102 protein-coding genes and 5 tRNA genes (1 of these 107 running past the window's edge) are annotated in these 115,343 nt (G+C 40.2%); 58 read left to right on the plus strand and 49 right to left on the minus strand.

All coding sequences use genetic code 11. The features are described 5' to 3' along the window. Positions 1-288: 288 nt before the first annotated feature. Both pssA and rho read right to left on the minus strand, forming a co-directional pair. Positions 289-984, minus strand: coding sequence for a CDP-diacylglycerol--serine O-phosphatidyltransferase (pssA, locus tag AC04Q1_RS18930; protein WP_478366132.1), 696 nt, complete (start codon positions 982-984; stop codon positions 289-291). Positions 985-1,050: 66 nt separating this feature from the next. Next, entirely contained in the window at positions 1,051-2,784 is a 1,734-nt protein-coding gene (gene rho / locus AC04Q1_RS18935) for a transcription termination factor Rho (RefSeq protein ID WP_478366133.1), read from the minus strand. A gap of 424 nt (positions 2,785-3,208) precedes the next feature. Between rho and pyrF the strand changes: the two genes are divergently transcribed. The 5 genes from pyrF (at position 3,209) to AC04Q1_RS18960 (ending at position 6,660) form a co-directional block, all read left to right on the plus strand. Beyond that, the gene (gene pyrF / locus AC04Q1_RS18940) at positions 3,209-4,039 is read left to right on the plus strand and encodes an orotidine-5'-phosphate decarboxylase (protein ID WP_478366134.1); all 831 of its coding nucleotides are present in this window, start codon (positions 3,209-3,211) and stop codon (positions 4,037-4,039) included. A gap of 125 nt (positions 4,040-4,164) precedes the next feature. Then, positions 4,165-4,410 carry a hypothetical protein gene (locus AC04Q1_RS18945; RefSeq protein ID WP_478366135.1) on the plus strand — a complete coding sequence of 82 codons (246 nt, stop codon included), beginning with the start codon at positions 4,165-4,167 and terminating at the stop codon, positions 4,408-4,410. Between the two features lie 345 nt (positions 4,411-4,755). Further along, complete coding sequence (locus AC04Q1_RS18950; protein WP_478366136.1) at positions 4,756-6,039, plus strand: DUF2851 family protein; 1,284 nt, start codon at positions 4,756-4,758, stop codon at positions 6,037-6,039. A gap of 53 nt (positions 6,040-6,092) precedes the next feature. Then, positions 6,093-6,308: a hypothetical protein gene (locus AC04Q1_RS18955; protein WP_478366137.1), complete on the plus strand. Its 216-nt coding sequence runs from the start codon at positions 6,093-6,095 to the stop codon at positions 6,306-6,308. A 133-nt stretch (positions 6,309-6,441) separates the two neighbouring features. After that, positions 6,442-6,660, plus strand: coding sequence for a PspC domain-containing protein (locus AC04Q1_RS18960; RefSeq protein ID WP_478366138.1), 219 nt, complete (start codon positions 6,442-6,444; stop codon positions 6,658-6,660). 95 nt (positions 6,661-6,755) lie between these two features. Here the strand turns inward: AC04Q1_RS18960 and AC04Q1_RS18965 are convergent, their stop codons facing one another. Further along, complete coding sequence (locus tag AC04Q1_RS18965) at positions 6,756-7,415, minus strand: ankyrin repeat domain-containing protein (protein ID WP_478366139.1); 660 nt, start codon at positions 7,413-7,415, stop codon at positions 6,756-6,758. Positions 7,416-8,160: 745 nt separating this feature from the next. Between AC04Q1_RS18965 and AC04Q1_RS18970 the strand changes: the two genes are divergently transcribed. The 6 genes from AC04Q1_RS18970 (at position 8,161) to AC04Q1_RS18995 (ending at position 15,301) form a co-directional block, all read left to right on the plus strand. Further along, positions 8,161-10,758 carry an FtsK/SpoIIIE family DNA translocase gene (locus AC04Q1_RS18970; RefSeq protein ID WP_478366140.1) on the plus strand — a complete coding sequence of 866 codons (2,598 nt, stop codon included), beginning with the start codon at positions 8,161-8,163 and terminating at the stop codon, positions 10,756-10,758. A 60-nt stretch (positions 10,759-10,818) separates the two neighbouring features. Then, complete coding sequence (gene lolA1, locus AC04Q1_RS18975) at positions 10,819-11,469, plus strand: outer membrane lipoprotein periplasmic chaperone LolA1 (protein ID WP_478366141.1); 651 nt, start codon at positions 10,819-10,821, stop codon at positions 11,467-11,469. A 1,514-nt stretch (positions 11,470-12,983) separates the two neighbouring features. Beyond that, positions 12,984-13,256, plus strand: coding sequence for a hypothetical protein (locus AC04Q1_RS18980; RefSeq protein ID WP_219077659.1), 273 nt, complete (start codon positions 12,984-12,986; stop codon positions 13,254-13,256). A 49-nt stretch (positions 13,257-13,305) separates the two neighbouring features. After that, positions 13,306-14,070 carry an MBL fold metallo-hydrolase gene (locus AC04Q1_RS18985; RefSeq protein ID WP_478366142.1) on the plus strand — a complete coding sequence of 255 codons (765 nt, stop codon included), beginning with the start codon at positions 13,306-13,308 and terminating at the stop codon, positions 14,068-14,070. 110 nt (positions 14,071-14,180) lie between these two features. After that, positions 14,181-14,264 (plus strand) — tRNA-Leu (locus AC04Q1_RS18990). 455 nt (positions 14,265-14,719) lie between these two features. Continuing rightward, positions 14,720-15,301, plus strand: a complete 582-nt coding sequence (locus tag AC04Q1_RS18995) for a hypothetical protein (RefSeq protein WP_113951406.1) — start codon at positions 14,720-14,722, stop codon at positions 15,299-15,301. A 101-nt stretch (positions 15,302-15,402) separates the two neighbouring features. On the opposite strand, the gene AC04Q1_RS19000 is transcribed toward AC04Q1_RS18995, so the two are convergent. From AC04Q1_RS19000 to AC04Q1_RS19010, 3 genes are all read right to left on the minus strand, one after another. Beyond that, on the minus strand, positions 15,403-16,152 hold the full coding sequence (locus tag AC04Q1_RS19000) for a LytR/AlgR family response regulator transcription factor (protein WP_478366143.1): 750 nt from the start codon (positions 16,150-16,152) through the stop codon (positions 15,403-15,405). 181 nt (positions 16,153-16,333) lie between these two features. Further along, positions 16,334-17,953, minus strand: a complete 1,620-nt coding sequence (locus tag AC04Q1_RS19005; RefSeq protein ID WP_478366144.1) for a sensor histidine kinase — start codon at positions 17,951-17,953, stop codon at positions 16,334-16,336. 188 nt (positions 17,954-18,141) lie between these two features. Continuing rightward, positions 18,142-18,498: a winged helix-turn-helix transcriptional regulator gene (locus AC04Q1_RS19010; protein ID WP_478366145.1), complete on the minus strand. Its 357-nt coding sequence runs from the start codon at positions 18,496-18,498 to the stop codon at positions 18,142-18,144. Between the two features lie 88 nt (positions 18,499-18,586). On the opposite strand from AC04Q1_RS19010, the gene AC04Q1_RS19015 reads away from it, so the two are divergent. Both AC04Q1_RS19015 and AC04Q1_RS19020 read left to right on the plus strand, forming a co-directional pair. Next, positions 18,587-19,555: an aldo/keto reductase gene (locus tag AC04Q1_RS19015; RefSeq protein WP_478366146.1), complete on the plus strand. Its 969-nt coding sequence runs from the start codon at positions 18,587-18,589 to the stop codon at positions 19,553-19,555. Positions 19,556-19,753: 198 nt separating this feature from the next. Then, positions 19,754-21,295 (plus strand): hypothetical protein, encoded by a 1,542-nt coding sequence (locus tag AC04Q1_RS19020; protein WP_478366147.1) that lies wholly within the window; start codon positions 19,754-19,756, stop codon positions 21,293-21,295. 25 nt (positions 21,296-21,320) lie between these two features. Here AC04Q1_RS19020 and AC04Q1_RS19025 read toward each other — a convergent pair whose 3' ends face one another. After that, complete coding sequence (locus tag AC04Q1_RS19025; protein ID WP_478366148.1) at positions 21,321-22,151, minus strand: CE1 family esterase; 831 nt, start codon at positions 22,149-22,151, stop codon at positions 21,321-21,323. A 163-nt stretch (positions 22,152-22,314) separates the two neighbouring features. On the opposite strand from AC04Q1_RS19025, the gene AC04Q1_RS19030 reads away from it, so the two are divergent. Beyond that, positions 22,315-25,107, plus strand: coding sequence for a PAS domain-containing protein (locus AC04Q1_RS19030; RefSeq protein ID WP_478366149.1), 2,793 nt, complete (start codon positions 22,315-22,317; stop codon positions 25,105-25,107). 58 nt (positions 25,108-25,165) lie between these two features. Here AC04Q1_RS19030 and AC04Q1_RS19035 read toward each other — a convergent pair whose 3' ends face one another. Further along, on the minus strand, positions 25,166-25,360 hold the full coding sequence (locus AC04Q1_RS19035; RefSeq protein ID WP_478366150.1) for a hypothetical protein: 195 nt from the start codon (positions 25,358-25,360) through the stop codon (positions 25,166-25,168). A 130-nt stretch (positions 25,361-25,490) separates the two neighbouring features. On the opposite strand from AC04Q1_RS19035, the gene AC04Q1_RS19040 reads away from it, so the two are divergent. Next, positions 25,491-26,297: an AraC family transcriptional regulator gene (locus tag AC04Q1_RS19040; RefSeq protein WP_478366151.1), complete on the plus strand. Its 807-nt coding sequence runs from the start codon at positions 25,491-25,493 to the stop codon at positions 26,295-26,297. 57 nt (positions 26,298-26,354) lie between these two features. Next, positions 26,355-28,025, plus strand: coding sequence for a serine hydrolase domain-containing protein (locus AC04Q1_RS19045; protein WP_478366152.1), 1,671 nt, complete (start codon positions 26,355-26,357; stop codon positions 28,023-28,025). A gap of 144 nt (positions 28,026-28,169) precedes the next feature. On the opposite strand, the gene AC04Q1_RS19050 is transcribed toward AC04Q1_RS19045, so the two are convergent. The 4 genes from AC04Q1_RS19050 to AC04Q1_RS19065 are packed head-to-tail and all read right to left on the minus strand — an operon-like array spanning position 28,170 to position 30,557. Next, entirely contained in the window at positions 28,170-28,493 is a 324-nt protein-coding gene (locus tag AC04Q1_RS19050; protein WP_478366153.1) for a MazG-like protein, read from the minus strand. Continuing rightward, positions 28,494-29,417, minus strand: a complete 924-nt coding sequence (locus AC04Q1_RS19055; RefSeq protein ID WP_478366154.1) for a helix-turn-helix domain-containing protein — start codon at positions 29,415-29,417, stop codon at positions 28,494-28,496. It abuts the gene before it with no gap. A 50-nt stretch (positions 29,418-29,467) separates the two neighbouring features. Beyond that, positions 29,468-29,734, minus strand: a complete 267-nt coding sequence (locus AC04Q1_RS19060) for an antibiotic biosynthesis monooxygenase family protein (protein WP_478366155.1) — start codon at positions 29,732-29,734, stop codon at positions 29,468-29,470. A 4-nt stretch (positions 29,735-29,738) separates the two neighbouring features. After that, positions 29,739-30,557: an SDR family oxidoreductase gene (locus AC04Q1_RS19065; RefSeq protein WP_478366156.1), complete on the minus strand. Its 819-nt coding sequence runs from the start codon at positions 30,555-30,557 to the stop codon at positions 29,739-29,741. Positions 30,558-30,810: 253 nt separating this feature from the next. Here AC04Q1_RS19065 and AC04Q1_RS19070 point away from each other — a divergent pair, with 253 nt between their 5' ends. Continuing rightward, entirely contained in the window at positions 30,811-31,440 is a 630-nt protein-coding gene (locus tag AC04Q1_RS19070; RefSeq protein WP_478366157.1) for a DNA-3-methyladenine glycosylase family protein, read from the plus strand. Positions 31,441-31,724: 284 nt separating this feature from the next. Here the strand turns inward: AC04Q1_RS19070 and AC04Q1_RS19075 are convergent, their stop codons facing one another. The 4 genes from AC04Q1_RS19075 to AC04Q1_RS19090 all read right to left on the minus strand — a co-directional run bounded on the left by AC04Q1_RS19075 (position 31,725) and on the right by AC04Q1_RS19090 (position 35,855). Continuing rightward, positions 31,725-32,507: an L-fucose dehydrogenase gene (locus AC04Q1_RS19075; RefSeq protein WP_478366158.1), complete on the minus strand. Its 783-nt coding sequence runs from the start codon at positions 32,505-32,507 to the stop codon at positions 31,725-31,727. Positions 32,508-32,703: 196 nt separating this feature from the next. Then, positions 32,704-34,341: a UxaA family hydrolase gene (locus tag AC04Q1_RS19080; protein WP_478366159.1), complete on the minus strand. Its 1,638-nt coding sequence runs from the start codon at positions 34,339-34,341 to the stop codon at positions 32,704-32,706. Position 34,342: 1 nt separating this feature from the next. Further along, positions 34,343-35,653, minus strand: a complete 1,311-nt coding sequence (fucP, locus tag AC04Q1_RS19085) for an L-fucose:H+ symporter permease (protein WP_478366160.1) — start codon at positions 35,651-35,653, stop codon at positions 34,343-34,345. A 22-nt stretch (positions 35,654-35,675) separates the two neighbouring features. Beyond that, complete coding sequence (locus tag AC04Q1_RS19090; RefSeq protein ID WP_478366161.1) at positions 35,676-35,855, minus strand: hypothetical protein; 180 nt, start codon at positions 35,853-35,855, stop codon at positions 35,676-35,678. 146 nt (positions 35,856-36,001) lie between these two features. On the opposite strand from AC04Q1_RS19090, the gene AC04Q1_RS19095 reads away from it, so the two are divergent. Beyond that, on the plus strand, positions 36,002-36,871 hold the full coding sequence (locus AC04Q1_RS19095; RefSeq protein WP_478366162.1) for an AraC family transcriptional regulator: 870 nt from the start codon (positions 36,002-36,004) through the stop codon (positions 36,869-36,871). Between the two features lie 765 nt (positions 36,872-37,636). Here the strand turns inward: AC04Q1_RS19095 and AC04Q1_RS19100 are convergent. Further along, positions 37,637-38,596, minus strand: a complete 960-nt coding sequence (locus AC04Q1_RS19100) for a GlxA family transcriptional regulator (RefSeq protein ID WP_478366163.1) — start codon at positions 38,594-38,596, stop codon at positions 37,637-37,639. A gap of 136 nt (positions 38,597-38,732) precedes the next feature. Between AC04Q1_RS19100 and AC04Q1_RS19105 the strand changes: the two genes are divergently transcribed. The 14 genes from AC04Q1_RS19105 to AC04Q1_RS19170 all read left to right on the plus strand — a co-directional run bounded on the left by AC04Q1_RS19105 (position 38,733) and on the right by AC04Q1_RS19170 (position 48,794). After that, entirely contained in the window at positions 38,733-39,227 is a 495-nt protein-coding gene (locus AC04Q1_RS19105; protein WP_478366164.1) for a DinB family protein, read from the plus strand. A gap of 3 nt (positions 39,228-39,230) precedes the next feature. After that, complete coding sequence (locus tag AC04Q1_RS19110; protein ID WP_478366165.1) at positions 39,231-39,737, plus strand: DinB family protein; 507 nt, start codon at positions 39,231-39,233, stop codon at positions 39,735-39,737. Positions 39,738-39,750: 13 nt separating this feature from the next. After that, the gene (locus AC04Q1_RS19115) at positions 39,751-40,164 is read left to right on the plus strand and encodes a hypothetical protein (protein ID WP_478366166.1); all 414 of its coding nucleotides are present in this window, start codon (positions 39,751-39,753) and stop codon (positions 40,162-40,164) included. A 112-nt stretch (positions 40,165-40,276) separates the two neighbouring features. Beyond that, the gene (locus AC04Q1_RS19120; protein WP_478366167.1) at positions 40,277-40,699 is read left to right on the plus strand and encodes a VOC family protein; all 423 of its coding nucleotides are present in this window, start codon (positions 40,277-40,279) and stop codon (positions 40,697-40,699) included. A gap of 283 nt (positions 40,700-40,982) precedes the next feature. Further along, a complete protein-coding gene (locus AC04Q1_RS19125; RefSeq protein ID WP_478366168.1) occupies positions 40,983-41,363 on the plus strand; it encodes a DoxX family protein in 381 nt (126 codons plus the stop codon). A gap of 101 nt (positions 41,364-41,464) precedes the next feature. Beyond that, positions 41,465-41,896, plus strand: coding sequence for a DUF2147 domain-containing protein (locus AC04Q1_RS19130; RefSeq protein WP_478366169.1), 432 nt, complete (start codon positions 41,465-41,467; stop codon positions 41,894-41,896). Between the two features lie 7 nt (positions 41,897-41,903). Further along, positions 41,904-42,920 carry a WD40/YVTN/BNR-like repeat-containing protein gene (locus AC04Q1_RS19135; RefSeq protein WP_478366170.1) on the plus strand — a complete coding sequence of 339 codons (1,017 nt, stop codon included), beginning with the start codon at positions 41,904-41,906 and terminating at the stop codon, positions 42,918-42,920. Between the two features lie 153 nt (positions 42,921-43,073). Beyond that, the gene (locus tag AC04Q1_RS19140; RefSeq protein ID WP_478366171.1) at positions 43,074-43,889 is read left to right on the plus strand and encodes a TerC family protein; all 816 of its coding nucleotides are present in this window, start codon (positions 43,074-43,076) and stop codon (positions 43,887-43,889) included. 105 nt (positions 43,890-43,994) lie between these two features. Further along, complete coding sequence (locus tag AC04Q1_RS19145) at positions 43,995-44,699, plus strand: HAD family hydrolase (RefSeq protein WP_478366172.1); 705 nt, start codon at positions 43,995-43,997, stop codon at positions 44,697-44,699. Further along, positions 44,686-45,522, plus strand: coding sequence for a phosphoribosyltransferase family protein (locus tag AC04Q1_RS19150; protein WP_478366173.1), 837 nt, complete (start codon positions 44,686-44,688; stop codon positions 45,520-45,522). Before AC04Q1_RS19145 ends, AC04Q1_RS19150 begins: the two co-directional genes overlap by 14 nt. 2 nt (positions 45,523-45,524) lie before the next feature. Beyond that, complete coding sequence (locus AC04Q1_RS19155) at positions 45,525-46,079, plus strand: TerD family protein (RefSeq protein WP_478366174.1); 555 nt, start codon at positions 45,525-45,527, stop codon at positions 46,077-46,079. Between the two features lie 4 nt (positions 46,080-46,083). Beyond that, positions 46,084-46,698 carry a TerD family protein gene (locus AC04Q1_RS19160; RefSeq protein ID WP_478366175.1) on the plus strand — a complete coding sequence of 205 codons (615 nt, stop codon included), beginning with the start codon at positions 46,084-46,086 and terminating at the stop codon, positions 46,696-46,698. 27 nt (positions 46,699-46,725) lie between these two features. After that, on the plus strand, positions 46,726-47,823 hold the full coding sequence (locus AC04Q1_RS19165) for a toxic anion resistance protein (RefSeq protein WP_478366176.1): 1,098 nt from the start codon (positions 46,726-46,728) through the stop codon (positions 47,821-47,823). A gap of 8 nt (positions 47,824-47,831) precedes the next feature. Continuing rightward, positions 47,832-48,794: a hypothetical protein gene (locus AC04Q1_RS19170; protein ID WP_478366177.1), complete on the plus strand. Its 963-nt coding sequence runs from the start codon at positions 47,832-47,834 to the stop codon at positions 48,792-48,794. Positions 48,795-48,937: 143 nt separating this feature from the next. On the opposite strand, the gene AC04Q1_RS19175 is transcribed toward AC04Q1_RS19170, so the two are convergent. The 3 genes from AC04Q1_RS19175 to AC04Q1_RS19185 form a co-directional block, all read right to left on the minus strand. Next, a complete protein-coding gene (locus tag AC04Q1_RS19175) occupies positions 48,938-49,243 on the minus strand; it encodes a GIY-YIG nuclease family protein (protein WP_478366178.1) in 306 nt (101 codons plus the stop codon). 416 nt (positions 49,244-49,659) lie between these two features. After that, positions 49,660-50,523: a dienelactone hydrolase family protein gene (locus AC04Q1_RS19180; RefSeq protein ID WP_478366179.1), complete on the minus strand. Its 864-nt coding sequence runs from the start codon at positions 50,521-50,523 to the stop codon at positions 49,660-49,662. A gap of 61 nt (positions 50,524-50,584) precedes the next feature. After that, entirely contained in the window at positions 50,585-51,589 is a 1,005-nt protein-coding gene (locus AC04Q1_RS19185; RefSeq protein WP_478366180.1) for a phosphotransferase enzyme family protein, read from the minus strand. Between the two features lie 110 nt (positions 51,590-51,699). On the opposite strand from AC04Q1_RS19185, the gene AC04Q1_RS19190 reads away from it, so the two are divergent. Then, complete coding sequence (locus tag AC04Q1_RS19190) at positions 51,700-52,293, plus strand: 2OG-Fe(II) oxygenase (RefSeq protein ID WP_478366181.1); 594 nt, start codon at positions 51,700-51,702, stop codon at positions 52,291-52,293. A 2-nt stretch (positions 52,294-52,295) separates the two neighbouring features. Here the strand turns inward: AC04Q1_RS19190 and AC04Q1_RS19195 are convergent, their stop codons facing one another. Continuing rightward, positions 52,296-53,024, minus strand: a complete 729-nt coding sequence (locus tag AC04Q1_RS19195; RefSeq protein ID WP_478366182.1) for a LytR/AlgR family response regulator transcription factor — start codon at positions 53,022-53,024, stop codon at positions 52,296-52,298. Further along, the gene (locus AC04Q1_RS19200; protein ID WP_478366183.1) at positions 53,021-54,517 is read right to left on the minus strand and encodes a sensor histidine kinase; all 1,497 of its coding nucleotides are present in this window, start codon (positions 54,515-54,517) and stop codon (positions 53,021-53,023) included. The genes AC04Q1_RS19195 and AC04Q1_RS19200 overlap by 4 nt, the downstream gene beginning before the upstream one ends. Before the next feature lie 246 nt (positions 54,518-54,763). Between AC04Q1_RS19200 and AC04Q1_RS19205 the strand changes: the two genes are divergently transcribed. Both AC04Q1_RS19205 and AC04Q1_RS19210 read left to right on the plus strand, forming a co-directional pair. Continuing rightward, on the plus strand, positions 54,764-55,663 hold the full coding sequence (locus AC04Q1_RS19205) for an ABC transporter ATP-binding protein (protein ID WP_478366184.1): 900 nt from the start codon (positions 54,764-54,766) through the stop codon (positions 55,661-55,663). Then, on the plus strand, positions 55,660-59,178 hold the full coding sequence (locus AC04Q1_RS19210) for a M1 family aminopeptidase (protein ID WP_478366185.1): 3,519 nt from the start codon (positions 55,660-55,662) through the stop codon (positions 59,176-59,178). Before AC04Q1_RS19205 ends, AC04Q1_RS19210 begins: the two co-directional genes overlap by 4 nt. Before the next feature lie 81 nt (positions 59,179-59,259). On the opposite strand, the gene AC04Q1_RS19215 is transcribed toward AC04Q1_RS19210, so the two are convergent. The 8 genes from AC04Q1_RS19215 to AC04Q1_RS19250 form a co-directional block, all read right to left on the minus strand. Beyond that, positions 59,260-60,201: a helix-turn-helix domain-containing protein gene (locus AC04Q1_RS19215; protein WP_478366186.1), complete on the minus strand. Its 942-nt coding sequence runs from the start codon at positions 60,199-60,201 to the stop codon at positions 59,260-59,262. A 25-nt stretch (positions 60,202-60,226) separates the two neighbouring features. After that, on the minus strand, positions 60,227-61,327 hold the full coding sequence (locus AC04Q1_RS19220; RefSeq protein WP_478366187.1) for an efflux RND transporter periplasmic adaptor subunit: 1,101 nt from the start codon (positions 61,325-61,327) through the stop codon (positions 60,227-60,229). A gap of 13 nt (positions 61,328-61,340) precedes the next feature. After that, the gene (locus tag AC04Q1_RS19225; RefSeq protein ID WP_478366188.1) at positions 61,341-64,625 is read right to left on the minus strand and encodes an efflux RND transporter permease subunit; all 3,285 of its coding nucleotides are present in this window, start codon (positions 64,623-64,625) and stop codon (positions 61,341-61,343) included. 13 nt (positions 64,626-64,638) lie between these two features. Continuing rightward, on the minus strand, positions 64,639-66,030 hold the full coding sequence (locus AC04Q1_RS19230; protein WP_478366189.1) for a TolC family protein: 1,392 nt from the start codon (positions 66,028-66,030) through the stop codon (positions 64,639-64,641). 285 nt (positions 66,031-66,315) lie between these two features. Then, complete coding sequence (locus AC04Q1_RS19235) at positions 66,316-66,735, minus strand: SRPBCC family protein (protein WP_478366190.1); 420 nt, start codon at positions 66,733-66,735, stop codon at positions 66,316-66,318. Between the two features lie 137 nt (positions 66,736-66,872). Beyond that, complete coding sequence (locus AC04Q1_RS19240) at positions 66,873-67,391, minus strand: protease (protein WP_478366191.1); 519 nt, start codon at positions 67,389-67,391, stop codon at positions 66,873-66,875. A gap of 168 nt (positions 67,392-67,559) precedes the next feature. After that, a complete protein-coding gene (locus AC04Q1_RS19245; RefSeq protein WP_478366192.1) occupies positions 67,560-68,753 on the minus strand; it encodes an SGNH/GDSL hydrolase family protein in 1,194 nt (397 codons plus the stop codon). A 324-nt stretch (positions 68,754-69,077) separates the two neighbouring features. After that, positions 69,078-70,169, minus strand: coding sequence for an AI-2E family transporter (locus AC04Q1_RS19250; RefSeq protein ID WP_478366193.1), 1,092 nt, complete (start codon positions 70,167-70,169; stop codon positions 69,078-69,080). 178 nt (positions 70,170-70,347) lie between these two features. On the opposite strand from AC04Q1_RS19250, the gene AC04Q1_RS19255 reads away from it, so the two are divergent. Together AC04Q1_RS19255 and AC04Q1_RS19260 are read left to right on the plus strand one after the other, a co-directional pair. Next, positions 70,348-71,166, plus strand: a complete 819-nt coding sequence (locus tag AC04Q1_RS19255) for an alpha/beta hydrolase (protein WP_478366194.1) — start codon at positions 70,348-70,350, stop codon at positions 71,164-71,166. A gap of 196 nt (positions 71,167-71,362) precedes the next feature. Then, the gene (locus AC04Q1_RS19260) at positions 71,363-71,617 is read left to right on the plus strand and encodes a hypothetical protein (RefSeq protein ID WP_478366195.1); all 255 of its coding nucleotides are present in this window, start codon (positions 71,363-71,365) and stop codon (positions 71,615-71,617) included. Positions 71,618-71,684: 67 nt separating this feature from the next. Here the strand turns inward: AC04Q1_RS19260 and msrB are convergent, their stop codons facing one another. Both msrB and AC04Q1_RS19270 read right to left on the minus strand, forming a co-directional pair. Beyond that, the gene (gene msrB, locus AC04Q1_RS19265) at positions 71,685-72,191 is read right to left on the minus strand and encodes a peptide-methionine (R)-S-oxide reductase MsrB (protein ID WP_478366196.1); all 507 of its coding nucleotides are present in this window, start codon (positions 72,189-72,191) and stop codon (positions 71,685-71,687) included. Positions 72,192-72,285: 94 nt separating this feature from the next. After that, a complete protein-coding gene (locus AC04Q1_RS19270; RefSeq protein ID WP_478366197.1) occupies positions 72,286-72,990 on the minus strand; it encodes a FadR/GntR family transcriptional regulator in 705 nt (234 codons plus the stop codon). 176 nt (positions 72,991-73,166) lie between these two features. On the opposite strand from AC04Q1_RS19270, the gene AC04Q1_RS19275 reads away from it, so the two are divergent. The 8 genes from AC04Q1_RS19275 (at position 73,167) to AC04Q1_RS19310 (ending at position 86,484) form a co-directional block, all read left to right on the plus strand. Beyond that, complete coding sequence (locus AC04Q1_RS19275) at positions 73,167-76,445, plus strand: SusC/RagA family TonB-linked outer membrane protein (protein WP_478366198.1); 3,279 nt, start codon at positions 73,167-73,169, stop codon at positions 76,443-76,445. Between the two features lie 18 nt (positions 76,446-76,463). Further along, positions 76,464-78,005 carry a SusD family outer membrane lipoprotein NanU gene (gene nanU, locus AC04Q1_RS19280; RefSeq protein WP_478366199.1) on the plus strand — a complete coding sequence of 514 codons (1,542 nt, stop codon included), beginning with the start codon at positions 76,464-76,466 and terminating at the stop codon, positions 78,003-78,005. 182 nt (positions 78,006-78,187) lie between these two features. Beyond that, on the plus strand, positions 78,188-79,135 hold the full coding sequence (locus AC04Q1_RS19285) for a dihydrodipicolinate synthase family protein (RefSeq protein WP_478366200.1): 948 nt from the start codon (positions 78,188-78,190) through the stop codon (positions 79,133-79,135). A 128-nt stretch (positions 79,136-79,263) separates the two neighbouring features. After that, positions 79,264-80,421: a hypothetical protein gene (locus AC04Q1_RS19290; protein ID WP_478366201.1), complete on the plus strand. Its 1,158-nt coding sequence runs from the start codon at positions 79,264-79,266 to the stop codon at positions 80,419-80,421. Then, a complete protein-coding gene (locus AC04Q1_RS19295) occupies positions 80,418-81,647 on the plus strand; it encodes an MFS transporter (RefSeq protein WP_478366202.1) in 1,230 nt (409 codons plus the stop codon). Before AC04Q1_RS19290 ends, AC04Q1_RS19295 begins: the two co-directional genes overlap by 4 nt. Positions 81,648-81,658: 11 nt before the next feature. Further along, positions 81,659-83,212: an exo-alpha-sialidase gene (locus tag AC04Q1_RS19300; RefSeq protein WP_478366203.1), complete on the plus strand. Its 1,554-nt coding sequence runs from the start codon at positions 81,659-81,661 to the stop codon at positions 83,210-83,212. A gap of 6 nt (positions 83,213-83,218) precedes the next feature. After that, a complete protein-coding gene (locus AC04Q1_RS19305; protein WP_478366204.1) occupies positions 83,219-85,291 on the plus strand; it encodes a GDSL-type esterase/lipase family protein in 2,073 nt (690 codons plus the stop codon). Between the two features lie 5 nt (positions 85,292-85,296). After that, on the plus strand, positions 85,297-86,484 hold the full coding sequence (locus AC04Q1_RS19310; RefSeq protein ID WP_478366205.1) for an AGE family epimerase/isomerase: 1,188 nt from the start codon (positions 85,297-85,299) through the stop codon (positions 86,482-86,484). Between the two features lie 127 nt (positions 86,485-86,611). Here the strand turns inward: AC04Q1_RS19310 and AC04Q1_RS19315 are convergent, their stop codons facing one another. From AC04Q1_RS19315 to AC04Q1_RS19335, 5 genes are all read right to left on the minus strand, one after another. Further along, positions 86,612-89,134, minus strand: a complete 2,523-nt coding sequence (locus AC04Q1_RS19315) for a multicopper oxidase domain-containing protein (protein ID WP_478366206.1) — start codon at positions 89,132-89,134, stop codon at positions 86,612-86,614. 98 nt (positions 89,135-89,232) lie between these two features. Next, on the minus strand, positions 89,233-89,559 hold the full coding sequence (locus AC04Q1_RS19320; RefSeq protein ID WP_478366207.1) for a hypothetical protein: 327 nt from the start codon (positions 89,557-89,559) through the stop codon (positions 89,233-89,235). A 214-nt stretch (positions 89,560-89,773) separates the two neighbouring features. Continuing rightward, positions 89,774-91,339, minus strand: coding sequence for an FAD-dependent monooxygenase (locus AC04Q1_RS19325; protein WP_478366208.1), 1,566 nt, complete (start codon positions 91,337-91,339; stop codon positions 89,774-89,776). Between the two features lie 41 nt (positions 91,340-91,380). After that, a complete protein-coding gene (locus tag AC04Q1_RS19330) occupies positions 91,381-92,199 on the minus strand; it encodes a helix-turn-helix domain-containing protein (RefSeq protein WP_478366209.1) in 819 nt (272 codons plus the stop codon). A 123-nt stretch (positions 92,200-92,322) separates the two neighbouring features. Next, the gene (locus tag AC04Q1_RS19335; protein ID WP_478366210.1) at positions 92,323-92,838 is read right to left on the minus strand and encodes a DUF1569 domain-containing protein; all 516 of its coding nucleotides are present in this window, start codon (positions 92,836-92,838) and stop codon (positions 92,323-92,325) included. Between the two features lie 138 nt (positions 92,839-92,976). On the opposite strand from AC04Q1_RS19335, the gene AC04Q1_RS19340 reads away from it, so the two are divergent. Continuing rightward, on the plus strand, positions 92,977-94,173 hold the full coding sequence (locus tag AC04Q1_RS19340; RefSeq protein ID WP_478366211.1) for a serine hydrolase domain-containing protein: 1,197 nt from the start codon (positions 92,977-92,979) through the stop codon (positions 94,171-94,173). A gap of 259 nt (positions 94,174-94,432) precedes the next feature. Here AC04Q1_RS19340 and AC04Q1_RS19345 read toward each other — a convergent pair whose 3' ends face one another. The 6 genes from AC04Q1_RS19345 to AC04Q1_RS19370 form a co-directional block, all read right to left on the minus strand. Then, positions 94,433-95,332: a hypothetical protein gene (locus tag AC04Q1_RS19345; RefSeq protein WP_478366212.1), complete on the minus strand. Its 900-nt coding sequence runs from the start codon at positions 95,330-95,332 to the stop codon at positions 94,433-94,435. Between the two features lie 935 nt (positions 95,333-96,267). After that, a tRNA-Leu gene (locus tag AC04Q1_RS19350) sits at positions 96,268-96,351 on the minus strand. A 72-nt stretch (positions 96,352-96,423) separates the two neighbouring features. Beyond that, positions 96,424-96,496, minus strand: a tRNA-Gly gene (locus AC04Q1_RS19355). 373 nt (positions 96,497-96,869) lie between these two features. Further along, positions 96,870-96,953, minus strand: a tRNA-Leu gene (locus AC04Q1_RS19360). A 71-nt stretch (positions 96,954-97,024) separates the two neighbouring features. Next, positions 97,025-97,097 (minus strand) — tRNA-Gly (locus tag AC04Q1_RS19365). A gap of 91 nt (positions 97,098-97,188) precedes the next feature. Then, positions 97,189-97,677 carry a regulatory protein RecX gene (locus AC04Q1_RS19370; RefSeq protein WP_478366213.1) on the minus strand — a complete coding sequence of 163 codons (489 nt, stop codon included), beginning with the start codon at positions 97,675-97,677 and terminating at the stop codon, positions 97,189-97,191. A gap of 61 nt (positions 97,678-97,738) precedes the next feature. On the opposite strand from AC04Q1_RS19370, the gene AC04Q1_RS19375 reads away from it, so the two are divergent. The 3 genes from AC04Q1_RS19375 (at position 97,739) to arsC (ending at position 101,242) form a co-directional block, all read left to right on the plus strand. Beyond that, positions 97,739-100,198 (plus strand): bifunctional UDP-N-acetylmuramoyl-tripeptide:D-alanyl-D-alanine ligase/alanine racemase, encoded by a 2,460-nt coding sequence (locus AC04Q1_RS19375; RefSeq protein ID WP_478366214.1) that lies wholly within the window; start codon positions 97,739-97,741, stop codon positions 100,196-100,198. Positions 100,199-100,297: 99 nt separating this feature from the next. Further along, positions 100,298-100,888 carry a DUF502 domain-containing protein gene (locus AC04Q1_RS19380; RefSeq protein ID WP_478366215.1) on the plus strand — a complete coding sequence of 197 codons (591 nt, stop codon included), beginning with the start codon at positions 100,298-100,300 and terminating at the stop codon, positions 100,886-100,888. A 9-nt stretch (positions 100,889-100,897) separates the two neighbouring features. Next, positions 100,898-101,242, plus strand: coding sequence for an arsenate reductase (glutaredoxin) (gene arsC / locus AC04Q1_RS19385; protein WP_478366216.1), 345 nt, complete (start codon positions 100,898-100,900; stop codon positions 101,240-101,242). Positions 101,243-101,543: 301 nt separating this feature from the next. Here arsC and AC04Q1_RS19390 read toward each other — a convergent pair whose 3' ends face one another. From AC04Q1_RS19390 to AC04Q1_RS19405, 4 genes are all read right to left on the minus strand, one after another. Further along, the gene (locus tag AC04Q1_RS19390) at positions 101,544-102,038 is read right to left on the minus strand and encodes a hypothetical protein (protein WP_478366217.1); all 495 of its coding nucleotides are present in this window, start codon (positions 102,036-102,038) and stop codon (positions 101,544-101,546) included. Between the two features lie 24 nt (positions 102,039-102,062). After that, positions 102,063-102,566, minus strand: coding sequence for a hypothetical protein (locus AC04Q1_RS19395; RefSeq protein ID WP_478366218.1), 504 nt, complete (start codon positions 102,564-102,566; stop codon positions 102,063-102,065). 154 nt (positions 102,567-102,720) lie between these two features. Then, entirely contained in the window at positions 102,721-103,428 is a 708-nt protein-coding gene (locus tag AC04Q1_RS19400) for an LOG family protein (RefSeq protein WP_478366219.1), read from the minus strand. Positions 103,429-103,445: 17 nt separating this feature from the next. Then, complete coding sequence (locus AC04Q1_RS19405) at positions 103,446-104,954, minus strand: sodium:solute symporter (RefSeq protein WP_478366220.1); 1,509 nt, start codon at positions 104,952-104,954, stop codon at positions 103,446-103,448. A 236-nt stretch (positions 104,955-105,190) separates the two neighbouring features. Here AC04Q1_RS19405 and recR point away from each other — a divergent pair, with 236 nt between their 5' ends. The 4 genes from recR to AC04Q1_RS19425 all read left to right on the plus strand — a co-directional run bounded on the left by recR (position 105,191) and on the right by AC04Q1_RS19425 (position 108,438). Next, positions 105,191-105,808: a recombination mediator RecR gene (recR, locus tag AC04Q1_RS19410; RefSeq protein ID WP_478366221.1), complete on the plus strand. Its 618-nt coding sequence runs from the start codon at positions 105,191-105,193 to the stop codon at positions 105,806-105,808. Continuing rightward, positions 105,808-106,545 carry a PI-PLC domain-containing protein gene (locus AC04Q1_RS19415; RefSeq protein WP_478366222.1) on the plus strand — a complete coding sequence of 246 codons (738 nt, stop codon included), beginning with the start codon at positions 105,808-105,810 and terminating at the stop codon, positions 106,543-106,545. Before recR ends, AC04Q1_RS19415 begins: the two co-directional genes overlap by 1 nt. A gap of 103 nt (positions 106,546-106,648) precedes the next feature. Then, on the plus strand, positions 106,649-107,467 hold the full coding sequence (locus AC04Q1_RS19420; RefSeq protein WP_478366223.1) for an SDR family oxidoreductase: 819 nt from the start codon (positions 106,649-106,651) through the stop codon (positions 107,465-107,467). A 131-nt stretch (positions 107,468-107,598) separates the two neighbouring features. Beyond that, positions 107,599-108,438, plus strand: coding sequence for an alpha/beta hydrolase (locus tag AC04Q1_RS19425; protein ID WP_478366224.1), 840 nt, complete (start codon positions 107,599-107,601; stop codon positions 108,436-108,438). A 220-nt stretch (positions 108,439-108,658) separates the two neighbouring features. Here AC04Q1_RS19425 and AC04Q1_RS19430 read toward each other — a convergent pair whose 3' ends face one another. Beyond that, on the minus strand, positions 108,659-109,600 hold the full coding sequence (locus AC04Q1_RS19430; protein WP_478366225.1) for an ion channel: 942 nt from the start codon (positions 109,598-109,600) through the stop codon (positions 108,659-108,661). 281 nt (positions 109,601-109,881) lie between these two features. Between AC04Q1_RS19430 and trpD the strand changes: the two genes are divergently transcribed. The 5 genes from trpD (at position 109,882) to AC04Q1_RS19455 (ending at position 115,128) form a co-directional block, all read left to right on the plus strand. Then, complete coding sequence (trpD, locus tag AC04Q1_RS19435; protein ID WP_478366226.1) at positions 109,882-110,871, plus strand: anthranilate phosphoribosyltransferase; 990 nt, start codon at positions 109,882-109,884, stop codon at positions 110,869-110,871. Then, positions 110,865-111,494: a phosphoribosylanthranilate isomerase gene (locus AC04Q1_RS19440; RefSeq protein ID WP_478366227.1), complete on the plus strand. Its 630-nt coding sequence runs from the start codon at positions 110,865-110,867 to the stop codon at positions 111,492-111,494. Before trpD ends, AC04Q1_RS19440 begins: the two co-directional genes overlap by 7 nt. A gap of 49 nt (positions 111,495-111,543) precedes the next feature. Continuing rightward, positions 111,544-112,725: a tryptophan synthase subunit beta gene (trpB, locus tag AC04Q1_RS19445; protein ID WP_478366228.1), complete on the plus strand. Its 1,182-nt coding sequence runs from the start codon at positions 111,544-111,546 to the stop codon at positions 112,723-112,725. Positions 112,726-112,897: 172 nt separating this feature from the next. Then, positions 112,898-113,665, plus strand: coding sequence for a tryptophan synthase subunit alpha (gene trpA, locus AC04Q1_RS19450; RefSeq protein WP_478366229.1), 768 nt, complete (start codon positions 112,898-112,900; stop codon positions 113,663-113,665). An 821-nt stretch (positions 113,666-114,486) separates the two neighbouring features. Beyond that, positions 114,487-115,128: an NAD(P)-dependent oxidoreductase gene (locus AC04Q1_RS19455; protein ID WP_478366230.1), complete on the plus strand. Its 642-nt coding sequence runs from the start codon at positions 114,487-114,489 to the stop codon at positions 115,126-115,128. 142 nt (positions 115,129-115,270) lie between these two features. Here AC04Q1_RS19455 and AC04Q1_RS19460 read toward each other — a convergent pair whose 3' ends face one another. Then, positions 115,271-115,343, minus strand: the final stretch of a protein-coding gene (locus AC04Q1_RS19460; RefSeq protein ID WP_478366231.1) for an N-acetyltransferase family protein. Its footprint extends 365 nt past the window's final position; the window shows 73 of its 438 coding nt (coding positions 366-438); its start codon lies off the right edge, out of view; its stop codon occupies positions 115,271-115,273.

The following is a 115,343-nucleotide window of genomic DNA, read 5'->3' on the forward strand; positions in this document are numbered from 1 at the left end:
TTATTAATAAATACTTGCGGCAAATTTGAGATCGCTAATAGGAGGATATAGCTAAGTTTTATACTTTTATAAAAAAAAGCTTCTGAGAGGCGTTAATTTAACTAAATAGAAACCGCAAATTCTCAGGACAGGGAACTTCTTTTGCCCATAAAAAAAGAAAAAGCTTCCAAAGCCACTTGAAAAAGGGTTTTATTCATAGGAGGTTTATTTTTCAAATTACGCCTGACTATTAAAAAAAAATGATGCTTGAAAAATCAATTGCCTCTGTCCTGTTTATCAGGAAGAGAATTAAATCTTATTATTCGCAGTAGCGCCTCTAAAATGCAATACCGATAAGGCAATATACAATACCAAAACAAAAGGGATTGCTGCGAATTTTAGGAAAGCGATCAATATTGCCGATAGGATCAGGAAGATAAACTTGATCTTATTTTTCGCCCAGCTTAAATCGCTGAATTTTAACGAAAATATTTTGATTTCACTTACCAGTAAGAAACTGGTGATGGCCGTAATGGCGATCAGCAAGATGCTGGAAGAAATAACCTGTGGGTAATCTTTGGCAATAAAAGGTAAGGAACAGATAAACAAGGTATTCATTGGGGTATTTAAGCCAATAAAATCTTCTGTCTGCCTTTCATCATTGTTAAATTTGGCCAACCGTAATGCAGAAAAAATGGTGATTAAAAAACCAAAATAGGGCAGATAATCAGATGCATAATCACTTCCCTTTAAAAGATGGAACATGATTACACCTGGTAAAAAACCAAAACTCACCATGTCTGCCAGAGAGTCGAGATCTTTACCTATCGCAGATTTAACATTCAATAAACGGGCAACCATACCATCAAAAAAGTCGAAGATCCCAGAGAAGATTACGAAATATGCTGCGGTTTCTAAATTGCCTTTGAATGCAAAAACGATTCCGATACAGCCAGATAAAAGGTTTGCACAGGTAATCGCATTAGGGAGGTTTTTTTTTAGCATGGGGTTAGGCGCTAAGCGCATGGGGTTTGATACGCATTACTCCAAACCCCAAACGCCAAACTTATTCTAGCTGTTCATCGAAATTAAGAACTCTTCGTTACTCTTTGTTCCTTTGATCTGAGACTGAACAAATTCCATTGCTTCCTGGCTGTTCATATCGGCAAGGTGGTTACGTAAAATCCAAACACGTTGCAAAATATCCCTGTCTAATAATAAATCATCGCGACGGGTACTTGAAGCTGTAATATCAATAGCAGGGAAAATACGTTTGTTAGACAATTTACGGTCTAGCTGTAACTCCATGTTACCAGTTCCTTTAAATTCTTCGAAGATTACCTCGTCCATTTTAGAGCCTGTATCGGTTAATGCGGTAGCCAAAATGGTTAACGAACCACCATTTTCGATGTTACGTGCCGCGCCAAAGAAACGTTTTGGCTTGTGTAATGCATTTGCATCAACACCACCAGATAATATTTTACCCGATGCCGGTGCGGTGGTATTATAAGCTCTTGCCAAACGTGTAATCGAATCTAAAAGGATCACCACATCGTGGCCACTCTCTACCAAACGTTTAGATTTCTCCAAAACAATATTGGCAATTTTAACGTGACGCTCAGCAGGCTCATCAAAGGTAGAGGCAATTACCTCAGCTCTTACACTACGGGCCATATCGGTAACCTCTTCCGGACGCTCATCAATTAATAAGATAATTAAGTAAACTTCAGGGTGGTTTTTGGCAATCGCATTGGCCACTTCTTTCAGTAAATTGGTTTTACCTGTTTTTGGTTGTGCCACGATTAAACCACGCTGTCCTTTACCAATTGGCGTAAATAAATCCATAATACGGGTAGAGTAGTTGCTGTTATCCGTAAATAAATTTAATTTTTCAGTTGGGAAAAGTGGAGTTAAATAATCAAAAGGAACACGGTCGCGAACCTCAGCAGGGATTCTGCCATTAATGGTTTCTACGCGAACCAAGGGAAAATATTTTTCGCCTTCTTTTGGCGGACGGATGCTGCCTTTTACAGTATCACCGGTTTTTAAGCCAAAAAGTTTTATTTGCGACTGAGATACATAAATATCATCAGGGGAAGTTAAATAGTTGTAATCTGCAGAGCGTAAGAAACCGTAACCATCAGGCATAATCTCTAAAACGCCTTCATTCGTAATTACGTTGTCGAAATCTAAGTTAGAGTAACTGTTTTCGTTTTTGTGGTGATTGCCACCGCCCGGTTGTTTTGGCTGGCGGTTTTCATCACGTTGCTGTTTGTCCTGTTTTTCTTTCGGCTCCTGTTTTTGCTTTGGCGCTACCGGAAGTACTTCTGCACTTTCTTCGATTAAAGCCGAGATGGGTTTTACACTTTCTTCAGATTCAACAATTCTGTCAGGTTGTTGATGGTGTTGCGGCTCGTCGAATAACGTTACCGAATCTCTTCTCCTTTCAATTGGCGCAGCAGGCTCATCTTTGCTTAACCTGGCTCGTTTTTTAACCGGTTTGTCGGCTGCAACAGGCTTGTCAGCTACAACAGCATTTTCTGCTATTGCTGCAGAAGCAGCGGCGGCGGCAACTTTTGAAGTTTTGGTGGCCTTGGTTTTAGGTGCAGGCGCAGCTGCAAGAGGTTCGATTTCGCTATAAGGGTCTGCACCAGCTTTAGCGGCATTTATAATTTCCTGTTGGTGTAAAAGTACTTCAACAAGGTCGATTTTTCTAAGGGAGTCGGCACCTTCAATGCCATAGCTTTTTGCTAGCTCACGTAATTCTGTTGTGAGCTTATCATTTAATTCTGTTTTACTAAACATTCTAGATATATATGTTTCAAGAAATTTTTCATTTGTTTATAACGGATGTTTTCTGTTATAAATCTACATAGGCTTAAAAATATTTGTGTTAGCGTAGCCCGGTAGTTTCATTGTATATAAGTTCTTAAGGCTATAAAACATTAAATGAGTTCATCAGGGAAAATGCTCACATTGTTTCATAATTGTTTACAAGCTGAATAAAAAGCAAATTGTGCTTCTAAAAAATGGTAACAAAAAACAAGTCTTGATAAATTTTTCTGGGATATTCAGATAAACGGTTGAGAAATTATGTTGCAATTGTATGTATTTGAAACGTAATCTGCAAGCAAAAGTTTAAAATGTTTATAAAAATAATTTATTTGAATATAATTTTGTCGCTCAGAAAACTTAAAAATCTTCATATTTGCAGCAAATAAGCCAGTATATGACCAAACAACAACTTTTCGAGCAGATACAAAAAAAACGTTCATTTTTATGTGTCGGATTAGATTCTTCATTAGATAAGATCCCAAAACACCTGCTGAAATATGAAAATCCAATTTTGGAATTCAATAAACAGATTATTGATGCTACAAAAGATTTATGTGTGGCTTATAAACCCAATACTGCTTTTTACGAGTGTTATGGTAAAAAAGGATGGGAAACATTGATCGAAACCTGGAAATATATCCCACAGGATATTTTTTCCATTGCCGATGCCAAACGTGGTGATATTGGCAATACCTCTGCTATGTATGCCGAAACATTTTTCAATGCGGCATCATCAGAGATGAGTTTCGATTCGGTTACCGTAGCACCTTATATGGGTAGCGATTCGGTTACGCCTTTCTTAACCTTTAAAGATAAATGGGTCATTTTATTGGCTTTAACTTCTAATACCGGACATGCCGATTTTCAATTGCAGGAAATTGGTGGTGACAAACTTTTCGAAAAAGTGATCAAAACGTCGCAAAGCTGGGCAACGGATGAGCAAATGATGTATGTGGTGGGTGCAACCCGTGGTACCGCTTTTGGCGATGTGCGCAAATGGGCACCAGATCATTTTCTTTTGGTTCCGGGCGTTGGTGCACAGGGCGGCGATTTAAATGAGGTGTGTAAATATGGTTTAAATGCGCAATGTGGCTTGTTGATCAATTCTTCGAGGGGGATTATTTACGCCGGTCAGGGAGAAGATTTTGCAGAAAAGGCAAGGGAAGAGGCATTGAAACTGCAACAGGAAATGGAGCAGATTTTGATTAAGGCAGAGTTGGTTTAATTTAAGCCTCTGTTTTAGTGATATAATAGGGTTAACAGAAGTTATCGTTATGAATTGCTTTAAGTAACGTGATTAATGTTTGTGCTTTGCACCAAAATTATTATCTTTAAGTATAAGGTAAAGCTATGAAAGATCCATTAGAGAAATTAAGCTTTGAAAGATTAACCACACTGGTTAAAGCATTAACAACAGAGGAAAAACAATACCTGATCAATATCTTAATGGAAGAAAAGCAATTTGTTGTTGAGGAAGCAGAAGTTGTTTATTTAAAGAGAACCGAAACATTTGATGGAAAATGGGCCCAAAGTATTTCTGCAGAAGAATTTGAGAAAGCGGCCCATGAGCACATACAAAAACTGCCTTGGAAATAACAGTAAATTTTCATCCATCAGTTATTCTGTTTTTTAACCAACTTATTGATGATTTGTTCTACGAAGGTTACTTTTCATACAAGTAAAGTGCGCTAAACTATGTTTCTAAAATGATTTTTAATGTAAAAAGATCTATTCATAAAAAGAAACATTAACAATGTCCGACCGTACTTTTGAAATTTGGTGAATATTATATTCATTTCAATATGAATCCAAATACAACATGGTATTTTGTGTTTGAAAAAAGCGATAATAGGAATTTAATTACACATGTGTTTAATAATTCTTCTACAGAAGCGAAAGATTTAACATACAAATCTTAAGAATTATTTATTATCTTCAAGGATGAATTTTCCGGAAGATTTTCTTCATTATGTATGGCAGTTCAGGTCGTTTGATTATAACGGGCTGCAAACCGCCAATGGAGAAAGCTTGAAAATTATTAATCCGGGTTTGCTCAATAAAAATGCTGGTCCGGATTTTTTTAATGCAAAAATCGAAATTGGCGAAACCATATGGGCGGGTAATATAGAAATCCATCTCAGATCGTCTGATTGGTTAAAGCACAACCATCAGCTCAATCCTGCTTACGAAAATGTAATCCTACATGTGGTTTATGAGCACGATGCAGAAATTAAAAGAATAGACCATTCTATTGTACCTGTTGTAGCATTGAAAAACAGGATTTCTGCCGATCTCATTAAAAAATACGAAAATCTGTTCCTTACACTCACAGATTTTCCCTGCATTGCCCAGATCGGTAGCGTAGACGAATTAATTGTAGCTTCTTTTTTAGCACGGACCTTAATCGAACGTTTTGAACAGAAAACAGCTGCTGTTACCGAAACCTTAAACAAACTGAATGGAAATTGGGATGAAACTTTTTACCGTTTTATGGCGCGCAATTTTGGCTTTAAAGTGAATGCGCTACCCTTCGAACTGTTTGCTAAAGCCGTTCCGCAAAATATTTATGCCAAACATAAAAACAACCCCAGGCAGATAGAAGCACTGGTTTTTGGTGCCGCTGGTTTTTTAAATGATCAGTTCGAGGAAGAATATCCTAAAAAGCTAAAAATCGAATTTCAGTTTTTGAAGAAGAAATACCATATTAAACCTATAGAAGTGTCGATGTGGAAATTTATGAGGATGCGTCCACAGAACTTTCCAACCATCCGTCTGGCGCAGTTTGCTGCGTTAATTGTTAAGACCAATCATCTTTTTTCTAAAGTGATGGAGATAAAAGATGTTGCCGGGTTACATACTTTATTCGAAAATTTACCTGTACACACCTATTGGAAAACACATTATCATTTTAAAAAGGAAACTTCCGGGGTAAATACACAAATTGGAAAAACATCCGTAGATAATATCCTGCTCAATACCGTGGCCCTTTTTTTATTTGCTTATGGTAAACACACAGCCACACAGTTTTACATCAATAGGGCTATAAAGTTGCTGGAGAGCCTGCCAGCTGAGCAAAATGCCATTACCAGTAAATTTACCAATGCAGGCGTGAAGATGGATCATGCATTTGCTTCTCAAGGAATTTTGCAGTTGAAAAAGCAATACTGTGATCAGAAAAAATGTCTATCTTGTGGTATTGGAATTAAAATTTTAAAGCAAGCCTAACCAAATACTGATTTCAAACAAAACTTTCTACCTTATAATCTGTTTTTTGAATTATGGAATTCCCACACGAGCTAAAAGAACTTTTTCCCGATCAGATAATTGAAGTTAGAGGTAATGCTGATGCCTTAACTGTTATTTTGAACAGAGAAGTTGATATTCATAAATTTAAAAAAGAATTGATCAAAAGATTCTCAGGTTTAGAAGAACAGCAAACGCTCTTTATCAAACATGAAGATAAACAGGATTTCGAAAAATTGGTATTAGAATAGCAGTTTCAATATTTAGCGATTGGTATTTAACCAATTAATTTTGTTAAATTAGATTTTGAAAATAAAATTATAATTTTGGGTGACAATAATTAATCCAACGTTGTCGTTATTATGATTTTTTAAATAGCTTAAAATGTTCCAGAAAATCATCACTTATTTTGAGCAGCAGAGTTTTGGAGTTTCAACCTATTTGGCCAATAAGCTGAATATGAGCACAGCAAAAGTTCGCCTGTTTTTTATTTACTCCTCCTTTTTGGCGGTTGGTTTTCCGATATTATTTTATTTTTTAGCCGCAGTAGTGCTCGATATCAGAACGTATATGAAAAGGATGCGGTCGAGAATATGGGAGTAATTCAGTTGGCAGTTAACAGTTTTTAATGTGCAGTTAACTTTCCAATTAGTGGTTTGTAGTTGAATCAACTTAAAACTACAAACTGTGAACCGAAACTAATCATCATCTCTTAAAATCTCCGCAATTTCGTTAAACCCTTTTTCTGCAGCTAAATCTGCGGGTAGTTTTCCACCCTCCATGCGTAAAGAAACTTCTGCGCCATGTTCTAAAAGTATAATAATCAGTTCTATGTTTCCCAGTTGTGCGGCGGTATGTAAGGGCGCCAGTCCTGCTTTCTGACAAACATTTGGGTAAGCACCCGCTTCCAAGAGCATTTTGGTAATGTTAAAATTATTAGCGGCAACGGCTGAGTGGATCGGGAATACATTAAATCCGTTTTTCGAGGCCAGGTTAACATCCGCACCTTTTAATACTAAAAAGCGGGCTAAATCTTCGTGTCCGAAATAACAGGTTAAACCTAGCGGCGTAAAACCATCTTCCGAAAATTCGTTAATACTACCCGGACTTTGAAATATCAATTGCGAAGCTGCATCAAATTTGCCCACTGCACAGGCTTCGAACAAGGTGAGGTCATTTACAAATTCAGCAATTAAATCGGCGATTTCCTGTTTTTTATAATAACAGGCCAGTAACAGTGGCGAGATGTGATGTGAAGTATCCACATTTGCCAGTTTCGGATTTTCTACCAAAATTTCTTTTACTGATTGTAAATTTCCTGCTTCAATTTGTTCTTCGAGTTGCGCTATACCCATCATATATTTCAAAAATCGCTTTAAATTAACAAAAATTAAGAAATTGTAAACTTTAATGCTTAAATATATATAGTGTAAAGCAAATTAGCAAAAGTCAAAGACCTCGAGGTTTTTAAGCGGCTTCAGCCCTCAACGAGACCTTTGAAAATAATTAAATGAGGAATTAAACCTGCAAGGGCTTGGTCGCATTTATCTTTAAGCCAAAGCACTACTGGCCCGGGTAAAAAAAACCTGATAGAACGGAAAGCCCCGAACGAGGTACGAGTGAAGACTTGTAGTGATAGCAGGACTGTCGTAACCGAAGTGTACTGAACGCTGCTTTTCAAAATAATTTTAGCACATTTAATTATTTCGCCAGACCTTACAAGTTTAAAAGGTCTTAAATAAAAATCCCGTTTAACCTCTCCAGGCAAAACGGGATAAAACCTAAAACAAAATCCGTTTCATTTGACAAAACGTAACAACTTGTGCGTTGTTAAAATAATAGACGATAATTTCTGTTTAAGGTTTAATGCCCGATGAATATTTTTATTTAATTTAAGGCAGATTATAGAAACATCACAAATTCACCAGCATATTTTAATAATTCGACAGGTTGGTTCGTTGTTTGTATATGCAGGAGGGGAAATGATAAAACAGCTTATAACAGTAACAGTTGCGATTTGTGATTATTTTTTTTGTAAGCCTTTCGCAAATGCTGCGCAGTTTTATCTAAGTTTGTTCAATATTAAATTATTTAGGATAGAAAATGTCGGTAAGGGGTAACCAGTTTAAAACCAATACATTCAGAGATAAAGGTGCAGAAAGTGCACCCGGCAGATCATCATCAGGTCGTCAGCCAAAAGAAAAAAGAGAATTTTTGCCAAGTTTCGACCTGGCCGATGGGCGTGCGGTTAAAATTGTAGGTCTGTTTTTTGTGATATTATCATTATATTTTTTAATCGCTTTTACTTCGTATTTGTTTACCTGGCAGGATGACCAGAGTTATGTAATCGATGCAAATGGCGGCTGGGGTAATCTTTTTAAGACAACTGAAGAATTGAAAGAATCGGGGGTTACCATACCTGTTGTACAAAACTGGCTGGGTAAATTCGGCGCTTTGCTATCGCACCAGTTTATTTACGAATGGTTCGGTATTGCCTCTTTCTTATTTGTGCTGGCCTTTTTTATTATTGGCTACCGTTTGTTGTTTAAGGTGAAAATCCTTTCCATCTCTAAAACATTAGGCTACAGTTTTTTCTTTTTACTGTTTATCTCACTAACCTTAGGTTTTGCTCACAGTTTCTGGTCAGAATCGCCTCATTATCTAGAGGGCGAATTTGGCTATTGGAGCAATAAATTGTTAGGGGCGCAAATTGGCGCAGCTGGTGTTGCCGGATTAATTGCCTTTGCCGGATTAACCATTTTAATTATCGCTTACAATATCGATTTTAAATTCCCGGAGCGTAAGGAAAAAGAGGTTTACCTGGATAACGAAACACCTGATTATGTAAATGATATTAGAGAACAATCGGTAAAAAACAAAACTTTTGAGGAACCATCGTCGCCTATTGAGTTTCCGGTTCGCGATAAACCTCCTGTAAGCAATGAACGTAAGCAGCAGAACGTAGTGTTGCAGCCTAACCGTTACGAAGAAAAAGAAGCTGAAGCAGCAGTTGTGCCACCTGTGGTATTGTCGCCATTGGCTACCAATTTACCTTTGGCTACTGCAGCGGCTACTTCGTTACCACTAACGGTTGAGCCGCCAATAGAAGCAGAAAAGGAACCCGCATTTACCATCGAGAAAACGGAAGAGGAAAAAAAATCGGAAGATCTGGTTGAACAGTTTGGTAATTACGATGAAAAATTAGACTTATCGGGTTATAAATATCCAACAATAGATTTATTGGAAAACTACGGGACCAATAAAATATCGGTTAATGCCGAAGAACTGGAAGCCAACAAAAACAAAATTGTTGAAACCCTTAACCATTACAATATCGAAATTGATAAGATTAAGGCAACAATTGGCCCAACGGTTACCCTTTACGAAATTATTCCAGCCCCAGGGGTGAGGATTTCGAAAATCAAGAACCTGGAAGATGATATTGCACTTTCATTGGCCGCGTTAGGGATCCGTATTATTGCACCAATGCCGGGTAAGGGAACCATTGGTATCGAAGTGCCAAACCAGCACCCTGAAATGGTGCCGATGCGCAGCATTTTAAATACCGAAAAATGGAGCCAAACCACCATGGATTTACCCATCGCTTTAGGTAAAACCATCAGTAATGAGGTGTTTATCGCCGATCTGGCTAAAATGCCCCACTTATTGGTAGCTGGTGCCACAGGTCAGGGTAAATCGGTGGGTATCAATGCTATCCTGGTTTCACTATTGTTTAAAAAGCACCCTGCACAACTGAAATTTGTGTTGGTCGATCCGAAAAAGGTAGAGTTAACATTATTTAACCGCATCGAAAGACACTTTTTGGCCAAACTCCCGGGAGAAGCCGATGCCATTATTACCGATACCAAAAAAGTGGTGAATACCTTAAATTCACTTTGTATCGAAATGGATCAACGGTACGATTTGCTGAAGGATGCACAGGTGAGAAACCTAAAAGAATATAACGATAAATTTATCAAGCGTAAGCTTAACCCCAACAATGGTCACCGCTTTTTGCCTTTCATTGTTTTGGTGGTAGATGAGTTTGCCGATTTAATGATGACGGCTGGTAAAGAAGTTGAAGCCCCAATTGCACGTTTGGCACAGTTGGCCAGGGCCATCGGGATCCACCTTGTTCTCGCCACCCAGCGTCCATCGGTAAATATTATTACGGGTACCATTAAAGCCAATTTCCCGGCCAGGTTAGCCTTTAGGGTTTTATCGAAAATCGATTCGCGGACCATTTTAGATAGTGGCGGTGCCGATCAGCTTATTGGCCGTGGTGATATGCTTTTATCTACAGGAAGCGACTTAATCAGGCTACAGTGTGCTTTCGTTGATACACCTGAGGTAGACCGTATTTCGGAATATATCGGTAACCAGCGTGGTTATGCGGATGCCTATCAGTTGCCCGAATATATAGATGAAGCAGGCGAGGGAAGCAAAGCTGATTTTGATCCCAATGAGCGGGATAAGTTCTTTGAAGATGCCGCCAGACTGATTGTCATGCATCAACAAGGTTCTACGTCGCTCATACAGCGTAAACTGAAGCTGGGCTACAACAGGGCGGGCAGGATTATCGATCAGTTGGAGGCTGCCGGAATTGTTGGTCCTTTTGAAGGAAGCAAGGCCCGTGAGGTTTTATATCCTGACGAATATTCTTTGGAACAGTTCTTGAATAGTATGAATGACAAAGACTAGATTAAACCAATACCAAAAAATCTACTCTAACGTTTCAAAGAAAAAATTAAAAAAGAAAAGATGAAGAAATTAATTTCAGCATTAATGGTGGTAGTTGCCTTTACAACTTCAACTTATGCTCAAACTGATGCGAAAGCTAAAGCAATTTTAGCTGATGTGAGTAAAAAATACAAATCGTATAATATTGTAAAAACCGATTTTACTTTCACGCTGGATAATCCAAAAGCTAAAGTAAAAGAAACCCAGCAAGGTACCTTGTATGTGAAAGCCAACTCTAACAAGTATAAAGTGGCGATGACCAACCAGGAGTTATTCAGTGATGGCAAAAGCCAGTGGACTTACCTTAAAAAAGACAAAGAAGTACAGGTAAGCAATGTAGACAACAGTGGCGATGCCATTAATCCCGCTAAAATCTTTACCGTTTACGAAAAAGGATTTAAATATGTGTATACCGGCGACGAAAAGGTAGGTGGTAAAACATATGAAATGATCGATTTAACCCCTGTTGACGCTAAGAAATCGATTTTTAAAGTACGTTTAAGTATTGATAAAGTGGCTAAACAGATTGCAAACGTTGTTCTGTTCGATAAAAACGGAAACAAATATACTTACAACGTGAAAACTTTTTCGCCTAACGTAAATGTACCCGAAACTACTTTTGCTTTCGATGCCAAAAAATATCCTGGTGTTGAAGTGGTAGACTTAAGATAATCATACTTACCGCCCAAGCGGGATGAAACCGGAAAGGTTCAGTTGGAAACAGCTGAACCTTTTTTGTTTGATAACAATCTTAGCCGTTTATAACTCAGATGACTGAGGTGGTAGAAAATTACCACTCTTTCCTATTGAACCACCTTAGGCACCTAAGTTCATGTAAGTTTTGTAAATCATATTCCTAAGGCGGTCGTCATGCTGAACTTGTTTCAGCATCCTTTCTGCCGTTAATCGGTCCCGATTTCAGCAATCTTACAACGATCGCTATTAACATGCGCTATCGGATGACGACCGCTTTATTGGAGCCTGTCAATGGTAACCATTTCAACTTAGATGTGCTCCGGTGACTGAGGTGGTAGAGAAATTACCATTCTTTCCTATTGAACCACCTTAGTCCCCTGAGTTCACCTAAGTTTTGTAAATCATATTCCTATGGCGGTCGTCATGCTGAACTTGTTTCAGCATCCTTTCTGCCGTTAATCGGTCCCGATTTCAGCAATCTTATAACGATCGCTACTAACATGCGGTATTGGATGACGACCGCTCTACTGGAGCCTGTCAATGGTGACCATTCAACTCAGATGTGCTAAGGTGACTTAGGTGGTAGAGAAATTACCATTCTTTCCAATTCACCTTAGACAACTGAGTTCATGTAAGTTTTGTTAACCGTATTCCTAAGGCGGTCGTCATGCTGAACTAGTTTCAGCATCCTTCCTGTCCTTAATCGGTCCCGATTTCAGCAATCTAACAACGATCGCTACTAACATGCGCTATCGGATGACGACCGCTCTACTGGAGCCTGTCAATGGTGACCATTTCAATTCAGATGTGCTCAGGTGACTGAGGTGGTAGAGAAATTACCACTCTTTCCTATTGAACCACCTTAGGCACCTGAGTTCACGTAAGTTTTGTTAACCATATTCCTAAGGCGGTCGTCATACTGAACTTGTTTCAGCATCCTTCCTGCCGTTAATCGGTCCCGATTTCAGCAATCTCACAACGATCGCTACTAACATGCGCTATCGGATGACGACCGCTTTATTGGAGCCTGTCAATGGTGACCATTTCAACTCAGATGTGCTCAGGTGACTTAGGTGGTAGAGAAATTACCACTCTTTCCTATTGAACCACCTTAATCACCTGAGTTCACGTAAGTTTTGTTAACCGTATTCCTAAGGCGGTCGTCATGCTGAACTTGTTTCAGCATCCTTCCTGCCATTATCGGTCCCGATTTCAGCAATCTTACAACGATCGCTACTAACATGCGTTATCGGATGACGACCGCTCTACTGGAACCTGTCAATGGTGACCATTTCAACTCAGATGTGCTCAGGTGACTTAGGTGGTAGAGAAATTACCATTCTTTCCGATTCACCTTAGACCACTGAGTTCACCTGAGCCATTTATCAAGCAAGATGCACTCAGATAACTGAAGTGTTGACAAAATAAAACGTTATTTTTTTACAAACGTATTTATGAATGCTGCGCAGATTTATCTAAGTTTGTTTCCAATGTCATTGCCACTAACAAACCATACTTTAGAGAAATTGGAAGCCCTGCTTTTTGCAATGGGTTATAAGGTACGTTACGAGAAAGGGAACTTTAAAACGGGTTCCTGCCTGCTCGAACACAATAAGGTTGTTGTAGTGAATAAATTTTCGAACCTGGAAGGAAAAATTGCCGCACTGGTTACGCTGGTAAAGCAGACCAATGCCGACGAAAATCTATTGGACGAAAAACAGCGTCAGTTTTATCAATCCTTACAACAAACCGAATTATTTTAATGAAGATACAGCGCAAGGATTATAGTTATAGAAAGGAAGGTTTACGCCGATGAAAGTTACTTTTTTAGGTACCGGTACATCACAAGGCGTTCCTGTAATTGCCTGTAATTGTGAAGTCTGTAGATCTACGGATAAAAGAGACAACCGTTTAAGGACTTCTATTTTAGTGGAAACGGCTGATAAAACCATCGTGGTAGATAGCGGCCCCGATTTCCGCTACCAGCTGCTGCGCGAAAAGGTAAAGGACCTGGATGCGGTGCTGTTTACCCACGAACATAAAGACCATATTGCGGGTTTAGATGATATCAGGCCCTTTAATTACCTGCTGCACAAGGTAATCGATGTGTATGCTACTGAAAGGGTACAAACGGCTTTAAAAAGAGAGTTCTATTATATCTTTGCCGAAACCAAATACCACGGTTTGCCACAGATTAACCTGCATACCGTAAACAATGGCGAAGATTTTAAGATTGGCGGTACGACCATTATTCCTTTTGAGGTGATGCACCATTTATTGCCAATTATGGGTTACAGGATTGGCGATTTTACTTATATCACCGATGCCAAAACCATATCAGAACAGAGTTTCGAGAAAATAAAAGGCTCAAAAATATTGGTGCTGAATGCTTTGCAAAAAGAACCACATATTTCGCATTTTACTTTGGGCGAGGCCATTGCCTTTGCCGAAAGGGTAGGGGCCGAAACCACTTATCTTACACACATCAGTCATAATCTAGGTAAACATGCCGATGTAGAAAAAGACCTGCCTGCGCATATCAGACTGGCTTACGATGGTTTAAAAATAGAATTGTAAATGATTGTATGAAAATGCAAAATTAAATTATATTTGCAGCACAAACCCAGGTGGCAGTCCCGATAGCAATCGGGATGGTAAACGACTTCGGGAATCATTAAGTAGTAAATACCCAGGTGGCGAAATTGGTAGACGCACCAGCTTGAGGGGCTGGCGCCTGTATAGGTGTGGGAGTTCGAATCTCCTCTTGGGTACGCTAAAGCTTCGGTTCTACCGAAGCTTTTTTGTTTTCTTATGGCATCAGTTTATATAATTTTAAAAACTTAAAGCAATATCCTGTGCTGCTTGTTAAACTTATAGAGCGATATCATTAATGGCGACCCCGATAGCTTGAGGGGCTGGCGCCTGTATGGGTGTGTGGGTTCGATCCGATAGCTATCTGATCTCCTCTTGGGTACAACCGCACTTTGAAAATTTTCAAGTATGGTTTTTAATGTCAAATTGGCTTTATATACTATTTTAAACTTTGCTCAAAGTATTTCATTATCACACCAGATTAATATAGTCTTTGCTTAGGGAGACGGCTATACCCCTTTTAGGAGTACACTTATTCGGCTCTTCTTCAAAGACTTAAATCCGTTTTCGTACTTAAGTAAAACTATATACGTGTAGTGATGTTGAGACGAAATAAATATAAAATTCGTCTATCATGAAAAAAAATCTATTAAAATTTCTATTTGCAGGGCTATTGTTTGCCGGAAGTGCACAGGCACAGATTCAAAAAGGTAATGTGATGGTTGGTGGAAACCTCACCAACATTAACCTGGGTTTAGATGCCCCAAACGTTTTTAGTATAGATATTACGCCAAAAGCTGCCTGGTTTATCGAAGATAATTTAGCTGTGGGTGGTTATGTGAACTTTGGTTTGGAAACGGCTAAAAACTCAGCTACCACAACCAGTTACGGTGTGGGTGCATTAGGGCGTTATTATGCGGGTAAAGACGTGGAAGTGTTAAAACACGGACGTTTCTTTGCTGAAGCAACTGTTGGTGTAGGTGGTGTGAATGTGAGTAATGGTGGTGGAAATACCAATGGACTTGATTTAAGCGTTGGTCCTGGTTTTGCATACTTTATTACCCCGAACATTGGTTTAGAAACCCTGGTTAAATACAAAGGCCTTGTAGGCTTTGGAAGTTCGACCATGCAGAACAATTTAAATCTTTCTTTCGGATTCCAGATCTATCTTCCAGGTAGGGGAACAGCAAGAAAAGTTAAAGGAGATATGAACTAATTATTGTTCATCTTCTGGTTTTCATCAGCGATTGTGCTGATGGTTACAAGGTCTGCACTTATTACAGGAGCAGACCTTGTTGTTTATTCATCAATTTATTCCTAAAGCCGTTGCAAACCCTTTTTTACCGTCTCCTTGTTGGGTTTGGAAATGGGTATTTTTTCTCCGGTAGTTAACAGGAGTACACCTCCATCTTCCTTTAACCAGCTTTTTACATATTTAGGATTAACCAAATGGCTTTGGTGGGTTCTTAAAAATCCGCCGGGGCGTAGTAAATCTGCATATTCCTTGAGCGGTTTGGAGACCAATATTTTCTCCTCATTTGAAAGAAAGAAATGGGTATAGGTATTGTCGGCCTCACAACGGATAATATCCGATAGGGTAACATACCGCACTTCGCCTTGCATCTGCAGGGCAATTTTGCTCACGTTTGTTTCGGGTTTTTTAAGTTGTTGGAGTAAAAAATCGAGCTGCGTGCTTTGTATTGGAGTCGACAGTTTATGTCCGGCTTTATTTACCGCATGTACCAATTCTTCAATATCAATGGGTTTTAAAAGATAATCCAAAGCGGCAAATTTCACTGCCTGTATGCCATATTGATCGTGCGCAGTAACAAAAATAACTTCGAAATTACGTGTTGGAAGCAGTTTTAATACATCAAAACCTGTTTCATCGCCCATTTGAATGTCCAGAAACACCAGGTGGGGTATATGTTTTTCGATGGCCTCAACCGCATCGCTTACATTTTGAGCTGTTGCCGCTATCGTTACCTGCGGGCAGTGCTTCTCTAACAATGACCGCAGGTTTTCTAAATTGGAGATTTCGTCGTCTATTAGTATTGCCTTCATCATAGTATAGCCAAATATCGTTAAGTTAAGCGTTTTTAACCACAGATGCACACAGATAAACACGGATTTTAATATCCCGCCTGAACAGCCGGACAAGTGTGTGCATCCTTTTTATCCCCCGAAATCGGGACAAATAGTGGTTAAATTATTTTTGCTTGTGCCGAGGCGTAAATAGAGCATTGTACTATAGCCAATCGGTGAGTGTTAAACTTATTGTTGTGCCCTTAGGGCTTGATTGTACCACTAAAGTAAAGCGATTTTCTTTATAAACATCATTTAATAAGGCTATTCTACTGTGGCTTAATGGTAAACCCAAACCATCGCTCTTCTTTCTGGTGTCGAATCCGTTTCCGTTATCGGTAACGCTTAACACCAGATCATTTGTTTGTTTGCTAAAGGTGATGATAATTTTCCCATCAGCAGCTTTTTTCGATATGCCATGTTTTACCGCATTTTCTACAAAGGGTTGTAGCAGCATACTCGGGATCTCTATGTTATCTAAAGTTAAATGCTCGGAGGGGTTAATTTCGTATTGAAAGCCGAACCGCAATTGCTCCATTTGCAGGTAATCATCTAATAAGGTTTTCTCCTGTGATAAACTGACCAGTTCTTTATCGTTGAGTACGTTCCGTGTTAAACGGGCAAATTTAGACAGGTATTTATTGGCATTGTCGATTTCGTTTTTGTTCATCAGATTTTGAATGCCAGAGAGGGCATTAAACAAAAAATGAGGGTTGAGTTGTGCACGGATGGAGTTAAGCTGAAGCCTTGCCGTATTTTTTTGCTGTTCTTCTTCTGCCAGCCTTTTTTTGTTCCTTCTTTTGATGGCATTAAATATCAGTAGAAAATTTAAACCAATCACAAATGCGGCCATTATCGCATAGCTGTAGAGTTCTTTTTTGGTGTAATTTTCTTCATCGAGAGTGATCAAAAGCGTATGGCGGGTGACGTATTTTTCGGTTTCTTTTGGTGAGATATCGCAATCAAAGCAACTGGTCCACTTAATCGATGGCTGAATAATAATCTCATACTCGCCCGACTTTTTGAAAATGTTTTTATCAATTTCTATAAAAGGTAGTTGCTCATGGTCTTCACTGATGATGCCACCATATCGCCAGGTAGTTGATTCGAAAATGATTTTATTGGTTTTTTTGTCTTTTATTGAGGTATTGTAAAGATAGTCGATGTCTGATTTGTCTTTCACAATGGTTAGCTGCAAATCTTTTTCAGTGAAAGTAAAGTTTGTGCTCACTTTTGGGTCTTTTACCCAGCTGGTGTTATAGATCTGATCGCTTTTGCTCAGCATTGAAAAAGATAGGATTTTTGCTTTTGGGATAGGTTTTCCGTAAAAAACAGCTTTATCGATATCCTGCGGTTTGTCTGTGCTATATACCAATGTGGTAACCGTTTTACCTTTTATTGGGAAAGTACCCAGCATTGTAGAACTGAACAGTTCTTCATCTCCTTCAGCGTGGGTATCGGTTAGTTGCGCCATGTGAATTGGCTTGTTAAGCGCGATGGCTTTGTTATCTGCCAAAATGGTATACCGATAGTGCTGTATATTAATATTCTTTCTGAAATTAATTGAGACACTGACCTGGTTTACATCAGGCAAATAATTAAAGGTGGTGCGGGGCTGATTGGGAAAGCCAATGGCGTAAAAAACGTTTTTGGCCCCGCTATCCACACTCATCAGCAATTTACCTCCGGCAGCAATATGGCTGGAAAAATTAATGCCTTTTTGGGCATGTGCTACAGATAGTGCGATAATGAGATTGAGCAGTATAAAGATTGTCTTTTTCATTGTGTTGAGTTTAATTTTCATCAAACTAATGGCAATAATAGCGAAACTACAATGATAAAACAGGAAAGGGGGTGTTTGAAATAGTAGCGGAGTGGTTTTGTACAGAATTTGAATAGGATAAAGCTGGTGTATATGGGCTATGTGGACAACTCCGGGTGAAATGAACGGTGGTAAATAACAGCTTTATTTCATTTAGGATTTAGAAAAAAAGGTTCCAGTATTTCCCTATGTTTTTCTCCCCATTGTGCAGTAGTTTCGATTACAGGGATTAAGGTTTCACCCAGCGGGGTAAGTTCGTATTCCACTTTTAGCGGTAGCTGGTCAAAAACCGTTTTGGCGATGATGCCCAAAGTGGCCAGTTGTTTCAGTTGGGTATCTAAAAGGCGTCTGGATGCCATTGGGATGCGGCGATGTAATTCACCTGGTCTTTTAATACCTAAATAAATGCTCCAGATGAGCGCAATCTTCCATTTGCCGTTCATCACCTCCATAAAAAGATGCAGACCGCATTCAAGGTCGATGGGGAGCTTTCTTTCGTACATCATGCAAATATAGGTCATCGGTATGTCTTTTCCGATAGGGCTGAATTTAGCCTTACTTGATTCCTTTATGGTGTTGTTCGACCTTTACCGCATGAAAAATAAATTATTTGGAAGCTATACCGGATTACCTGCCAGTGAACTGGTACTTGGTGCGGCAAATTTTGGCAGTCGCCGTGGCTATGGTGCCGATGAAAAGGATATTGAAAAAATACTGAATACCTATGCCGATGCAGGCGGTAATTTTATCGATGTGGCAGATCAGTATCAGCTGGGTGAGGCAGAAGAAGTTGTAGGCAGGTTTATTGAAGGCCAACGGCACAATTTTATCATCTGCACCAAATATACCCGGAGCGCCGAAAAGGATCCATCTCCGGTAAATTCGGGCAATCACCGCAAAGCGATGCGGCAAGGGGTAGAGGCCAGTTTAAAAAGACTTAAAACAGATTATATCGATATTTTTATGCCGCATTATGATGACGGGCTTACCCCGATAGATGAAATTGTATGTGGCCTGGAAGATCTGGTCAAATCGGGAAAAATTTTATATACCGGACTGGCTAATTTTCCCGCATGGAAAGTAGCGGCGATTGCCAGCAAGATTCCTCTTGCCGCCATACAAATGGAATATAATCTGATCCAGCGAACCGCCGACCGCGAGCTTATGGGCGTATCAGATCATTATGGATTGGGCAAAATGCTCTATTCGCCACTGGCTGGTGGATTGCTGACGGGCAAATATCGTAATGGTGCCTCCGGACGTTTGAATACCGGCTCGGGCAATGCATATACAGAAGACAATAAAACCAAAGCCATCCTTGATGAGCTGGAATCCATTGCAGCCGAAGTTGATGCCACAGTAGGCCAGGTGGCATTGGGATGGACACTAACCAAAAACGCTTTCCCTATCATTGGCGCCAGAAAACCTACTCACCTGAATGAAAGTCTTCACGCACTAGAGATTACCTTATCTGTTGATCAATTACAAAGACTGGAAGCGCTTAGTGCAGTAGAAATGGGCTATCCGCATGATCTGCTCCAAACTGTTCAGCACAAGATTTGATGCATAGGCGCATATGCTAATGCCTAAGGCGATCGTCATATTGTCTCAAAGCTTTATTTGTGCTCAATATCATCTGTAAAATCTTTATTGAGTATGTGGACTTAGGGCAAAATTGATAAACGTTAACCCTATATTTAACAGATGATAAAGCGGATTAAAATACTTAGAGTTATAGCCCTATGCCTTCTCTTATTCCATTTGTTTGTTACGCCATCCATTGGCCAGATCAAATGGCCTGCTGGTCAGCTGCTCCCATCTTTTCCGGCGCCCGCGCAGGTGCAGGATTTAATCACGCTGCGGCAAAACTCGCCTTACACTTCGGCAGAAATGTATCTCTTTGCTTCGCTAAAGGGCATTGTAAACCGCACTAAGCCACGTATTTTTTCTTATGAGGGCCATGCCTTCGGCGAAGGACCACATGCCTGGTTGCAATCTTTAGGCTTAAACTGGTCTGAACCAACAGACAAATGGGACCTGATTACCAAATACCGGAGTGAAATTTCAGGCTTGATTGTTTATGATCCCACGCAGATACACACGGTTAACCTGGCCACGGTACTGGCAAAAAGCAAGGGCGCACTCATTGCCTCACCCTTATTGTTATCTAAATTAACTGCGCCGCCCTATAATTTACCTGTATTGCTTGATTTGCAGGGGAAATTCAACAGCAAACTGGAAGTTTATCAATCGCTATATGATACCTGGTGGCCACATCTCGATCACCGTTTGTTAATCGGACTCAATCCTAACGCGCACAAAGCGGCCCTTCGCGAATATGCAGTGGCTTTGGGTGCGGCGGTTGTCTGGCTCGATCCCAAAGTAGATGGTGAAAGTGAACTGCTCAACAAATTTCTGTCTTCAATGTCTCCGGGTGCAAGCTTTATGGGCTGGTGGCCGCAAGAAGGTCCTGGGGTAGAGCGGGCTTCTAAATATGGTATTGCCACCATCGCCAGTGATTGGTGTTCCAATTTAACGGTACATAGCGGTACATCGAGAACCGTCCGCGTAAAACCAATGCCCCCAAAACCGGCACTCGAAAATAAGATCTATGTCGCGTTTATATTGAGTGATGGCGATAATTTGCAGTTTACCGAGCATTTGATGCGTAAACTCTGGAATAATCCCGACCGGGGCACTGTTCCTATCGGATGGACGGTATCGCCTGCTATGCTGGATGCGATGCCCGGTGCACTTAATTACTATTGGCAAAGCTCCACTAACAACGATAACCTGATTTCCGGACCATCTGGTTATGGCTATACTTATCCCAATACCTGGCACGATGAAAAGTTGCTTCGACAATTTGTTGCTAAAACCGAGGTCTATAATGCCCGTGCGGGTTTGCGGGTAATCACGGTTTGGAACACAATCGTTGGCGGTATCAATCCAGCCGTTGGAAAAACCTATGCCCATGGGGCAAAATCGTTGCTTGGACTAACGGCCCAAAATACAGGCGGCGGGCTCACGATGTATAACAACAGTTTGCCCAGCATGGCACTTACCTGTAACTACTGCACAAATGAAAAGGCGATGAAAGATCATATCGCCAGGGCTTCTGCAGGCTGGGATCGAAATTCGTCCCGTTTCCTGATTATACAGGCGCAACCCTGGAAGGGCGTATCGCCAACAAGTTTTAAAAATGTGGCCAATTCGCTTAACGAAGATTATACCGTTGTTCGCCCCGATCATCTTTTTCAGTTGATCCGTGAGCAAAACGGCTTGTCAATCAATCCAAAATAAAAATAGGCTCAGCTCCGGTCAACATCTATTTAGGTTTTGTAATGCCCTTAAAAAAGTTGATCACGACCTGATTTGCATCAGCAGGATAGATATGTCCACCCGGATGCACGTATAATACCACCGGGGTTTGGCTTGGTGAGGGATATATGGTGGCATATTGCGCGTATGGCTGTCCTTCGCTACTACAGTTATCTATTTTTAATATTCTTTTGCACATGGCGTTTTGCCACTCTGGCTTAACCAAAGGGTCTGTTGACCCCATGATGTGCATGGCAGGTTTTGGCTTTAACAGGTTAACAACTCTTCCCCCTACAGCAGCCGAGGGAGCGAAAGCGGCAAAAACATCACCACGGGCAGCCCATAACAAATAAGTAAAACCTCCGCCATTTGAATGCCCCGTGGCATAAATCCGGCTGTTATCGACCTGATAGTCGCTACGGAGTGTTTTTAACATTGCATCAAAGAAAAGCAGGTCGCGGTCGTTCATGTCGCCAGGGGCCTTTTGCCATCCTGGTAATTTTCCCTGTGGATCTGTAAGTTGCCCCGGGGTATTGAGGCCTTGGGGATAAACCAGGATCGCCTCAGGCCATAGCTTTTCAAACCCGCGGCTTTTGAGCATGTTGCCCATTGTTCCGCCATGGCCATGAAATACAAAAATTACCGGACTGGGTTTTGATTTCGCAGTAACAGGAATATAAACCAAAGCCTCCCTAAGGGTATCGCCAACGGTCCACTTCATCTGTTTTACATAAGACGCGGCCGCTTGTGCGGATGCTTGATATGGTGATGCATAAACAAGCAGACCAATAATTAGAAAAAACTTAAAGTATAATTTGGCAAAGGATTTCTGGAACATCACTTTATGACTCTTTGTGCCCGATATGGTTTAATTAACAACCTGAACACTACAAATAGAATGGAAGCGGTGTTTAATTTTTATTATTTTCGATTGTTTGCACTCAAACATTTTTTAAGGATTTTGGTTATTTTGATGATCATATCATAAGCCTTTGCCATCTATGGAGCTAACTGACGCGGAAAATTTATATCATGCAGTGCTAAACGCACCAATAGGTATTTGTATATTGGATGCAGGCACCCTGGTTGCAGAAATCGTTAACGAAAAATTCGTTGAGGTGGCCGGTAAACCCTATGAAACTATATTCAGTCATTTCTATTGGGATACTTTTGCTGAAGTAAGGCCTTATTATGAAGCGGCGCTGGCTGAGGTAATTGAAACCGGACAGGCGTATTATGCTGATGAGGCAGAAATGATGTTGATCCGGCATGGGAGTGAGGAAAAGATTTTTGTCACTTTTGTTTATGCCCCTGTGAAAAATGCTGGCGGGGAGGTGACTAAAGTTGCCGTTTGGGTGTTCGAAAATACCAAACAGGTGCGCGACCGGCGTGAAGTAGAAGTAGCCAGCGCGTCCTTCCAGCGTGAACGCGACCGGCTCAAAAGTTTTTTTATGCAGGCACCCGCGGGCATCTGCATCCTCGACGGACCAGAGCTGGTTTATGAAATGGTGAATCCCGCCTATCAGGAATTATTGCCCCATCGGGATTTATTGAACCGCCCCCTCTTTGAAGCCTTGCCCGAACTGCTTGGTACGCCTTTGGAGCAAGTGCTATTGGATGTTTACCAAACCGGAACGCCTTATGTGATCAATGAATCGCTTATTCCTATTGCCGAATATGAGGGCGGACCTACGCACGATCGCTATTTCGGTTTTAATTATGAGGCACGGCGGGATGAAAATGGAGCGGTTGACGGCATTTTAGCGTTTGTTTTCGAAGTAACCGGCATGATCAAGGTGCAACAGGATCTTCGTCAGGCTACGGAGCAGTCGGAACGGCAAAAGAGGGTATATGAAACCATTATCGATGGCACACCCGACCTGATGTATGTATTTGACCTGGATTACCGGTTTACCTATGCAAACAGCGCCTTGTTATCCATGTGGGGTAAAACCTGGGAAAATGCCATAGGAAAGGGCTTATTGGAGAATGGTTATGAACCCTGGCATGCCGAAATGCATGAACGGGAGATTGATCAGGTGAGATCAACAAAACAACCGATACGTGGGGAGGTATCTTTTCCACATGCCACTTTAGGCAAGCGGGTTTATGATTATATTTTAACACCGGTACTTAATGAGCAGGGTGAGGTAGAGGCTGTAGCGGGCACCACCCGTGATGTTACGGAACGCAAACAGTGGGAAGACACCCTTGCCCAGAGTTCGGAAGAATTGCAGGCCATTAATGAAGAAATGGTGGCCATTAATGAAGAACAGTCCGCTTCTAATGAGGAGTTGATTGTTACCAACAGGCAGCTGGAGCAGGTTAACGGAGAATTGCAGGTGGCGCGGCAAAAGATCGAAGAAGCAGAAGCCGCGCTCCGCCTGGCCATAAATGCCGCTAGTTTTGGAACCTGGTTTATCCATTCCGCAACCCGTGAGTTTATTACCGATGCCAGGTTGAAAGAATTATTTGGATATTATCCGGACGAACCGCTTTCTATTGAAGAGGCATTGGCCCAGATTAATGAGGAATACCGTGGATTTGTAGCAAACAAGCTGGAGAATGCCATTTACCATAACGGCGATTACGATGTAACCTATCCGGTAACTGGTTTACACGATAAGCGGTTGCGCTGGTTACGCGCCATCGGAAACCTAAAAGCCGATCCATCAGGCACTTTCTCGGCCTTTACTGGAGTAGTAATGGATATTACCGAGCAACATCTGGCTGCAAAACAAATTGAACGCGCCGAAGAAAGTCTGCGTATGGCAACCGAAGCCGCAGGGTTGGGCACTTATTATATTAATGTAATCGACCGTATTTTCTATCCATCATCTAAACTAAAAGAATTCTTTGGCTTTGCTGCGGATGAGGAAGTGCCTTACGAGGCTGCCATTAACCAGATCCATCCCGATTACCGGCAGGCGGCTGCCGACCTGGTGGAAGAAGCGATTACCAAAGGTGTGAAATTCGATATGGAGTATCCGATTATAGGTCACAATGACGGTAAAATACGCTGGGTTCGTGGCATCGGAACCGTTCAAAAAGATGATCATGGTGTGAACCGGTATTTTACGGGTGTACTGCACGAAATCACCGAACAGAAACAAGATGATATCCGTAAAAACGACTTTATCAGTATGGTAAGCCATGAATTAAAAACGCCCCTTACCTCACTTACGGCAATTGTGCAGATCGCCAGCCGAAAGTTAAGTAATAGTGAAGATCAGTTTTTGGCCAGTGCGATGGAAAAAGCCAATAAACAGGTGAAAAATATGAATTCCATGATTAATGGCTTTTTGAATATTTCAAGGCTGGAATCGGGTAAGATTATGATCGAAAAAAGTACATTCGATATCGATCAGCTTTTGCGGGAAACAATTAGTGAGGCCCAGTTAATGGCCACACAACAGATTGATTTCGAAAGTTGTGGCGGGCTGCAAATATATGCCGACCATGATAAGATCCGCTCCGTTGTTTCTAACCTGATGAGTAATGCGGTCAAATATTCGCCTAATGGTAAACTTATAGAGGTGAAGTGTGAGAAAACTGACACATCGGTAACCATTAGCATTAAAGATGAAGGAATAGGGATCAGGGCGGAAGATATAGAAAAGGTATTTGTGCGTTATTACCGGGTAGAAACCGGCCAGACCCAACATATTTCGGGTTTTGGCATCGGTCTTTATCTAAGCGCCGAGATCATCCAGCGTCATGAAGGGAAAATATGGGTAGAAAGTGAAAGCGGAGTTGGTTCTACATTTTACTTTAGTTTGCCGCTTGCGGTTTAACTGGCCTTTAAGGTACAGATGAATAGAAATAAAAAAAGCCCGTAAAGGGCCTTTTTTATTAATGAGGGGGATTGGTTTTTGTGGTATCACGTTTAAGTGTGTCGCGTTTACTAGAATCCTTTTTAGACGGCCACTTTTTTTCCTTAGCTGGTTTGGTCTTTTCTGTTTTCTTTTTTGTGGTGTCCTGACGGGTTTGTGCAAATGTGGCCAGACTGATGGTGCAGGCCATTAGCATAATCATTAGTTTTCTCATAGGTATATGATTTAAAGGTTTAATAATGAGGTTATAACGGTTTTGTTTTTAAAAAAGTTTCCGCTATTTACATTTATTACTCTTTTTTATGCTGGCATTGGTTATAATCTTTTTAATATCTTTATCTTAAATGAAGATACTTCGGACAGGGCAATTTTACGGACAGACCAATGATACCAAAACCTTTGGGAACCTAACGCTTACTGATACCGAATACACCCAGGAAAAGGTAGACTGGCATTATCACGAAAATGCCTATTTCACTTTTTTGCTCGATGGGAAAATACTTGAGGGCAACAAAAAGGAGGTTTACCACTGTACGCCTGGCAGCTTATTGTTTCACCACTGGCAGGAATCGCATTACAATATCAAACCTAAAGGCTATACTAGGGGTTTTCATATTGAGTTTCGACCTGAATGGTTTCTTGAATTGGATTTGGATATCAATAATTTAGAAGGTAGTATCAACCTCCATCATCCTGGTTTAAAGGCTTTAATGTACAATATATTTATCTCAAGTAAACAGAGTACAGTAGAAAGCGCTCTAGCTGTAGATACCCTTCTGGTTGAACTGTTTACAAAAGCAACAAAAAAAGATCATGACCGCACTGGAAAAACACCAATATGGGTTTCGAAAATCAGGGATATCCTACATGATGATCCGGCACAGCGCTGGACTTTAATTGAACTATCAAAAAAGCTGGATATTCATCCGGTGCACCTTTCGAGAGATTTTCAAAAATATTTTGGCTGTAATATTGGCGTGTATATCCGCGCCATCAGATTGCAAAAATCGCTCTCAATGATGATAGGAAGAGGTAATTCGTTAACGGATATTGCTTTACATTGTGGTTTTGCAGATCAGAGCCATTTTATCCGCTCTTTTAAATCCACTTATCAAATCACGCCACAGGCTTATAGAAAACTAATACGTTAATGTTTTCATGTTAATCCTGTTCTATTTTTGAAGTTTACCGATAGCTATTTTTGAAGAATGAAGATGATCAATTTCCAGGTGCTAAAGTCTGCCCGCTTAATTTTACTGTTTCTTTTTTTTGTTCATCAGGCCGCAATCGCTCAGGACAGCTATAATTCAATCCTTACAGATCCGATCCACAAAACAAATGTGGGTAAGATTGTATTTACTGATCAGATGGTTGGAACAAATAGCCCTGATTCGGCCCTTTTTCTGAAAGATTACAAACTCACCAATAAAAGCAACCTTTTTATCACGGTTTTTTTAGCAAAAACCATGGGATATTCTCTTCAGCAACTTTCGCCGGATTCGAGTATTGATTCTTTGGTAAAAAAGGGCAATTATCAGTTTTCTTTTTATGTGGATGGAAAATTAATTTATCAGAGCAACCTGTTGCCGGGCGCTCCCCGTGCTGATGCCCAAAAGACGCTAAGGGTGTGGACCAAACCTTTAATCGATAATGATCATGAAGGCGCCTGGTGGAGTCAGTCGGCCTGGAACCGGTTTATGTTTAATGGGGGTGATGCAGCCTTAACTGAAGGCAAACATACTTTAAAAATAGAGCTAAGACCTTATCTTAAACTGGAAAAGCTGCTTGTAGGTAATGTTATTGCTTCAGGTAGCCTAAACTTAGCGGTAAACCGAAAACCTGTGGTATCATTAAACAATATCAAACTTTCTCCATTAAAAGCTTACGATGGTTTTGAGGCATCTAAAGAAAGATTTGATCAGGATAAAATCAAAGCTTTGAAAGCCTATGCCGAAGCGGGTGTGTTCAAGCATATTACCAGTGTGGTGGTGATCAAGAACGGGAAATTGCTTGTGGAAGAGTATTTTAATGGTGCCAATAGAGACAGTCTCCATGATGTGCGTTCGGTGGGTAAATCCTTTGCTTCAACGATGACCGGGATTGCCATTGCCGATGGGCTGCTTAAGTCGGAAGAGGAGAAGCTGGGTACATTTTATCAGCTCAAAGATTACGATCATTATTCGCCCGCAAAAGCAAATACTTCACTTAAAGAATTACTGACTATGCGTTCGCGTTTTAATGGAGACGATGATGACAGCGATTCTCCCGGGAACGAAGAAAACATGTACCCAACAGCCAACTGGGTAAAATTCGCCTTAGACTTACCCCTTGATACCTTAAAGTACAAAGGCCAGTGGCATTATTTTACTGTTGGTGTGATGCTGTTGGGCAGTACGCTTAATCAGCTGGTGCCCGGTAATCTGGAGAAATATGCAGACGAAAAACTATTTAAACCGTTAAATATTACACAATACCAGTGGCAGTACACACCACAACATGTGGCCAGTACTGCAGGAGGTATCCGGATGAATGCGCTCGATTTTGCCAAGTATGGACAGTTGTATAAAAACAAGGGGCTATGGAAGGGGAAGCAAATTGTTCCTAAACAATGGGTTGATCAAACACTAAGCAAACAGACCTCCATCACCGGCAGAAAAGATGAATATTATGGATACCTGTTCTGGAATAAAAAATATATGGTTAAGGGGAAGGAATACGAAACCTTTTATGCTTCGGGCAACGGAGGCAATAAAATTTTCATTTTCAAGGATCAGCCTTTGGTCGTGGTGGTTACGGCTACTGCTTATGGTACCAATTATGCCCATGTGCAGGTGGATAAAATGATGGAAGAGTACATTTTACCTGCGGTAATGAAATAATGAGTAAGCCACCACTGTAAAAATTCAACTCCTTTCAGCAATTTTTTTTTGCTTTTTAGGGTACAAACCCAAAGGTATCACTGCTGTTCCACAAAAATCATATGATCTCATCTTAAAACGGGATTAAATTGGATGGCCTTTCTGTTATTTCAGGAGATTTTCGGTTTTGGTTAAGAATTTCGCGGTGGCTTCATTAATGTCCAGATCCATGCGATCTGCAAGTACGGTTAACCACCAGATGCATTCGCCCAGTTTATGTTCGAGTTCGGGAACGGTTTGCCCGCCTTTTGGCCAGCGTCCTTGTTGCGACATGGTTAATCTGCCAACCAGACCTGCGTCGGTGAGGAAGGCAAGCGCATCTTCTTCAACGGTCCATTCGCTGCCATGGTGTTGCTGCTCCAGTTCGTGGTAACGTTCACGCAGCGCTAAGGATCTTTCTTTTATTTCTGTTAAATCTAAATTTTTCATCTAATTTTTATAAAATGACTGTTTGAAGGCCACCGGAGTTTGGTTGGTTTTCTTTTTGAATATTTTATTAAACGATTGCGGATGTTCGAATCCCAGATGGTAAGCCACTTCAGCAACTGTTAATTGATCGGAAGCTAAAAACTCCTTTGCTTTTTCGATCATTTTCTCGTGGATGTGCTGTTGCGTATTCTGCCCTGTGAGGCTACGCAGCATATCACTCAGGTAACGTGGCGAAAGATTTAATTCTTCCGCCAGATAGGCAACCGTAGGTAGCCCTTTGGTTAATGTTTTTTCATCGTTGAAATACTGGTTGAGAATATCTTCCAGTTGCGTTAACAGGTCGTGGTTAGCAGCTTTACGGGTAATAAACTGACGCTTGTAAAAACGGTTGCTGTAATTGAGCAATACCTCGATGTGTGAAATAATTACATCCTGACTAAAATCATCGATCCTGCTGTTCAGCTCTTGCAAAATGTGCCCGAAAACTTCAGTTATTGTAATTTTTTCCTTTTCTGATAAATATAAGGCCTCATTGGCCGAGTAAGAAAAGAAACCATAGTTATTGATGTTTTTGGCCAATGGATAATTCCTTAAAAAATCGGGGTGGATCAATAAGGTGTAACCTGAATAATCTTTTTCATCTTCTGCTGCCGCGATGAGCTGATTGGGCGATAAAAAAGAGATGCCGCCTTCTTCAAAATCGTAATAATGCTGTCCGTATTTTATTTTGCCCTGTAAATTTGTTTTGTAGGAGATTTTATAAAAATTCAGTAGCAACACGGTGGGCAGCTCGGCCTCCGGAGTAGTGATATCAGCATAGTTAACCAGGCTTACCAGAGGGTGCAAAGGCTTTGGTAAACCCAATGCGCGGTGCAGTTCGGATATGGAACCGAATTTTTGGGGCTGGCGCTCTTCCTTTTTCATATTACAAATGTATGTTTAAAGCTGATGTTTAACCTGGTTAATATTCCACACTACGGTACTTGATCAATCATATCGTGCACGATAGAATCGCTCAGCTCGTTCATTAACCGGTGCATGGCTTCTGTTCCGTTTTTTACGCTATCCCAGATCAGCATATCAACTATGGTACCCTCTGCTTGCTGAAAAATCCTTCTGGATATAAATCCGGGCTGACGTTTTAAAAAATCATCAATTTCCTGGTTGGCAGCAATAAACTGTTCGCAGGTATGTGCTTTTAATTTAAATGTAGTCATTTCTACGGCTTCTGATTTTTTCATGATCTTATTTTAATGTTGGTGCGTTAAGGTTTAAAGTTTGACGCAGGTTAATCCTGAAATTTTCAGTCCCCTGATCAAGGCGTTGTTGAGCAATTTTTACAGCGTCCTCGCCGGCAAGGTAACGCAACTGGTCTTTACCATCGTTGGCCGCTTCGTAAACGACTGCAGCAATTTTTTCAGCTTCAGTAAAGGTGATCAGCGTACCATCGGCAAAGAGTTCGCCCAATCTTTTATTCAGCACCTCGTAATCCTCATCTATCGTGGCTTGCATCCCGTTAACAAAGTCGCTTTTGATACCGCCAGGTGCTACTGTTTTAATGCCTATATTAAACTGTGCCAGATCATATGAAATACTTTCGCTAAAACCTTCTAAGGCCCATTTGGTAGCGTTATATACCGGAGACAGGGGATTGGATGAAAAACCGCAGACCGATGTGGTGGTGATGAACAAGCCGTTTTTTCGTGATTTGAAGTATGGGATAAAAGATTTGATTACGCGCAGCACACCAGTGAGATTGGTATCGATCTGTTGATTGATCTGCTCATCGGTATACGATTCTAATGCACCAACTAAACCATAACCTGCATTGTTGAATACCAGATCGATATCTCCAATTTCTATCGCTTGCGCAATCGTTGATTCGATCTGTTTTGGACGGGTAACATCGAGCGGTAGCAGGCTCACGTTTTCCAATTGTTGTAATTCAGTCTCTTTTTCTGGGCTGCGCATGGTAGCAATCACCCTCCAGCCATTTGATTGAAATAATTTTGCGGTGGCTTTCCCCAAACCGGTAGATGCACCTGTGATAAAGATTGTTTTCATGTTTATTGATTTAAATAATACATCACAAAGGTGTGGAATGCCTAAAAGGGCGGATGATCCAAAATGAGCTATGTTGTAGCCGGAATGACGTTAAATTTTCGGCGTCATACTGAACTTGTTTCAGTATCTATCAGGCCTTAAATAAATCAATCCGATAACTATCGGATCAGGGTGACGAACGCTTTATTCTGCACCCAATGAAACGGATGCTTTTTTATTCATCAACTTATTATATTTGAATAAAAACAGCTCCATGTTCGAAACCTTTGATCAGACCAGTTTCCACCAGCTCTGCGATTTAACAGCAGGTAGAGATGCCGATCTGCAAGCGATTATCGACCGATATGATTATCCGCCATTTTGGTCGAGGGCCAATACCTTCGAATCATTAGTACACATTATTTTGGAACAACAGGTCTCTTTGGCTTCGGCACTGGCTACGCTAAATAAACTGAAAGAAAAAATAGGTGAAGTTACGCCGGCAAGGTTGTTATTGCTTAGCGATCAGGAATTAAGGGATTGTTATTTTAGCCGGCAAAAAACAGTTTATGTTCGCCATTTGGCCGAAAGCCTGATCAGCGGAGTTTTGTCGCTAACCGAAATGGAAAAAATGGATGATTTAGCCATTAGAAATCAACTTAAATCCATTAAGGGCATTGGCGATTGGACGGTAGATATTTACCTGATTTTTATGCTCCATCATACTGATGTTTTCCCAATAGGGGATCTGGCTGCGGTTAATGCATTGAAAAAGGTAAAAGGCCTGACACAAGGCGCGGGTAAAGAGGAAGTGTTGGCCGTTGCTGATCGGTTTAAGCCCTACAGAACCATTGCTACAATGCTGTTATGGCATGCGTATCTGGAAGAAAGGAAGAAGAATTAGCGAGTCTTAATGTAATGGCTGTGTTTCCGGAACCATCAGGATTATAATATTTCTTTTAAGAAAAGCAGTGTTTGTGGTGCTTCTGTCCCGCTAGTCCCGCCATTCGCTGTAGCCCCGAATTTCAATGGGGGCTGTCGCTGCTGTCGGGTTTATCGAACGAAGACCTGTAGGCAATTCAAACCCAAACTAAATCTGAAACGCCGGCCGCTAGGGTCTGCGCTTCTAGGGGCAATCGATATTAATCATGTTTCTCGGTCTGTGGAGACACAGACCGGGGATTCATATTATAGCAACGCCCTATCTAAATGCACATAACCGCCATCCACATGGATCAGCTGGCCAGTAGTATGGCTCGATTTATCCGATAATAAAAATACGGCAGTATTGGCGATTTCATCCACCGTAGTCATCCTGTTTTCAAAAGGAATTTTATCGGTAATACTTTTCAGTTTTTCATCGCGGTTTTCAAAAGAGCTGATCCATTTCTCGTAGAGTGGCGTCCAGGCTTCGGCAACGATAATGGCATTAACACGGATACTGAAAGGCAATAACTCTACTGCCCACTCGCGGGTTAAAGCATTTCGGGCACCATTTGATGCTGCGTAACCAGATGTTCCCCCTTGTCCGGTTTCTGCAGTTTTGCTCCCTATATTTAAAATGGACCCTTTACTTTGTTTAAGCGCGGGTAAAGCGTATTTAGCCAAAAGGTAATAATGTACAACGTTTTTATGTAGCGACTCCATAAAATCTTCGTAGGTGCCATTCTCGAGGCCAACACCGTCATTAACGCCAGCATTGTTCACTAGGCCATCTATTCTCTCATATTTGGCTAAAATGACATCAACAATCGTTTTGCAACTTTCGGGTGCGGTAAGCTCTGCGGTAAAATAATCGGCTTTTAGGCCTAAATCTGTTATCTCCTGAAGCATTTTAAGGTTATCATCCTCATTTCTTCCGATTATGATAGGGAAAGCCTTTTCAATGGCCAAAGCTTTAACAATAGCTGCACCAATGCCTTTTGCACCACCACTTACCAGGATTATTTTTCCATCTAAATTTAAATTCATATTTGGTCAATATTTGTGTTTTGTTGTTTTAGCCACAAGGGCAAAGCGCTTTTTATAATGGGCATAGGGGAGATTTAGCTGGAGAGATTTCTCCATTCCGTTTCACTCCATCCGACAGCTTTCGGATTGAACTGACGAATTTATATTGGGATGTTACTCCTATATCTTCCCTTATCCATGCTACATCTTCCATCATCTAAAGGCTTACACCTCTTTTCCAGGGAATAAAATCGTCCTGATTCAATTGTACGGCCTTAGGGATTTCTTCACCGCTGGCCACTTTTATACAGTATTCCAATATATCTTCGCCCATTTCGTTAATGGTTTTTTCTCCGTTGATCACTGCTCCGGTATCGATGTCGATAATGTCGCTCATGCGTCTGGCCAAAATCGAATTGGTAGCTACCTTTATGGTCGGGCAAACCGGATTTCCGGTAGGAGTGCCTAAACCCGTAGTGAATAATATTAAGGTGGCACCTGCCGCTGCTTTCCCGGTAGTGGCTTCCACGTCGTTGCCTGGCGTACACACCAAACTTAAACCAGGTTTGGTTGCGGGTTCTGTATAATCTAAAACATCAACAACAGGTGAAGAGCCTGCTTTACGTGCCGCCCCGGCCGATTTTATGGCATCGGTAATTAAACCATCCTTAATGTTCCCGGGTGATGGATTCATGTAAAAACCTGAACCCACTTTGTGTGCCAGGTCATCATATTCGGTCATTAAGCGGATAAACTTTTCAGCAGTTGGCCGATCTACAGACCTGTCGATCATTTCCTGTTCTACGCCACATAACTCCGGGAATTCTGCAGATAAAACTTTTGCACCCAATCCCACCAATAAATCTGCACAATAACCAACAGCTGGATTGGCTGAAATCCCACTAAAGCCGTCGCTGCCACCACATTTTACACCCACACATAGCTTGCTTAACGGCGCTTCCTGGCGTTGTTGTTTGTTGATAAACATTAATCCTTCGAAAGTACTTTTGATCGAATTTTGAATCAATTGTTCTTCGCTTTGTGCTTTTTGCTGTTCGAAAATTAAGAGTGGTTTATCAAAATCAGGATCGAGCGCAAATAAATCACGTTTAAAATCTTCTACCTGTAAATGTTGACAACCCAAACTCAAAACAGTAACACCTGCTACGTTGGGATGATGGGCATAAGCCGCCAGCAGTTTGCTCAAAGTATCCGAATCCTGACGGGTACCGCCACAACCACCATTGTGGGTAAGGAATTTAATACCATCCACATTTTTAAAGGTACGGTTGGTTTTATCTACTTTCGGTTCGAAGCTGATGTTGTTAATGTCTTCTCCATTTTCAAAAGCCTGAACCAGTTTGTGTGTGTAAGATTTATATTGCGCATCTACAGCATAACCCAATTCGCTATAAAGCGATTCTTTAATGATATCCAGGTTTCTGTTTTCGCAAAATACAGTAGGAATAAACAACCAATAATTTGCGGTGCCAACTGCTCCGTTTTTACGGTGATAACCATTAAAACTACGACCGGCATACTTACTTACATCAGGTGCTTCCCATTTAAAATTAACATTGCGATAGGCAAAGGGCTCTGCAGCATGTTTGGTGTTTTCTACGCTCATGCGCATGCCAGCTTTCACCTCAAACTGAAGCTTGCCAACCAAAACACCATACATGATCACTTCATCGCCAGCCTGCATATCCTGCATAAAAAATTTATGCTTGGCAGGGATTTCATCAATAGTAAGGTAGGTGTTTCCCTCGTGTATTATTTTAGTATCTGCAGGTAAATCCTGTAAGGCAACCAGAACATTATCAGCATTGTTAATCTTAATGACTAAATTCTTCATTTTATACTTCTAAACTTATTTCTTTTTCAATATGATTGGGCTTCCAACCTTTCCAGCCAAAGTAAAAAACCACTAAAAAGCATACGAAAGGCACCAGATATCCATATTGTATATTGTGGGTCGCATCTGATATCAGACCCAATACAGGCGGTAAAAATGCACCTCCTACGATCGACATGACGATTAACGATGAACCCAGCTTGGTATCCTTACCCAAACCTGTTATGCCCAGGGAGAATATGGTTGGGAACATGATCGACATAAAAAAAGCTACGCCGATTAAAGCGTAAACGGTAATCATCCCGGTTGCGAAAATGGATACCAGGGTGAGTAGAGCACTGATTAAAGCATAAAGCATCAAGAGTTTATGGGGAGCCACAAACCTCATAAAGAATGTGCCTGCAAATCTGCCAACCATAAAAGCCAAACCTGCTGCGCCAGCATACCATGCGGCTTGATCTTGCGTTATTCCTGCCGATGAGGTGACAAAGCTGATAAATAAACTCAATACGCAAACCTGGGCACCCACGTAAAAGAATTGTCCGATAACCGCCCAACGTAAATGACTATGGCCTAAAACATGACCAAAACTGCTTTTTTCGTTGGCACTTTCTTCTTCCTTGATATCAGGTAGTTTGGTGAAAATAAATAGGACGGCTACCACAATAATCAGGATACCTAAAATTAGATATGGCGCTTTTACTGTTGAAGCCTCTTCGAGCACATAAGCCTGTTTTTCTAAAGGAAGCATTTTAGTTAATTGGTAATCAGTATATTTAGCTTCTGTAAAAATTAATTTTCCGCCTATTACAGGTGCTAAAAATGCGGCTAAACCATTAAACGATTGGGAGAAATTTAAACGTTGGGTGGCTGTTTCTGGGGGACCCAATACCGTAACATAAGGATTTGCTGCCGTTTCTAAAAAAGTCAAACCACAAGCAATAATAAAAAGAGCACCTAAAAAAAAGATGTATTGTGCGGTGTTGGCTGCGGGTATAAACAATAAACAACCAATGGCAAACAATACAAGTCCTAAAATAATACCGCTTTTATAGCCATATTTACGCATAATGTAACCTGCAGGCAATGCCAGGAGGAAATAGGCGATAAATACCGAAGAATCAACCAGCGTAGATTCAAAAACATTCAGTTGAAAAGCTTTCCGCAGATGCGGGATCAATACGGGATCGAGGTTATGCACAAAACCCCAAAAGAAAAAGAGGCTGGTAACCAAAATTAAAGGGAAAAGATATCCTTTGCCATTTTTTGGCGTATCGGATACTTTAAAGTTCGTTGATGTGTTATGGCTCATATTTGGTTTGGTTATAAAAGCGTTAGGCAGACTTAGCTAGGATAAATATCGTTAAACTTCTGGCGCTGTAGGCACCAACAGCAGATTTGTTTAATTGGGTAATGTAATCTAAACCAAGTTTTTCTAACTCCTGCATTGCAATGGCAACATCAGGATAGCGTCGATCAATGTAATCAGGAATAAGTAATCCCACCTTCATCATATGTTTTTGGTTAGTTGCTGCTTTACAAATTAAGCCCTTAAGTGCTAATAAAAATTTAACTTTATGATCTAATTATTAAATGATATTGTCTCAATTTTATACATTGCAGAATATTACTGCATATTAGATTGATTTTTTAAGATTTTATGAAACCGCATTTACTTAATGTATCTACCAATTCGGTAGATTCTTTTAGCGCCCGACGGGATACTATGCCAGATGTAAACAATCTGTGGCATTACCATTCTGCTTTAGAGTTGATTTACATCAAAAAAGGCAGGGGTACGCAGTTTATTGGCGATAGCATTAAAAATTTTAACGATGGCGATGTGGTTTTACTGGGTAGTAATTTGCCTCATTACTGGCGTTTTGATCCCGAATTTTTTGAGGAAACAACTGAAGAATCAGTTGATGTTTACGCGATCCATTTCAAGGAAGATTTTTTGGGCAAGGAATTTATTGACCTTCCCGAAAACCAGGAGCTCAAAAAAATTATAGTGCAATCTAAACAGGGAATTAAACTGGAAGGCAATTCGAAAGCAAAAATCGCCAGTTTAATGCCACAGATTATTGAGGCGACAGGTACCAGGCGGATTATCAAATTATTGGAGGTTTTAACTGAATTTGCCAGTTGCGAAGAGAAAAATATATTGGTTTCGCTAGGGTTTAAACCCAATTTTTTGGAAAATGAAAAAGACAGGATCCAATCCATTTATAATTATACTATCAGCAATTACAAAAATAAAATAGAACTAAAAGAAATTGCTGCCGTGGCTAAAATCAGTCCCAACTCTTTTTGTAAATTCTTCAAAACGAAAAGTAGAAAAACTTATACTCAGTTTCTCAACGAGATTAGGGTGGGACAGGCCTGCAAATTGCTGATTGAAAACGACCTGACTGTAAAAGAAATTTGTTATGATTGTGGTTTTTACAACTTTACGAGTTTCCACAAATATTTTAGAGAAATAACGGGCAAAACGCCACTTAAATACCAGCAGGCTTTTTCAAAGCAGTAACTTAACAAAGCGATGCAGTATTTTGTAATTCGCTTTCTAAGCATACAGTGTTTAATCGGGCATTTTTTATTTTTATTGGAGTTAAATCATCAAGAATGTAACAACTAATTTTTGATTTATAGGTTTATAGCTTAAATTTGCAGTTCTAACTGAATATTTTATGAGCAATATCTCTAATCCGAAACCGGTAAAAAAGGTTGATAGGATAGACAATGACCATAATAAACTTGATAAATCTTACACACCAGGTTCAAAACACAAATTTGAAGGGTGGCCTATTTTGTGGATTCTGATCGCTATATTTTTAATTTCTGCGGTTTTATGGTATACGGGGGCTACACCGCACTTAATTAAGTGGATCGCCGATAAGTAATAAGATTTCTTTTGAAAAGAACGAGGTGGAGTGTGACCATAACATTTGATTGTCTTTCTGTGAGAAAGTTCAATGTCTAGGCTTAAAGGGAGAGGTTAATTTGATCGGAAAAAGAGTGGTTAAAAATTTTCATCCTCGCTGGGAATCTGCTCAGCCGAGAAATAACAGTACAACATTAATCCAAAGGAAACAATATAAAATACCGCTGTGATTAAAAGAAAAGTGCTCATATAAATAGTTATTTGGTTAGTGTAATTATAATGTTAAGTTATCTTAAATAATATAGGGCGATGCATTTATTTTATATTAATTATTAACATAATTGATTTTAATGTTGAAAACTATATATTTAGTTATTTTTTCTGTTAATACACGAGCAGGCTGTTAATCAATTACCTAGCCTGAAATTTATCGCGGTATTGTGTTGGCGTCATTCCAACAGATTTTCTGAATACTTTTCTAAATGCCTTTGGATCGTTATAGCCGGAGTTATAAATCACCTCTGTCATTTGTTGCGCCGTTTGTTCCAATAATTTTTTTGCTGCCTCAATGCGTGTTTGCTGGAGATACTCGATAGGGGTAATACCAATTACCTGTTTAAACCGGCGTACGATATTTCTTCTGCTGGATGGGATATCCTTGATCATCTCTTCAATAGTTGCCACATCCTGGTAGTTGCTTTCGATTTTTTCTTGTGCTGAGGCCACCAGATCATCATTGTGGTGGCGGATGGGCTGAAAGGTACTAAAGTACAATTGGTTTACACGGTCCATATCGATGGCGAAAATCTTGGCCACCTTAACAGCCATATCTTTTCCGCAGTGGAGCTGTAAAATATGCAGTAATAAATGGAAGGTAGATGTTGCCCCACCACTAGTAAATAACCGGCCATCCTGTGTTACTGTTTTATCAGCTTTTAAATGTACCTGTGGAAAAGCAGTAGAAAAAGCCGAACAGGCATCAACATGCGTAGTGGCGGCCTTGCCGTCCAACAATCCAGATGCGGCAAGTAAAAACGCCCCCGTACAAAACGTAGCGATTTCTGCTCCGGCTTTATGTTGTTTATTTAGCCAGGGAATGTAGCGCTTATTGGCCGTTATAGAATCATTAATATCATTGGTCGCAAATGATGGAACCAAAATGAGATCGAGATCCGTGGCTTTTTGCAAGCATACACAGGGATGATCGCTAAAATGGTAATCCTTATCCTCGAGGGTAATTAGACTAATGTTAAATGGAGGTTCAAGGTCATCTTTCCGGTAAAATCCATTAACGGTGTCAAATACATCTAAAATGGCCGCTACGCTTAATAATCTGAAATTATGGGGTAATAAAATACCTACTTGTATCATTTGGTTAAAAATTTAGGTATCGTAAATATATAAAAATTGTCTGAAATGCCCCTCAAGTTTGACTTTTACGGCAACGCTGTCGATCTGTATTAAGCACTAACTTTATTTTCAAGTTAATCCGCTAATTATAAACAATATGAAAACCACACCAACGAGTAGCAGAATGTATGGCTTTATTGTGCTGTACGAAATGCAAACTGATTTTTTATTAAGGGCTTTAGATGGGATAGATGAGAAGGATGCTGAAAAAAGACTCGATACCAAAGCCAATCATATCGCCTGGATTACAGGTAGTGTTATACAGGGCCGTTATTTTCTGGCTAAATCGTTCGGGATTGATCTTCCATCTGTAACGGACGATCTTTTTGCCGATAACAAAGGAATTATTGATGATGCCACCTATCCCTCGCTAACAGATTATATTAAAGATTGGAAAGAAATTTCTCCAAAATTACAGGAAGCGTTAACCCAGGCAACAGACGAAAAATTGGCGGAGAAACTCAGTATACCTGGAATGGAGATCACACTGTTTGAATTGATCAGTTTTAACAACTACCGTGAAGCCAACTGCATTGGGCAGATTGCCTTATGGCGAAGATTATTAGGTTATCCAGGAATGAATTATATGTAAATTATGGAAAAGGTAATAAAAGAAGCCGACGAAACTTTATCGGCATTAGAAAATGTTTTATCGCGATTTGAAGCACCTCAGATTAATGAAGTGCCCTTTGAGGGGAGCTGGACAGCAGGTCAGCTGGCCGAACATATGATTTTGTCAAATTCAGGCTTTTTGCAGGTTATTAATGGAACAGTGACAGACACAGATAAACCAGCCGACTTGATGGTCAGTGAAATCAAGAAGGACTTTTTGAATTTCGATGTGAAATACGATTCTCCTAAAGTAATTTATCCTGAAGTTAAGACCTACAACCAATCTGCATTGTTGGAAAATTTAAAGCAGATCAGAGAGGGTATTTCGACTTCGATATCGAATTTAGATCTGACAAAAACATGTTCCTCTTACGAGTTGCCTGGTTATGGTTACCTAACCAGATTGGAGGCCGTTTATTTCGTAATTTACCATACGCAGCGGCATGTGCACCAGTTAAAGAATATCTATAATAAGCTTGATGTCAATTGATTTAACTAAATTTATGAGAAACAACAGGCTTGATTTATTAAACCCTTATATCGGCAAATGGAAAACAGAAGGTTTAACAAAAACGGGTGAAGTAATTACAGGAACAGATACCTACGAATGGATTGAAGGTAATTTCTTCTTGACACATCGGGTGGATGTAATGTTCGGCAATAAGAAGATCCAGTCGCTGGAAATTACACATTATGATGATATGGATGATGTTTTTAGGTCACAGTCGTTCGATAATGAGGGTAACATTTCAATAGCGACACTCAAAATCTACGACGATATCATTTTAATATTTGCCGATAACGAAAGGTTTAAAGGCAATTTTAAAGGTAACACCATTGAAGGGTTGTGGGAACAGTTTGATGGTAAAAACTGGGTGGACTGGCTGGATATTAAATTAACAAAAGTTCCCTCGTAACGACATGCTGAACTTGTTTTAGCATATTATGCCCAATGGATCCTGAAACAAGCTCAGGGAGAAAATAAAACAAAATAATTAACCATTATTAACAAGATAAAACAACAAAACAATGGCAACAGTTAACACGTATTTAAATTTTAACGGTAATACCGAAGAGGCATTTAACTTTTATAAATCTGTGTTTGGCGGCGAATTTGCCGTGGTGCAGCGCTATAAAGATGCTCCGGGATGCGAAGGTATGCAGATTGGCGATCAGGAGAAATTAATGCACATCGCTTTACCAATTGGTGGCAATGTACTTATGGGTACCGATATTACCGACCCAATGCCCGCATCAACCTTTGGTACCGGTATTTCCTTATCAGTTGATGCAGAAAGCGAAAAAGAAGCCAAACGTCTTTTTGACAGCCTGTCAGCAGGTGGAACAGTAACCATGGCCTTAGAAAAAACCTTCTGGAACGCGCTATTTGGCATGCTGACTGATAAATTCGGCATTCAATGGATGGTAAATTACGACTATAACACTAAATAGTCCTGAATGCTTAGTCTTGGGCGGACACTGGTTATCGACCATGAACCATCCCAAATAAGGCTACTTCTGCATTAGATCCGGAAACAAGTTCAGAAAGATAGTAAGCCGGGAATGACAATTTATTAGAGTATATGAACTAATGATTAGTGGGCAAAGCTAAGTTTGGCGTCGATTAACCCGATTCAACAATGATCCCGTTAACCATTATAAATGATGACTAATAAGCATGGAAAGAATCCAATAAATTATTATTTTTAACTATAGAAACCAAAAATTAAACCATATGAAAATTGCAATTATTATTATGCGCGTACTTTTAGGTGCCATGTATCTTTTTGCTTCGGTAACCTATTTTCTTCACTTAATGCCAAAGGCACCAGCAATGACGGCAGCGCAAACTACCTTTATGACAGGGGTAATGGCCTCTGTTTATCTTTTTCCTTTAATTAAAATAACTGAATTGCTATGCGGTGCGATGTTATTGATCGGTAGAACAGCGCCGCTGGCATCAATCATTATTTTTCCGGTTACTCTAAACATTTTTTTGTATACCGCATTTTTGGCGCAGCCTAAAGATCTTCCAATGTCGGCAGTGATGTTATTGTTTAACCTGATACTACTTTATGTATATCGGGCCAAATATCTGCCAATCGTTTCAAAGTAAATTTTTGGGTTTATCAAACTTTCTCATACTTTTTCTCTTTATTTAGTGTTTCGATATAAGCTGTAATGATTATCTTTAAAAACTAACTAGAAATAAAAAATATGAGAAAGTTCCCATTTTTAATGCTGCTCTTCGTAGCGGTATCATTTTCTGCTTTCGCACAGAACAAAGATGCGATCGTTGGCAAGTGGCTTAATCCATCAGGAGAAGGACAAATAGAAATTTATAAAAAAGGTGAAAAATATTTCGGGAAACTGGCCTGGATAAAGGAGCCAAATATCAATGGTAAACCTAAATTGGATGTTAAAAACCCTGACGAAAAACTACAGAAACGTGCGCTTTTAAATCTGGAAATCCTTAAAGATTTTGTTTATGATGATGGCAAGTGGACTGATGGAACAATTTATGACCCCAAAAGTGGAAAAACCTATAGCTGTAACCTGAGCTTAAAAAGTGCTGATGTACTGAACGTTCGCGGTTATGTGGGCATTTCGCTTTTAGGAAGATCAGAAACTTTTAGACGGGTTAAATAACAGATACATGAAGAAAATTTTATGGTGCCTTTTAGTGGCACCTTTTTTTTGCGCTGCACAGTCGTATTCGATTAAACCATTGAATGAAAGTGCCAAAACGAGCATACGCGGATTAAGCGTGGTTTCCGATCAGGTAACCTGGGTAAGTGGGAGCAATGGCTCGGTGGGTAAAACTACCGATGGCGGTAACACCTGGACATGGATGAAACCCAAAGGTTACGAAAAAATCGATTTCAGGGACATCGAAGCTTTTGATGATCTGAATGCTGTTATTGTGGGCATTGCATCACCGGCTTATATTTTAAAAACAACGGATGGGGGCGAAACCTGGACAGAAAACTACAAAAATGCAGATTCGGCCATATTTTTAGACGGTGTGAGTTTCTGGGACAAAAACAAGGGGATTATTTTCGGCGATCCGATAAATGACCAACTGCAACTGCTCAAAACGGTTGATGCCGGTAAAACCTGGCAGGATATTTCTGCAAATCTAAAAAACAATATGGCCAAAGGCGAAGCCAGTTTTGCTGCCAGCGGTACAACCATTAAAACATTAGCCGATGGTAAAACCTGGATTGCCACAGGGGGAGCAGTTTCCAATATCTATTTTTCTCCCGATTACGGCCAAACCTGGCAGGTATTTAAATGCCCTATTTTGCAGGGCGAAAATAGTACCGGGCCTTTCTCTATCGATTTCTTTAACGGAAAAAAGGGGATTGTTGTAGGTGGTAATTATGTAAAGGATAAAGAAAATACAAATAATGTGCTTTTAAGCAGTGATGGGGGGAAAACCTGGCAAAAACCAGCTACTCCGGTGTTGGGCTTCCGTTCTGCAGTAACTTACCTTAACTCTAAAACATTAATTGCTACAGGTACCTCAGGTACCGATATCTCTACAGATGGCGGTTTAAACTGGCAACATATTTCTGATAAAAGCTTTAATGCTGTTCAAAAGGCGAAAAAAGGGAAACAAGTTGTTCTGGCAGGGGAAAAAGGTGCTATCTATTCGCTTGCAATCCAATAAATAAAATTTTGATGCATTTACGTAACAGTTTTAGTGGTTATCCATCTAATCACTAAAACGATTATATAATTGTAAGATTGAAGCATCGGGATTGATAAAATTTTGTTTCTTTGCTGTCTAACTAAAACTTTAATTTAAAAACACACTCACTCAATGGATTTTTTGCACACGATTTTAGGTGACGATATACAGGCCGGATTATTAATCATTTTAAACTTAATTGTAATCGAGAGTTTGCTATCGGTTGATAATGCAGCTGTTCTGGCTACCATGGTAATGGATCTGCCAAAATCGCAAAGAGAAAAGGCCTTGAAATATGGTATTATCGGTGCTTATGTTTTTAGGGGTATCTGTTTGTTCCTGGCGGCATGGCTTGTAAAAATATGGTGGTTAAAACCACTTGGCGGTTTATACCTGCTTTATCTGGCTTTCGATTATTTTAGAAAAAAGAACAGTAAAAAGAACGAGGAAGAAGAGGAAGTGGATAAAAGCAAAAGCTGGATCTATAAATCTACCGTTGGTTTAGTAGGTACGTTTTGGGCAACTGTTGCTTTGGTAGAGGTAATGGATTTAGCTTTCTCTATTGATAATGTTTTTGCTGCGGTTGCTTTTACCGATCATATCTGGTTAATCTATATTGGTGTTTTTATCGGGATTTTAGCCATGCGTTTTGTAGCACAGGCTTTCGTAAAACTAATGGAGAAATTTACCTTTTTAGAAACAGTGGCCTTTATTGTAATCGGTGTTTTGGGTATTAAACTTACCTCATCGCTATTTACACACTTTTATCCGGAATCGCCTATTTCTCATGCCATTGAAGGCGAAAAAACAGATCTTTTTGTCTCTATTTTCACAGTAGCGATATTTATTGTACCTGTATTAACATCCTTATTGTTCAACTTCCCTAAAAAACATAAAAGCGACATCATCATTTCGGATGAAGCCGAAGAAGTATTGGACAAATCTTAATAGTTAAGGCTTATCTGTGATAAATCTTACAATCAACCTTTTCTAATTATACAATCAAATTTGTAATATTAGAATTTATTAAAACAGATTAGGAAACAGGGCACAATGGCTTTTTACAAACATTACTCATTCGATCTTTGGTTAACGTTGATTAAATCAAATCCAACGTACAAGCAGGAGCGGGTACAATATTTTTACCGGAATTTTAATGGCAAGCACAAAAGTCTGGATGAAATTGCCATCATTTTCCGTCAGGTAGATTTAATGGTGAATGCCATTAACGAAAAGGCCGGGAAAAATGTTGATGCCGATGAAATGTATCTTATGATCATCAGTATGATCAATGATTATGATTTTAATTTTCGTGATGTAGACCTTACAATACTTGATCACGATATGGAACAGATCGTGTTTAACCACATGCCTAAACTTTATTGCAATGATTGTTTAGATGTGTTGGCTAAAATCAAGGAATCGGGCAAAAGCTCTACCAATATATTAAGCAATACAGGTTTTATTAAGGGAAAAACCTTAATAAAAGTAATCAAACATTTGGGTATCGATGAATTTATTGATTTTCAGCTTTATTCTGATGAAGTGCGCATGTCGAAACCCAGTGCCGGCTTTTTTCAGCTGATGTTGGATACTATCGATAGAACAAAACACCCTGAATTGTTGTTAACAGAAGTGATCCATATTGGGGATAATCCATATGCCGATGTACGCGGGGCAGAAGCCATGGGTATTAACAGTATGCTGATCAATTCCAACAATCTATCTATCTCAAACCTACTCTATGATACCGTATAATTTTTCACTCCATAAAATCGACAATACAGCCGATTTTGGCTTTAGTGCCGATGAATACAGCCGCTTTAAGTTTGGCGATGACCTGGTGGCCCGATCGTTCGGGAAAGACCTTGCTGATGGTTTTATCAGGTATTACCTGGCTGATAACCTCATCACCGATCAGATTGTGGTGATTTCCAGTCCGTACAGCTTCATCCCAACGGCAACCTTTGCCATGAAGAACTATTTCGTTTGCCAGCTTAACCGCTGGCTGGTCGAAAATGGTGGTTTGGCCGTACAGGAAACGAAAGTGCATCGCACCATTACCTATAAAGAAGATTATGGCGAACTCAGTGCCGAAGAAAGGCTTTCTTTAATTGGGAATGATTCTTTTCACATCGATAAAGATTTTTTAACAGGTAAAACCCTTTTATTTCTGGATGATATCAGAATTACCGGAAGCCATGAGCGTATGATTTTAAAAATGGCCAAAGAATATGGCTTAAAGAACGAAATGCATATGCTTTATTTTGCCGAACTGGTAAATAAAAACATCCATCCCAATGTAGAAAACTTTCTGAACTATCATCAGATCAAATCTATCTTCGATCTCGAAGAGATTATTGATGGCGGCAATTTCAGTTTCAATACGCGCATTGTGAAATATATTTTAAATAGTACTTCGAGTAGTTTTACCATCTTTTTAGAACGCAGAAGTACCGATTTTATCAATCAGCTTTACGATTTATCATTAGGGAATAATTACCATACCATAGAGGCGTACTCGAAAAACTTACATCTTATAAAAGACTATATCAAAAACAACAATTATAAATTAATTTAAATATGGCTATTAATTTGCAAAAGGGGCAAAGAGAAAATATCGATGCTCCTAAATTTACAATAGGTTTAGGTTGGGATACCAACAGTTCTTCTACAGGTTCTGCATTCGATTTAGATGCCTCTATTTTTATATTAAACGATCAGAAGAAACTGGTTTCTGATGAAAACTTTGTGTTTTATAACAACCTGGTTTCTCCCGATGGTTCGGTTGAACATACAGGTGATAACTTAACCGGTGATGGTGATGGCGATGATGAGCAGATTAAAATTGATTTAACCAAAACTGATGCAAAGGTAAATGAGATCTGCATTGTGGTTACCATCCACGAGGCTGAGAGCAGAAGACAAAACTTCGGCCAGGTGAGAAACTCTTTCATCCGTATTTTTGATGCCGTAACCAACGAAGTGATTTTAAAATACGAGCTGGAAGAAGATTTTTCTATCGAAACCGCAGTAGAATTCGGCAGGATTTACAAACGCGAAGGCAAATGGAAATTTGAAGCAGTGGGTGTAGGCATGAAAGGTGGTTTACAGGATTATTTAAACAAATATCAATAATATTATGGCAATCAATCTTGAAAAAGGACAGCGTATCAGTCTAGAAAAAAGTAACGGTAGTAAACTTCAGAATGTTTGTGTAGGTATAAACTGGGGCGCAATAGAAAAGAAAGGTCTATTCGGTTTTGGATCATCAAAGGAAGCCGTAGATTTAGATGGAAGCTGTGCCTTATACAATGAAAATAAACAGCTTTTAGAAGTCGTTTATTTTGGCAACCTAAAATCTAAAAACGGATCTGTAAAACACAGTGGCGACGATTTAACCGGCGATATGGGCGGTGATGATGGCTTGGATAACGAAATCATTACGCTTGATTTTTCTTTGCTGGATGCAAATGTGACCTATGTTGCCTTCGTTTTAAACAGTTTTAGGGGTCACGATTTCGGAACCATTCCATTTGCTTCGATCCGTATTTACGAAGGAACAACCAAACGTGTTAATGAGGTTTTTGCTAAATTCGATATCGCGCATGGCGCTAACTTTGCCGGTCATGTATCAATGGTAATGGGTGTTTTTTACAAGAAAAATGGCGAATGGAAATTTAATGCTATTGGCGAACCAACCAAGGATAGAAAACTGGAAGATACTGTTAAAACCGTAACCCAAAACTATTTATAGGCCCTAAAGCTGATAATTGATCAAACTATGGAAACCAACCCAAACGTTACCCAAGCCCTTACTCCGGTTAAACTGGATAAAGATGGCAATGTAGATCTTGAGAAAATAACAACCGAGGAAACAACGAAATACCAGGAGATTGGAAAATCGTTAGAACCATCAGACGTTAATTCGATCCTGAATTACGGAAGCGATGCCCAAAACTCAATGGAGAAATACAGTAACGAGTTTTTGTCGTCTGTACGTACTTATAATAGTGGCGAAGTGGGCGGTTTAATTAACGAACTGCTTACCGAACTGAACTATATAGATGTTTCCGAACTTGAACAAAGCGGTTTTAAGAGTTTCATCTCTAAAATTCCTTTTTTAAAGAATCTGGTTGTTGATGTGAAAAAACTTTTTCAGAAATATGATGTGGTGGTGAACAATATTGATAAAATCACCAATAAGATCAAAGCTGGAAGGTTAAATTCCATTAAGGATAACAGTTCGCTGCAGACCATGTTCGACAGCAATGTTGGTTACATTCACCAGATGGAAGAATTGATTATTGCCGGACAGTTAAAATACAATGAACTGAATATTAAGCTTGCTGAAATGGAAGGAAGGCCCGCTGATTATCAGGATTATGAAATTGCCGATTTAAGGGATTTCATTAGCCGTTTGGATAAAAGACTGGCAGATATGAAGATTGTGCGTTTCATTATGCTACAATCTTTGGCGCAGATCCGTGTGGTGCAGAATAACAATACCTCGATTGCAGAAAAGGCACAGTCTATTGTTTCCACAACCATCCCGGTTTGGAAAAACCAGTTGACTATTGCTGTTGCTTTACAAAGGCAAAAGGCCAATGTAGAGATGCAAAAGAAAATTTCGGATACTACGAATACCATCTTGCAAAAAAATGCAGAGATGCTGAAACAGAACAGTATCGATGTGGCAAAGGAAAATGAAAAAACTGTGGTATCTTTGGAAACCCTAAAACGTACCACATCATCATTAATTGAAACACTTAACGAGGTGAAACAGATCCATGAGGCTGGTGCACAAAGCAGACGTGTGTTGGATGGCGAACTGAAAACTTTGGAAGCAGAGTTGAAAAAGAACGTGACGCGGGTGAACTAAATTAATCTATGGATGAATACCGTTTAAATATTATCAAAAAATCAAGCGCAGAGATCAACCGTTTACAGTTGCTCTCTGTGTTTTTTGATGATGAGGTGATTTATAAAATTTACTTAAGAAGCCAGGTAATCCATCAGCTTTTTGCCAACAACGAAGAACTGGAAATCGAAAAATTAGATCTTTTCCACCTTCAATTTACCGATAGCGTAATTGAACTGCTCAAAAAGATTAAAAAGAGCAATGAGAAAAACGTATCGCTCATTTATGATGAAATTGATCTGAATGAGGAACTTATTGATCGTATGGCGGGTGCGCGTATTGATCAGAAAAGTTTTCAGCAGGATAAACAAAAGCAGTCGCTTAAAATTAATTTATCACTTCGTAAGTTGTATAGTGTATTGTCTGAGTTAAGCAGTGATTTTCCTTTTTCTAAAAACATTAACGTTTTCAGTTCTAAATACGCCAACGATTTTTACTTTGATCTTACTACTGATCAATTTGCCCAACTGATCAACTTCCAGGATAAACAGGTGTATACCAATGTGTATGCCACCATCGAGAAGAGGCTGATGGGTAAACTGTGTAAATACGATTTTAGAACTGAATTTTATATCGGTTTAAAGTCGGGCGAGCTGGTAATTGAAGTGTATAAATTTCTGGATACCGATACTTACTACCTGTTTTTTCCGAGCAGAAACCTGTTTCTTTTCTGCGATTTAACTATTTTGAAAGATCTGGATATGTCGACCAACCTTTCTGAACGGGAACGGATTGTACAGGAACTGCAGTATAAAAATGACAAGCTTAAGAGTAATGCGGCGGTGTTAAAAACAGCGATTCCAAATGAAGTAATCAATTTATTGGAAGACAGTTACCACAAAATATCGGATATTAACTTCTTAAATCACCTTAATAATTTCGATGTTCAATCGAATATTTTAAAAACCATGCTTAAAACGGATTTGTTTTAGGCTATTTTTCGAGCATTTTTTTGTAAAATCGTCATTTCGACTATAGCGTGCCGATTTTTCATCGGTAGCGAAACGGAGAAATCTAACTCGACATAGATTTTCGAATACGCTGTTCACCACTCGAAATAGCGGGTTTATAATGCTTATTCATCCCACTCATTTATGATTTGAGTTAAATCCACCAAACTCTTATTAAAACTATTGATCAGCGCATCTTTTTTCACTCTGTTCCATTTTTTTAATTGCTTTTCCCGGTCAATAGCTTCTTCAATTGAAGAATAAACTTCATAATAAATACAAAAAGTTAAATTATACTTTGCCGTAAATGATTTAGGATGGGTTTTATGCTGATGCTCGTAAATACGACTTCTTAAATTAGAAGTTACACCAATATATAAAGTTGTTCTTTGATAATTGGTCATGATGTAGATGCATCCTCCGCGTTCCATGATATTAAAGTTAAGGAGAAAAATCGTCATTTAGACTGTAGCGTACCGATAGTTCATTGGTAGCGAAATGAAGAAATCCATCTTATTAGATTTCTCGACTACGTTGCACTCCGCTCGAAATGACGGAGTCAGTGATAGACCGTCATTTAGACTGTAGCATACCTATTCTTCATCGGTTGCGGAATGGAGAATCTATCTTGTTAGATTTCTCGACTACGCTGTGCTTCGCTCGAAATGACGGAGTTAGTGATAGATCGTCATTTTTACTGTAGCTTACCGATTTTTCATGGGCAACGAAACGGAGAAATCTAACCCGACATAGAGTTCTCGACTACGTTGCACCTGATAGCTATCGGGGCCTCCCGAAATGACGAAACTAGTTGGCATTCCGCTTGAAAAGATGGAGACAACAAAATTTACCTCGTCAGCACCGCCAACTTATGTTTAAACAGCTCAATTGTTCTGCTCCAGGCCAGTTTTGCGGCAGTCTCATTATAGCGTGTTGGTGAGGTATTGTTATTAAAAGCATGGTTTACACCATCATAGATGTAGATTTTATAATCGATTTTATTGTCCTTTAAAGCCTGCTCGTAGGCTGGAATTCCGGCGTTAATGCGTTCGTCTAAACCGCCATAATGGAGCATTACACTGGCTTTAATTTTCGGTACATCAGCCGCGTTTGGCTGTGCGCCATAATAGGCAACTGCTGCTTGCAATTTAGGATCGTTAACAGCCAGTTTGTTCGCCATCCCACCGCCCCAGCAGAAGCCTACGCAGCCTACCTTGCCATTTCCATCTTTTCTATTGCGTAAATATTCCAGGCCTTTTAAATAGTTCTGTAAGTTTTTCTCGGGGTCTAACTTGCCGATCAGTTCGCGGCCTTTATCTTCATCGCTTGGGGTTCCGCCAAGGGGAGATAGTGCATCCACACCGAGTGCAATAAAACCTTCGGCAGCAACACGTTTGGTTACATCAATAATATGTGGGTTCAACCCCCGGTTTTCGTGGATCACCAATACAGCACCTAAGTTCTTTTTTCCTTTTGGTTTGGCCAAAACAGCTTTTATTTCACCATCAGCTCCTGTGTAGGTAATATTTTCAACTTCGATATCATCACTGTTAAAATCTGCAGCAGCGGCATAATTGTTTTCAAGCATGGGTAAAATGGTCATGGCCAGTGCGGTGCTGCCAGCAAGAACAGCCAGCTTTTTCATAAAGTCTTTCCGGCTTACCTGACTGTGGGTGTACTCATCGTACAGGTTGATTATTTTCTGATCCATCTTATTGGTTTTGATTTAATTACAAGATAAGGAAGGCTATTGAGATTATAGGCCGCATTGCCTAAAAGTTACAATACATTTCTTCCCATTTTTTAATTAAGCTTACGCGGTGTTTGGTGTATCTTGGAGTTAAAAATGCATTCGACCAATCGTCGTAATTATCATAGAAGAATTTTAGGAAGAAAATATGAAAAGTGATGCCCAGATATGGAATGGCTATTAACTCGTCAGCTGTTAAGGGGCGCACTTGTTGATAGGCCCCTAAAAAGGTGTTAAAATCCTCATCTGCCTGTTCTTTTGTAATCAGGTTATTGAGCTGATGGAAGAAATAATGGTTAAGAAAGGTCATTAAATCATTAATCAGATAACCTTCTCCGGCAAAGTCGAAATCAAAAAAAGTGATTTTCCCCGTTTTATCGTAATGGAAATTTTTTGGAAAAAAATCGTAGTGGCAATAACCATAACTAAACTTTGAAGTATCAAATGCTTCGAACTTTTTTACCACTTTATCCGCAATAGCCGAAAGGTATTCGAGTTCTTCAGGCATTTCTGCAAAGTGGCGTTTTAAATCCCGTAAAGGCTTAAATAAGGTCGTCTCAAAGTTGAATACAGGCCGGGGCTTACTGAGTTTAACCATAGAAGTCGTTTGGTGCAATCTGGCGATATCTTGTCCCAACTGGATAAGGTGCTTTTCTTCCAGATCTATAACTACTTTCCCCTCAGCAAAAGAAAACAGAATTCCGTTTCTTGGCCCTTCGATTGCATTGAAACGTTGGATTTGTTTTCCGCTCTGATCAATTATTGGATACGAAACGGAATTGCCATTGGCTTTTAAAATGTTGAGCAATTCTACTTCAGCTTCAATTTCATTGCGTGTGCGGTGCGCATCCCGGTAAATCTTGAAGATGTATTTTTGCGATTCGTTTTCCAGGATATAAGTATCGCTCACATTTCTGATCAAAAGCCGACAGTTGATGTTAGGATCCAAATGGTAAGCTTCAATTAAATAATCTTTTAACGCAGCGGCTGATAAGGTGGAGTATTGTGCGGGAAATATATTCTGCATAAAGAGGGGCGTTGAGATTTCAAATATAAATTTTCAAAACGACATCTTAGCCATTAAATAAGACTACCTTACTCAACTTAAACATGATGTTTTAAGATTAATATCACCTGTTGGAAAAAATATTTGATTGCCTTATCGATAGTTTTATCAAAGATAAAGTGGGCATTGCTGAGAACTTTTTAAGCGTTTCTTTGGCCGCTCATCTTAAAAACAACCTGATCGGTTTGTTCGAGAACAAAAAACTTTTAAATGCCGGGGTGGGTAATGCCACTGTTGTAAATCAGGATAAACTAATCAGAAGTGACATGATTTACTGGTTAGACCGTAAACACGAAAATCAATATGAAAACGACTTCTTCGATCTGATGGATGAATTTGTACTTTATCTAAACCGCACCTGTTATACAGGGATTACAGGTTACGAATTCCATTATACCCTTTACGAATCCGGTACATTTTATAAAAAACACATCGATCAGTTTCAGCAGAATGGAAGCCGCCAATATTCGATGATTATGTATTTAAATGCGGATTGGAAAGCTGCCGATGGGGGAGAACTGCGCATTCATCATGTTGAGGAGGAACAGAATATCTCGCCCGATAATGGTAAAAGTGTTTTCTTTAAAAGTTCAGATCTGGCACATGAGGTATTGCTCACCAACAAACAGCGAATGAGTATTACAGGTTGGTTAAAGACCAGTTAAATTTAATTTTCAATATCGAGCAACTGTTTAATCATACTTTTAAAATTTTTGCCAACGGGTACCTGTTGGCCATTTTTAAGTACAATGGTATTGCCTTCCAGGTAATCGACGTATTTTTTATTGAGGATGAAAGATTTATGGATGCGGATAAAACAAGTGCCGGGCAGTAGCTCTTCAAAACTGCTCAATGTCCTGGGCGTGAGTAAAAAATCAGCACCTTTCCAAACCTTTACATAATTGCCCAGGCTTTCCAGATATTGAATTTCATTTATCTTAATAAGGGTATGCCTTTTATCTACTTTAATCGAGATTTGCCCGTTGTTTTTAGGTTCATCTTTTTCCATGTCGCTCTGCTTAGCAGTCCGGTTTTTGAAGGTGTAAAATTCTAAAGCACGGTTTATGGCTTTTAAAAAACGGTCGAGCCTAAAGGGTTTTAATAAATAATCGCAAACGGCCAGATCAAAACTTGCCAAAGCGTATTCTTCGTAAGCGGAAGTGATTATGACAAGCGGTTGATGTTGTAAGGTTCTTAAAAAATCGAGACCATTTAGCTTAGGCATCCTGATATCTAAGAAAATTAAGTCTACCTGCTGTTTGTTCAGAAAATCCAAAGCTTCTGTTGCCCGGTAACAATGCCCAATTATGGTTATAAAGGGAATATCTTTCGCATATTCGGTGATTACGCCGTGTGCGAGTGGTTCATCATCTATAATTAAGCAACGTAAGCTCATGTTAGCCTGAGATTGAGTACTGCCTTAAAGATATTACCAATTGACTGGATATGCAATGTATAATGGTTTGGATAAAGCAATTCGAGCCTTTTCCTCAAATTATCGAGACCTATTCCCGTGCTCTTGTTTATTTCTTCGGGATCGAAGGAGTTTTCACAGCTAAAAGTGAGTTCGGTATCATTGGAGGTGAGCAGCAATTTCAGTGTAGCGGCATCTTCGGCAGGTTCTATACCATGTTTAAATGCATTTTCTATAAAAACAATGAGCAGAAGCGGAGCAATATCGATCTGATCATTCGTAATATGTTTTTCGAATTCGAAATGTAATGTTTTACGCAAACGGATCTTTTGCAATTGAATATAATCTTCAACATAATCCAGCTCCTGTGCAAGTTTAACTCTTTTTTCCTGCCCCTTGTAAATGGTATAACGCATCAGTTCTGATAATTGCAGAATGCTCTCTGCTGTTTTATCCGATTTTTGCAGACTTAAGGCATATAGGTTATTGAGTGTATTGAAGAAAAAGTGTGGGTTAAGCTGTTGTTTTAATAAATCAAGTTCATTCTGCGACTTTTCCTTTTCCAAGGAAAGGATCTTATTGTTCTGTTTCCCCCATTGAAGCGCCAGTACCACGGGCAAACTGATAAGCATGATGGCAAAAGCACCAAATGCATTTTCAAGTTCGAAAGGGTTGGGAACAAAAATACTCCGGCCAAATACGGTGTTAATGGGCAACGAAATTAATAATTGCGCCAACAGCGGATACAGGATGGCAACCGCGGTTGAAAGCGTTAAGAGATACATGAATAAACCTTTCTCTTTGAGGATTTTTGAAACAAGCAAACGGCTGTTGATCAGGAAAAGCAAATAGCCGCACAGGTACATGATCAGGAACTGAGAAAAAAATCCTAAAAATGTTCCGAAATTGTACAGCAGCTTTTTGATATTGAACTCAAAACCAACCAAACGGAACCCATTTCTTTGATAAATGGGATTGTCGAGGCTCGAAACGGCCATAACCGAGATGGTTGCCGCGAGTAGAACGATAGTAATCAATACGGCGTTCTCCAGACCTATTTTTTTAATCCATTTAGCATGTTGAACCTTTTTCTGATAATAGCGATTGGCAATTAACATCAGTTCGAGTGCAATTGCTGCGAAAGCGCTTGAAATAAAAACCAGATCATCAAGTTTTCCGATTTTTATGTAAATCGAAATAAACGTGAAAAGTGGCAGCAGCAATAAATAACAAATGCACCAATAAATGGTGTATTGTTTTTTGCTTAGCACATTTTGCAATTTCGGTTTAACAAAAGAAAAAATGAGTAGGGGTAATAAACAGAAACTGAGCGCTAAAATGCATATGGCATAGCTCAACCAGATTTTACCGGGTAATCTATAAGTGTTGAATATGGCTATCCACAACAGAAGACCAATATAAATGAGGAAGTCCTGGTATTTGTAGTTGTAGCTAAAATTCTTTTTATTGAGCATTATTTTTTATGCTTTTAAATTTGGGCTTCGACTCTGCTCAGCCTGATAACAATAGCGTAAATAATCTTTAAAGTTATGAATTTTGAAGCCGGCATAAAATTTAGATGACGAAAGGCAGGTTTTTAATGATGAAAGTAACACGGCTGATATTTTTTACTTTCATCATCATTTTAGAGCTGTTCATCACTTAAATTTAAACGAAAGATTTTGTCTGTCTAATTTGCGTCCATCTTATACTAGTGTAATATGGTACGACTTAAAATACAACAACTGACAAAATCATATCAAAATGGAGTGAAAGCCCTTGATGGCATTACATTGAACATTGCCAATGGCATGTTTGGCTTATTGGGACCCAATGGTGCTGGTAAATCATCGCTCATGCGTACGCTTGCTACATTGCAAATGCCGGATGCTGGGCAAGTGTATTTCGATGAAACTGATGTACTACAGAATCCTCAGGAAATGCGCAATAAATTAGGTTATTTACCACAGGATTTTGGTGTTTATCCTAACATTTCAGCAGTAGATTTATTAAATCACCTGGCGGTTTTAAAAGGCTTGCAAAACAAAAGCGAAAGAAAGGAACAGGTAATTTCGCTTCTGCAACAGACCAATTTATTTGAAGTGAGGAAAAGATCAGTGAGTACATTTTCTGGGGGCATGCGACAACGCTTTGGTATTGCACAGGCCTTGTTGGGCAATCCGCAATTAATTATCGTTGACGAACCTACGGCAGGTCTCGACCCTCAGGAACGGAACCGTTTTCACGGCCTATTGAACGAAATCGGTGCGGCCCGTGTAGTAATCTTATCTACCCATATTGTAGAGGATATAAATGATCTTTGCCCTGAAATGGCCGTGATGGCCAGCGGTAAGCTGATTTTACAAGGCAAACCTGCTGAATTGATCAGGGACTTGGAGGGAAAAATCTGGTGGAAGATAATCAACAAGGTAGATCTGGCGCAATATTCTTCCGTTTTTAATATGATTTCTACCAGAATTATTTCGGGTAAATTGCATGTATTTGTATTGGCAGATCAGCTACCTGCGCCAGGTTTCGGGCCTGCTAACCCGAGTTTGGAAGAGGTATATTTTTCATCATTATTTGCCGCTGACAATTTAAAGTTGGAGGTTAAGCAATGATCGCAGATTTACTAAAATTTGAACTGAAGTATCATTTCAGGCAGATATCATTCAAAGTAGCAGCCCTTTTGTTTTTTGTTTTAGGATGTTTCTGCGCTGTAAAGGGCGGATTTGGTTCAGAAGAGGTGCATAAAAATTCGCCTTATGTTATCACCAATATCATTGCCTTGCTCTCGCTTTTTTCCATATTTTCGGGTACTTTATTTAGTGCGAATGTGGTGTTGAGGGATAGCCTAAGCAAGATGGAAGCGATTGTATTTACCACATCAATTAAAAAGCTTTCCTACTTTACAGTAAGGCTTTTGGGCTTACTCATTGCTGGTTTTAGCCTGATGGTATTGGTTGTTTTAGGTATTTACCTGGGCTCATTTTTTATCAATGCCGATCGCTTAGGTCCGTTTCATATCAATGCCTTTTTGCAACCGCTTTTGGTTTTTGCCTTACCCAATGTGTTTTTCTCAGCCGGGATCTTATTCTGTACCACTATTTTAACTAAAAATGTGCGGGCCATTTATGTAGTGGGTGTACTGATCTATATTTTATACATGCTGGCTTCGATATTTGGCAATTCTCCGCTGTTGGCCACCTCTGCAATGAAAACCAATAGTTCGGATATTTTACCCATACTTTTAGATCCATTTGCTTTGGCTTCGTTTTTCGGAGAAACCAGAACCTGGACCGGTCTGCAACGCAATCAACAGTCATTTCCTTTAGAAGGCATGTTTTTACTCAACAGGCTACTGTGGATCAGCTTTACCATTTTGCTGATGCTGATTACTTACCGTGTATTCAATTTTAGATTACAACAGCAAGGGCAGGTAAAAATTAAAAAGCTTAAGGTAGAACAGGTCGCGTTGATTCCTTACCGTGTTTTAGGGGCTGTAACAAGTGGTTTCTGTTATCATTTTACTACATTGAAGGCCCAGTTTAAACTCGAAGTGGTATTCCTGTTTAAAAATATCTCAATGATGGTGATGCTTTTATTATGGGTTTTTCTGTTCGGCGTGGAGTTAAAAGATCAATTGTTCAGCGGTGTTTATGGCATTCACAGTTATCCGGCAACAGGTATCATTATCGAACAAATACGCTCAATCAAATTCGGACTGATCCTGATTATTTTTTATGCAGCAGAAACCATTAGCAGGGAGAAAGCGGTCAATATGCATGCTTTAATTTATAGTACGCCTGTTGAAAATTCTACTATATGGATAGCTAAAAGCCTGAGTATTTTTATGCTTGTTTTTATCCTGGTTACGCTAAATATTGGTATCGGTATTGTGTTACAGGTAACGCATGGTTATTACCATATCGAGCTACCCATGTATTTATCCTTATATTATTATAGTGCGTACCCGTTATTGCTTTTTGTGGTGCTCATTATTTTCATCCAGAATTTAAGTGCAAACAAGTATATGGGCATGTTACTGAGTATGATCGTTATTTTCCTGATCTCTTATGCCGAAAGATTTGGTTTCGAACACTACCTTTTTCGATTTGCAACAGTTCCAGATCTTTTACATTCTTATTTTAATGGTTTTGGCTATTATGCTAAACCATTTAACTGGTACATGTTGTATTGGACTGCCTTTGTTACGATAATTTCAGTTTTAACCATTGGGATGTGGCAGCGTAAAATTGAAGTAAAAGCGGTTAACAGATTGAGGTCAATTACTTTGGCATTGAAGCAATATCGGTGGTTAACTATTTCTGCATTATTGGTCTGGCTTTCTTGCGGTGCATTTATTTACCATCAAAGTAATATTATTGGGGAATATAAAAATAGACAAGAGCGATTAAACTGGAGCCTGGCCTACGAGCGGAAATATAAATCAATGGCATATTTACCACAACCACTTATTAAAACCGTTAAAACCAGTGTCGATTTGTTTCCCAGCGAAGGGAGGTATACTGTTAAAGGAACGTATGTTCTTAAAAACGAAACAAATGGACCCATTCGGAAAATATGGACTTCTGTTAGCCCCGCTGTACACTCATTTTCGGTAGCGATCAGCGGAGTTGAAAAAAGTGAAAGAGACGAAACGTTTAATCAGCAGTTTCTGATGCTAAAAATCCCATTGCAGCCTGGTCAGGAAATTATAATGAATTTCTCTGTTGAGGTCATCAGAAATGGATTTACAGCTTTCGATAGTGAAAATTCCATCCTGGCAAATGGTACTTACATCGAATTGGAAAAATTTATACCTCAGTTTGGTTACTGTTACAATTTTGAAAGTGAGGATAAACAGGAACGCAAAAAAGCAGGATTGCCCGAAATCGCCGGCAAGCCAAAATTTAACGGTGCCTACGAATTGATTCATTTAGAAACGGTTATTTCTACGGAAATTGATCAGCAGGTAATTACCGTTGGGGAATTACAGAGAACCTGGATTACCAATAAACGACGGTATTTCAAATACAAAACTTCTACTCTAATAAATTTTATGTTTGCTTTGAGCAGTGCGAAATATGAAGTAAAAAGGGAAAAATATAAAGGGATAGATGTGAGTGTTTATTATCAACCTGGGCAAGAGTATAACCTGAAAAGTATGTTTATAGCTGTTAAAGATGCTTTGGATTATGGAAATACAAACTTTGCTAACTATCCGCTCAAACACTTCACCATCGCCGAAATTCCACAATATAAAGGTGCTGCAACAGCCTATCCTGGTGTGGTTTTCAGTGCAGAGAATATTAATTTTCTAGGGAATTATAGCCACAAAGAAGCTATTGATCAGAGTTACGCTATTACCGCACACGAAACTGCGCACCAATGGTGGGCAAACATATTGGCTCCTGCTGATGGTGCAGGTTATGCCATGCTCACCGAAGCATTGGCTAAATACACCGAAAATATTTTGATCGAAAAGGCTTTTGGTAAAATGTATTTAAGAAAATATCTGGCTTACGATAACAGTCTCTACTTTTTGAATAGGAACAATAGCGAAAAGGAATTGCCTTTGGCCAAAACTTTAGATCAGCCTTACGTGCATTACCAAAAGGGGGGATTAACAATGTATGCGGTTAAGGAGCTGTTAGGGGAGAAGAAATTTAATGTAACATTAAGTCAGCTTATTATTGCTCATGAATACCCAAAGCCAAGGGCTACACCAACCGATTTCGTAAATGCGGTTTTAAATCAGGCTTCACCTAATCAGAGGAAATTTATAAATGATAGTTTTAATGAGGTAGTTACTTATAATATGGGTATCAAGATGCTCAATGGAGAGGTGTTAAAAAATGGGAAATATAAAATTAATCTGGAGATAGCCACCGAAAGGCTAAGCGAGGGCAGCAAGCAATTGCCGAGTCTGGAAATAGATCTTGTCTGTTTTGATCAGTTGGAAACTGACTGGAATTTGGATACAAAACCGGTTTATTTTCAAAAGTGTGCGATAAGCCAGAATAAGACTAATATTTCGATAATTATTGATCATAAACCCAAAACGGTAGCCATTGATCCTTATGGATATGTATTGGATGCCGATAAAAGCAATCATGTGGTTGCCGTGAAATAAAAAAGCACCATTTCCCCATTTGGGAATTGGCGCTTCAAATACTAAACGACTAGGTTTAATGAAATTGCATCATCTGCCTCATTAATTGGCTCTAAAGCCTTTGGGCGTGCACTGCATCTGACGTTTGAAAAATATGTTAAAGTTAGCCGGATATTCAAAACCCAGACAATAAGCAATCTGTGCGATGTTCCATTCGGTATGTTTCAGTAAGGCAACTGCTTCCGTTGCTATCCTTCTCGAAATGTGTTCTGAAGTGGTTTTGCCGGTTACCTCTTTTACCGCATGGTTGAGGTGGTTTACATGTACAAGCAAACGGAAAGCAAAATCGTGCGCCGTTTTTAGCTCCAATATATGCTCGGTAGACCCGATTGGAAATTGTCTTTCTAATAATTCGATAAATAACGAAGTTAAACGTGCCGAGGCATTGTTTTGCTTAAAAATAACATCCTGGGGTTTAACTTTTAACGCTTCATGAACAATCAGCTGCACATAATTTCTCAAAAGATCATATTTATGGATGTAATCCCCATCCATTTCTTTCATCATTTTGGTAAATATATCCCTTAAGGTTATTTCCTGCTCTTCGTCGATGTGTATAACCGGACTGTCGTTTATACGCCATAATAATGAATCGCGAAGGGTCTCGTTGCGGTTGTGTATAAAATTCTCGGTAAACAGACAGAAAAAACCGGCAGGCTTTGCTGAAGTACTTTCCCATGAATATGGAATATTCGGGTTGGTAAACAGCAATGCCCGTCCTTTGATTTCGATCTGCGCGTCAGGATAATGCAAAATGCCATTCCCGATAATCAGAGAAATTTTGTAAAAATCTCTGCGGCTAAAGGCTGAAGGTACATTGGTGCAAACGGTACTTCGGTTAAAAACATTAAAGTGTCCAATGTCGTTGATCATCCCTAAACTTGGCGTAGGGATTTCTGGTCGGGTGATTTTTAATCTGTTGTAAAAATCTTCTAAAGTTTCCTTTTTTTGAAGGGTAGAAAGCTCTTGGTTTTTTGATAACATATTTTAAGTGCTTAATACCGTAAAGTTAGGGTTTAATCACCGTTCCTTCATGCATTTCTTCCGTTGGTTCTGCCACTAATTTGTCACCTTCTGACAAATCTCCAAAAACTTCCACTTGATCGTCGGTTTCCCTTCCTTTTTTAACGGCCACTTTAACGGCTTTATTATCGGCTACTTTGAGTACAAATAAACCTTCACTGGTATCCAACAATGCTTTTTTAGAAATGATAAAAGTGCTGGCATTGGCCGGAAGAGGAATATTCACCTCGGCAACCATCCCCGGCAATAACACTTTCGAAGCATTGGGTACATCCATTTCAATGCGTTCAGAACGTAAACGCAAATCTAAGGCACCCGACATACGTTTCACTTTTGCTTTAAAAGTTTGGCTTGGTAGCGATTTAACTGTAAAACTGATTTCATCACCTGCTTTTAAATAACCGGTATATACTTCCGGGATGGAAACGGCCAAACGTAAATTTTTCTGATCCTGTAAAGTAAATAAGGGAAGATCAGAACCTTTACCCGTAGGACCGACATAAGCGCCTAAATTCACATTTCTTGCAGAAATAATTCCGCTGAACGGTGCCCTGATGGTCAAATAGTCCTGAACGGAACCCACTTCTTTATAGGCTGCTTTTGCTGCTTCCAGTTGTGCTAGATCAGAGTTCTTTTTTGCCATGGCCTGATCCAGATCGTTGGTAGAAATGGTTCCAGGGGTTTTACTGGTTTCGTATAAACGGTTATAATTGGCTTTGCTCGCTGTATAAATAGCCTCCTGTGCTTTAATCCTCGATTGTGTTGCCGCAAGTTGGGAGGTCATTTCAGGTGCTTCCAAAGTCATTAATAATTGACCTTTGCTTACTTCCGAACCGATATCTACCTTTAAGCTTTTTACAAAGCTGCTTACTTTGGCGTATAAATCAACCTGTTGTAAAGCAATTAGTTCTCCTGGCAAGCTCAGTTTGGTTGAAAGTTTTTCTTTTTTAAGGTCGAAAGTAGCGATGGCTGCTTCTTTTTCTTTTTTGCCTGCTACCTTCGATTCCGAGTGCCCACAGCCATACATAACTGTTAACACCAATAATCCCGTACTTAATAATCCTGTTGAAAATATCTTCGTATTCATTTGTGATGATGATTTATTCGTTTTCTTGTAAACCTATAATGTAATGGATGCTTTCTTCGTCTTCCGGATCTAGCGATATCGAATCGGTAGTCTGTTTCCCCTGTACCCAAGCAAATACCAATGGCAATATAATTAATACGGCGAATGTTGAAGCCAACAAACCACCAATTACTGCTCTTCCGAGTGGTGAAACGGCTCCGCCGCCCTCACCATGACCGATGGCCATTGGCAACATACCTGCAATCATCGCAATACTCGTCATGATAATCGGGCGTAAACGTAATGCGGCCGCTTCGCGTGCCGATTCGAGCGCATTGCCATTATGTTTCCTCAATTGCTCGGCATTCGTAATCAGTAGCACGGCATTGGCAATAGAAACCCCAACCGACATGATAATCCCCATATAAGATTGCAGGTTTAAAGTTGATCCGGTTATGGTTAATAACAACAGTGAACCCAAAATAACCGCCGGTACGGTGGCTAAAATAACCAATGGAACTTTAAAGGATTGAAAATTAGCAGCCAGCATCAGGAAAATTACCACAATGGCCACAAATAAGCCCGATTGCAGGCTATCCAAGGTTTCTGTTAATACTTTACTCATTCCGATGGCGGTAACATTTAATCCTCTAGGCAGTTCGCCCACGTCCTTAATGGCTTTTTCTACATCTTTTGAAGCTGTTCCCAAATCGGTATGGTAAAGGTTTGCTGTTACCGATACGAATGGCATCGCCCCAATATTGTCATTCTCTCCAGCGGTGGTATCAGGGGTGATTTTAGCCACATCGCTTAAAACTGGTCTGGCCGAGTTTTTTAACAAAGGAATTTCGCCGATGTCATCTTTGCTGGTCATTTGGTTTAGTGGCACTTGAACCTGAACACTATAAGGCAAAGCCGCTTTTTCATCCAGCCAGATATTTTTGTCCGTATAGCGCGATGATGAAGTTGAGGCAATCAGTGATCTCGAAATATCGGCCATATCTACGCCAATCTGTGCCGCACGCGTTCTATCGATATCGATGTTTAAAGATGGATATTTAATGGGCTGTGCAAGCTGAACATCACGCATATAAGGAATTTCCTTTAATTCTGCCAGGATTTTATGGGCGTATTGCTCATTCAGTTTTTTGTTTTTACCGGCGATGCGCACTTCAACTGGAGTAGGAGAGCCCTGACTCAATACTTTATCTGTTAATTCTATCGGTTCGAAAGAGAGTTTAACATCCGGGAGTACTTTTTTGATTTTTTCTCTGAACTGATCCTTGAAATCATCCATGTCTTCTTCAAAATCTTTTAAACTTACCTGGAAAACGGCTTCATGCGGACCAGCCATGTATTGGTAAATTGGATTTACTGAAAACTGTGCAGGGTGCTGACCAACATACACAGAAGAAATGCCCATGTGCTCTTCACCAACCATTTTTTTCAGCTCAGCCAAAACTATGTTAGCTTTTTCTTCCGTGCGTTCTAAACGTGTTCCATCGGGTGCGCGCAAACGCAATTGAAACTGGCTAGAATTTACCCTTGGTAAAACATCGCGGCCAATATTAACCAAAAGTAAGGCAGCTAAACCCACAATTACAACCAGATACAAGAGTACCACTGGTTTTCGGTAAGGTAATATCCGATCGAGGAAACGCATAAAACGGTTCCTGAACTTATCGAAGAAACCAATTTTGCCGTTACCACTAAAATCTTCACGCTCAACTAAAACCCGTTTTTGATTCAAGGTATCCTTTTCCGATTCGAGTGTAATGCCTGTCGCTGCGAAATCAGCCTCATCCTGCGTAATGCCAGGATGGTTTTTACCACCTTTTTTAGGATGTGCAACCATCAGCCAGTTGGCCATAATGGGTACAAAGGTTTGTGATAGCAAGAATGAAACCACCATCGAAAACCCGATAGCCAATGCCAGCGGAAGGAATAACGCTCCCGGAATACCTGTCATGGTAAAGGCAGGTGCAAATACAGCCAGGATACAAAACAGAATTAAGAGTTTTGGGAAGGCAATTTCTTTACAGGCATCCCAAATGGCCAGGGCCTTGGGTTTGCCCATATCAAAATGCTGGTGGATGTTTTCTATGGTTACTGTTGATTCATCCACCAGGATACCAATAGCCAAAGCCAATCCGCTCAACGTCATGATATTGATTGTTTGTCCGAATAATTTAAGGAACAAAACACCAGCAATAATCGATGTTGGAATGGTTAAGATTACAATTAAAGCCGCACGTTTATCACCCAGGAAAAGTAAAACCATCAATCCGGTTAATATCGCACCGATGGCGCCCTCACTGATCAAACTTTTTACGGCGTTAATTACATAAACAGACTGATCGAACTCATAAGAAAGTTTTACATCTTCGGGTAAGGAACTCTGGATGTTCGGTAAATTTTTCTTTAAGTTTTTAACCACTTCCCAGGTAGAGGCATCTCCGGATTTGGCAATACTTAAATATACCGAACGTTTACCATTAATTAAGGCATAACCTGCAACCAAATCGGCACCATCTTTAACAGTAGCCACATCCCGTAGTTGCAGATTTTGTACACTGCCTTTAAACAAAGGAATGTTTTCAAAATCTTTAACCTTTTTAATGGTATAATTGGTAGGAGTGAGGTAATTTTTGTCACCAATTCTCACGTTTCCTGATGGTGCGGTCTGATTATTTAACCTGATGGCTTCCACCACCTGATCTACAGTTAAATTATGTGAACGTAACAGTGATGGGTTAACATTGATTTCGATTGTCCTTGGACTTCCGCCGAATGGAGCAGGAGAAAGCAAACCTGGAATAGCAGAAAAACTAGGACGAACATAAGTATTGGCCAAATCCTGCAGTTCATTATTGGTGCGGATTGGACTACTTAATACCAGTTGTCCGACAGGCAAAGAAGAGGCGTCGAAACGGATTACGAAAGGGGGCTGCGAACCCGGCGGGAAAATGGCCTGTGCCCTGGTTGAAAGCGCACTTAACTCTGCCGCGGCCTGCGCCATGTTGGTACCCTCATAATAGGTGAGTTTCATTAGCATTAAACCCTGGGTGTTTTTGGTTTCGATACTTTTGATACCGTTGGCAAAAAGTAAAATGTTAACATATTGTTTACCAAAATAAGCTTCCATTTGGTCGGGGGTGTAACCGCCAAAAGGGTGGGCTATATAAATTACCGGAAGGTTCATCTGCGGCAGGATATCAACCTTGACCTGGTTGATGGCCCCAATACCGAAAAAGAACAATCCCGCTACTAAAACTAAGATGGATATGGGTTTGCGGAGTGCGAAACGTATTAAATTCATTTATATAGCCAGATTAAAATTCGTTGATAAATATGTCGTAATTTCCCAGTGCTGCCGATTTTAACAACAAAGCTTGCCAAACATTGGTAAAGGCAATATCCCGATCGGTTTCTGCACGGTTTAAGGTGAAAAGTGCCTGAGTAAGATCAACCAGTGTGGTGAGCCCGTTTTTGTAAAGTGTATTTTTTTGCAGATAAGCATCCGCCGCCGCTTTAACCTGAATAGGTGCTTCCCTGTAGTTGGCCAAAGCATTGGCCAGTTTAGTTTCGGCCAGCGCCAACTGGGCTTTCAATTGTTGATCAACCAGATTGTATTCTTCTTTTAGGCCCAGGCTAATGTATTCTTGTGCGCGTACTTGCGGGCGGTTTTTAAGTAAAGTGGATAGATTCCAGGTCATTCCTATGCCAATCAAATAGTTTCCACGGGTAGGGTTTACACCATCTGCGTAACTGGAAGAATAAGCAGTCTGGTCTAATGCATAACCTGAACTAAAGCCCGAGCCCCTGCCTTGCATCACCCCAAATAAGGTAAAGGTTGGGTAGTATAATTTTTTGAAATAATTAACCTGTTGCTGGCTAACATCCACACGGTTCTGGTAAAACTTTAACAGGGGATGCGAACTTTTTATTACAGTATCTTCGAGCAGATTATTGGGAATCCGGGTAATCGAGGCGGTATCTACATTGTATGAAGTTGCTGTTAAGCCCATCAAAACACCTAAGCGGTTCGCTTGTTCCTGTTCCAGGTCTTTCGCTTTGGTTAAGGCAATTTTGGCGTTCGAAACCTCCGCTTTTGCAAAAGAAGAATCTACTCCTGCAATTAACCCGTTTTTAGCTCTGATTACCGCAGTATTTTTAAAGGTGACAGCCCGGTCGAGGTTGTTCTGTTGCGATCTGGTTAACCGTTGTGCGGCCAATAAATTTAAATACGCTGCAGAAACACGGATCTCCTGCTGGAATTTCTCCTGTTCCAGATCATTCTTGTCTCTTTGGTAAGCAGCATCGGCAACTTTAATGCGTTCCCTGATTTTTCCAAAGGTGAAAAAATCCCAGTTTACATTGGCAAGGTAAAGTCCGCCAAATGCAGCATTCCAGTTTTGTTTGTCTAAAGCTGGGCCAGATGAAGCCGTTCCCAAACCGCCCAGACCATATTGTGGCCCGTTTTGGCCGTTAATGGTTCCATAATCTTGCTGGGCACTTAAACTGAAGTTTGGCAGATACTCTCTTCTGGCCTGTTGGATAGAAGATTTTGATGCATTTGCATAATTATCCTTGGCCTTAATGGTACCATAATTCGTTAATGCGGTATTTACGGCCTGCTTTAAACTAAGCGTTTGTGCACTTACACCGATAGACAGACTTAAAAATAATAATAATGAAAAATGAAATAAAGATATACGATGCATAGTGTATAATTTACACGGCAAATGTAAATTATGGCGGCAATATCAAAGTATTCCGTTCAAATCAATAATTATGCGAATCAAATAATAATCGAATTGTTACTTAAGGAAGGCCATGCGTAAATTTTAGCCCATAATAATAGCCAGAGGCTGCATCATAAAAATGAAATTGTCATCCTGAGCCTGTCGGATGACTTGTTTAATAATTCACAAGACGTTTCGACAAGCTCAATGTGACAAATTTGAATAGAATTACTGGTATGATCCAGTCTTTTATGAACAATATGTTTAAGCTTCTTCAGTATAATTTTTAAAATTATCCAGAATGGCCTGCCAGCCACCGCGTTGCATTTCGATGGGATTGGTTGATTCGGGGTCGAATGTCTCTGTTACCCTGGTTTGTTCACTTAGTGCATCAAAAACAATACTTACTTTTCTGCCATCTTCCAGCGTATATTCGATTTTTTTATTGGGATCAACTGTAGTATAGGTTCCGCCAAAATCGAAACTCATACTGCCATCTTTTGCGGCCATGGTGCTTTTAAATTTACCACCTACTTTTAAATCGTTTTCCGAATAGGGGGTATGCCACTCAGGAGAGGCAAAGCTCCATTTGGTAATGTGATCAGGATTGTTCCAAAATTCCCAAACTTTTTCTACCGGTGCATTTACGGTTGTTTCAACGGTGATTGATGTGCTATTTTCCATTTTTTCTTTTTTTTAATTTGTTCAATAAAGTTATGGGAACTTTTACAACCCGGAAAGTGTAAATGCGACAAAGTAAGGGGTGTATTACACTTATATACCAGAGGAAATTAAAAACAATGTTTAAAAAAAGCTGAAAATTAATGCAGATCCGTATAAATAAAAGTGATCGTATCTCTAGACACGAGGCCACTCATATTTCCACCCGTATAAACAGCTTTATAGCTTGCCCCTTTTTTTAGGTCGTAAGCTTTAAGTAAATCGGCATTTGCAACCAGGCTATCACCTGGCTTTACTTTGCTATAACTCGATGCAGGAGGGGGCATTACTCTTTTTGCCATAGCCCCTTTGTATTGGGCTTCCTCTCCTTTTTCGTCGGTAATGCTTAAATAACTGCTCATTAAAGGTTCGAACGGCGTATGCCAGATACAGAAACTTTTTGTGCTATCGGTATTGTTATACACCACAAACCTCAGCAATAGTGGATCGCCGGTAGCTACGTTACCATTTATTTTTAACTTGACTTCAAGTGAATCGTTTTTGCTGGCAGCAGTTTGGGATGTGCTTTCGCTCTTGCTGTTTGCCGTATTTCTGGTGGCCTGGCTGCAGGCCGAAAACAATAATAAAAGGGCAGGGATAATTAATTTGATGTTTTTCATGGAATGTTTTTGTTTATATAAGCAAATAGAACTGGATATTGTTTGATTGGAATGGATTAAACTAAAACGATTAAGTGCTGGCTTTATACACGGCATGAAAACCTGTGATAATATAGATCTGAATTGCAAATCCAGACCAAGGGGTGAGATTCCAGAAAAATTAAATGACTAATTAGCGTTTACCAAAAAGTAAGCGATGCGACAGGCGTAACCTGTTGATTTTAGATTGTGCTGCTCACTGATGCGTATACTTAATTTATGCTCACCACCACTCAATTGATCGCCAAGTAACAGGTACCAGGGCAAATGCAGGCTCGCACTCCATTGGGTATACAGGTCGATCATTTTTTCTTCCCCATTATCAATGCGGTAATGGAGTGCCCCAGCATCCGGACCTGATAAAATAGCAATCCCTACCGCATTGCCTTTAAAAATCAGATCGAAAGTACTGTTTCTGGTATTGCTTTCTAAAACCGGGATATTTACAAAACCGGACCTGGTTTCGAGGCCGTCAGTCGGCTTCCAGCTTTTGTTTATATTAAATGTATTTAAATTTTCAGCGGCATTAATGTTCACATATTGCCCTTTGGTATAAGCAAATTTATCTAAAATTTTAGGCAGACTGGCCGTGGTTTTTTTATTGGTGTTTTTCTGGTTTTCCTCCAAATAGGTTTTGATGGTATTAAAATAAAGCTTTTGACCAAAAGGGGACGGATGGAGGTTTTTAAAATCATCCTTCCAGGTAAATTCGCCATTGGCAATGCGTTTATCTATTTCTAAAGCAAGGTTAATAAAAGGTAAATGGTAATATGCTGCTAAATCGCCGTGTACCTTTACTTCGACAGGGGTTTTGCCTGAGTTAAAATCTTCATTTTTATCTTCATCGGCAAAAGCCATCAACACGATGTCGGTTTTGGGGTTTTTGCTTAGACTATGTCTGATGATGCCCTCCAAAGCACGTCGTTGCGTTAGTTCTGAAGTCTCATTAACGTGATCATTTACGGCTGATTCTATAAATAACAGGTCTATTTTTCCGCTATCCAATACATCGCGTTGCAGACGGAAAGCATGTGGTAAACTGCCCAATGAAGGAATACCCGCATTAATAAACTTAAATTTTGTTTGGGGATAAGTTTTGGTGAAGTAGCTGCATACCAATCCGCGCCAGCCTTCCATATTGGTAATGGATCCACCTAAAAAAGCAATGGTTAGAGGCTCTTTTTTATCAAGTTTTTCGGCAAAATTAGAACTGTAGCCGTTAAAAGTAATGAACGCCGAAGATTGAAGATTGTTTTGGGCAAAGCATTTAGAAATTGATGCTGTTACCAGTAATATTAAGAAGAGAAAAGAGCTTGGTTTCATATTGATCAGAATAACCCAAAAGTAATAAAATTAACTTTTGATCAGTCGGACCATAACAAATAAATTCAATTTATTCTTGTGTTGCAGTTATCGCATGGGGGCAGCCGGGGTACAATTTAAAGGGATTAAATATTTGAAAGATTCGGAGCGCAACACCTGGTTGTTGATGTAGTAACTTTTGTTCAATAAACCCGGTAGCAGCGATAGCCCCCGACTTAAGGAGGGGCTATAGCGGATAACGGGACTGCTGTTGCCGAAGCATTACCAGACGCCCGTTTTCAAAAAAATATAATTTTTAATTATTGAGTTTTTTTATGGCACCATTTAGGTAGTGACGGCTTTTTTCTTCCTTCTGAACCTTTTCACCTGCCCCATGTGCTCGGTCGGGATAGTATCGCCCAGCAATTTACCCCAGGGTTTAAGTCCATCAATCCGGTCAAAAATGATTTTCATCACAGCAATAAACGGGATGGAAAGAAACATACCCGGAATGCCCCATAATGCCGCGCCCATTAAAACGATTACGATAGAAATAAGTGCGTTGATCTGCACCTTGCTCGAAACAATGCGGGGTACGAGGATATTGTTATCGATAAACTGGATCAATGCATAAGCGCCTATAATTAACAATTGTGTGGTAAAACCATCTTTGGTTAAGGTAGCCATCAACACGGGCAATGCAATAGCGATAATACCGCCAATGTAAGGCAACAGGTTCAATATTGCACCGATAACGCCAATCAGAATAGCGTTTTGCACACCAAGGATCAATAATGCAGCAGAGTTCATTACGGCTACAATCGACGTTTCGATCAACAGGCCAATAATATAACTTTGAATGGCTGCTTTCGTTTCACCCAGAATCTCGGCAACTTTTTGTTTATTCTCTTCCGAAAATACTTCGTAGATAAAGTTAAGGATCAAGGTTTTATAAAGTAGAATCAGAAAAGTATATACGGGAATTAGGAAAACCACACTTAAAACACCCATCAAACCGCTCAGGGTTTGACCGATCAATGCTTTACTGCCATTTGCGGCATCGTTAACCATCTGCATCTGTTTTTGCGTGGAAATGCCAAATGTAGTTTGCAACCAGCTCCTTATTTCTTCCAGCAACTGCGTGAGTTTATGCTTAATGCTGTCCAGGTCATCAAAGAAGTGCGCAACCTGCGATGACAAAAAGTAGAGTATAGCGACTACCACAACAATACCGATCAGCATGGATAAGATAATGCTTAGTATTCTGGGCATTTTTCTTTCGAAACGGTTAGTGAGTGGGTTAAGCAGGATGGCAATAAGTGCTGCGAAGGCTAAGGGTACCAGGATATCTCTGAGTACGCTCATCATAAATACTGTAATTACCAGTCCTAGAAGGATTACAGGTGCTTTAATGTAAAATGGGTAAGTTTTAAGCATTTTTCGGTGGGTTCATCGTTCAACAACCATAATGTAACAAAATTGTTTTGATTTATTCATTCGTTTGTGGAATTAGCCCACTCAGGTAAGTATCTTTTTTATTTCAATCTGCCTAAATGATAGGGAATGTAGACTTATTTTATAAATTTAGCCCATATAAATCCCCTAAAAATCAACCATGAAAAATAGCTTTTTAGTCGCCATCTGTTTGTTTTTGTTTACCAGCATTGCGAATGCTGCTGAAGTTGATACTGCTTTAACCTATAGCAAATCGATGAAAAAAAATATTAAGGCGGTGGTAATCAAGCCCGATAGTTATAAAACCGGAAAATCGTTTCCTGTGCTTTATCTGCTCCACGGTGCCGGTGGCAGTTATGCCGAATGGGTGAAGAAAGTGCCGGGCATTAAGGAGCTGGCCGATCAGTACCAATTTATCATTGTGTGCCCGGATGGGAATGTAACCAGTTGGTATTTCGATAGCCCGGTTGATCCGGAATGGAAATATGAAACCTATGTATCTAAAGAGTTGGTGAGTTATATTGACGAACATTATAAAACCATTGCCGAAAAAAAGGGCCGGGCCATTACGGGTTTAAGCATGGGCGGCCATGGCGCGCTTTATCTGGCCATTAAACACCAGGATATTTATGGGGCGGTTGGCAGTATGAGCGGTGGGGTAGACATTAAGCCTTTCCCGAACGGATGGAATATTTCGAAAAGATTAGGCGCGGAAGATGAATTTCCGGAACGCTGGAAGCAGAACAGTGTAATCGATATGATTTACCGCATTAAACCAGGCGCACTTGCTATTGCCATCGAATGTGGAACGGAAGATTTTTTCTATAAAATGAATGTCCGTTTACATGATGAGCTTTTATACAATAATATTCCGCACGATTTTACGACCAGGCCAGGGGTACACAACTGGGATTACTGGGCAAATGCCATCAAGTTTCAAAGTGTATTTATGAACAATTATTTTAATTCGAAACCGTAAACAATATAGATTAATATCATCATACGGACTAAACTATTTTTTTGTGGCGCTAAGCATGCAATTAGCATGTAAACTGATACATCATTTTAAGTAAAAAATTAACTTTTAGATTACATACTAAATCAAGACTTACCATATTTTTGACCGTTCTCGAAATCTTATTTATAAAACAGGAAACGAAGATTTAAAACCAAAAATGAAATACTTAGTCAAAGAAATCAGTGAAGGAAACTGCGATATCACATTATTGCCAGAAAACCTGAATGACAGAAATCTTTTAGCCGAAACAACTAAAACCCTTCAGCACGATTATCAAGAAACTATCCAGTCGCATTATGAACATGCATTGAAAAATGAAGTTCATGGCAATGCTGCATTTGTTTCCTTAAACAATGAGGAAAGTAATTATCCGAAAAGAGTAAATGTAAACTACCAGATTATCCTAAGCTAACAGGATATTTTTCTGAGTAAGGCTTTCTTTACCCTAAAGAAAGCCTTTTTTGTTTTATAGGTGTATCTTACTGTGCAAAACCATCAGGTTCAAAATCGAGCGATATCGAATTCATGCAATAACGTTTATGCGTAGGCGCGGGTCCATCATCGAAGATATGGCCAAGATGAGAATTGCAACGGCCACATTCTACTTCTATTCGTTCGATACCCAAACTATTATCTTCTTTATAAATGGTGCTTCCCTTTCGGATGGTTTCGAAGAAACTAGGCCAGCCACACTCACTGGCAAATTTGGCATCCGATTTAAAAAGGGCATTGCCACAAACGGCGCAATAATAGGTTCCCTTCAAGGTGGAGTTCCACAATTTGCCTGTAAAGGCGCGTTCGGTATTGGCCTCGCGGGCTACGGCATACAAAGCCGGTGGCAATATTTTTTTCCATTCCGAATTTTTGACTTTTAACTTTTTGGCGTCAGTACGCGAATAATATGGATTATTGGCGTGGTTTTGCTCCTGACTATTGGCATAAAAGCCCAAAGTCAGCAAAAACGATAGTACGATTAATGTTTTCATTGCGTGTTTTTATATGTAAATAAACGAATAATCGGGCGGTATGGATTGATCAATATTGCTTTGATGATAAAATTAAATCTTAATATCCCATATATTATTCTTCTGCAAACAGGCGGTTAAAATGATTTTCGAGGTGGTTTCGCATGGCATTTCGGAAAAGTTCGGGCGATCCGTTTTCCAGAATATCCACCAAGCCTTTATGGGATACAAATTTATGTAGCTGCCCTTGTTTTTTAAGTAAACCGCTGTTGTGTACAAAGTCGAATATCGGCAATAACATGCTCTGGAATTTTCTCAAGGTTTCATTCCCGGTGATATCATATAGCTTTCCATGAAAAGCAATCTCATGTTCAATATTAAATAGGTGGTCTTGTGAAGCTTCAGGCTCATTGTCTACAATCGTTCTAAGTTCTTTCAAGTCTTCATCAGTAATGCGCTGAAATAAAAAATCAGCCATTCCGATTTCAAGCACCAGCCTGATTTCGAAAATCTCTTTCAACGTGCCTTGATCCAAAATATGTGGATTCATACTTTTGGAAAGAATGCCAAATAAATCAGGACTGGTAATTACCGCGCCCTTTTTCTTTTTGGATTCGATGAGTCCCATCATACGTAATCTCAACATGGCTTCGCGGACAACCGTTCTGCTCACACCCAAGGCAGCACAGAGTTCGAGCTCGGTAGGGATACTATCTCCAACCTTTAACTTACGTTCCTGTAAAAGTTGAACAAGCTTATCTTCTACCCGATCAACTAAGGAACTGGTGTCCATTTGTTTAAAATTACTGATGCTTTCCATTATTATGTATAATTTATTTTTTTATAAAATCTGCCTTTAAATAGGTTCCGAAGCAAATATAAAGCTAAGCGTCTGATTTTTCGTTTAAATTTTATCGAAACTATTTGCAAATAAATAAAATAAATCGGTACTTAGTATTATTATGTATAACATAATACAAATCAAATAACCAAATTATGAAAGAAATTTACTTTAAACTCATCAGGCATTGCTTACCATTTGTACTGATGATGGCAACAATCTCGGCATTTGCACAACAGACCATTACCGGAAAAGTTACGGATGCCACCGGACAGGGAATCCCTAGCACAACTGTTCTGGTTAAGGGCACAAAAAACGGAACCTCAACCAGTCCGTCGGGTACCTACAGCATCAAGGTTAATAAAGGCGAAGTTTTGGTCTTTAGTTTAATCGGTTATCTGTCTCAGGAAATAACCATTCAGGATCAGGCCGTGGTTAACGTAAAACTGTTAGAAGACAGTAAAGGTTTAGACGAGGTAGTGGTAGTGGGCTATGGCACGCAGAGCAGGCGTAGTGTAACCAGTTCCATCTCAAAACTGGATAAAGATGTATTGGCAAATACACCAAGATCGAATGCGGCATCAGCGCTGCAGGGTACTGTACCCGGTTTGCAGGTGGTTACCGGTTCCGGACAGCCGGGAGCCGCACCTGCCATACTGCTTCGTGGCGGAGCATCGATCAACAGTCCTGGTGCACCATTGGTGATTGTTGATGGGGTAATCAGGTCCTTAAACGATATCTCATCTGAAAATATCGAATCGATAGAAACCTTAAAAGATGCCTCCGCAACAGCTATTTATGGCGCCAGGGCAAATAACGGGGTAATATTGGTCACCACTAAAACCGGTAAAGCGGGCAGTGCGCAGATTTCATACAAATTTACCGGTGGTTATAACCAGGAGCGCAAAGGCTACCAGTACATGGGTGCTGGCGACTATATCTATTATACACGCTTGGGTTATTTAAATGCAGGAAGGACTTTGGCCCAGGCTAATGGTTCGAGAGGTTTAGGTCTTTCTACCAACGCTGCTGATCTGGCGAGTTTTGATATCAAAACTTATATTCCGGGTACAACCGTGTTGCCAAGCGGCTGGCAATTGGTAAATGATCCTTATGGTGGCCAGATTATGTATAAAGACCATGGTGGTGAAGTAGAAGATCTGGTTTTCCAGAATACCTATACGAAAGATCATTATGTGAGTGCCAGCGGCGGTAATGATAAAGGAAAATATTTTGCTGCTTTCGATGCTTATAACGAAGACGGTGTAATTGTAGGTTCGAAATATAAAAGATATACCGGCGATATTAACGGATCGTATAAAATTAAACCAAATGTTGAAATCAGCTCTGGCGTAACTTTATCCACTTCTTCACAATTGGGTACTATAGGTGGGGAGGTAAATACTTTATATAGGAGTTTAGCCATCTGGCCCACTTTTAACCCCTGGATTGATGAGGCTAAAACTGTGGCTAACCCAGGTAACAGTGCCAGTGATGGTAACCCTTTATACTGGCTGGGCCGATTGGACCGATCTAATGAGGTAAACAGGATTGTAGCCAATGCTGCTGTAAAGTGGGATATTATTCCTGGTCTTTATTTCAAAGCAACGGGTAATGCCTATCTGTATGAGACGCTCGACCAGTCTTTTCAAAAATCGACACAAACTTATGCACAGATTTTTGCCAATTCGGGCAGTAATACCACCAGAAGTTCTACCAGTGCATTCGGCAGGGATTTCCAGACCCAATACAATGCTATATTAAACTATACCAAGAGTTTTGGTAAACACAATTTTAACCTGATGGGAGGCGCGGAGTATTTCGATGTAAAATCGTACACTTCGCAGGTATTGGGACAGAATGCTCCAACGGATGATATTCCGACCGCAAATGCCTCTACAACTTTTGCCGCAGGCAGTAATTTTACAACCCGTACAGCATATAAAATTTTATCAGCCTTTAGCCGTTTTGCCTACGATTTCGATCAGAAATACTTGTTTACGGCAGTGTTTAGGCTGGATGGGGCATCTAGTTTGGCCAGCGAAAACAGAAATGGCATTTTTCCCGGAGTGTCGGCAGGATGGAACGTACACCGTGAAGATTTTTTCAAAAACTCAAAGATCAGTCAGATCATTTCTAGCCTTAAACCAAGGATCAGTTACGGACAGAATGGAAACATTGCCGGTTTAGGTCGCTACGAAACCCAGGGCGTTTACAGCTTGCAGGGAAATTACAATGGAAATGCAGGTTTCTTGAATACCGGAATCATTAACAGTGATTTAAGATGGGAAAAAAGTAAAACCACAGACCTGGGTTTGGATATGGGATTATTAAAAGACCGCATTACAGTGATTTTTGATTATTATGACCGTAAAACCAGCGATCTTTTAACCAACCTCGATCTGCCAAGTTATACGGGATTCTCGAGTTTTAGAACCAACCTGGGCACCTTTCAAAATAAAGGCGTAGAAATCGGTGTTGATGCAAAAATTATCGATAAGGGCGGATTCAAATTTAATGCCGGTGCTAATGCATCATTTGTAAAAAACAAAATCCTGAAACTGCCTTTTAACGGAAATGAGAACAACAGGCAGGGCGGTCTGCAGATTTACGATCCGGCATCAGGTAAAGTAATTTGGGTAGGCGGTTTACAGGAAGGCCAGCCGTTGGGCAATATGTACGGTTACAGACAGGTTTCAATTTTTAGAGATGCCGCCGAAGTGGCCGCAATTGCAGGTAACAGGACCGATGCTATTGCGGGTGTTACCGGACCTAATTTGGCTCCAGGTGCTAATGGACGGATTACCGCAGGTGATGTAAACTGGGAAGATGTAAACGGCGACAATATCATCGATTCAAGAGATCAGGTGTATTTAGGTAATATTTACCCAAAATGGACCGGTGGTTTTAACTTTAATGCAAGTTATAAAGGTTTTGGCCTGTACAACAGATGGGATTTTGCCTTGGGGCACACCATTTACAATGATTTGGTGGCCCGTACATTGGGTAACTATCAGGGTACCTTCAATTATATCGATCTGCAGGCGCAGGCCTGGTCGCCAACCAACACCGATACCGATATTCCAAAAGTGTATTACGCCGATCAGGTTGCAGGTTCAAAACAAAATTATACCCGGGCTAACAATGGCAATGCAGTATTGAACGGAAACAACTCCCGTTTTTACGAAAAAGGTGATTACCTGTGCCTGAGAGAGATTACCCTTTCTTATGATCTGCCTAAAGGACTTTTACAGAAATCTAAATTCTTTAACAATGCAAGGATTTACCTAACAGGAAGCAACTTACTGTACATCACCAAATTCTCAGGCCCGTCGCCAGAACCACCTGTGTCTGGAACCACCATTACGGGGATTTATTCGGGAACATACCCAACGCCACGCACCTTTATTATGGGACTTCAGGTAGGTTTTTAACAAAAAAAATGATCAAATATGAAAACGATATTTAGAAATATAGTGGTAATGTTAAGCCTGTCTGGCTTGATCTTTACCGGATGTAAAAATGAGCTGGATTTAAGTCCGGTGAGCAGTTTAAGCGATGCAAGCTATTGGCAGACCGCAGATCAGTTTGATGCTTTTGTGAACGGAGTATATACCCGTTTTAGAAGTCATAATTCCAGTTTCCAATATTTGGGGGAATTGCGGTCAGACATTTTTGGTACCGATCCGGGTTCTACAGCTACTTTTACCGGTGAGGCCACGCAAGGTTTAGAGCGGATGTGGCTGCAAACTCTCGATGCCGATAATTCGGGCGTAAGTGGCTTTGGTGGTTTTTATACGAATATCAATCAGATCAATCTGCTGATTCAGAAATTGAACGAAAGCAGCATTTTGCCAGATGCCAAAAAGAAAAACTATTTGGGTATGGCCTATGGTTTACGTGCTTTTTATTATTTCCAGATGTACCGGACCTGGGGCAAAACCATTATCCAAACCGAACCTACCACAGCTGTTGATGTATCGAACCTGGCCAAGGCAGCTTCGAGTGAGGCTGATGTAATGGCATTGATCAAAGCCGATATAGATCTGTCCAACTCAAACTTCGGAACAAGTTATGCCTTTGATGCCAAGAACAAAAAAGGATTTTGGTCTAAGGCTGCAACCCAGATGTTAAAAGCAGAAGTTTATCTGTGGAACGCCCATAGGAATGGTGGTTTGGCGGATGCTACAACAGCGAAAACGGCATTAACCGACATACAGGCAAATGTTACGCTGTCGCTATTGCCGAATTTTGCAGATGTTTTCTCGACAACCAATAAAGATAATAATGAAATTATATGCTCATCTAAAAACAAATTAGACGAGGCAACATTGGGTTTTATTGGTAATTATGTTCCACAAACAGGCTTAATTGTTAATTTTTACGATTCGGTAGGCAACCGTAAATTTGATGTGGTAACTGATAATTACGGGGGCTTATTAAGGGCACCTACTAAAATTGCGACTTACCGCAAGTTTAGTAACTCCGATCTTCGAAAAAACCAATCCATTCAAGCCGCCTATACAAAAAATACAACTGGAGCCTACGTAATCGCAGGTGCTTTCCTGAAGAAATATCAAGGCGAGCAGAATGCAGGCAACAGGGTGTATACTAACGATTACATCATTTACAGATATGCAGACCTGCTGCTATTGCTGGCAGAGGCGAAAGTACTATTGGGCGAAAGCCCTGTTGCTGAAATCAATTTGGTTAGGGCGAGGGCTTATGGCGCAAATTACAATTCGGCTACTTTGGGTTATCCAAACCAAACGGTTGATATAAATGCAAATGAAGCCATATTAAAAGAACGTTTTTTCGAATTTATAGGAGAGGGCAAACGCTGGTACGATTTAAGGCGGATGGGGGATAGCTTTGTTTATGAATTTACTCCGGTTACTGCAGCAACGACGTATAAGTTATTGTGGCCTTTAGACCGGAGCACGCTTACCAATAACAGGGCTTTGGTGCAAAATCCAGGTTATCCCGTTTTTTAAATCAAGCGAACGTCATTTCGACTGAAGTGCAACTATTGCGATCGAAATGACGATTCCTGGCAAGCTGCCGAAACGCTTTACCATATATTTAAATAGGCCTTCGACGGGCTCAGGATGACAATTCTATTAGGATTTGATTGCCGCTCTTAATACTATTATATTAAATTATACAAATACACACTATGTTAAATACTAAATTACAAGGGCTCATCGCTGCGCCATTTACGCCGTTTGATCAGGATGGCGAATTAAATCTGGAGCTAATTCCGAAATACTATCAATTTTTAAAACAGAACGGTATTAAAGGTGCCTTTATCTGTGGTTCAACCGGCGAAGGGGTATCACTAACCCGTGATGAAAAAATGGAAGTGGCCGAAGCGTGGGCGGCAGCAGGTAAAAATGATATCGGTTTTAAAGTAATGACCTTGCTTGGTGGCACCTGTCTGGCCGACTGTAAGGCACTGGCAAGACATGCGGCAGAAATTGGCCTGTATGGTGTGTCGTTTACCGCTCCATCTTATTTCAAGCCCTCAAATGTTTCAGTTTTGGCCGAAATGTGTGCAGAAATCGCTGCTGAAGTTCCCGAAATGCCTTTTTATTATTATCATATTCCGGTATTAACAGGGGTAAACGTCAATATGATTGATTTACTGAAAGCTGTTGATGGTAAAATACCAAACTTTGCTGGCGTGAAATATACCCATGAAGATTTTATGGACTTTCTTTCCTGTATGAGTTTCAAAAACAATAAATATGATATGCTTTGGGGCCGCGATGAGAATATGCTCTCTGCACTTGTTTTAGGTTCCCGGGGGGCTGTTGGTAGCACCTTTAACTATCTTAGCCCCTTGTACATCCAATTAATTGAAGCTTTTGAACAAAACGACCTGAAAACGGCGGCTGCACTGCAGCAACAATCAATAGATTTTATCCGCTTATTAGGAAAATATGGAGGAATTGCGACCGGTAAAGCGTATATGAAACTGATTGGTTTAGATTGTGGCGAATTTAGGCTCCCGGTTAAAAACATGGATGCTGTAGCGTTTAAACACTTTAAGGCAGAGGTTGAAAATCTAGATTTTCAGACTTTTAAATCGAAGGATTTTTTAGCCACGGATAGCCATAGATAAACACGGATTTTTATCTGTGTGCATCCTTTGTATCTGTGGTTAAATCATGCTTACCTGAGTGGGGCAACCTAATGAAATTGAAAGCAACAAGTAATGGTTATCTTTATTTGTGCCCAAATTAAATATGAATGAAAAACTTTATTTTATACCTTACTTTCTTGCTTACATCTATTCTATCACCAGAATTATCGGCACAGAACCAGCCGATTAAAAATATCGACTGGAGCGTTGTGGCCACGATACCACCTGCTTCTAAGCAAACATCTGCTATTGGTGTGGCTGGGGCCATTTCAGGTACCTATAATCACATCCTGCTCATCGCGGGCGGAACAAATTTCCCTGCCGGGATGCCATGGAACGGGGGAAAAAAGAAATATTACGATGATATTTTTCTATATCTTAAAACTAAAGATAATTTGCGTTTAATCACCGCTGGCAAGACATTAAAATTACCTTTCAATCTGGCTTACAGTGCCGTTTGCAGTACCTCACAGGGAATTGTTGTAGCCGGCGGGGAAAACGAAAACGGACTGAGCAAAAAGGTATTGATCTTAAACTGGCAAAATGAACAATTGCATATTAATTTTCTTCCCGATTTACCAAATACATTAACCAATGCAGCCCTCGCCGTGATTGGGGAGGTAATTTATCTGGCAGGAGGGGAAACAGAAAGCGGAGCAACAGATCATTTTTTATCCCTTGATTTGGCAAATCAGCAAGAGGGTTGGAAAAAAATGAACAATCTGCCTCATCCTGTATCCCATACAGTGCTCTTGCATCCTGCAAATGGCAACGAAATTTTCCTGATCGGAGGGCGCAAACGAAATCCCGGAGATACCAGTACCATATATAAAGATGTATCGGCCTTTGATCTGGAAAAAGGATTATGGAAGGAAAAACAGCCTTTACCTTATACCTTATCGGCCGCTTCGGGAATTAGCATTGGAAAAGACCTTTTTATCATCAGCGGCGATTTAGGCGAAACCTTTCATCAGGCAGAAAAGCTGATTGCAGAAATTGACATGGAAAAAGACCCTGTAAAAAAAGAAAGATTGAACCAGCAGAAAATTAAAGTCCAGGCCGGTCATCCTGGATTTAGCAGGTCTGTATTGAAATACGACGCGGCGCAAAATGTCTGGTCAACCTTAAAAGGGATATTGCCATATGGTACGGTTACTACAAATGCAGTGCATTTAGATCAGGAAGTAATTATTGCAGGAGGGGAAATAAAAGCGGGTGTGAGAACCCCCAATATTTTACAGGGCAGATTAAAATCAAACAAATGAGAGAAAAAAGATATGCATGGGTGGTAGTTGGCTTGCTTTGGTTTGTGGCCCTGTTAAATTATATGGACCGCCAAATGCTTTCGACCATGAAACCTGCTATGCAAATGGATATTACCGAGCTGAAATCGGCCACTAACTTTGGCTACCTCATGGCCATTTTTCTGTGGATATACGGTTTAATGAGCCCGTTGTCGGGCATAATTGCCGATAAATTAAACCGCAAATGGTTAATTGTAGGTAGTCTGCTGGTATGGTCGCTGGTTACTTTTTTAATGGGTTATGCCACCACATTCAATCAGATTTATTGGTTAAGGGCATTGATGGGTATAAGTGAAGCATTATATATTCCTGCTGGTTTATCACTGATTGCCGATTACCACAGTTCGAAAACAAGATCAGTTGCCATTGGTATCCACATGACCGGGCTTTACATGGGGCAGGCTTTAGGCGGTTTTGGTGCCACCATTGCTTCTAAATTTTCCTGGCAGGCCACTTTTCATTCTTTTGGTTTTGTAGGCATTGTTTACGCCATGGTACTGGTATTCTTTTTAAGAGAAAAAAAGCAAGTGGCTTTACCTGAAAGTGAATCCATTAGGGTTAAACCCCCTTTGTTTAAAGGTTTGGCGCTTTTGTTCAGCAATATATCTTTCTGGGTAATCCTGATCTATTTTGCCATTCCGAGCTTACCGGGTTGGGCTACCAAAAACTGGCTTCCTACTCTGTTTGCCAATAATTTAGGGATCGATATGGCTCAGGCCGGACCTATTTCTACTATTACCATCGCTGCCTCCTCATTTTTAGGGGTGATTTTTGGTGGTATCTTATCCGACAGGTGGGTGCAGAAAAACATTAAGGGGCGCATTTATACCAGCGCCATTGGTCTGGGTTTAACCATCCCATCTTTATTGCTTATTGGTTTTGGCCATTCACTGTTCAATATCATTGGTGCGGCTTTTTGCTTTGGTTTTGGTTATGGGATGTTCGATGCCAACAATATGCCCATCCTTTGCCAGTTTGTATCCTCAAAATACAGGGCCACGGCCTATGGGATAATGAACATGACAGGCGTTTTTGCGGGCGCTTTTATTACCGATTTATTGGGCAAATCAACCGATTCGGGAAGCCTGGGTAAAGATTTCGCCATGCTGTCTATAATTGTTTTTATTGCCCTGATGATCCAACTTTATTTCCTGCGTCCAAAATTTAACGATTTTGAAGACGCTTAATACAACAAATTATGAAATACATTAAAACAAGCATAAGATTAAGTTTGCTGCTCATACTCGCTACATTTACCTTGCAGGCTGCGGCGCTAAAAGGAATAACTGTTACAGCTTCCTCGCCTGTGGTTCCGGTTTTAAAAGGATTGGATGCAAATCCGCTTTTGCGTGTGCTGATCTATATCCCTGCAGGAGAGAAGGAAATTTCCTTTAAAAAAATAACAGCTATGCTCAGTTCTGCAGCGCTTCAATCAATCGAAAAAATTGATGTTTATTTTACCGATCAGGAGCCACTCTTTGCAGCCAAGAATAAACTCATTACGTTGAATCCTACAACTGCAATTTTGAGTTTTGATCTGAATCTTAAACTCAAACCGGGGATGCATTACCTTTGGTTTAGCGCTAAACTTAAAGAACTGGCTGATATCGATTCGAAAATCGAATTTCATGTTAACCAGATTGAAGACACGAATGCTAAAAAATACCCGGTGATTGAAGAGGGGCAGGGTTATGTTAAAAGATTGGGCATTGCCGTAAAGAAAGGGGGCGATCAGGGCATCAATACCTTCCGTATCCCAGGTATTGCCACTACAGACAAAGGTTCGTTGATTACGGTATATGATGTTCGTTATAAAAACTCCGGCGATCTGCCAGGAAACATCGATGTAGGGATGAGCAGAAGCACCGATGGCGGTAAAAGCTGGGAACCGGTGAAAGTAATTATGGATATGGGCGAACCAAACGAAAACAATGGCGTTGGAGATCCGGCTGTGCTTTTCGATCCGGTTACGAAGAAAATCTGGGTGGCTGCATTGTGGAGCAAGGGTAACCGTTCTATAGCAGGATCTAAACCTGGCTTGAGTGAAGATATTACCGGTCAGTTGGTGCTGGTAAGCAGCGATGATGATGGATTAACCTGGTCTGCACCCAGAAGTATTACCAAAGATGTTAAAGACCCTGCATGGAACCTGTTTTTTAACGGACCAGGCAGTGGTATCGCCATGACCGATGGCAAATTGGTTTTTGCCGCACAGTACTGGGACGAACATGCCATGCCTTATTCTACACTGTTGTACAGTGCCGATCATGGATTGACCTGGAAAACTGAAGATGGCCCCAAACCAAATACGACCGAAAGCCAGATTATCGAAACCACACCAGGTGTTTTAATGCTGAATATGCGTGATAACCGGGGAAGTTTTAGAAGCGTTGCCACAACAGCCGACCTGGGCAAAACCTGGACAGAACACCATACTTCGTATAATGCCCTCCAGGATCCGGTTTGTATGGCCAGCTTGATCAAAGCCAATGTACTGGTAAAAGGCAGGCAGAAAGAAGTGGTGTTTTTCGGCAACGATAATACCCAGGCCAACCGTTACAACTTAACCATTAAAGCCAGTTTAGACCTTGGTGAAAGCTGGAACAGGAAAAACGAACTTTTGGTTGATGACAGAAAGTTTTTTGGTTACTCCGCGCTCACTAAAATTGATGACCAGACCATTGGCTTCTTTTATGAGGGCTGGAAAGATTTATATTTTGTACGCATTCCGGTCAGCGAAATTGTAAAATAAAACTTTATGAAAGCTTTGTTCGGTATCATCACCATGCTGGTCTTATTGATCGGCGGCAATACTTATGCGCAAAAAATAAAGGTGGCCTGTATCGGAAATTCCGTAACTGCAGGTTATTTATTAACCAGGCCAGAGAAAGAATCTTATCCCGCACAATTGCAACAGCTTTTGGGTAGTCCATATCTGGTGGGTAATTTCGGACATAGCGGGGCCACATTATTAAAGAAAGGGCACAACCCTTATTTTAAAACCAAAGCATTCAAAGATGCTTTAAGTTTTAGCGCCGATATTGCCATTATCCACCTCGGTTTAAATGATACCGATCCCCGTAACTGGCCAAATTATAAAGACGGTTTTCAGCCAGACTATCAATGGCTCATTGATAGCCTGAAACAAGAAAATCCAAAGCTTAAAATTTATCTCTGCAAATTGAGCCCTATTTTTAGTGGCCATCCCAGGTTTAAATCTGGTACGCGCGATTGGTATTGGCAGATCCAGGATAAAATTGAACAGATTGCCAAGGTGAACAGTCTCGAACTCATCGATCTAAATATGGCTTTGAACAATCGCCCGGAACTTTTTGGCGATAACCTACACCCTGATGTTGCAGGCGCAGGCATAATTGCCAAAACTATTTATGGACATCTCACGGGTAATTTTGGCGCTTTTAAATTGAATGCGCTGTTTGCCGATCACATGGTCTTGCAGCGCGATGAGCCAATTCCTGTTTATGGAACGGGAAATGCTGGCGATGAAATAGAAGTTCAGTTCAATCAGATTACCCAACGTGCCATAACCGACCGTAATGGCAGGTGGAAAGTGTTTTTTAAACCGATGAAATTTGGCGGGCCTTATACACTAAAAGTTAATGCAGGCCAACATCGTGTTTTATTAAAGGATATAATGATTGGTGATGTATGGTTATGTGCAGGGCAGTCGAATATGGCCTTTCCGTTAAAATCATCGGCTACGGCCCAGGCTACATTAAATCATTTAAATAAAAATCTTCCCATACGGGTGCTGAAGTATAACCTGTTGGCCGAAACGGATAACCTCGCCTGGGATGAAAAAACATTACAGCAGATCAACGAACTTAATTATTTCTCCGGTACCTGGGTAAAAACGGACGAAAATACAATAGCTGATTTTTCGGCAGTTGCCTATTATTTTGGTGAAAAGCTCGCTTTAACTGAGAAAATCCCGATAGGATTGATTCAAATGGCCGTTGGTGGCTCAACGCTCGAATCGTGGATAGACCGCAAAACACTGGAACAGGATGATTTACTGGTCGATTTGTCAGCTAACTGGCGTAAATCTGATTTTATCCAGGACTGGGTGCGTGGCAGGGCAGATGTGAACCTTAAAAATGCAATCAATCCAAAACAGCGGCATCCTTACGGACCTGCCTACAACTACGAAGCGGGTATTTCAAATCTGATCGGCTTTCCGATTAAAGGGGTAATCTGGTACCAGGGAGAAAGCAATGCACATTATGTCGAACTCTTTAACCACGAATTCCCGTTGCTGGTAAAAAGCTGGCGCGAAAAATGGCAGCATAATTTTCCGTTTTACTATGTTCAGCTTTCTTCGATCGACCGCCATTCCTGGCCATATTTTAGAGATGCACAACGAAAACTCGAAATGGTTATTCCGAATTCGGGAATGGCAGTAAGTTCCGACCTGGGCGATTCGCTCAATGTTCATCCCATCCATAAAAAAGAAATCGGCGAACGACTGGCTTTACTGGCCCTGAAAAATACCTATCATAAAAATATTGAGGAACGTGGTCCGGTGGTGGTGAAAGCGGTAACCAGACAAAATACCATCATCATTACCTTCAGCCACGCCAAAAAACTAATGCCTGGTACAGGTTCAGTGTTGCATGGCTTTGAAGTAGAAGACGACAGGGGAAATCGCCATTTCGTGAATGCAGCTGTTTTTAATAATGAAGTGCGTTTAACTGTACCCCGTCAATTTAAGATAAGGCGGGTTTTATATGCCTGGCAACCCTTTACCAGGGCCAATTTAATTAACGAAGCTATGCTGCCAGCTTCAACATTTTCTATTTCTATACCCTAAATAATATGAGTTATACTACTGAAGAACTGCAAAATCTGGCAGCATTTTATAAAAATCAGTTGCTAAATGATACAGTGCCCTTTTGGTTTCCAAGATCGATTGACCGGGAACATGGTGGTTATTTGTTTATGCGCGATCAGGACGGAAGCTTGATTGATGATGATAAGGCCGTTTGGATCCAGGGCCGGGCCGCATGGTTATTATCTACGCTTTATAATACCATCGAACCAAAACAGGAATGGCTTGATGGCGCAAAATCTGGAATCGATTTTTTAAACCGGCATTGTTTTGATACCGATGGACAGATGTTTTTTCATGTAACCCGTAATGGGCAGCCGATCCGTAAAAGACGCTACTATTTTTCTGAAACTTTTGCAGTAATTGCAAATGCAGCCTATGCAAAAGCAAGTGGAGATGAAAAGGCAGCCGAAAAAGCCCGGTACCTGTTTGGGAAATGTATCGAATATGCCACTACCCCAGGTTTACTACCTGCAAAGTTTACCAACACCCGTCCGTCAAAAGGCATTGGTGTACCGATGATTATGATGAATACCGCACAACAGTTGAGGGAAACCATTGGAGACCCGCGCTGCGACGAATGGATTTCGACCTGGATTGAGGAAATCAAAAACGACTTTGTGAAAGATGATATACAATGTGTAATGGAACAGGTGGCACCAGATGGGTTCATCATCGACCATATTGATGGCAGGACCTTAAACCCCGGTCATGCAATAGAAGGTGCCTGGTTTATCCTCCATGAGGCAAAATACCGGAAAAACGATCCTGAATTGATAAAGCTGGGTTGTAAAATGCTCGATTACATGTGGGAACGTGGTTGGGACAAAGAATACGGAGGAATTTTATATTTTAAAGATGTATACAACAAACCTGTCCAGGAATATTGGCAGGATATGAAATTTTGGTGGCCGCAAAACGAAACCATTATCGCTACACTATTGGCCTATACCTTAACAGGCAATGAAAAATATGCGCGCTGGCATAAAATGGTTCACGATTATGCTTATGGTAAGTTTCATGATCAGGAAAATGGCGAGTGGTTTGGTTATCTGCACCGTGATGGTTCTGTGGCGCAAACAGCAAAGGGCAACTTATTTAAAGGACCTTTCCATTTACCACGGCAAGAATGGTATTGTGCTACATTACTTGAGGAATTAGGTTATGCGCTGTAGTCATCGGCATAATACAAATTGAATATAGCGCTGAGGTATTAAACGTTCGGTTAATCGTTTAGGGTCAGAGCTCAAATGTTAATGGTCGGTGCGACACCAACCATTAGCATTGCACTTAAGTATAGCTTTAATAATTAAAGGTGAATCCACCCCCAAGCCCCATATCACTATCATAATGGGTAGAAACTGCAAGGTATTTCGTTAGTATATACCGGAGTCCGGCAGCATACTCTTTGTCGGTATTAACCATGAAATTGGCTCGCAAACGTTTAGATACCGGTATATCTTCTCTTCCCAGTTGAAACCTCAGTTTTCCATTACCGTCTATTCTGGCGTCGGCAACCAGCAACATGGGTAGGGTATAGGCAATACCGGCAACAATTGTTTTTCTGTTTTTTTTGTTGCTGAGCTGACCGAACATGTTGCGTTCATCACGTCCAAAGATATTTTTTTCATCAGGATTGAATTTTTTGTAATGGTAATCGAAACCTACATAGGGGAATAACCATTGATTTCGGCCAATGTACCTGCCGAGCATGGTTTCGCTTTCGTATCCCATCATGGCACTGGTACCCAAATGCCACATGGTATTGAGCGACCAGCGGGTTTGCGCCAACATCAACTGTCCGTCGCTGCCACTGCTCTCTATGCCCACGCGGCCCATTAGGTGTGGCATCCGGTCGTCCCAGAACAATTTGCGTTGGGCCAGTTTTGGATTGGGTACGTCAGGGTTGGGTGCAGAATTTTCATAGCTGAATACACGGCCCATTCCGCTCATCATGTGGTATAAAATGTGGCAATGGAAAAACCAGTCTCCCCCGGCCTCCGATGCAGCAAATTCAATGGTATCCCTTTCCATAGGCATAATATCGAGTACATTTTTCATTGGTGCATAGTCGCCCTGCCCGTTAATTACCCTAAAATCGTGGCCATGTAAGTGCATGGGATGACGCATCATACTGTTGTTATACAGGATGATTCTTAAGTTTTCTCCCTTTTTGATCAGAATCTTATCTGATTCTGAAACGGTTTTATTATCTAATGTCCACACATAGCGGTTCATGTTACCTGTAAGATCGAATTTTAGCGTTCTTACCGGGCCTTTTGGCAAAGTCGTTTTGTTGGGCGCGCGTAACATATTGTAATTGAGGGTAACGATGCCGGCTAATTCTGCTTCCATATTCATGCTCGGCATATCATCGGTTTTTGTCGTTTTTGTGCTGTTTTCATGCCCTGTAATTTCAGGATACATTACGGCGTTCATGTCCATGGTCTGGTTCTGCATTTTCATGCCCTTCATTTCTACCATGTTTCCGTTCATATCCATCATACCGTTCATCATTTTCATGCCCTCGAAATATTTGAGTTTTGACATTTTTCCTGCCGGTATCTTTTCGCCCTTGCCAAGCCATAATGATGCAGATTTGGTTCTGTCTTCGGGGATGACTAAAAACTCATAACTTTTGTTTTCAGGAATGGTGACCACCACATCATAAGTTTCTGATACTGCAATAATCAGCCGGTCTACGGCTACGGGTTCTACATCATTCCCATCGGTTGCAACCACGGTTATCTTTCCGCCAGCATATTTAAGCCAGAAATAAGACGATGCCCCGACATTGGCAATACGTAGCCTCACTTTATCGCCTGCCTTAAATTGGGGATAGGTATCTTCATTTTGCCCATTAATCAGGAATTTATCATAATAAACGTCACTTACATCCATGGCATTCATTCTTTTCCACTCATTGGCGACCTTGGTTTTGAAATTGCCTGCACGGATGGCCTCCGCATAACTTTGCGTAGTACCCTTTTGAATAGAAAACCAATCGGTAGCCGCATGTAAACTCCGCTGTACTTCCATGGGGTTCATATTGGTCCATTCGCTCAATACCAGCGGGATGGAGGGGATATTCCATTCCTCCTTTTTTTTGATGATTAGTGCACCATACATGCCAATTTGTTCCTGAAGTGCGGTATGACTATGATACCAATGCGTACCATTCTGCACAATCGGGAATTTGTAAAGGTGTGTTGTACCCGGTTTAATTGGCATCTGTGTCATATTGGGTACACCATCGTATCGGTTTGGCAAAAAAAGCCCGTGCCAATGCAAAGAGGTTTCTTCCTTTAAATTGTTGTGTACATAAATTTCTGCAGTATCACCTTCGGTAAAGGTGAGGGTAGGCATAGGGATGCTTCCGTTTACGGCAATGGCATGTTTTGGTTTGCCTGCGTAGGTTACGGTAGTATCTGCAACAAATAAATCATAGCGTACTGTTTGGGGAGGGTTCACCGCTGTCAGGGTTTTGATTAGCCCCAGGTCTGCTTTTGCTTTTTTGATGTTATCCAGCGTCGTGGAATTACCGTCCATATCCATGCCGCCCATATTATCCGTTTTTTGATGCTCCCTGCCTGGCATATCCAGGTGTCCGGTTTTGCTTTTTGGTGCATTTTCCTCTTTTGAAATCAGTTTCATGCCGCATTTTGGACATTTACCTGCTTTGTCAGCTACCACCTCCGGATGCATCGGGCAAGTATATTTTACAGCAGCTGGTTTTTCCTGTGCTGGCATTTTCATGCCTTTCATATCCTGGGCAGAAACCACCGTTGCGCAGCTCATTAAAATGCTGAATATTATCTTTTTCATCTGTTTATCATTAATGTTTTAAAAATTATTCCGTGGCAAAGCCACCTGTTTCTATTTTCTTCAGCTCTTCTTAAAGACGAGCTGCGATAACATTAATCCTACAGTTGAAAACTTTGGATCGATACCCTGATATCGGGATGTGGCAGGTAATAACGGTGTTGCTCAATCTGATGCGCTTTTATAGGAATAGTTATTCTTTCGGAAAACGTACAATGGCTTAGATGAATGGGAATTAATGCAGGAGCTACACTATTTATTTTTGTATCATCAGGTAACAGTTTAACCTGAACAAGAAGATTGTTGGATATGGTTTTACAACAGGAAGCTTCTTTTTCAATCACTTTTGCGAGACTGTTTTTGATTGAACCCTCAAAATTGATTTTGTGGTGAGCCCCGCCAAGATGTTGATGTATAACTTTATCCATAAATATGGAGCAGCCGAAACCAACTATGGTATTGAACAGGAATACAACAAGAAGGAATAGTGCCTTAGCTTTCATCGCATCACAAACCTATAGAAATCTACATCAGGAAGTTTATATAATTTTTGGTAAATCTTATATCATTATCTGAGGAAAGAAGAAAGAAAGGAAGGTAGCGCTAATTTGTCGGGCCGACAGATTAGCGCAAGGGTGTGGGTTAATTTTTTATTGTTTGATCTTTGGAATTGACAGTGAACCAGCGGGCAATAGCCTGATAAAGATCGTTATCGTCGGGTGTTTCATCAGTAGCCCAGGCGATAATGCCATCAGGACGTATTAATAAGGCGCTTAGTCCAAGTTGTTCTATCGCAGGGCCAGCAATGTATTTAATTTGATCACTATATCCATCTGCGTAACTTTTAAGCGAAGCATTCTCCTTAAAATCAAGCAGGATCCCCTTGCCATCACGCATCAGCTCACCAATTTTGCTGCCGTTTTCCAGTTCAAAATTTGGCGCGCTATGGCCTGTTAAAGGGTGGTGCCCATCGAGTTGGTAATGGGTATTAATGCCCCATACCCGTGCAGCAAAATAGGTGGCACCATCGCGGGTGTTCATCAGGTCGCGAAAAATGGCGTTCAGTGCCCGGGCATGAGGGTTTGGTTTCATAATGGCCACCTGTGCGCGCGACCAGTCCAAAACCTGTTCGCCAATGGGGTAGCGTTCAGTATAATAGCTGTCAAGTAAACCTTTGGGGGCTTTTTCATGTATAGTTGCGGCAAGTTTCCAGCCGAGGTTCATGGCATCGCCCAATCCAAGGTTAAGTCCCTGGCCACCCAACGGCGCATGAATGTGTGCTGCATCACCTGCCAAAAGTATTCGCCCGTTGCGGTAACTTGTGGCTTGTCTCGCGCGGTCGGTCCAGGTGGTGGCAATGTGCAGTTCACTAACCGTAATATCGGTATTCGATACCCGGCGCAATACGGCTTGTATATGTTCGCGCGTGATCGGTTTTTTGGAATGATGAAATGCCCCATGATCAAAATCCTGAATGATTACATAACCCGGTTGAGATTGCAGATACATACCTGTTGGGGTAACATTGCGGCCGGGGCTAAGTTTTTCAGGATCTAAAAGATCAACTTTAGTCGTATAACCCGTAAATTCCGGCTCCGTGCCCGCGAATTCGAAACCACCTGCTTTGCGTACAATACTTCGGCTTCCATCACAGCCTACAAGCCATTTACCCTGAAAAGACTGACCGCCAGATTGAACCGTTACGCCGTCATCGGTTTGATGAAAATCTGTAATCGCTTGTCCACGCCTGATGGTTACACCCAATGCTTCTGCGCGGCGGCTGAGTACCGTTTCCAGTTCCTCCATTTCAGAAATTAAACTGGTTTGGGTTGCACCTTTCAGGCGGTATTTCCACTGTGCGGTGTCGACATGGTCAGTGTAAAATACAATGCCAGCAAAATGTCCTCCCTGACTACGGCTTCCTTGTTGTAAGTGTGGATTTTTAAGGCGTTTATGGATCTCCAGGTCCGTTAGCAGGCCACGGCGGTGAAGCGCTTCAATAGTAGGCGCATTAAGACCTCTGATGCCGAAAGGAAGTTGCTTTAAAGGAGAGTGAGGATGCACAGCTTTTTCTAGTATCAGAACGGAGCATTTGGCCAGGGCCAGTTCGCAGGCGAGGAATAAGCCTACGGGCCCTGCGCCAGAAATGATGACATCGTAGATCAGATGATGATCTGTTGGATTATGATTTTTGATTATTGTGTTCATATTTGAATGATTGAAACACAAAATTCAGAAATGTGGACAGATTAGGCTTGTACAAACGCGACAAAGTTGTTGCTTACCAATTGTTTGCCTTTCCTGGCTTTTCGGGCGAATGCCGCTGGTGTGGTACCGCTATAACGTTTAAATTCCCTGCTGAGATGAGATTGATCTGTGTAGCCCAGTTCATGCGCCAGGCGGGAAATGTTCATTTCAGGGTTGAGCCATAAATGATTCCGTACCTGCTCAAAGCGCATTAAACCCGACACATCTTTAACCGTATAACCAGACGACTGCTTGAAGTTTCTTTCCAGCGTACGTACTGTGGTATGTGCTGCTGTTGCCACCTCGCTTACCGGGATGGTGCCTTTTGCTTCCTGCATCGCGGCCCCTGCTTTAAATAACATACTGTCTACAGCGATCTGCGCCCGCGCATTCAATAAAAACTGCTTGATCTGTTCGATGGCTTCATCTATTTTACCATTATGAACCAAATCGTTAAGCGTGGATTGAAGCCTGGCGATGGGATGCTCAAAAATGTGGACTTCTGCTTTACCGGATGGTAATCCGAGCAGATCAAATACCGTCCATGGAAAACACCTGACGGCCAGGATTTCCAAACAGTTTTTAGTATAGAAATGAACAGGTTGATTGAGCAGGCCGATCATAAATGGTGATGGCAGCGGCTGTAATATTCCATCGTAAATAACGCTACAACCGCTTCCGAAATGAAAAATAATTTCTGCATAACCATCGGGTATAACTTCGAAACCCGATGTTGCTGGCCCAAATTCTCTTTTGTTGTACCAGAAACATTTTATGGTATCCTGTAGTGCTTGAGGCGGTTCAAATTCTTGGTGCTGCATATCGAAAGGTGGGATATTTATAGCGTTATTAAAGAAAAAGGTTATTCCAAATTACAGGTTAAAAATTAAACCAGGGTTATTTTTGCTTTGGTTTATTCTTGTATTTACAAGAATCCTTGCAATTTAAGTGTTAGAAGCCGTTATTAGCCCGAATTGTTGCAAATGGTGATAAAAGTGTTTGCTGTGCCATATCAGCCATTCTTTATAGGTCATTGGTCCAAAAGCGCCATGTATCTCGGTTTTTCCCGGTTCTAAAAAGTACCGATCAAAATGATGAAGTTCTGTCATTAACTGCTGAATGGCACTATTCAGATCCGGGTGCAGTAATTTTTGCTGAGGTGTTCCGAATACTACATTCCTTGATATTTCTATATTGGTGTAAACATTGATTTGTTTGGCTTGATTTGCTTCTTCTTCCGAAACTTCACAGAAGGGCATGTATTTGCCATTAGTGTATTGAACCTGGCCTATAAGATGTTCGACCATTTGCTGGGCTGTCATTTTCCCCCAAACAGCAGATGTGTTTGCCTGAAGTTTTAGAAACAGGCTTTCCAGATATTTCCGGTTTTTTGGTTCTATTATTTCGGTTAGCGGGTTCATATGTATTGATGGTGCAGGGTTTACAGGTAGGCTTGCCATACAAATATACATCATACATGGCCATGTCTTATTGGTCTACGGAAAAGTACTTTCTGTCGATGATTATTGCTTATTCAGACCGATACTGTTTTTTCGTTATTGGAGAGCTTAAATTTGTTTCAGCAATAAAAAATTGAAATGAAAAAAATAATGATGTTCTCCATCTTGCTCAGCATGGTTTTGTGTCAGCATTTATTCGGACAATATAGCGACCCAGATAAAATAAGGGTAGAAAACGCTATTGATAGTACCATCCGCTTAAAGATGAAAGAAGCCGGGATTGTTGGTGTCGGAGCAGCAGTTATCGTCAATAAAAAAGTAATGTGGACCAAAGGATACGGATATGCTGATCTGGAAAACAGGATTCTTTTTACCCCCGCAACGGTGATGAATATTGCTTCGATCAGCAAGACCTTTACGGGTGTGTGTATGATGAAGGCCATAGAAGAAGGTAAAATATCGCTTGATGAGGATATCAATACGTACTTACCGTTTAAAATCGTCAATCCAAATTTTCCGAATGAAAAAATAACATTGAGGCAACTGGCTACACATACTTCGGGCCTTACCGACCGTATGACGTTTTATACGGATAGCAATTATTTTTATGGGGGTGCCAGACCAGAACCTTTAGGGGAATTCTTGAAAAACTATTTTTTACCAGGTGGTAAACACTATTCAAAAGATAATTTTTTAAAATCAAAGCCCGGTACTTTTCGCGATTATTGCAATTACGGAGCGGCTTTGGCTGGTTACATTGTTGAGTTGAGAACAGGGAAAACATTAAATCAATATGCCAGGCAGAACATTTTCGGGCCATTAAAAATGACAAATTCGGGTTGGAGTATGGCAGAAATTAATATAAAGAACCATGCCAGACTTTACAGAAAGGAAGGAGGGTTGATTAAGCAGGTGCCATTGTACGAAGAAATAGATTATCCGGCTGGGGATGTCCGCACTTCCGTTAATGAATTATCCAGGTTTTTTATCTGCTTATTGAATGATGGAAAATACAATGGGGTAAAAATTTTGAAAAAGCAAAGCGTAGATGAAATGCTGCGTTTTCAGTTTACAGAATCAAACAAGCCCGAAAATGTAATACCGGATAAGCTGAATTCAGGTATTTTTTGGGCAACAAAAATGGGAGGGACAAGGATCGGGCACAATGGAACGGATCCTGGTGTAAGAACGTTTATGCTCTCCGATCTGAAAAAAGAAATTGGCATCATATTATTCTTTAATACCTCACTAAGTGAAAAAGAAGAGCATATTTATTTTGATCTTTATCAGGAGATATATAAATGTGCTTTGCAGTTAAAAGAGGGGCAGCGCTGATCAGTCTAGCTCCGAATACTACACCACCGTTTATCTCCGGACCTCACCAATCTTTAAATGGTGATAGGTTTTGGCTGGTTAGTGGTTTTATCGTGTTTTTTTATTTGTCGCCTTTGAGTTAATTTTCTGTCGTTTGCCCTAACTAATCATTGTAGCCCAATGGGCTGGTAGTCATTAAATGAGTGAATGTACAAGGTAGCATGATAGCGTTGATAAATTTCATGAGGTTGGAATCAGGTCTCATTTAATCAATGGGATTTTACTGATTTATTGGGTTAGGCTTAGAAGGTTTTGATTTCCGTAAATAATTTGCAAACACAAAAATTACAAATCCAAAAAGCCAGGTGGAAAATAGCACGATAAAGAAAATCTCTCTGATGGATGAGTGAAAGTATCCAGGCCGATAAAACAATCGGTTTAAGATGTTGATTTTCTCAATTAATGCATTTCGATCGAAGTTGTTCCTGATCTCGTTTAGCTGTTCCTGGTTTTTATCCCGAAAATGAAAAACATCCTGGGTTAGGGCCGATGGATTAATAGAAGATTCTATGTTGTATTTTTTCAATAGGGTATCCAGCTTTTTAAAAGAGTGTAGTAAAGAATCTTTGTTTAATTTATAAAGTAGCTTATATCGTTCTATAGCATTTTGTCGCTGTTGTTTTGCTACAGTTTGATCGTTAACCGGACTGATCAACAACTTGTTTTCGAGAAAAATGCAAATGTCATCATCATATTGCGGGTTGACTTCAGATCCTTTAAATATAATTTCAGTGCTGTCCTTTCTGGTCGTTTTTAGTATGAGCCTTTTCTGTAACTCTTTCTGATCAAAGCCCAGCAGTTCATAAGCAGAGTTGGTTGCACTTTTTAACTTTTCATAGGCTGAGGTAGGCATTTTTAAGGTGTCAATGCTGTAATATGTAGATTGCAAACTAAAGAGTTCCTTATTGGTCAGATCGTAAAAAACAGTATCCTTTACCTCAATTACCGGATAGGGTTTTGGATATAGGATATTGGTCACATTGAATAATGTTTCTGAAGAGTAGGAGCCGTAAGGATATAAAAAGGGATTTAAAACATTTAACAACGTTTTATCAGCGTTGAAATTTTTCTCGGATAGTTCCTGCTTAAGTTTAGCGTTCAACCCGAAACTATAACTCATAAAGAAGCTTAATGATAAGAAGACTATTGGAAGCAGGATTGCTCCAATTTTAAGTAGATTTTGAGTATTGTATTGTTGTCTGGAATGATTGCGTATCAGTAAAATAAGAACCGTCAGTAAAAATATGCCGGTTACAAAGAAGTGAGAAATAGATACGTCATCGTAAAATTTGAATCGGTAAAACTCTGTGTAGATATTTATTTTTTTTAGACCTGTAAACTTAAAATAACCATATATAAAGTAAGCTAAGTGTATTAACGTAAGTACAAGGACAGATTTTAAGAGAAACTTTTTTAGATTATGGTTCATATTGCGTAATGCAGGCTATAGTGGCTAATGTTTTTCGGTTTGATAAGATGATGGAGCTTTGCCTAAACTTGATTTGAAACATCACCCCGCTGTCTTTTTGATCGCTGTTGTTATGGCCTCGCTTTTTCTTTCGCTATGGTAAAGTTGTCCAATTAAATTTTAATTTATGCTAAAATAGTTTTTTTATTTGTTAACGATTGGCTTGGTCATGCTTTTGTCTATGTTGATTAATGTTAATTTCTATTCCAAATTGTCAAACAGTCAACTTTTATTTTGCTACATATCTTCAATAGTCAAAAAACCGAAAACATATTTATCCTCAGTAACCACCTGGTGAGGATACTGATAGGGTAGAGTTAATTCCAGCTGAAAATTGTAAGTCTTGAATTATCGGATGAGTAATTGTGAACGCAACAATATTAAGGTTAAGGGCATTTACGGTAGTGTTTTTTAACTAAAAATAAAAACAAATAGCGCAAAACTTGGGGACTTAGAATATTAAAAACGTAGCTGTATGTTAATGGTTGGATTTTAGTCAAAAAATAATTTAAGGTCATCTTTTAATGATTACCCCGTAACAGAAAAAGCTTCCATTTCTGAAAGCTTTTCGTTCGATTTTTTTGGAGTACTCGGGGCGGGAATCGAACCCGCACGCCTTTGAAAGCACAGGATTTTAAGTCCTGCGTGTCTACCAGTTCCACCACCCGAGCATTAGCCGCTACCGATCTCCATCGGTTTGGTTAACTTTTAACATAAATGCCTTCTGGTAGGAAGGCATTTAGAGCGAAAGACGAGATTCGAACTCGCGACCCCGACCTTGGCAAGGTCGTGCTCTACCAACTGAGCTACTTTCGCAAATTAATACATGTGCTGTACTCCTTTGGGGTTGCAAATATAGGAATTAAAGTTTCCGAATCAAAAAAAATAAATAAAATTTTAAGATATTTTGTTAAGGCTTAAAAATAAGGAATTTAGTTTTAACGACGATTAGTTATCGGATTATTTGTCATCTTAATCGGGTTAGCCGTTTTTCAAGATCTTTGGCCGGATGAAAATAGTTGTTAAAAAGAATGATTTATAAAAGCATGTCTTGCCAATACCACTTTATTCATACCGGGAGGTACTTATGTAGCGGATTCTATTTTGACTTAAATTATCTTTTGGTGATTGTTATATAACAAAAAACCCTTTCATTTCTGAGAGGGTTTTTTATTCGATTTTTTTGAAGTACTCGGGGCGGGAATCGAACCCGCACGCCTTTGAAAGCACAGGATTTTAAGTCCTGCGTGTCTACCAGTTCCACCACCCGAGCATTAGCCGCTACCGATCTCCATCGGTTTGGTTAACTTTAAAATAAATGCCTTCTGGTAGGAAGGCATTTAGAGCGAAAGACGAGATTCGAACTCGCGACCCCGACCTTGGCAAGGTCGTGCTCTACCAACTGAGCTACTTTCGCATTTACAAAACTGCTGTTGTTTCGTTTTGGTGATGCAAATATAGACAGATTTATATTTTTGTCTAAAGATTTCTTGTTAAAAATTTAATATTTAATTTAAATTGCTGGCTTTCAGTACAAGTAAAATTAAATCAGTTTCAAAACCTTTTGCCTGGAGATAGCTCATTAGCTTATTTTTTCTTTTAAACGGGTCATTTTCGCTTAAACTTTCCGCTTTTTTTGTCGCTAATTTTTCTATGGTCTTTAAATAATCATCATCATCGATGCTATAGATTGCCTTTTGCAAAATTTTATCGGGCACACCTTTTAATTTCAAACCCTGTTTAATCTTCACACGGCCCCAGTGTTTAATGTTGAATTTACCCGATGCATATGTTTTGGCAAACCGCTCTTCGTTTAAAAAATTGTTCAAAATCAGTTCACTTATAATTTCTTCCAGTTCATCGCCGCGCATGCCCCATTCTACCAGTTTATAGCGGACTTCCTTTTGCGAGCGTTCCTGATAAACGCAAAAACTTTCAGCTTTCGCCAAAGCCTGTTTTTTATCCAATAATACTGTCTCTTGTTTACCGCTTTTCATAATTAATTACTGAAATTCGTAAAAATAAAAGCGATTACCGTATTTTTCTGAAGATAATAGCATGCAAAACCCGATATATACCCTAACCAAAATTGCCGAAATTTTAAATGCCAATACCAAATTAGCTGATGGAGAGGTGATTATTCAATACCTGGTGATTGATAGCCGTTCGATTCTGGTGCCGGAAAATTCTATGTTTTTTGCCTTGTCTTCGCACCGCGATGGACATGAATTTATAAAAGATGCCTACGCAAAAGATATCAGGAATTTCGTGATTACCGAAGCGAGATACGTAAATGAATATCCCGATTGTAATTTTTTACTGGTAAAAGATGCATTGGCCGCCTTACAGCAGCTCACTATTTATCACCGCAATCAATTTGACTTAAAAACCATCGGTATCACCGGAAGCAATGGAAAAACAATTGTTAAAGAGTGGTTGTACCAACTGCTGGCTGCCGATTTTAATATTGTTAAAAGTCCGAAAAGTTACAATTCGCAGATTGGCGTACCGCTTTCAGTATGGCAGATCGGGGCCGATCACAGCCTGGGAATTTTCGAAGCCGGTATTTCAGCTGTTAATGAGATGCAAAGTCTGGCCGAAATTATCCGACCTGAAATCGGGATCCTGACCAATATAGGTGAAGCACATGCTGAGGGATTTAGTTCCAAAAAAGAGAAGTTAACGGAGAAATTAAAGCTTTTTGCAAATGCTGAATTATTTATTTATTCACCAGAATATGTTACTGAAGTAAATTTTAAAGATTTGCCGGGTAAAAAACAGTTTAGCTGGAGCAGTAAACAGCCTGCTGATTTACAGGTTGTTGCTGTAGAGCCCATTGAAGGAAATTGTTATTTAAGGGCTATTTATCAAAACAGGGAAATTGAATGTATTTTGCCTTTTAAAGATAAAGCCTCAATTGAAAATGGCATGATCTGCTGGGCAACTTTACTGGCTTTAGGTTATACGCCCGAGCAGGCAGATTTGCGTTTGGAAAAGTTAAGCCATGTAAGCATGCGTCTGGAACTGAAAAATGGCATCAACCAATGTTCCATTATTGACGATTCTTACAGTGCCGACATTTCTTCGCTGGCCATCGCCCTCGATTTTTTAAACCAGCAGAACCAGCACGCAAAAAAAACCGTCATTCTATCCGAATTATTTGAAACCGGGAGAGATGACCTGGATTTATATACAGAAATCGCTGAATTGCTTTTGCAGAAGAAAGTAAACCGGTTGATCGGAATCGGAACACATATTTCGCGGTTTGCCGATCTTTTTGAGTTCGAAACCCAGTTCTTTGAAGATACCAATGCTTTTATCGAAGCTTTCCCCGGTTTGCAGTTTAACCATGAAACCATATTGGTAAAAGGAGCAAGACGTTTTGAATTCGGCAGGATCAGTAAACTGCTCACCCAAAAAATACATGATACAGTTTTAGAAATCGACCTGAACGCCATGGTTGGTAATCTCCAGTTTTACCGTTCTAAAATCAAGCCGGGTGTTAAAATTATGGCTATGGTAAAGGCTTTTTCGTACGGGAGCGGGAGTTTTGAAATTGCCAACTTACTACAGTTCCATAAGGTGGATTATCTGGCGGTGGCTTATGCCGATGAAGGTATTGCCTTGCGAAAGGCCGGAATTACCTTGCCTGTTATGGTGATGAGTCCTGAGGAATCTGCTTTTGAAGCCATTATTAAACACCGTCTCGAACCCGAAATCTATAGTATAGAAATCCTGAACAGTTTTTTAAATGCACTTTCTGATTATGATTTCGATTATCCCATTCATATTAAAATTGATAGCGGCATGCATCGTTTGGGTTTTGATCAGCCAGAAATCAATGCATTGTCTGAAATTTTAAAGGATTCAGCAAGGGTAAAGGTTCAGAGCATTTTTTCGCATTTGGTGGCAAGCGATGCCGCAGAACATGATGGATTTACGCAACAGCAGATCGGGAAATTTAAAATGATTGCCGATCAGTTGGTCAATGTTTTGGGTTACAGTCCCTTGCTCCATATTTCCAATACTTCCGGTATTTCGCGTTGGCCCGAAGCACAGATGGATATGGTGCGTTTAGGCATCGGTTTATATGGTTTTGATGCTGCTTTGGCCAATAATCGGGGTTTGCAAACGGTAATGGTGCTCAAAACAACCGTTACGCAGGTAAAAACCTTACAGCCGGGTGAAACGGTAGGTTATAGCAGAAAAGGCGTAATGCCAAATGGCGGACAGATAGCGACCGTGAAAATCGGGTATGCCGATGGCTACACACGATATTTTGGCAACGGTGTTGGAAAAATGCTCATCAATGGGTATTTGGTGCCGGTAATCGGTTCTATCTGCATGGACATGACGATGTTGGATGTGACCGGGATGGACGTAAAACCCGGCGATGAAGCCATCGTTTTTAACAAGGAGCATAGTATTATGCAACTGGCGAAAGATATCAATACCATACCCTATGAAATTCTGACCAATATTTCTCAAAGGGTAAAAAGGATTTATTTCTATGAGTAATTCATTTGTTCAATGGTTGTACAAATGAACCAATGACTAATGAACTCGTGAACGCTCTGCAAAATGAGCTAATGACTAAAAAAATGTTATTTTTGCACCATGAATAAAGTCGGGAAAGCTATTTTAAACTATTTGATTAAAGGTTTACTAATTGTTGTGCCCATTGCTGTGAGTATTTTTATTGTGGTTTGGGCAGTTACAACGGTTGATAGCTGGTTAAATGTAAACAATATTCTAGGCGTAAATCCTCGAACAGGAGAAAGCCGGAATATCCCTGGTTTAGGTTTACTTACCGTTTTAACCATCATTTTACTTGCTGGTATCTTTGTAACCAATTTGGTCACCGAACCGATGTACAATTGGTTTCAGCGGATTATGCAGCGGTTGCCATTGCTTAATTTTATCTATTCGTCTATAAAAGATTTAACTGAAGCATTTGTTGGCGACGAAAAGAAGTTTAACCATCCAGTATTGGTAGAAGTGGAAGGCGGGTTAAAAAAGATTGGATTTTTGACCCAGAACGATTTGCACAAACTTAATCTTCCCGATGAAGTAGCCGTATATTTTCCACTTTCTTACTCTTTTGCCGGTCAGCTTTGTATTGTAAGCAGAGATAAGGTAACTGATTTGCACATGACTGCGGCCGATGCCATGAAACTGGTAGTAAGCGGTGGCGTTAGCGGGCTTTAAACATTCCTGATGATTACGATTTACCATAATAACAGATGTACCAAAAGCCGCTGTGCTTTAGAGGAGCTTGAGAAAAGCGGAAAGGATTTTGAAGTGGTTTATTATCTCGAAACTCCACCCAATAGAGGTGAACTTACAGCAATCATTCAAAAACTGGGCATTACCCCATTGCAGTTGGTGCGTAAAGGCGAAAAGGTTTTTGCCGAAAATTATAAAGGTAAAACCTTAACCGATGAGGAATGGATTGATGCCATGATTGCACATCCGATTTTGATCGAAAGACCGATTGTCATTTCAGGAGAACGGGCTGTAATTGCCAGACCAACAGAAAAGATAAAAGAGATTTTAGGCTAAATCCGAAGTCTGAAAGGATAAGGTCAGCGCGAGACTTCGGAGTTTCTCTAGAAATACGTCACCCTGATTCGATAGCTATCGGATTTATTTCAGGGTCTTTATTGCAGGATGGATGCTGAAATGAATTCATCATGACGATTGCGTTTTGAAAAAGCCTCTTCTCGTCATAGCGTCTCGCTACGATAAAAAAATAGTTCTATAATGTAAGATGAATGTTTTCTTGTGTCCTGGCGAGGCGCTAAGACCAGATTAATAGATTGTCGTGGCAGATTCTTCGCTTTACTCAGAATGAGGAAAAAGTTTAAAAAATATTTTTGAAACTGAGCATGATGATTATAACAATGATAAACCCAAAAAGAATCCTTGAGTAGTATTCCCTTATAAACAGACCGCACAATACCAGCATATCATCATCTACATTCGTGTGGATCAATCCATTACCAGTAGAAGCATTGTATAAAATCTGTTTATCCTGATGGTTATTTAACGACCAGCGACTCAACCAGCTGTTCTGGTAACTCCAATCGAAAGTTTCTCCGGAAGAAAAAACAATTCTGGCTTTAAAACCTAACCAATCGTAAGTAATTACCGCTAAAACGGTGTTTGTATTATCTACAATTTTAGTTTCGGGTTTGGAAAACCCTTCGCTTTTTAACAGGTAAATTCCTGACTGCGTTGTGGCTATTGCAGAATTCTTCCATGAGCTAAAATTCATCGAAAATCTCAGCAAACCATTATTTATGACCTGATAATTGCTATCAAATAAACCTTTTCTCCAGCTTAATACCTGTTCCATCTCACAAAAGGATTTAATTTTTAATTAATGATGACGAAGCGTTGATGTTGTAATAATCGGGATGATGCATACAATTAATAAAAGTGCCCGTTTGTTATATATCTGTTTAATAAATAAACCTGCTAAAATTAATAATTCATTGTCGGTATCAGAGGAGATCGCACCACTGTTGTTGCCCGAATGATACATGATGTGCTCATCATTATAATTGCTCACTGTCCACTGCGATTTCCATATGCCGCTTGATTTCCATTCGTAATGTTTCCCAGATTTTAAACTGATTACTGCTTTTGATTTCCAACTGTCGTAAGTAATCATGGCAACCACTTCATTCGTTTTTCGGTCGATTACCTTCGTGCTGGATTGCCAAAATCCCTCATTTACAAATTGATAGTTTTTATCTTCGAATATGCTTTCTGCATTGCTTTTCCACATTCCAAAAGTAATTGCTCCTTTTTGAAGGCCATCTACAAAGAGTTGAAAGTTTCCGCTAAGCCAATCGCTTTTCCAGTTGATCAATTTCGACATTTTAATTGCGTTTTATTTTAGATGGTAGTTCCTTTCAGATGTTACATAAAAAAAGTGCTTATTGTTTGTAAGCACTTTTACAATTGGCAATTACCAGTTTGCAATTTACAACCTGTTTAAACAATTAACCAATTAACCCTTACTAATGAACCATCTAGAAATTCGGTTTAAGTACATATTTATCGTAAAAGCGGAAAATATGTTCTGCGGCTTCTTCTGCAGTATCTACCAATCTGAATAGGTTTAGATCTTCTTCGTGGATATTGTGTTCTTTTTGCAACATTGTTCCTTTAATCCAATCAATTAATCCACCCCAATAATCAACACCAAGCAGTACGATTGGGAAACGGGCAATTTTACCGGTTTGGATTAAGGTTAAAGCCTCGAAAAGCTCGTCCATGGTGCCAAAACCACCTGGTAAAACCACAAAACCCTGACTGTATTTCATGAACATCACCTTGCGTACAAAGAAATAATCAAACTCCAGTAATTTATTATGATCGATATATTTATTGTGGAACTGTTCAAATGGCAACTCAATATTTAAACCTACCGATTTACCACCATTGGTATGTGCGCCTTTGTTACCGGCTTCCATAATACCCGGACCGCCACCTGTGATGACACCATAACCACGATCGGTTAATAATTTGCCGCACTGCTCTGCCAATTGGTAGTATCTGTGCGTTTGAGGCGTACGGGCCGATCCGTAAATGGTAACACATGGGCCAATTTTAGCCAGCTTTTCAAAGCCGTCTACAAATTCGGCCATGATTTTAAAAATTTGCCAGGAATCTGTTACTTTTATTTCCTGCCAGTCTTTGTTTTCGAAAGCGCTTCTAATTTTTTCTTCACTCGTCATATACTGTTATTCTATTATTAAAATCTGGTCTGTGCATCAGTTTTTTTACTGATGAACAATAAACCTATAAATGTGATCAAACCGTTAATCAAAATCAGTTCGACGCTAAAAACGTAACCACCCAATAAAGTGGTTGAGTACGTGGAAAGCAAGTAACATAAAAAAGGCGATAATAAGCAAACTATCGGTACTAATTTATCGTGCAGACCCCGTTTTTTTACAAATAATCCAAAACTATACAAACCTAAAAGCGGTCCATAGGTATAAGAGGCAATGGTAAAAATCAAACTGACTACCGATGAACTGTTAAATGCATTAATCACAATAATCACTAAAAACATCAAAATGGAGAATGCCACGTGTACCGTATGACGCTTTTTTACGGCGTCTTTGGCGTTTACATTTTCTGCTTTGGCCATGCCTAAAAAGTCGACACAGAATGACGTGGTTAACGCGGTAAGTGCCGAATCCGTAGTGGCAAAGGTTGCTGCCGTTAGGCCCAGCATAAATATAATTGCGGGTATGGCCCCCAGATTGTTTAAGGCAATTTCAGGGAATAATAAATCTGTCCTTGGTTTACCTGTAATGTGATCTAATGGAATATCGATGCCGTTTTTAGCGGCAAAAATATATAATAAAGCACCCACACTCAAGAAGAAAACATTCAAAATCACAAATACGCCTGTAAAAGTGAACATGTTTTTTTGTGCTTCTTTAATGGTGCCCATACTCAGGTTTTTCTGCATCAGATCCTGATCTAAGCCCGTCATGGCGATGGTAACGAAAATCCCCCCGATAAACTGTTTACTGAAATAGAATTTATTGGTGAGGAAATCATTTAAAAAGAATATTTTCGAATAACTGCTGTTTTTTACGGTCTCAAATGCCTCTGGAATATTAAAATGGAGACTGCTACAAATAAAATAGATAGTTAAGAAAACCGAAAGCACCAGGAAAAAGGTCTGCAGCGTATCGGTTATGATGATGGTTTTTAATCCCCCTTTAAAAGTGTACGACCAGATCAGGGCCAGTGAAATTAAAACCGTTAACCAGAACGGGATACCATAATTATCGAAAATAAAGCGCTGTAAGACAATTACAACCAGATACAGTCTTGTGGCCGAGCCCAGTGTGCGGCTTAATAAAAAAATTGATGCGGCTGTTTTATAGCTATAATGGCCTAACCTTTTTTCAATGTAACTATAAATGGATGTTAGATTCATCCGGTAATATAGTGGCAGCAAAACCGTGGCGATAATGATAAAACCAACTGCATTGCCCAAAACAAACTGAAAATATTGAAACTGGTTTCTGCTTGGTGCACCAACCTCTCCGGGTACCGATATAAAAGTAACGCCCGAAAGTGCAGTTCCGATCATTCCAAAAGCAACGAGGTACCATTTAGAATTCCGGTTGGCAATAAAGAAAGTCGAATTATCGGATGAGTTTTTTGAAGTGACAAAGGAAATAATAATCAGCAGTAAAAAATAACCGATCAGGAAACATAAGAGAATGGTTGGGGACATAGTTTTGTGTTAAGCTGATAAATGTAAAGAAAAGTATCAAATCAAGCAATATTCTTGAGTCGGAAGTCCGGAGTTGAAGCGCCGAATGAACCAGTATTAGTTTGCAGTTGACAATTGCCAGCTACCAGTGCACAAATCAACCTATTTCTTTACTCATGAACCAATGAATCAATGACCAATGAACGATTGAACTAATGACTATTGAACTAACAAAGCATTTTACCTATTTTTGCATTATGAATTTTTCATCCAAACTGCTCGAAGATGCGGTAAACGAATTCTCGAAACTTCCCGGTGTAGGGCAAAAAACAGCTTTACGTTTGGTATTACATCTTTTAAACAAGGAGCAGGAGGAAGTAAACCAGTTTGGAAACACTTTTATCAAGCTTAAACAACAGATTAAACACTGTACTACCTGCCATAACATTTCTGATTATACGGTATGCGAAATCTGTACATCAATCAAACGTGATAGAGAAACCATTTGTGTAGTGGAAGATACCCGTGATGTAATGGCCATTGAAAATACAGGACAATATTTTGGGGTTTACCATGTTTTGGGCGGATTAATTTCCCCGATGGATGGGGTTGGGCCTTCCGATCTTTTTATCGAGGGTTTAGTGGCCAGAATGACGGCAGGGGGGATTAAAGAAGTCATTTTAGCATTGAGCCCGAATATGGAGGGCGATACTACGCTTTTCTATCTCTACAAAAGGCTAAAGGAATTTAACGTTCCGGTAACCACCATTGCCCGGGGTATTGCTTTTGGTGGCGAGCTCGAATATACCGACGAAATTACCCTTGGCCGTTCAATTGTAACCCGTGTGCCGTACGAAACCGCAATGATGAAATAATGGCAAAACATTTATCAGTTCTCTTCCTATTGATTTTAGCTGCTTTGTTTGTTAAAGCACAGGTAAAAATCCACTCTCACAACGATTATACGCATCAAAAACCTTTTTACGATGCGGTCAAAAATAAAACCTTCTCTATTGAAGCCGATATTTTTCTGGTTGGCGATTCGTTGATTGTGGCACATAGTAAAGAAGAAATTAAAGCGGGTAATACTTTAGATAAAATCTATCTGAAACCTATTCTGGAATTGTCTAAAACCGAAGATTTTTATAGCTTTCAGTTAATGATCGATTTTAAAGAGAGTTGGGATTTAACCTATCCGGTTTTGCTGAAAACATTAAAACCTGATGAAAAATTATTTTCAAAGGGAGGTAAGGTAAGTATTGTGATCAGTGGAAACCGGCCGCCACATAGCACTTTTCATCTTTATCCTGAAATGATCAGGTTTGATGGTTTGCCAGGCGTAAATTATGCTTCTGAAGATTTAAAAAAGGTAACTATGATCAGTGATAACTTTGCCACCTATTCCAAATGGAAAGGGGTAGGTGAAGTTTCTGCAGTTGACAACGCAAAATTAACAGAGCTGATCAATAATGCACATAAAATTGGTAAGCCTTTTCGTTTTTGGGGTGCGCCAGACAATCAGGCTTGCTGGAAATTACTCCACGAGCTGGGTGCAGATATTATTAATACTGATAAGGTGACCGAAGCCACAAACTACTTTAAAACAAACTAAAAGCGGTCTCGAATATTGATACTTGATACTCAGATCTTGCTACTCATATCTTGATACTCACTACTCAAGTCTCAATACTCACTACCCAAATCTTGCTACTATAATGAATCTAAAAGAAAAAGTAATCATCATCACCGGAGCCTCGAGCGGAATCGGAAAAGCCTGTGCCGAAGAATTTGCAAAACGTGGCGCCAATCTGGTTTTAGCTGCCCGTCAATATGTAACCCTTTGCGAAATCACCGCCGATCTGGAAAAAAAATATGGCATCAGGGCTGTAGCGGTTCAGGCTGATGTAAGTAAAGAAGCAGACTGCGAACTGATTATTAAACAGGCTTTGGTATCCTTTCAAAGGATTGATGTTTTGGTGAATAATGCCGGATTATCAATGCGTGCCCTGTTTAACGACCTGGATTTAGCCGTACTTAAAAACCTGATGGATGTTAACTTTTGGGGGACGGTATATTGTACCAAATATGCCTTGCCTGAGATTTTGAAAACCAAAGGAACCGTTGTGGGTATATCATCAATTGCGGGTTACCGTGGTTTACCAGGCCGGACAGGTTATTCAGCCTCTAAATTTGCGATGAACGGTTTTATGGAATCTTTACGTACCGAACTGCTAAAAACCGGTGTGAACGTGCTGGTAGCCTGTCCTGGTTTTACCGCTTCAAATATTAGGGTAACCGCCTTATCGAAAGATGGTGCTGCACACGGCGAAACAAGTATGGATGAAGGCAAAATGATGACATCGGAAGAAGTGGCAAGTATCATCGCTGACGGTATCGAAAAACGTAAACGCACCTTAATCATGACCGGACAAGGGAAATTAGCAGTATGGATGAATAAACTATTCCCCGCTTTCGTAGATAAAAAGGTTTTTGATCTGTTTGCCAAAGAGAAAAATCCTCTGATTAAGGGTTAGCGTATGGAGGTTAGGGTTTAGCGTTTGTAATGAATCATATCTCGATACTTGATACTCGCATCTTGATACTCCTCAAAAAATCCATCCCTACAACATTTTCGTTTATTTAGGATTAGAGAATAAATCTTTTTATGTACAAATCCCTTGTTTTATTAATGCTCTTGTTCCAAACGATACTTTCTTCAGCGCAGGTTAAAAAAGTGAAAAACATCAATTATGCGGGCAATGCTGATGAGGCCAATACGCTGAATATTTTTTACAAAAATGATAGTATCAAAGATAAACCTGTTCTGATATTTATTCATGGAGGTTCCTGGAGCAGCGGAAAAAAAGAAACGTATTGGTGGCTGGGCAGAAACTTCGCGCGAAAAGGCGTTGTTACGGTCATTATCAATTATCGTTTGGCACCAAATGTTCAGTACGAAAAAATGGGCGATGATTGTGCCCTGGCCGTAAAATGGGTGCAAGCGCATATTGCCGATTATACGGCCAGCGCCGATAAGATTTTTATAATGGGGCATTCGGCTGGGGCACATCTGGGTGAACTGATTAATGCAGACCCTAAATATTTTAAAAAAGCAGGCATTAAAAACCCGATTAATGGGCTAATCCTCAACGATCCTTTCGGCCTGGATATGCAGGAATATTTAACCACGGCCGAAAAGGACCATTTTTATTTCGATTTCATCAGAACATTTACCGATCAGCCTCCCATTTGGAAAGTGGCTTCGCCATTGGATTACGTCAATAACATTAAAAATCCCCACCTGCTTTTTTACGGAAGCAAAACTTATGGTGCCATTAAATTGCAAACACCCAGGTTATACGAAAAGCTTAAGGCGAACAATGTTCTGGTAGAAATAAAAGAAATTAAAGGCAAAAGCCACGTACCAATGATCAGTCAGATGATTTTTGGTGGGAATGATCTGTATAAGGATATCGTGGGGTTTATACAAAAGGCATCATTATAAGTTGTCAACTTTAATAGTACGGTGGAAAGAAAGTTGACAACTTTGGAGAACATGCAATTAAGGCGATATTATTTTACTGCACAGGCCCAGGTTTACCAAACCCGACAGCAGCGGGCATCCCGATTCCTTCAATCGGGATAAAGCGAATGGCGGGACTATCGCGACCGGTTAACACTGAAACCTGCTTTCCAAAAAATAAAGAACCTTTAAAAGACGAAACCTACACCGTCCTTGTCACCTTATCCAGTTTACTATAATCCATCACCATTTTACCCTCCTCGTTATGGTAATACATTTTATCAAACTTGGCGTCCATTTCTATTTCTTCATCCTGATAACTCGTTCTGGTATGGATCGTTTGCGAAAAGGTATCATCGAAAGCTTTTAACATCACAAAAATTTCGACCTCCGCCTGTTGCAGCTCACTTAATGATTTCTCATAAAACGGACTATCTTCGGTAATGGCATGCACCAGTGTCCAGTTTAAAGATAAGATACCAATTTTATCGCGTTCTAAAGTCAGTGGATAAAACCTGCGTATATGTTTGCCATCCACGGTTTCGTTGTACGACATCACCATCTGCACCTCCACTTCGATGAGTTGATTACGGCGGAGGTTAACCAAGCGGCACATCAAACCATGACCTTTTTCGTAAGGCGCAATCACCATTTTCTTGCTGAAACTTACCTTGGAGGTTGGCCTGCTGAAACGGCCGTATAATAAACCCGTAGCCAATGCAAAAGCGAGTAAACCCAACATACTTTCGAAAGCGGCCAGTACGCTGGTAACAAAACCCTGTGGCGAAATATGTCCGTAACCTACAGTAGAAATGGTTTGTGCAGAAAAAAAGAAGGCATCAAAAAACTGATCACGAAGGGTTACGCCTTTGGCACCGTCTAAATTTTCTATCCCTATAATATTGTATAAAACGGCAAAAATGGTATTTACCACCAGGTAAGCGAGGAGGATAACAAAGAAAAACCTGGTCCAGCTCATGGTTACCAGTCGTGTATAAGTATCGTCGAACTTAAACCAGGGCAGGCCGGTACGTTCGATATTTGCGGAACCATCAGGGTTGAGCATACGCTGATTTTTGGTTACCGGATTGGACCCGAAACCGAAATCATCATTAAACTGTACTTTTCTTTTGAAGAAAGACATATATTTTTAGAAAGATTTTGGAATATTAAAAAACTATGTCAATATTTGCTTTATACAAACATGATAATTAAAAACTTAAATAACAATTGGTGGTGGCATAACGAAATTCGTTAGGCAAATTCTATTGTTATATATTTTAAAATATTTTAAACACAACGAAGAGGATTGCCCAAAAAGCAATCCTTTTTTTATGCGCCACGGTTCGTGTCGCCACGAACCGGAATAGAAATAAATACAACTGGTTTGTGGAAACACAAACCATGGCAGATTGAGCAATAAACATGAAAAAAATATTAAACCATTTATTCGAGAACAAGAGTTTTAGCAGGGAAGAAGCGAGGAATATTCTCATCTCCATTTCGGAAGGAGCCTTTAATTCCTCACAGATTGCCGCCTTTATTACCGCTTACGCCATGCGCAACATCACCGTGCAGGAATTACAGGGCTTTCGCGATGCCATGCTTGATATGTGTGTAAAAGTAAACCTGTCGGGATACGAACTGATCGATCTTTGTGGTACCGGAGGTGATGGTAAAGACACTTTTAATATTTCTACCTTATCGTCGTTTGTGGTGGCAGGAGCAGGGCATCAAGTAGCCAAACATGGTAATTATGGTGTTTCTTCGGGCTGTGGCTCTTCTAACGTAATGGAGTATTTAGGTTATACCTTTACCAATAATGAGGATACGTTAAGGCGTAATTTAGATGCTGCAGGGATCTGTTTTTTACATGCACCCTTGTTTAATCCGGCGATGAAAATTGTAGCGCCGATCCGTAAGGAACTGGGCGTGAAAACTTTTTTCAATATGCTTGGGCCAATGGTTAACCCCGGACAACCCAAGTATCAGATGGTAGGGGTATTTAGTTTAGAACTGGCCCGCTTGTATGCCTATTTATACCAGGATACCGATAAAAGTTATACCATTGTTCACGCATTGGAGGGTTATGACGAGGTTTCATTAACCTGTGATGTAAAAACCTTTTCGAACAAGGGTGAACAGATTTTAACGCTTCAGGATATGGGTTTTGATAAGGTGGATGCCAAGGCTATTAAAGGTGGTGATACGGTAGAATCATCTGCCAAAATATTTATGGATGTATTAAAGGGCGAAGCTACAGATGTACAGAACAATGTGGTGCTATGCAATTCGGCATTGGCGATTAAAACCATAAAACCGAACCAATCTTTTGCCGATTGTTTTTATGAAGCGGAAGAATCGTTAATGAGTAAAAAAGCCCTGAACAGTTTCAAAAACCTATTGGCATGTTAAAGTTAAAAGTGTGTGGAATGCGTTTGGCGGCCAATATTGCTGCGGTTGCCGAGCTGCAACCTGACTATATGGGTTTTATTTTTTATGAAAAAACGCCAAGGGTAATCAGCGAGGTTTCTGCCGAATTGATTAAGTACATTCCTTCAGAAATAAAAACCGTAGGGGTTTTCGTCAATGAAGACTTAGAAAAAGTAAAGGAGAGGGTAAACTTATTAAAGCTTAAGGCTGTTCAGTTACATGGCAGTGAATCTCCTGAGTATTGTGCAGGATTAAAATCAACTTTCCCCGCTTTGGAAGTGATCAAAGCTTTTGGGATAGATGAAGATTTCGATTTTTCAGCTTTAGAATCTTATTTAGATGTGGCTGATTACTTTTTATTCGATACCAAAACGAAAATACATGGGGGATCGGGGAAAACATTCAATTGGTCTGTTTTAGACCGGTATACTTACACCAAACCTTACTTTTTAAGCGGTGGAATTGATTTAGAACATGCCACGGCCTTAAAAAACATACACGATGAGCGATTATATGCCCTGGATATCAATAGCCGGTTTGAAATTGAGCCGGGCTTGAAAGACGCAGAGATGATTAAAGAATTTATTAAGGAAATGAATAAATAGATTGTTATTCATAACCCCTGGTTTCAACCAAGGGAAAAAGAAAAGAAACATGAAATACAAAGTAAACGAAAAAGGATATTATGGAGATTTTGGTGGCGCGTACATCCCCGAAATGCTTTATCCGAACGTAGAAGAATTGCGACAGAACTATTTAAAGATTATTGATGATGCCGGTTTTCAAAAGGAATTTCATCAGTTATTGAAGGATTATGTTGGCCGCCCTTCGCCTTTATATCTTGCCAAAAGATATTCGGAAAGATATGGTGCCAATATATTTCTAAAAAGGGAAGATTTAAACCATACCGGTGCACATAAGATCAACAATACTATCGGACAGATTTTATTGGCCGAAAAACTGGGCAAAAAAAGGATTATTGCCGAAACAGGCGCTGGTCAGCATGGTGTAGCCACGGCAACGGTATGTGCTTTGCGTAACCTCGAATGTGTAATTTACATGGGTGAGGTGGATATTGAGCGCCAGGCACCGAATGTGGCCCGTATGAAAATGCTGGGTGCAAAGGTGGTTCCGGCGAGCTCAGGTAGCAAAACCTTAAAGGATGCCACCAATGAAGCCATGCGCGACTGGATCAATAATCCGGTAGATACGCATTACATTATCGGTTCGGTGGTTGGTCCACACCCTTACCCGGATATGGTGGCGATTTTCCAATCGATTATTTCTGAGGAAACCAAAAAACAGCTGTTAGAGCAGACCGGAAGCGATCAGCCTGATTATGTTCTGGCCTGTGTAGGTGGTGGAAGTAACGCCATGGGCATGTTCTATCATTTTATGGATGATGAAAATGTGAAACTGATCGCAGTTGAAGCAGCCGGGAAAGGGGTGTCGAGCGGATTTTCTGCGGCAACGACTTATCTTGGTAAAGAAGGCGTGTTACATGGTAGCAGAAGTATTTTAATGCAAACACCAGATGGACAGGTGGTAGAACCGCATTCGGTTTCAGCCGGATTGGATTACCCGGGTATTGGTCCGCAACATGCACATTTGTTTAAAACGGGCCGCGGACATTATGTTTCGATCACTGATGAAGAAAGTTTAGATGCAGGTTTGCTTTGTACACAACTGGAAGGGATTATCCCGGCCATTGAAAGTGCACACGCCCTGGCTTACCTGGAAAAAATGGAATTTAAAGGTGGCGAAAACGTAGTGGTTTGCCTTTCAGGCCGTGGCGACAAAGATCTGGATACTTATATTAAATATTTTAACTTATAGATTTGAGACGATAGATATGAGATTTGAGACAATAGATATGGGGTAATAGATATGAGATTTGAGACCAAAGGATTCCTTGCCAGGTACTTAAGTCTCCTATCTCAAATCTCACGTCTCAAGTCGCAAATCTCTAATCTCATGTCTCCAATCTCACTTCTCACATCTCAAAAACATGAACCGAATCAAACAACTCTTCCAGGAGAAGAAAAATATATTATCAATTTATTATACTGCTGGTTATCCAAACACTGGCGACACCTTACAAATTGCCGATGCACTGGAGAAATCGGGTGCGGATATGCTCGAAATTGGTTTCCCTTATTCGGATCCTGTTGCCGATGGACCGGTAATTCAGGCGAGCAGTAAACAATCGCTCGATCAGGGCATGACGCTGAAATTGCTTTTCGAACAGTTGAAAGACCTGCGCAAGACCGTGACCATTCCCGTTTTGTTAATGGGTTATGTAAACCCTGTTTTGCAGTTTGGGGTAGAGAAATTCTGTGAAGCCTGTGCCGAAGTAGGCGTAGACGGCTGTATTGTTCCTGATCTGCCCATGGTAGAATACGAGGAATTTTATAAAGATTGTTTCGAAAAGCATGACCTGAGCAATGTATTTTTAATTACCCCTCAAACCGCTGAAGAACGTATCCATAAAATTGATGGTTTAACCAATGGATTTATCTATCTGTTATCCTCATCGGCTACTACAGGTAAAAACCTGGAGGTTGGTGATACTACTGAGGCTTATTTCAGCAGGATTAAAAACCTGAACCTGAAGAACCCTACGATGATCGGTTTTGGCATCAGCGATAAACAGACTTTCGATAAGGCGTGTTCCTATGCCAATGGCGCCATTATCGGTACCGCTTTCGTTAAAGCCATTGCCGATGGGGATTTAGAGGAAAGTGTGGGTAATTTCATGAAGAAATTTAAGGATTAGTATTTTATCATTAAGTCATATTTAGTCGGTTCGTCATTGCGAGGAGGAACGACAGCCAGCCCCGACTTTTTGGGGAAGCAATCTTTCATGCTAGTGATTCTGCTAGAGAGATTGCCTGCCTGCAGCAGGCAGGCTTCGTCGGCTGAAAAAGCCTCCTCGCATCTGATAGCTATTGGATGACGATTACTCTTCAAGTTCGTCATTTCGACCGTAATGGAGAAATCCTTTCAACTTAATTACAGAGTTTAAAGATTTCTCCCTATCTGCCTATGCCGTCATTAGAACACATCTTTTTTAATCTGTTTTTTTTGCTCCCATGCCGCAGGGCATCAAACTTTTGAGGCATCAAAAGTATGCAAAAATGCTTTGTCAATCCAGCGAGGTGGCTTCTCGCCGCCTCATGCTCATCAAAAAAACAGCGGCACTTCGTTTTGTGTTCAATCCCTTTTAAAGCTAGAGTTCATGATTATTGAACACAAAACCACTGCGTTTTAGGTTTAGCAGTGCAAATTGTTCTATTATGCACCTGTTTTTTTGATTCTCCTGCCACTTGGGATTGACGACGTTCTTCGGTAGCGTCTGTGGTTTCTGAACGTCAGTTAGCAAAACGCCTAAAGATAGATACTAATGAAAGTTATAACTGGAGTAATTGTACTCCCTCCAATAGCTATAGTCATCGAAATGTTGGAAAATTCCGTAAATTAGTGCCATTAAAATCTCTTTATAACATATTATCCAAACAGAATTCAATTCTGACATTCCCAGATCGCTCTGATCAGAGGGGGTAAACTATTATTTTCTAAAATTTTATAAAGAACATCATGCAAGATTTAAAAATTGCTTTAATCGGCGCTACAGGTAAAGCTGGTGCTTATATACTAAAAGCGCTATTGGCGCAGAATTATCGGGTGAAAGCCCTCATCCGAAACCCAGAAAAACTTCAGGTCCATCATCCTTCGCTGGAAACAGTAACAGGCGACGTTAAAGATGCAGAAACGGTACATTCCTTTATGCAAGGCTGCAATATGGTAATCAGTGCCCTCGGTATGGGCCAACCTGCCAGTGAGAAAACCATCTTTACACAATCAACAGCTCATATTCTAAAAGCAATGGAGGTTTTTGATTTGAAACGCTACATCGTAATCACCGGGATCAACGTGGATACACCTGCTGATGAAAAGGATGCTAAGACCCAATTCGCGACCAAATGGATGTACGATAATTATCCGGTTTCGACAGCAGACAGGCAGAAGGAATATGAACTGCTAACTGCCAGTAATCTCGATTGGACTTTAATCCGTTTGCCCTTGATTATGCAAACTGATGAGCGGACGGCCATCCAGGCGAGCCTGATCAACTGTGAAGGCGATCAGATTAATGCTGCTAATTTAGCGCAGTTTATTATTGAGCAGTTAGGAGAGAAGGCCTTTGTAAAACAGGCGCCTTTTATCTGGAATAGTTAGGCTGGTTTACCATCAGGGCACGAAGAAGCCAGGATAGTATTGGTTTGGTGTACTTTGTGACTTGGTGGTTAGTCTCTTCTCATCTACATCGTCGTTCCTTCTCGCATCCGATAGCTATCGGATGACGATATTTCGTATGGATCTATCTATTCATCCAATCCGCATAACTCATCTCAAATTTCACTTCGCCTTTATTTACCATGCCTACGTTTTTC

The sequence above is a fragment of the Pedobacter humicola genome, from assembly GCF_056490705.1.

Bases quoted from the DNA above. Each gene is read 5' to 3' on its own strand.
- AC04Q1_RS19195 (WP_478366182.1), bottom strand. From the start codon at position 53,024: ATGAGCTTACGTTGCTTAATTATAGATGATGAACCACTCGCACACGGC.
- AC04Q1_RS19290 (WP_478366201.1), top strand. From the start codon at position 79,264: ATGAAAAACTTTATTTTATACCTTACTTTCTTGCTTACATCTATTCTA.
- AC04Q1_RS19455 (WP_478366230.1), top strand. From the start codon at position 114,487: ATGCAAGATTTAAAAATTGCTTTAATCGGCGCTACAGGTAAAGCTGGT.
- AC04Q1_RS19070 (WP_478366157.1), top strand. From the start codon at position 30,811: ATGTTCGAAACCTTTGATCAGACCAGTTTCCACCAGCTCTGCGATTTA.
- AC04Q1_RS18960 (WP_478366138.1), top strand. From the start codon at position 6,442: ATGTTCCAGAAAATCATCACTTATTTTGAGCAGCAGAGTTTTGGAGTT.
- AC04Q1_RS19275 (WP_478366198.1), top strand. From the start codon at position 73,167: ATGAAAGAAATTTACTTTAAACTCATCAGGCATTGCTTACCATTTGTA.
- AC04Q1_RS19320 (WP_478366207.1), bottom strand. From the start codon at position 89,559: ATGGATAAAGTTATACATCAACATCTTGGCGGGGCTCACCACAAAATC.
- AC04Q1_RS19045 (WP_478366152.1), top strand. From the start codon at position 26,355: ATGAAGATGATCAATTTCCAGGTGCTAAAGTCTGCCCGCTTAATTTTA.
- trpA (WP_478366229.1), top strand. From the start codon at position 112,898: ATGAACCGAATCAAACAACTCTTCCAGGAGAAGAAAAATATATTATCA.
- AC04Q1_RS19295 (WP_478366202.1), top strand. From the start codon at position 80,418: ATGAGAGAAAAAAGATATGCATGGGTGGTAGTTGGCTTGCTTTGGTTT.
- recR (WP_478366221.1), top strand. From the start codon at position 105,191: ATGAATTTTTCATCCAAACTGCTCGAAGATGCGGTAAACGAATTCTCG.
- AC04Q1_RS19215 (WP_478366186.1), bottom strand. From the start codon at position 60,201: ATGTTATCAAAAAACCAAGAGCTTTCTACCCTTCAAAAAAAGGAAACT.
- AC04Q1_RS19230 (WP_478366189.1), bottom strand. From the start codon at position 66,030: ATGCATCGTATATCTTTATTTCATTTTTCATTATTATTATTTTTAAGT.
- AC04Q1_RS19220 (WP_478366187.1), bottom strand. From the start codon at position 61,327: ATGAATACGAAGATATTTTCAACAGGATTATTAAGTACGGGATTATTG.
- AC04Q1_RS19080 (WP_478366159.1), bottom strand. From the start codon at position 34,341: ATGAAGAATTTAGTCATTAAGATTAACAATGCTGATAATGTTCTGGTT.
- AC04Q1_RS19125 (WP_478366168.1), top strand. From the start codon at position 40,983: ATGAAAATTGCAATTATTATTATGCGCGTACTTTTAGGTGCCATGTAT.
- AC04Q1_RS19310 (WP_478366205.1), top strand. From the start codon at position 85,297: ATGAGTTATACTACTGAAGAACTGCAAAATCTGGCAGCATTTTATAAA.
- AC04Q1_RS19110 (WP_478366165.1), top strand. From the start codon at position 39,231: ATGGAAAAGGTAATAAAAGAAGCCGACGAAACTTTATCGGCATTAGAA.
- AC04Q1_RS18980 (WP_219077659.1), top strand. From the start codon at position 12,984: ATGTCATTGCCACTAACAAACCATACTTTAGAGAAATTGGAAGCCCTG.
- AC04Q1_RS19400 (WP_478366219.1), bottom strand. From the start codon at position 103,428: ATGACGAGTGAAGAAAAAATTAGAAGCGCTTTCGAAAACAAAGACTGG.
- AC04Q1_RS18945 (WP_478366135.1), top strand. From the start codon at position 4,165: ATGAAAGATCCATTAGAGAAATTAAGCTTTGAAAGATTAACCACACTG.
- AC04Q1_RS18965 (WP_478366139.1), bottom strand. From the start codon at position 7,415: ATGATGGGTATAGCGCAACTCGAAGAACAAATTGAAGCAGGAAATTTA.
- arsC (WP_478366216.1), top strand. From the start codon at position 100,898: ATGATTACGATTTACCATAATAACAGATGTACCAAAAGCCGCTGTGCT.
- AC04Q1_RS19060 (WP_478366155.1), bottom strand. From the start codon at position 29,734: ATGAAAAAATCAGAAGCCGTAGAAATGACTACATTTAAATTAAAAGCA.
- AC04Q1_RS19285 (WP_478366200.1), top strand. From the start codon at position 78,188: ATGTTAAATACTAAATTACAAGGGCTCATCGCTGCGCCATTTACGCCG.
- AC04Q1_RS19300 (WP_478366203.1), top strand. From the start codon at position 81,659: ATGAAATACATTAAAACAAGCATAAGATTAAGTTTGCTGCTCATACTC.
- AC04Q1_RS19010 (WP_478366145.1), bottom strand. From the start codon at position 18,498: ATGATGTACGAAAGAAAGCTCCCCATCGACCTTGAATGCGGTCTGCAT.
- AC04Q1_RS19345 (WP_478366212.1), bottom strand. From the start codon at position 95,332: ATGAGTTATAGTTTCGGGTTGAACGCTAAACTTAAGCAGGAACTATCC.
- AC04Q1_RS19370 (WP_478366213.1), bottom strand. From the start codon at position 97,677: ATGAAAAGCGGTAAACAAGAGACAGTATTATTGGATAAAAAACAGGCT.
- AC04Q1_RS19380 (WP_478366215.1), top strand. From the start codon at position 100,298: ATGAATAAAGTCGGGAAAGCTATTTTAAACTATTTGATTAAAGGTTTA.
- AC04Q1_RS19175 (WP_478366178.1), bottom strand. From the start codon at position 49,243: ATGGAACGCGGAGGATGCATCTACATCATGACCAATTATCAAAGAACA.
- pyrF (WP_478366134.1), top strand. From the start codon at position 3,209: ATGACCAAACAACAACTTTTCGAGCAGATACAAAAAAAACGTTCATTT.
- nanU (WP_478366199.1), top strand. From the start codon at position 76,464: ATGAAAACGATATTTAGAAATATAGTGGTAATGTTAAGCCTGTCTGGC.
- AC04Q1_RS19425 (WP_478366224.1), top strand. From the start codon at position 107,599: ATGTACAAATCCCTTGTTTTATTAATGCTCTTGTTCCAAACGATACTT.
- AC04Q1_RS19165 (WP_478366176.1), top strand. From the start codon at position 46,726: ATGGAAACCAACCCAAACGTTACCCAAGCCCTTACTCCGGTTAAACTG.
- AC04Q1_RS19270 (WP_478366197.1), bottom strand. From the start codon at position 72,990: ATGGAAAGCATCAGTAATTTTAAACAAATGGACACCAGTTCCTTAGTT.
- AC04Q1_RS19005 (WP_478366144.1), bottom strand. From the start codon at position 17,953: ATGAAAAAGACAATCTTTATACTGCTCAATCTCATTATCGCACTATCT.
- AC04Q1_RS19200 (WP_478366183.1), bottom strand. From the start codon at position 54,517: ATGCTCAATAAAAAGAATTTTAGCTACAACTACAAATACCAGGACTTC.
- AC04Q1_RS19155 (WP_478366174.1), top strand. From the start codon at position 45,525: ATGGCTATTAATTTGCAAAAGGGGCAAAGAGAAAATATCGATGCTCCT.
- AC04Q1_RS19255 (WP_478366194.1), top strand. From the start codon at position 70,348: ATGAAAAATAGCTTTTTAGTCGCCATCTGTTTGTTTTTGTTTACCAGC.
- AC04Q1_RS18985 (WP_478366142.1), top strand. From the start codon at position 13,306: ATGAAAGTTACTTTTTTAGGTACCGGTACATCACAAGGCGTTCCTGTA.
- AC04Q1_RS19160 (WP_478366175.1), top strand. From the start codon at position 46,084: ATGGCAATCAATCTTGAAAAAGGACAGCGTATCAGTCTAGAAAAAAGT.
- msrB (WP_478366196.1), bottom strand. From the start codon at position 72,191: ATGAAAACATTAATCGTACTATCGTTTTTGCTGACTTTGGGCTTTTAT.
- AC04Q1_RS19245 (WP_478366192.1), bottom strand. From the start codon at position 68,753: ATGAAACCAAGCTCTTTTCTCTTCTTAATATTACTGGTAACAGCATCA.
- AC04Q1_RS19240 (WP_478366191.1), bottom strand. From the start codon at position 67,391: ATGAAAAACATCAAATTAATTATCCCTGCCCTTTTATTATTGTTTTCG.
- AC04Q1_RS19000 (WP_478366143.1), bottom strand. From the start codon at position 16,152: ATGATGAAGGCAATACTAATAGACGACGAAATCTCCAATTTAGAAAAC.
- trpD (WP_478366226.1), top strand. From the start codon at position 109,882: ATGAAAAAAATATTAAACCATTTATTCGAGAACAAGAGTTTTAGCAGG.
- AC04Q1_RS19330 (WP_478366209.1), bottom strand. From the start codon at position 92,199: ATGCAGCACCAAGAATTTGAACCGCCTCAAGCACTACAGGATACCATA.
- AC04Q1_RS19025 (WP_478366148.1), bottom strand. From the start codon at position 22,151: ATGTTCCAGAAATCCTTTGCCAAATTATACTTTAAGTTTTTTCTAATT.
- AC04Q1_RS19135 (WP_478366170.1), top strand. From the start codon at position 41,904: ATGAAGAAAATTTTATGGTGCCTTTTAGTGGCACCTTTTTTTTGCGCT.
- AC04Q1_RS19095 (WP_478366162.1), top strand. From the start codon at position 36,002: ATGAAACCGCATTTACTTAATGTATCTACCAATTCGGTAGATTCTTTT.
- AC04Q1_RS19115 (WP_478366166.1), top strand. From the start codon at position 39,751: ATGAGAAACAACAGGCTTGATTTATTAAACCCTTATATCGGCAAATGG.
- AC04Q1_RS19325 (WP_478366208.1), bottom strand. From the start codon at position 91,339: ATGAACACAATAATCAAAAATCATAATCCAACAGATCATCATCTGATC.
- AC04Q1_RS19260 (WP_478366195.1), top strand. From the start codon at position 71,363: ATGAAATACTTAGTCAAAGAAATCAGTGAAGGAAACTGCGATATCACA.
- AC04Q1_RS19375 (WP_478366214.1), top strand. From the start codon at position 97,739: ATGCAAAACCCGATATATACCCTAACCAAAATTGCCGAAATTTTAAAT.
- AC04Q1_RS19015 (WP_478366146.1), top strand. From the start codon at position 18,587: ATGAAAAATAAATTATTTGGAAGCTATACCGGATTACCTGCCAGTGAA.
- AC04Q1_RS18970 (WP_478366140.1), top strand. From the start codon at position 8,161: ATGTCGGTAAGGGGTAACCAGTTTAAAACCAATACATTCAGAGATAAA.
- AC04Q1_RS19050 (WP_478366153.1), bottom strand. From the start codon at position 28,493: ATGAAAAATTTAGATTTAACAGAAATAAAAGAAAGATCCTTAGCGCTG.
- rho (WP_478366133.1), bottom strand. From the start codon at position 2,784: ATGTTTAGTAAAACAGAATTAAATGATAAGCTCACAACAGAATTACGT.
- AC04Q1_RS19315 (WP_478366206.1), bottom strand. From the start codon at position 89,134: ATGAAAAAGATAATATTCAGCATTTTAATGAGCTGCGCAACGGTGGTT.
- AC04Q1_RS19030 (WP_478366149.1), top strand. From the start codon at position 22,315: ATGGAGCTAACTGACGCGGAAAATTTATATCATGCAGTGCTAAACGCA.
- AC04Q1_RS19205 (WP_478366184.1), top strand. From the start codon at position 54,764: ATGGTACGACTTAAAATACAACAACTGACAAAATCATATCAAAATGGA.
- AC04Q1_RS18950 (WP_478366136.1), top strand. From the start codon at position 4,756: ATGAATTTTCCGGAAGATTTTCTTCATTATGTATGGCAGTTCAGGTCG.
- AC04Q1_RS19185 (WP_478366180.1), bottom strand. From the start codon at position 51,589: ATGCAGAATATATTTCCCGCACAATACTCCACCTTATCAGCCGCTGCG.
- AC04Q1_RS19225 (WP_478366188.1), bottom strand. From the start codon at position 64,625: ATGAATTTAATACGTTTCGCACTCCGCAAACCCATATCCATCTTAGTT.
- AC04Q1_RS19090 (WP_478366161.1), bottom strand. From the start codon at position 35,855: ATGATGAAGGTGGGATTACTTATTCCTGATTACATTGATCGACGCTAT.
- AC04Q1_RS19145 (WP_478366172.1), top strand. From the start codon at position 43,995: ATGGCTTTTTACAAACATTACTCATTCGATCTTTGGTTAACGTTGATT.
- AC04Q1_RS19430 (WP_478366225.1), bottom strand. From the start codon at position 109,600: ATGTCTTTCTTCAAAAGAAAAGTACAGTTTAATGATGATTTCGGTTTC.
- AC04Q1_RS19420 (WP_478366223.1), top strand. From the start codon at position 106,649: ATGAATCTAAAAGAAAAAGTAATCATCATCACCGGAGCCTCGAGCGGA.
- AC04Q1_RS19040 (WP_478366151.1), top strand. From the start codon at position 25,491: ATGAAGATACTTCGGACAGGGCAATTTTACGGACAGACCAATGATACC.
- AC04Q1_RS19055 (WP_478366154.1), bottom strand. From the start codon at position 29,417: ATGAAAAAGGAAGAGCGCCAGCCCCAAAAATTCGGTTCCATATCCGAA.
- AC04Q1_RS19305 (WP_478366204.1), top strand. From the start codon at position 83,219: ATGAAAGCTTTGTTCGGTATCATCACCATGCTGGTCTTATTGATCGGC.
- AC04Q1_RS19105 (WP_478366164.1), top strand. From the start codon at position 38,733: ATGAAAACCACACCAACGAGTAGCAGAATGTATGGCTTTATTGTGCTG.
- AC04Q1_RS18995 (WP_113951406.1), top strand. From the start codon at position 14,720: ATGAAAAAAAATCTATTAAAATTTCTATTTGCAGGGCTATTGTTTGCC.
- AC04Q1_RS19170 (WP_478366177.1), top strand. From the start codon at position 47,832: ATGGATGAATACCGTTTAAATATTATCAAAAAATCAAGCGCAGAGATC.
- AC04Q1_RS19130 (WP_478366169.1), top strand. From the start codon at position 41,465: ATGAGAAAGTTCCCATTTTTAATGCTGCTCTTCGTAGCGGTATCATTT.
- AC04Q1_RS19335 (WP_478366210.1), bottom strand. From the start codon at position 92,838: ATGGCAAGCCTACCTGTAAACCCTGCACCATCAATACATATGAACCCG.
- AC04Q1_RS19120 (WP_478366167.1), top strand. From the start codon at position 40,277: ATGGCAACAGTTAACACGTATTTAAATTTTAACGGTAATACCGAAGAG.
- AC04Q1_RS19075 (WP_478366158.1), bottom strand. From the start codon at position 32,507: ATGAATTTAAATTTAGATGGAAAAATAATCCTGGTAAGTGGTGGTGCA.
- AC04Q1_RS19405 (WP_478366220.1), bottom strand. From the start codon at position 104,954: ATGTCCCCAACCATTCTCTTATGTTTCCTGATCGGTTATTTTTTACTG.
- AC04Q1_RS19395 (WP_478366218.1), bottom strand. From the start codon at position 102,566: ATGTCGAAATTGATCAACTGGAAAAGCGATTGGCTTAGCGGAAACTTT.
- AC04Q1_RS19065 (WP_478366156.1), bottom strand. From the start codon at position 30,557: ATGAAAACAATCTTTATCACAGGTGCATCTACCGGTTTGGGGAAAGCC.
- AC04Q1_RS19210 (WP_478366185.1), top strand. From the start codon at position 55,660: ATGATCGCAGATTTACTAAAATTTGAACTGAAGTATCATTTCAGGCAG.
- AC04Q1_RS19390 (WP_478366217.1), bottom strand. From the start codon at position 102,038: ATGGAACAGGTATTAAGCTGGAGAAAAGGTTTATTTGATAGCAATTAT.
- AC04Q1_RS19180 (WP_478366179.1), bottom strand. From the start codon at position 50,523: ATGGATCAGAAAATAATCAACCTGTACGATGAGTACACCCACAGTCAG.
- lolA1 (WP_478366141.1), top strand. From the start codon at position 10,819: ATGAAGAAATTAATTTCAGCATTAATGGTGGTAGTTGCCTTTACAACT.
- AC04Q1_RS19415 (WP_478366222.1), top strand. From the start codon at position 105,808: ATGGCAAAACATTTATCAGTTCTCTTCCTATTGATTTTAGCTGCTTTG.
- AC04Q1_RS18955 (WP_478366137.1), top strand. From the start codon at position 6,093: ATGGAATTCCCACACGAGCTAAAAGAACTTTTTCCCGATCAGATAATT.
- AC04Q1_RS19440 (WP_478366227.1), top strand. From the start codon at position 110,865: ATGTTAAAGTTAAAAGTGTGTGGAATGCGTTTGGCGGCCAATATTGCT.
- trpB (WP_478366228.1), top strand. From the start codon at position 111,544: ATGAAATACAAAGTAAACGAAAAAGGATATTATGGAGATTTTGGTGGC.
- AC04Q1_RS19340 (WP_478366211.1), top strand. From the start codon at position 92,977: ATGAAAAAAATAATGATGTTCTCCATCTTGCTCAGCATGGTTTTGTGT.
- AC04Q1_RS19250 (WP_478366193.1), bottom strand. From the start codon at position 70,169: ATGCTTAAAACTTACCCATTTTACATTAAAGCACCTGTAATCCTTCTA.
- AC04Q1_RS19235 (WP_478366190.1), bottom strand. From the start codon at position 66,735: ATGGAAAATAGCACATCAATCACCGTTGAAACAACCGTAAATGCACCG.
- AC04Q1_RS19035 (WP_478366150.1), bottom strand. From the start codon at position 25,360: ATGAGAAAACTAATGATTATGCTAATGGCCTGCACCATCAGTCTGGCC.
- AC04Q1_RS19140 (WP_478366171.1), top strand. From the start codon at position 43,074: ATGGATTTTTTGCACACGATTTTAGGTGACGATATACAGGCCGGATTA.
- AC04Q1_RS19100 (WP_478366163.1), bottom strand. From the start codon at position 38,596: ATGATACAAGTAGGTATTTTATTACCCCATAATTTCAGATTATTAAGC.
- fucP (WP_478366160.1), bottom strand. From the start codon at position 35,653: ATGAGCCATAACACATCAACGAACTTTAAAGTATCCGATACGCCAAAA.
- pssA (WP_478366132.1), bottom strand. From the start codon at position 984: ATGCTAAAAAAAAACCTCCCTAATGCGATTACCTGTGCAAACCTTTTA.
- AC04Q1_RS19150 (WP_478366173.1), top strand. From the start codon at position 44,686: ATGATACCGTATAATTTTTCACTCCATAAAATCGACAATACAGCCGAT.